This is a genomic window from Aquimarina sp. Aq78 (assembly GCF_900299525.1).
Lineage (GTDB): Bacteria > Bacteroidota > Bacteroidia > Flavobacteriales > Flavobacteriaceae > Aquimarina.
In genome coordinates, this window is record NZ_OMKA01000026.1 from 576,716 (window position 1) to 692,058 (window position 115,343).

At 33.3% G+C, this 115,343-nt stretch carries 114 protein-coding genes (1 of these 114 cut by a window edge); 48 read left to right on the plus strand and 66 right to left on the minus strand.

Annotated elements, in window-relative coordinates; all coding sequences use genetic code 11:
- Nucleotides 1-32: 32 nt before the first annotated feature.
- Nucleotides 33-779: a uroporphyrinogen-III synthase gene (locus DG435_RS18800; protein WP_024768220.1), complete on the minus strand. Its 747-nt coding sequence runs from the start codon at nucleotides 777-779 to the stop codon at nucleotides 33-35.
- Nucleotides 780-813: 34 nt separating this feature from the next.
- Entirely contained in the window at nucleotides 814-1,467 is a 654-nt protein-coding gene (locus tag DG435_RS18805; RefSeq protein ID WP_024768219.1) for a DUF4271 domain-containing protein, read from the minus strand.
- A 96-nt stretch (nucleotides 1,468-1,563) separates the two neighbouring features.
- On the opposite strand from DG435_RS18805, the gene DG435_RS18810 reads away from it, so the two are divergent.
- The 3 genes from DG435_RS18810 to DG435_RS18820 are packed head-to-tail and all read left to right on the plus strand — an operon-like array spanning nucleotide 1,564 to nucleotide 4,138.
- Nucleotides 1,564-2,295, plus strand: coding sequence for a polyprenol monophosphomannose synthase (locus tag DG435_RS18810; RefSeq protein WP_106790907.1), 732 nt, complete (start codon nucleotides 1,564-1,566; stop codon nucleotides 2,293-2,295).
- A gap of 2 nt (nucleotides 2,296-2,297) precedes the next feature.
- Complete coding sequence (locus DG435_RS18815) at nucleotides 2,298-3,638, plus strand: dihydroorotase (RefSeq protein WP_106791077.1); 1,341 nt, start codon at nucleotides 2,298-2,300, stop codon at nucleotides 3,636-3,638.
- Entirely contained in the window at nucleotides 3,635-4,138 is a 504-nt protein-coding gene (locus DG435_RS18820; RefSeq protein WP_106790906.1) for a DUF4296 domain-containing protein, read from the plus strand. Before DG435_RS18815 ends, DG435_RS18820 begins: the two co-directional genes overlap by 4 nt.
- Here DG435_RS18820 and DG435_RS18825 read toward each other — a convergent pair.
- Nucleotides 4,110-5,123, minus strand: coding sequence for an NAD-dependent epimerase/dehydratase family protein (locus DG435_RS18825; protein WP_106790905.1), 1,014 nt, complete (start codon nucleotides 5,121-5,123; stop codon nucleotides 4,110-4,112). The genes DG435_RS18820 and DG435_RS18825 overlap by 29 nt on opposite strands.
- A 121-nt stretch (nucleotides 5,124-5,244) precedes the next feature.
- Nucleotides 5,245-5,424 (minus strand): hypothetical protein, encoded by a 180-nt coding sequence (locus tag DG435_RS18830; RefSeq protein ID WP_106790904.1) that lies wholly within the window; start codon nucleotides 5,422-5,424, stop codon nucleotides 5,245-5,247.
- Between the two features lie 279 nt (nucleotides 5,425-5,703).
- Here DG435_RS18830 and tyrS point away from each other — a divergent pair, with 279 nt between their 5' ends.
- On the plus strand, nucleotides 5,704-6,999 hold the full coding sequence (gene tyrS / locus DG435_RS18835; protein WP_106790903.1) for a tyrosine--tRNA ligase: 1,296 nt from the start codon (nucleotides 5,704-5,706) through the stop codon (nucleotides 6,997-6,999).
- Nucleotides 7,000-7,115: 116 nt separating this feature from the next.
- On the opposite strand, the gene DG435_RS18840 is transcribed toward tyrS, so the two are convergent.
- Entirely contained in the window at nucleotides 7,116-7,967 is an 852-nt protein-coding gene (locus tag DG435_RS18840; protein WP_106790902.1) for a M12 family metallopeptidase, read from the minus strand.
- Nucleotides 7,968-8,533: 566 nt separating this feature from the next.
- Nucleotides 8,534-8,836 (minus strand): ribosome hibernation-promoting factor, HPF/YfiA family, encoded by a 303-nt coding sequence (gene hpf / locus DG435_RS18845; protein WP_024768211.1) that lies wholly within the window; start codon nucleotides 8,834-8,836, stop codon nucleotides 8,534-8,536.
- Between the two features lie 202 nt (nucleotides 8,837-9,038).
- Here hpf and DG435_RS18850 point away from each other — a divergent pair, with 202 nt between their 5' ends.
- The 4 genes from DG435_RS18850 to DG435_RS18865 are packed head-to-tail and all read left to right on the plus strand — an operon-like array spanning nucleotide 9,039 to nucleotide 12,894.
- Entirely contained in the window at nucleotides 9,039-10,121 is a 1,083-nt protein-coding gene (locus DG435_RS18850) for an efflux RND transporter periplasmic adaptor subunit (RefSeq protein ID WP_106790901.1), read from the plus strand.
- Entirely contained in the window at nucleotides 10,121-11,383 is a 1,263-nt protein-coding gene (locus DG435_RS18855; RefSeq protein ID WP_106790900.1) for an FtsX-like permease family protein, read from the plus strand. Before DG435_RS18850 ends, DG435_RS18855 begins: the two co-directional genes overlap by 1 nt.
- 7 nt (nucleotides 11,384-11,390) lie before the next feature.
- Nucleotides 11,391-12,065 carry an ABC transporter ATP-binding protein gene (locus DG435_RS18860; RefSeq protein WP_106790899.1) on the plus strand — a complete coding sequence of 225 codons (675 nt, stop codon included), beginning with the start codon at nucleotides 11,391-11,393 and terminating at the stop codon, nucleotides 12,063-12,065.
- Nucleotides 12,066-12,096: 31 nt separating this feature from the next.
- Nucleotides 12,097-12,894 carry a DUF6544 family protein gene (locus DG435_RS18865; protein ID WP_106790898.1) on the plus strand — a complete coding sequence of 266 codons (798 nt, stop codon included), beginning with the start codon at nucleotides 12,097-12,099 and terminating at the stop codon, nucleotides 12,892-12,894.
- 34 nt (nucleotides 12,895-12,928) lie between these two features.
- Here the strand turns inward: DG435_RS18865 and DG435_RS18870 are convergent, their stop codons facing one another.
- The 4 genes from DG435_RS18870 to DG435_RS18885 are packed head-to-tail and all read right to left on the minus strand — an operon-like array spanning nucleotide 12,929 to nucleotide 15,971.
- Nucleotides 12,929-13,417, minus strand: coding sequence for a hypothetical protein (locus tag DG435_RS18870; RefSeq protein ID WP_106790897.1), 489 nt, complete (start codon nucleotides 13,415-13,417; stop codon nucleotides 12,929-12,931).
- Nucleotides 13,407-14,408, minus strand: coding sequence for an MlaD family protein (locus DG435_RS18875; RefSeq protein ID WP_106790896.1), 1,002 nt, complete (start codon nucleotides 14,406-14,408; stop codon nucleotides 13,407-13,409). Before DG435_RS18875 ends, DG435_RS18870 begins: the two co-directional genes overlap by 11 nt.
- Before the next feature lie 28 nt (nucleotides 14,409-14,436).
- Nucleotides 14,437-15,189 carry an ABC transporter ATP-binding protein gene (locus DG435_RS18880; RefSeq protein WP_106790895.1) on the minus strand — a complete coding sequence of 251 codons (753 nt, stop codon included), beginning with the start codon at nucleotides 15,187-15,189 and terminating at the stop codon, nucleotides 14,437-14,439.
- Nucleotides 15,189-15,971: an ABC transporter permease gene (locus tag DG435_RS18885; RefSeq protein ID WP_024768203.1), complete on the minus strand. Its 783-nt coding sequence runs from the start codon at nucleotides 15,969-15,971 to the stop codon at nucleotides 15,189-15,191. The genes DG435_RS18880 and DG435_RS18885 overlap by 1 nt, the downstream gene beginning before the upstream one ends.
- 232 nt (nucleotides 15,972-16,203) lie before the next feature.
- Between DG435_RS18885 and DG435_RS18890 the strand changes: the two genes are divergently transcribed.
- The 3 genes from DG435_RS18890 to DG435_RS18900 all read left to right on the plus strand — a co-directional run bounded on the left by DG435_RS18890 (nucleotide 16,204) and on the right by DG435_RS18900 (nucleotide 19,550).
- Entirely contained in the window at nucleotides 16,204-17,106 is a 903-nt protein-coding gene (locus tag DG435_RS18890; protein ID WP_108840649.1) for a metallophosphoesterase family protein, read from the plus strand.
- A 13-nt stretch (nucleotides 17,107-17,119) separates the two neighbouring features.
- Nucleotides 17,120-18,298 carry an AraC family transcriptional regulator gene (locus DG435_RS18895; protein WP_106790893.1) on the plus strand — a complete coding sequence of 393 codons (1,179 nt, stop codon included), beginning with the start codon at nucleotides 17,120-17,122 and terminating at the stop codon, nucleotides 18,296-18,298.
- 124 nt (nucleotides 18,299-18,422) lie between these two features.
- Nucleotides 18,423-19,550: an acyltransferase family protein gene (locus DG435_RS18900; RefSeq protein ID WP_199852628.1), complete on the plus strand. Its 1,128-nt coding sequence runs from the start codon at nucleotides 18,423-18,425 to the stop codon at nucleotides 19,548-19,550.
- A gap of 48 nt (nucleotides 19,551-19,598) precedes the next feature.
- On the opposite strand, the gene DG435_RS18905 is transcribed toward DG435_RS18900, so the two are convergent.
- From DG435_RS18905 to trmB, 5 genes are all read right to left on the minus strand, one after another.
- The gene (locus DG435_RS18905) at nucleotides 19,599-19,838 is read right to left on the minus strand and encodes a NifU family protein (RefSeq protein ID WP_024768195.1); all 240 of its coding nucleotides are present in this window, start codon (nucleotides 19,836-19,838) and stop codon (nucleotides 19,599-19,601) included.
- 3 nt (nucleotides 19,839-19,841) lie between these two features.
- Nucleotides 19,842-20,981 carry an Mrp/NBP35 family ATP-binding protein gene (locus DG435_RS18910; protein WP_106791075.1) on the minus strand — a complete coding sequence of 380 codons (1,140 nt, stop codon included), beginning with the start codon at nucleotides 20,979-20,981 and terminating at the stop codon, nucleotides 19,842-19,844.
- Between the two features lie 174 nt (nucleotides 20,982-21,155).
- Entirely contained in the window at nucleotides 21,156-21,518 is a 363-nt protein-coding gene (locus tag DG435_RS18915) for an MGMT family protein (protein ID WP_106790892.1), read from the minus strand.
- Entirely contained in the window at nucleotides 21,509-22,138 is a 630-nt protein-coding gene (locus DG435_RS18920) for a LysE family translocator (protein ID WP_106790891.1), read from the minus strand. The genes DG435_RS18915 and DG435_RS18920 overlap by 10 nt, the downstream gene beginning before the upstream one ends.
- 14 nt (nucleotides 22,139-22,152) lie before the next feature.
- Nucleotides 22,153-22,827: a tRNA (guanosine(46)-N7)-methyltransferase TrmB gene (trmB, locus tag DG435_RS18925; protein ID WP_106790890.1), complete on the minus strand. Its 675-nt coding sequence runs from the start codon at nucleotides 22,825-22,827 to the stop codon at nucleotides 22,153-22,155.
- 327 nt (nucleotides 22,828-23,154) lie between these two features.
- Between trmB and DG435_RS18930 the strand changes: the two genes are divergently transcribed.
- Nucleotides 23,155-24,210: a glycosyltransferase gene (locus tag DG435_RS18930; RefSeq protein ID WP_106790889.1), complete on the plus strand. Its 1,056-nt coding sequence runs from the start codon at nucleotides 23,155-23,157 to the stop codon at nucleotides 24,208-24,210.
- Here DG435_RS18930 and DG435_RS18935 read toward each other — a convergent pair.
- The 5 genes from DG435_RS18935 to chrA all read right to left on the minus strand — a co-directional run bounded on the left by DG435_RS18935 (nucleotide 24,148) and on the right by chrA (nucleotide 31,203).
- Nucleotides 24,148-25,227, minus strand: coding sequence for a cell wall metabolism sensor histidine kinase WalK (locus DG435_RS18935; RefSeq protein WP_106790888.1), 1,080 nt, complete (start codon nucleotides 25,225-25,227; stop codon nucleotides 24,148-24,150). The two genes, DG435_RS18930 and DG435_RS18935, sit on opposite strands and share 63 nt — an antisense overlap.
- Nucleotides 25,227-25,910 carry a response regulator transcription factor gene (locus DG435_RS18940; RefSeq protein ID WP_024768187.1) on the minus strand — a complete coding sequence of 228 codons (684 nt, stop codon included), beginning with the start codon at nucleotides 25,908-25,910 and terminating at the stop codon, nucleotides 25,227-25,229. The genes DG435_RS18935 and DG435_RS18940 overlap by 1 nt, the downstream gene beginning before the upstream one ends.
- Nucleotides 25,911-26,125: 215 nt before the next feature.
- The gene (locus DG435_RS18945; protein WP_108840650.1) at nucleotides 26,126-28,513 is read right to left on the minus strand and encodes an inorganic phosphate transporter; all 2,388 of its coding nucleotides are present in this window, start codon (nucleotides 28,511-28,513) and stop codon (nucleotides 26,126-26,128) included.
- A gap of 77 nt (nucleotides 28,514-28,590) precedes the next feature.
- Complete coding sequence (locus tag DG435_RS18950) at nucleotides 28,591-29,790, minus strand: porin (protein WP_106793363.1); 1,200 nt, start codon at nucleotides 29,788-29,790, stop codon at nucleotides 28,591-28,593.
- Nucleotides 29,791-30,072: 282 nt separating this feature from the next.
- On the minus strand, nucleotides 30,073-31,203 hold the full coding sequence (chrA, locus tag DG435_RS18955) for a chromate efflux transporter (RefSeq protein ID WP_106793364.1): 1,131 nt from the start codon (nucleotides 31,201-31,203) through the stop codon (nucleotides 30,073-30,075).
- A 343-nt stretch (nucleotides 31,204-31,546) separates the two neighbouring features.
- Between chrA and DG435_RS18960 the strand changes: the two genes are divergently transcribed.
- The 5 genes from DG435_RS18960 (at nucleotide 31,547) to DG435_RS18980 (ending at nucleotide 41,815) form a co-directional block, all read left to right on the plus strand.
- The gene (locus DG435_RS18960; RefSeq protein ID WP_024768184.1) at nucleotides 31,547-31,906 is read left to right on the plus strand and encodes a toxin-antitoxin system YwqK family antitoxin; all 360 of its coding nucleotides are present in this window, start codon (nucleotides 31,547-31,549) and stop codon (nucleotides 31,904-31,906) included.
- Nucleotides 31,907-32,289: 383 nt separating this feature from the next.
- Nucleotides 32,290-35,100 (plus strand): TonB-dependent receptor, encoded by a 2,811-nt coding sequence (locus DG435_RS18965; protein ID WP_108840651.1) that lies wholly within the window; start codon nucleotides 32,290-32,292, stop codon nucleotides 35,098-35,100.
- A gap of 41 nt (nucleotides 35,101-35,141) precedes the next feature.
- Nucleotides 35,142-36,470, plus strand: coding sequence for a hypothetical protein (locus DG435_RS18970; RefSeq protein ID WP_106793367.1), 1,329 nt, complete (start codon nucleotides 35,142-35,144; stop codon nucleotides 36,468-36,470).
- 515 nt (nucleotides 36,471-36,985) lie between these two features.
- Entirely contained in the window at nucleotides 36,986-39,805 is a 2,820-nt protein-coding gene (locus tag DG435_RS18975; protein ID WP_106793368.1) for a TonB-dependent receptor, read from the plus strand.
- A 39-nt stretch (nucleotides 39,806-39,844) separates the two neighbouring features.
- The gene (locus DG435_RS18980; RefSeq protein ID WP_106793369.1) at nucleotides 39,845-41,815 is read left to right on the plus strand and encodes a hypothetical protein; all 1,971 of its coding nucleotides are present in this window, start codon (nucleotides 39,845-39,847) and stop codon (nucleotides 41,813-41,815) included.
- Between the two features lie 81 nt (nucleotides 41,816-41,896).
- Here the strand turns inward: DG435_RS18980 and DG435_RS18985 are convergent, their stop codons facing one another.
- On the minus strand, nucleotides 41,897-43,303 hold the full coding sequence (locus tag DG435_RS18985) for an MATE family efflux transporter (protein ID WP_106793370.1): 1,407 nt from the start codon (nucleotides 43,301-43,303) through the stop codon (nucleotides 41,897-41,899).
- 369 nt (nucleotides 43,304-43,672) lie between these two features.
- Between DG435_RS18985 and DG435_RS18990 the strand changes: the two genes are divergently transcribed.
- The 5 genes from DG435_RS18990 to DG435_RS19010 all read left to right on the plus strand — a co-directional run bounded on the left by DG435_RS18990 (nucleotide 43,673) and on the right by DG435_RS19010 (nucleotide 47,202).
- Nucleotides 43,673-44,020, plus strand: a complete 348-nt coding sequence (locus tag DG435_RS18990) for a T9SS type A sorting domain-containing protein (RefSeq protein ID WP_159025640.1) — start codon at nucleotides 43,673-43,675, stop codon at nucleotides 44,018-44,020.
- A gap of 118 nt (nucleotides 44,021-44,138) precedes the next feature.
- Nucleotides 44,139-45,119 carry an acyl transferase gene (locus DG435_RS18995; RefSeq protein WP_106793372.1) on the plus strand — a complete coding sequence of 327 codons (981 nt, stop codon included), beginning with the start codon at nucleotides 44,139-44,141 and terminating at the stop codon, nucleotides 45,117-45,119.
- Between the two features lie 2 nt (nucleotides 45,120-45,121).
- Nucleotides 45,122-46,141: a hypothetical protein gene (locus tag DG435_RS19000; RefSeq protein WP_106793373.1), complete on the plus strand. Its 1,020-nt coding sequence runs from the start codon at nucleotides 45,122-45,124 to the stop codon at nucleotides 46,139-46,141.
- Nucleotides 46,142-46,146: 5 nt separating this feature from the next.
- Nucleotides 46,147-46,665, plus strand: coding sequence for a DUF350 domain-containing protein (locus DG435_RS19005; RefSeq protein WP_106793374.1), 519 nt, complete (start codon nucleotides 46,147-46,149; stop codon nucleotides 46,663-46,665).
- 87 nt (nucleotides 46,666-46,752) lie between these two features.
- Entirely contained in the window at nucleotides 46,753-47,202 is a 450-nt protein-coding gene (locus tag DG435_RS19010) for a YHS domain-containing (seleno)protein (protein WP_074407062.1), read from the plus strand.
- A gap of 192 nt (nucleotides 47,203-47,394) precedes the next feature.
- Here the strand turns inward: DG435_RS19010 and DG435_RS19015 are convergent, their stop codons facing one another.
- Together DG435_RS19015 and DG435_RS19020 are read right to left on the minus strand one after the other, a co-directional pair.
- The gene (locus tag DG435_RS19015) at nucleotides 47,395-48,060 is read right to left on the minus strand and encodes a peroxiredoxin (RefSeq protein ID WP_106793375.1); all 666 of its coding nucleotides are present in this window, start codon (nucleotides 48,058-48,060) and stop codon (nucleotides 47,395-47,397) included.
- Between the two features lie 212 nt (nucleotides 48,061-48,272).
- Nucleotides 48,273-48,545, minus strand: coding sequence for an acylphosphatase (locus DG435_RS19020; protein WP_106793376.1), 273 nt, complete (start codon nucleotides 48,543-48,545; stop codon nucleotides 48,273-48,275).
- A 125-nt stretch (nucleotides 48,546-48,670) separates the two neighbouring features.
- Between DG435_RS19020 and DG435_RS19025 the strand changes: the two genes are divergently transcribed.
- Entirely contained in the window at nucleotides 48,671-49,510 is an 840-nt protein-coding gene (locus tag DG435_RS19025; protein ID WP_106793377.1) for a universal stress protein, read from the plus strand.
- A 63-nt stretch (nucleotides 49,511-49,573) separates the two neighbouring features.
- On the opposite strand, the gene deoD is transcribed toward DG435_RS19025, so the two are convergent.
- The 7 genes from deoD to DG435_RS19060 all read right to left on the minus strand — a co-directional run bounded on the left by deoD (nucleotide 49,574) and on the right by DG435_RS19060 (nucleotide 54,052).
- Nucleotides 49,574-50,272 (minus strand): purine-nucleoside phosphorylase, encoded by a 699-nt coding sequence (deoD, locus tag DG435_RS19030; protein WP_106793378.1) that lies wholly within the window; start codon nucleotides 50,270-50,272, stop codon nucleotides 49,574-49,576.
- Nucleotides 50,273-50,278: 6 nt separating this feature from the next.
- On the minus strand, nucleotides 50,279-50,923 hold the full coding sequence (deoC, locus tag DG435_RS19035) for a deoxyribose-phosphate aldolase (RefSeq protein ID WP_106793379.1): 645 nt from the start codon (nucleotides 50,921-50,923) through the stop codon (nucleotides 50,279-50,281).
- Between the two features lie 2 nt (nucleotides 50,924-50,925).
- Nucleotides 50,926-51,225 (minus strand): thioredoxin, encoded by a 300-nt coding sequence (trxA, locus tag DG435_RS19040; protein WP_106793380.1) that lies wholly within the window; start codon nucleotides 51,223-51,225, stop codon nucleotides 50,926-50,928.
- A 97-nt stretch (nucleotides 51,226-51,322) separates the two neighbouring features.
- Nucleotides 51,323-52,207 carry an RsiV family protein gene (locus DG435_RS19045; protein ID WP_106793381.1) on the minus strand — a complete coding sequence of 295 codons (885 nt, stop codon included), beginning with the start codon at nucleotides 52,205-52,207 and terminating at the stop codon, nucleotides 51,323-51,325.
- Between the two features lie 226 nt (nucleotides 52,208-52,433).
- Nucleotides 52,434-52,727: a chaperone modulator CbpM gene (locus DG435_RS19050; protein WP_106793382.1), complete on the minus strand. Its 294-nt coding sequence runs from the start codon at nucleotides 52,725-52,727 to the stop codon at nucleotides 52,434-52,436.
- A 10-nt stretch (nucleotides 52,728-52,737) separates the two neighbouring features.
- Nucleotides 52,738-53,625, minus strand: a complete 888-nt coding sequence (locus DG435_RS19055; RefSeq protein WP_106793383.1) for a DnaJ C-terminal domain-containing protein — start codon at nucleotides 53,623-53,625, stop codon at nucleotides 52,738-52,740.
- Nucleotides 53,626-53,644: 19 nt separating this feature from the next.
- Nucleotides 53,645-54,052: a hypothetical protein gene (locus tag DG435_RS19060; protein ID WP_106793384.1), complete on the minus strand. Its 408-nt coding sequence runs from the start codon at nucleotides 54,050-54,052 to the stop codon at nucleotides 53,645-53,647.
- 107 nt (nucleotides 54,053-54,159) lie between these two features.
- Between DG435_RS19060 and DG435_RS19065 the strand changes: the two genes are divergently transcribed.
- The 4 genes from DG435_RS19065 (at nucleotide 54,160) to hemN (ending at nucleotide 58,840) form a co-directional block, all read left to right on the plus strand.
- On the plus strand, nucleotides 54,160-55,395 hold the full coding sequence (locus tag DG435_RS19065; protein WP_106793385.1) for a PAS domain-containing sensor histidine kinase: 1,236 nt from the start codon (nucleotides 54,160-54,162) through the stop codon (nucleotides 55,393-55,395).
- Nucleotides 55,392-56,450 carry a response regulator gene (locus DG435_RS19070; protein ID WP_106793386.1) on the plus strand — a complete coding sequence of 353 codons (1,059 nt, stop codon included), beginning with the start codon at nucleotides 55,392-55,394 and terminating at the stop codon, nucleotides 56,448-56,450. The genes DG435_RS19065 and DG435_RS19070 overlap by 4 nt, the downstream gene beginning before the upstream one ends.
- An 84-nt stretch (nucleotides 56,451-56,534) precedes the next feature.
- A complete protein-coding gene (locus DG435_RS19075) occupies nucleotides 56,535-57,371 on the plus strand; it encodes a universal stress protein (RefSeq protein WP_106793387.1) in 837 nt (278 codons plus the stop codon).
- Between the two features lie 104 nt (nucleotides 57,372-57,475).
- Complete coding sequence (gene hemN / locus DG435_RS19080; protein WP_106793431.1) at nucleotides 57,476-58,840, plus strand: oxygen-independent coproporphyrinogen III oxidase; 1,365 nt, start codon at nucleotides 57,476-57,478, stop codon at nucleotides 58,838-58,840.
- Nucleotides 58,841-58,861: 21 nt separating this feature from the next.
- Here the strand turns inward: hemN and DG435_RS19085 are convergent, their stop codons facing one another.
- The 11 genes from DG435_RS19085 to ccoS all read right to left on the minus strand — a co-directional run bounded on the left by DG435_RS19085 (nucleotide 58,862) and on the right by ccoS (nucleotide 68,824).
- The gene (locus DG435_RS19085) at nucleotides 58,862-59,746 is read right to left on the minus strand and encodes a sterol desaturase family protein (protein ID WP_106793388.1); all 885 of its coding nucleotides are present in this window, start codon (nucleotides 59,744-59,746) and stop codon (nucleotides 58,862-58,864) included.
- A 5-nt stretch (nucleotides 59,747-59,751) separates the two neighbouring features.
- Nucleotides 59,752-60,720, minus strand: a complete 969-nt coding sequence (locus tag DG435_RS19090) for a sulfurtransferase (protein ID WP_106793389.1) — start codon at nucleotides 60,718-60,720, stop codon at nucleotides 59,752-59,754.
- Nucleotides 60,704-61,180 (minus strand): monoheme cytochrome C, encoded by a 477-nt coding sequence (locus DG435_RS19095; protein WP_106793390.1) that lies wholly within the window; start codon nucleotides 61,178-61,180, stop codon nucleotides 60,704-60,706. Before DG435_RS19095 ends, DG435_RS19090 begins: the two co-directional genes overlap by 17 nt.
- The gene (locus tag DG435_RS19100; protein ID WP_106793391.1) at nucleotides 61,181-62,401 is read right to left on the minus strand and encodes a sulfite oxidase; all 1,221 of its coding nucleotides are present in this window, start codon (nucleotides 62,399-62,401) and stop codon (nucleotides 61,181-61,183) included. It lies immediately after the preceding gene.
- A gap of 181 nt (nucleotides 62,402-62,582) precedes the next feature.
- Nucleotides 62,583-63,284, minus strand: coding sequence for a sulfite exporter TauE/SafE family protein (locus tag DG435_RS19105; RefSeq protein WP_106793392.1), 702 nt, complete (start codon nucleotides 63,282-63,284; stop codon nucleotides 62,583-62,585).
- Nucleotides 63,285-63,731: a FixH family protein gene (locus tag DG435_RS19110; RefSeq protein WP_106793393.1), complete on the minus strand. Its 447-nt coding sequence runs from the start codon at nucleotides 63,729-63,731 to the stop codon at nucleotides 63,285-63,287.
- A 119-nt stretch (nucleotides 63,732-63,850) separates the two neighbouring features.
- Entirely contained in the window at nucleotides 63,851-65,272 is a 1,422-nt protein-coding gene (ccoG, locus tag DG435_RS19115; RefSeq protein WP_106793394.1) for a cytochrome c oxidase accessory protein CcoG, read from the minus strand.
- A gap of 76 nt (nucleotides 65,273-65,348) precedes the next feature.
- Nucleotides 65,349-66,239, minus strand: coding sequence for a cbb3-type cytochrome c oxidase N-terminal domain-containing protein (locus DG435_RS19120; protein ID WP_106793395.1), 891 nt, complete (start codon nucleotides 66,237-66,239; stop codon nucleotides 65,349-65,351).
- Nucleotides 66,236-66,421 carry a CcoQ/FixQ family Cbb3-type cytochrome c oxidase assembly chaperone gene (locus tag DG435_RS19125; RefSeq protein ID WP_024768152.1) on the minus strand — a complete coding sequence of 62 codons (186 nt, stop codon included), beginning with the start codon at nucleotides 66,419-66,421 and terminating at the stop codon, nucleotides 66,236-66,238. The genes DG435_RS19120 and DG435_RS19125 overlap by 4 nt, the downstream gene beginning before the upstream one ends.
- Nucleotides 66,422-66,426: 5 nt before the next feature.
- Nucleotides 66,427-68,628: a cytochrome-c oxidase, cbb3-type subunit I gene (gene ccoN / locus DG435_RS19130; RefSeq protein WP_106793396.1), complete on the minus strand. Its 2,202-nt coding sequence runs from the start codon at nucleotides 68,626-68,628 to the stop codon at nucleotides 66,427-66,429.
- A gap of 1 nt (nucleotide 68,629) precedes the next feature.
- Nucleotides 68,630-68,824, minus strand: a complete 195-nt coding sequence (gene ccoS / locus DG435_RS19135) for a cbb3-type cytochrome oxidase assembly protein CcoS (RefSeq protein ID WP_024768150.1) — start codon at nucleotides 68,822-68,824, stop codon at nucleotides 68,630-68,632.
- An 845-nt stretch (nucleotides 68,825-69,669) separates the two neighbouring features.
- Between ccoS and DG435_RS26030 the strand changes: the two genes are divergently transcribed.
- Nucleotides 69,670-69,804, plus strand: coding sequence for a hypothetical protein (locus DG435_RS26030; RefSeq protein WP_255409737.1), 135 nt, complete (start codon nucleotides 69,670-69,672; stop codon nucleotides 69,802-69,804).
- Between the two features lie 54 nt (nucleotides 69,805-69,858).
- Here the strand turns inward: DG435_RS26030 and dsrP are convergent, their stop codons facing one another.
- The 9 genes from dsrP to DG435_RS19180 all read right to left on the minus strand — a co-directional run bounded on the left by dsrP (nucleotide 69,859) and on the right by DG435_RS19180 (nucleotide 81,101).
- Nucleotides 69,859-71,079, minus strand: a complete 1,221-nt coding sequence (gene dsrP / locus DG435_RS19140; RefSeq protein WP_074407665.1) for a sulfate reduction electron transfer complex DsrMKJOP subunit DsrP — start codon at nucleotides 71,077-71,079, stop codon at nucleotides 69,859-69,861.
- Between the two features lie 139 nt (nucleotides 71,080-71,218).
- Nucleotides 71,219-72,340, minus strand: a complete 1,122-nt coding sequence (locus DG435_RS19145) for a 4Fe-4S dicluster domain-containing protein (protein ID WP_106793397.1) — start codon at nucleotides 72,338-72,340, stop codon at nucleotides 71,219-71,221.
- A 44-nt stretch (nucleotides 72,341-72,384) separates the two neighbouring features.
- Nucleotides 72,385-73,011 carry a cytochrome c3 family protein gene (locus DG435_RS19150; protein WP_024768147.1) on the minus strand — a complete coding sequence of 209 codons (627 nt, stop codon included), beginning with the start codon at nucleotides 73,009-73,011 and terminating at the stop codon, nucleotides 72,385-72,387.
- Nucleotides 73,004-73,702: a nitrate reductase cytochrome c-type subunit gene (locus DG435_RS19155; RefSeq protein ID WP_106793398.1), complete on the minus strand. Its 699-nt coding sequence runs from the start codon at nucleotides 73,700-73,702 to the stop codon at nucleotides 73,004-73,006. The genes DG435_RS19150 and DG435_RS19155 overlap by 8 nt, the downstream gene beginning before the upstream one ends.
- Before the next feature lie 3 nt (nucleotides 73,703-73,705).
- Nucleotides 73,706-76,030 (minus strand): molybdopterin-dependent oxidoreductase, encoded by a 2,325-nt coding sequence (locus DG435_RS19160; RefSeq protein WP_106793399.1) that lies wholly within the window; start codon nucleotides 76,028-76,030, stop codon nucleotides 73,706-73,708.
- 4 nt (nucleotides 76,031-76,034) lie between these two features.
- Entirely contained in the window at nucleotides 76,035-76,274 is a 240-nt protein-coding gene (locus DG435_RS19165; protein ID WP_024768144.1) for a hypothetical protein, read from the minus strand.
- 7 nt (nucleotides 76,275-76,281) lie between these two features.
- Nucleotides 76,282-77,544, minus strand: coding sequence for an alginate export family protein (locus tag DG435_RS19170; protein WP_106793400.1), 1,263 nt, complete (start codon nucleotides 77,542-77,544; stop codon nucleotides 76,282-76,284).
- 552 nt (nucleotides 77,545-78,096) lie between these two features.
- Nucleotides 78,097-78,705, minus strand: coding sequence for a pyridoxamine 5'-phosphate oxidase (gene pdxH / locus DG435_RS19175; protein WP_106793401.1), 609 nt, complete (start codon nucleotides 78,703-78,705; stop codon nucleotides 78,097-78,099).
- On the minus strand, nucleotides 78,705-81,101 hold the full coding sequence (locus DG435_RS19180; RefSeq protein ID WP_106793402.1) for a heavy metal translocating P-type ATPase metal-binding domain-containing protein: 2,397 nt from the start codon (nucleotides 81,099-81,101) through the stop codon (nucleotides 78,705-78,707). The genes pdxH and DG435_RS19180 overlap by 1 nt, the downstream gene beginning before the upstream one ends.
- Nucleotides 81,102-81,241: 140 nt before the next feature.
- Between DG435_RS19180 and DG435_RS19185 the strand changes: the two genes are divergently transcribed.
- The 13 genes from DG435_RS19185 to DG435_RS19245 all read left to right on the plus strand — a co-directional run bounded on the left by DG435_RS19185 (nucleotide 81,242) and on the right by DG435_RS19245 (nucleotide 91,868).
- Nucleotides 81,242-82,090, plus strand: a complete 849-nt coding sequence (locus tag DG435_RS19185) for a universal stress protein (RefSeq protein WP_106793403.1) — start codon at nucleotides 81,242-81,244, stop codon at nucleotides 82,088-82,090.
- Between the two features lie 12 nt (nucleotides 82,091-82,102).
- Nucleotides 82,103-82,954 carry a universal stress protein gene (locus DG435_RS19190; protein ID WP_106793404.1) on the plus strand — a complete coding sequence of 284 codons (852 nt, stop codon included), beginning with the start codon at nucleotides 82,103-82,105 and terminating at the stop codon, nucleotides 82,952-82,954.
- A 40-nt stretch (nucleotides 82,955-82,994) separates the two neighbouring features.
- Complete coding sequence (locus tag DG435_RS19195) at nucleotides 82,995-83,849, plus strand: universal stress protein (RefSeq protein ID WP_106793405.1); 855 nt, start codon at nucleotides 82,995-82,997, stop codon at nucleotides 83,847-83,849.
- An 85-nt stretch (nucleotides 83,850-83,934) separates the two neighbouring features.
- A complete protein-coding gene (locus tag DG435_RS19200; protein ID WP_106793406.1) occupies nucleotides 83,935-84,777 on the plus strand; it encodes a universal stress protein in 843 nt (280 codons plus the stop codon).
- Nucleotides 84,778-84,849: 72 nt separating this feature from the next.
- Nucleotides 84,850-85,701 (plus strand): universal stress protein, encoded by an 852-nt coding sequence (locus DG435_RS19205; RefSeq protein WP_106793407.1) that lies wholly within the window; start codon nucleotides 84,850-84,852, stop codon nucleotides 85,699-85,701.
- Between the two features lie 97 nt (nucleotides 85,702-85,798).
- Entirely contained in the window at nucleotides 85,799-86,221 is a 423-nt protein-coding gene (locus tag DG435_RS19210) for a hypothetical protein (protein ID WP_106793408.1), read from the plus strand.
- Nucleotides 86,222-86,256: 35 nt separating this feature from the next.
- The gene (locus tag DG435_RS19215) at nucleotides 86,257-87,093 is read left to right on the plus strand and encodes a restriction endonuclease (RefSeq protein ID WP_106793409.1); all 837 of its coding nucleotides are present in this window, start codon (nucleotides 86,257-86,259) and stop codon (nucleotides 87,091-87,093) included.
- Nucleotides 87,094-87,104: 11 nt separating this feature from the next.
- Nucleotides 87,105-88,475, plus strand: coding sequence for an MBL fold metallo-hydrolase RNA specificity domain-containing protein (locus DG435_RS19220; protein ID WP_106793410.1), 1,371 nt, complete (start codon nucleotides 87,105-87,107; stop codon nucleotides 88,473-88,475).
- A 131-nt stretch (nucleotides 88,476-88,606) separates the two neighbouring features.
- Nucleotides 88,607-89,023, plus strand: coding sequence for a hypothetical protein (locus DG435_RS19225; RefSeq protein WP_106793411.1), 417 nt, complete (start codon nucleotides 88,607-88,609; stop codon nucleotides 89,021-89,023).
- Between the two features lie 168 nt (nucleotides 89,024-89,191).
- On the plus strand, nucleotides 89,192-89,635 hold the full coding sequence (locus tag DG435_RS19230; protein WP_106793412.1) for a hypothetical protein: 444 nt from the start codon (nucleotides 89,192-89,194) through the stop codon (nucleotides 89,633-89,635).
- A gap of 41 nt (nucleotides 89,636-89,676) precedes the next feature.
- Nucleotides 89,677-90,198, plus strand: coding sequence for a hypothetical protein (locus DG435_RS19235; RefSeq protein ID WP_106793413.1), 522 nt, complete (start codon nucleotides 89,677-89,679; stop codon nucleotides 90,196-90,198).
- 19 nt (nucleotides 90,199-90,217) lie between these two features.
- Entirely contained in the window at nucleotides 90,218-90,883 is a 666-nt protein-coding gene (locus DG435_RS19240) for a hypothetical protein (RefSeq protein ID WP_106793414.1), read from the plus strand.
- Nucleotides 90,864-91,868 (plus strand): 2-hydroxyacid dehydrogenase, encoded by a 1,005-nt coding sequence (locus DG435_RS19245; protein ID WP_106793415.1) that lies wholly within the window; start codon nucleotides 90,864-90,866, stop codon nucleotides 91,866-91,868. Before DG435_RS19240 ends, DG435_RS19245 begins: the two co-directional genes overlap by 20 nt.
- Here the strand turns inward: DG435_RS19245 and DG435_RS19250 are convergent.
- The 7 genes from DG435_RS19250 to DG435_RS19280 all read right to left on the minus strand — a co-directional run bounded on the left by DG435_RS19250 (nucleotide 91,857) and on the right by DG435_RS19280 (nucleotide 98,181).
- Nucleotides 91,857-92,270, minus strand: coding sequence for a DUF6691 family protein (locus tag DG435_RS19250; protein WP_106793416.1), 414 nt, complete (start codon nucleotides 92,268-92,270; stop codon nucleotides 91,857-91,859). The two genes, DG435_RS19245 and DG435_RS19250, sit on opposite strands and share 12 nt — an antisense overlap.
- A 4-nt stretch (nucleotides 92,271-92,274) precedes the next feature.
- Nucleotides 92,275-92,832: a YeeE/YedE family protein gene (locus tag DG435_RS19255; RefSeq protein ID WP_106793417.1), complete on the minus strand. Its 558-nt coding sequence runs from the start codon at nucleotides 92,830-92,832 to the stop codon at nucleotides 92,275-92,277.
- A gap of 76 nt (nucleotides 92,833-92,908) precedes the next feature.
- A complete protein-coding gene (locus DG435_RS19260; protein WP_106793418.1) occupies nucleotides 92,909-94,321 on the minus strand; it encodes a rhodanese-like domain-containing protein in 1,413 nt (470 codons plus the stop codon).
- A gap of 152 nt (nucleotides 94,322-94,473) precedes the next feature.
- Nucleotides 94,474-95,106 carry a Crp/Fnr family transcriptional regulator gene (locus DG435_RS19265; RefSeq protein ID WP_106793419.1) on the minus strand — a complete coding sequence of 211 codons (633 nt, stop codon included), beginning with the start codon at nucleotides 95,104-95,106 and terminating at the stop codon, nucleotides 94,474-94,476.
- Nucleotides 95,103-95,882, minus strand: a complete 780-nt coding sequence (locus tag DG435_RS19270) for a patatin-like phospholipase family protein (RefSeq protein WP_106793420.1) — start codon at nucleotides 95,880-95,882, stop codon at nucleotides 95,103-95,105. The genes DG435_RS19265 and DG435_RS19270 overlap by 4 nt, the downstream gene beginning before the upstream one ends.
- Nucleotides 95,883-95,896: 14 nt before the next feature.
- The gene (cls, locus tag DG435_RS19275) at nucleotides 95,897-97,318 is read right to left on the minus strand and encodes a cardiolipin synthase (protein WP_106793421.1); all 1,422 of its coding nucleotides are present in this window, start codon (nucleotides 97,316-97,318) and stop codon (nucleotides 95,897-95,899) included.
- Nucleotides 97,319-97,341: 23 nt separating this feature from the next.
- The gene (locus tag DG435_RS19280) at nucleotides 97,342-98,181 is read right to left on the minus strand and encodes a universal stress protein (protein WP_106793422.1); all 840 of its coding nucleotides are present in this window, start codon (nucleotides 98,179-98,181) and stop codon (nucleotides 97,342-97,344) included.
- Between the two features lie 160 nt (nucleotides 98,182-98,341).
- Between DG435_RS19280 and DG435_RS19285 the strand changes: the two genes are divergently transcribed.
- Nucleotides 98,342-99,325: a hypothetical protein gene (locus tag DG435_RS19285; RefSeq protein ID WP_106793423.1), complete on the plus strand. Its 984-nt coding sequence runs from the start codon at nucleotides 98,342-98,344 to the stop codon at nucleotides 99,323-99,325.
- A complete protein-coding gene (locus DG435_RS19290) occupies nucleotides 99,322-100,281 on the plus strand; it encodes a hypothetical protein (RefSeq protein WP_106793424.1) in 960 nt (319 codons plus the stop codon). The genes DG435_RS19285 and DG435_RS19290 overlap by 4 nt, the downstream gene beginning before the upstream one ends.
- A gap of 16 nt (nucleotides 100,282-100,297) precedes the next feature.
- Here the strand turns inward: DG435_RS19290 and moaA are convergent, their stop codons facing one another.
- The 9 genes from moaA to DG435_RS19340 all read right to left on the minus strand — a co-directional run bounded on the left by moaA (nucleotide 100,298) and on the right by DG435_RS19340 (nucleotide 107,695).
- Entirely contained in the window at nucleotides 100,298-101,299 is a 1,002-nt protein-coding gene (moaA, locus tag DG435_RS19295; protein ID WP_106793425.1) for a GTP 3',8-cyclase MoaA, read from the minus strand.
- Nucleotides 101,292-102,203, minus strand: a complete 912-nt coding sequence (moaCB, locus tag DG435_RS19300; RefSeq protein WP_106793426.1) for a bifunctional molybdenum cofactor biosynthesis protein MoaC/MoaB — start codon at nucleotides 102,201-102,203, stop codon at nucleotides 101,292-101,294. The genes moaA and moaCB overlap by 8 nt, the downstream gene beginning before the upstream one ends.
- Before the next feature lie 32 nt (nucleotides 102,204-102,235).
- On the minus strand, nucleotides 102,236-102,679 hold the full coding sequence (locus DG435_RS19305) for a molybdenum cofactor biosynthesis protein MoaE (protein ID WP_106793427.1): 444 nt from the start codon (nucleotides 102,677-102,679) through the stop codon (nucleotides 102,236-102,238).
- Between the two features lie 2 nt (nucleotides 102,680-102,681).
- On the minus strand, nucleotides 102,682-103,785 hold the full coding sequence (gene moeB, locus DG435_RS19310; RefSeq protein WP_106793428.1) for a HesA/MoeB/ThiF family protein: 1,104 nt from the start codon (nucleotides 103,783-103,785) through the stop codon (nucleotides 102,682-102,684).
- 23 nt (nucleotides 103,786-103,808) lie between these two features.
- Nucleotides 103,809-104,045, minus strand: coding sequence for a MoaD/ThiS family protein (locus DG435_RS19315; RefSeq protein WP_106793429.1), 237 nt, complete (start codon nucleotides 104,043-104,045; stop codon nucleotides 103,809-103,811).
- On the minus strand, nucleotides 104,029-104,613 hold the full coding sequence (locus DG435_RS19320; RefSeq protein ID WP_106793430.1) for a molybdenum cofactor guanylyltransferase: 585 nt from the start codon (nucleotides 104,611-104,613) through the stop codon (nucleotides 104,029-104,031). The genes DG435_RS19315 and DG435_RS19320 overlap by 17 nt, the downstream gene beginning before the upstream one ends.
- 16 nt (nucleotides 104,614-104,629) lie before the next feature.
- Nucleotides 104,630-104,965 (minus strand): winged helix-turn-helix domain-containing protein, encoded by a 336-nt coding sequence (locus DG435_RS19325; protein ID WP_024768112.1) that lies wholly within the window; start codon nucleotides 104,963-104,965, stop codon nucleotides 104,630-104,632.
- 583 nt (nucleotides 104,966-105,548) lie between these two features.
- On the minus strand, nucleotides 105,549-106,745 hold the full coding sequence (gene glp, locus DG435_RS19335) for a gephyrin-like molybdotransferase Glp (RefSeq protein ID WP_234420911.1): 1,197 nt from the start codon (nucleotides 106,743-106,745) through the stop codon (nucleotides 105,549-105,551).
- A 401-nt stretch (nucleotides 106,746-107,146) separates the two neighbouring features.
- Nucleotides 107,147-107,695 carry a hypothetical protein gene (locus DG435_RS19340; protein WP_152538420.1) on the minus strand — a complete coding sequence of 183 codons (549 nt, stop codon included), beginning with the start codon at nucleotides 107,693-107,695 and terminating at the stop codon, nucleotides 107,147-107,149.
- Between the two features lie 334 nt (nucleotides 107,696-108,029).
- Between DG435_RS19340 and DG435_RS19345 the strand changes: the two genes are divergently transcribed.
- From DG435_RS19345 to DG435_RS19365, 5 genes are all read left to right on the plus strand, one after another.
- Nucleotides 108,030-108,191: a hypothetical protein gene (locus DG435_RS19345; protein ID WP_159025742.1), complete on the plus strand. Its 162-nt coding sequence runs from the start codon at nucleotides 108,030-108,032 to the stop codon at nucleotides 108,189-108,191.
- Nucleotides 108,192-108,278: 87 nt separating this feature from the next.
- Nucleotides 108,279-110,234 carry a hypothetical protein gene (locus DG435_RS19350; protein WP_106794480.1) on the plus strand — a complete coding sequence of 652 codons (1,956 nt, stop codon included), beginning with the start codon at nucleotides 108,279-108,281 and terminating at the stop codon, nucleotides 110,232-110,234.
- A 16-nt stretch (nucleotides 110,235-110,250) separates the two neighbouring features.
- Entirely contained in the window at nucleotides 110,251-110,919 is a 669-nt protein-coding gene (locus tag DG435_RS19355) for a response regulator (protein WP_024768107.1), read from the plus strand.
- Between the two features lie 1,727 nt (nucleotides 110,920-112,646).
- The gene (locus DG435_RS19360; RefSeq protein ID WP_106794479.1) at nucleotides 112,647-114,731 is read left to right on the plus strand and encodes a TonB-dependent siderophore receptor; all 2,085 of its coding nucleotides are present in this window, start codon (nucleotides 112,647-112,649) and stop codon (nucleotides 114,729-114,731) included.
- 19 nt (nucleotides 114,732-114,750) lie between these two features.
- A protein-coding gene (locus DG435_RS19365) for an HmuY family protein (protein WP_106794485.1) crosses the window boundary here: on the plus strand, nucleotides 114,751-115,343 show its 5' portion. It continues 25 nt past the right edge of the window; the window shows 593 of its 618 coding nt (coding positions 1-593); its start codon is at nucleotides 114,751-114,753; its stop codon lies off the right edge, out of view.

Below are 115,343 nucleotides of genomic sequence, written 5' to 3' on the forward strand. Positions count from 1 at the left end.
TTTTTTTATGCATTGAGAATAAATAAAACTATCTATTTCTTATTTACTTCTTTAATGTATTTTTGAAGTGCCATTGTCATTGATGGCGTTTCTGGAGTCGGCGCCTGAATGTTAACAATCAGATTGTGCTCCTCGGCTGCTTTAACGGTTGAGTTTCCAAACACAGCAATTCTGGTGTCATTTTGTTTGAAATCAGGAAAATTCTCAAATAAAGACTGTATTCCAGATGGACTGAAAAACACCAAAATATCATAAAATACATCCCTTAAACCAGAAAGATCACTTACCACAGTTCTGTAAAAAACAGCTTGCTTCCATTCTACTTTTAGAGTGTCTAATGTTTCAGGAATTAGTGGCTTTAACTTATCTGAAGAAGGTAATAAGAACTTCTCGTTTTTATACTTCTTGATCAAAGGAGATAACTCCTGAAAAGTACGTTTTCCTACATATATCTTTCTTTTTCGATATACAACATACTTCTGCAGATAATATGCTACGGCTTCACTTTGACAAAAATACTTGAGTGTATCAGGTACTTTATAACGCATCTCATCTGCTATTCTAAAGAAATGATCAACAGAGTTACGGCTGGTAAGGATAATAGCAGTATATAGTGATAAATCTACTTTTTGTAACCTTACTTCTTTTGAGTCAACTCCCTCTACATGAATGAAGGGGATAAAGTCAATTTTTACTTTTTCCTTTTCTTCTAAATCAAAATAAGGTGAATTTTCCACTTTGGGCTCCGGCTGTGAAACCAAAATTGTCTTCACTTTCATATATTTTCTTTCTTTTTTGTAAAGATCCTACTAATTAACTAATAAGCTTATACAGTATAAAATAGGGTGCGATTTCAAGTGCGCAAAGATACAAAATAAAATAAAACAAGTGGTTCAAAATAATATTTTCGTTTTTCTTATAAAAAGAAACAAGCATGATTGTATTAAGAATAATTAGTAAAATCAGCAATATTATAAATGCAATTATAGAAGGTTGCAACGCATAAATAAATACAATATTAATAGGTAATAGTATGACTCCCATAAAATTACGATACGATACTTTGTAAAATAAATATTCATCAATTATAGAATCAATAGAAAAAATAGTTGCAACTATTTTTTCTATAAGTAATTTACAAATAACGATGACGGTATATATGATTGCGATCTTAAAATATAATGTGATTTGATTGGGTACAACTTGCCATTCGAATACACCAAAACATAAATATAGAAACAGAGATACCGAAACGATCTGAAATAATAGTAAAATTGCATTAAATAAAGAAGAAAGCTTATTGAGCTTTTGATATGATATAATATATTTACTATTACTAAAAAGCATCATGAAATCGGTAAAGCGAAGCATATTCACCCCTTTGGCCGCAGCTAGTAGCATCAGGCATACTGTGATTATGATAGTAAGCCAATTTGTTGATGTTATTTCTCGTAAAATAAATTCCATATTCTGTTCTGGGATCAAAATTACGATCAATTAACTCATAAAAACAAGAAAATAACTAGTAATTATTTAGTTATATTTGCCTGAAAAATAGCCTAGATGGTGGATGCCTTAGTTATAATCCCTACCTATAATGAAATTGAAAATGTGGAGCGTATCATTAAGAATGTGCTTTCGCTTCAGCGTGATTTCCATATTCTTATTGTAGATGATAATTCTCAAGATGGAACTGCAGATAAGATAAAGGAGTTACAGCTAGAATACTCAGAGTCTCTTTTTTTAATAGAACGAGCAGGGAAATTAGGTTTAGGGACAGCATATATTACTGGTTTCGAATGGGCATTAGAACGATCTTACGAGTACATTTTTGAAATGGATGCAGATTTTTCTCATAACCCTAACGATCTTATACGATTGTATAATGCTTGTGCCAAAGGATCTTCTCAAGTTGCTATTGGATCTAGATATGTGACTGGAGTAAATGTAGTGAACTGGCCAATGAGTAGAGTTTTATTGTCCTGGGGAGCTTCAAAATATGTTCGATTTATTACAGGAATGGATATTCATGACACAACTGCAGGATTTATCTGTTATAAAAGAGAGGTATTAGAAAAAATAAACCTTAAAAAAATTCGATTTGTGGGATATGCCTTTCAGATAGAGATGAAGTTTAAGGCTCATTTATTAAAATTTAAAATAAAAGAAATCCCTGTAATCTTTACAGATAGAACTAGGGGGACATCAAAAATGAGCAAAGGAATTATTTCTGAAGCTGTTTTTGGAGTTATAAAAATGAAATTTAACAGCTTATTTAATCGCTACGAAATATGATTATGGATAATGTGCTTATTAAAAATGCTAACATCGTTAATGAAGGGCAGATTTTTAATGGAGATGTATATATAGAAAACGGTATTTTTAAAGAAATTGCACCACAGATAAGTGCAAAATCGCCAGATGTGCACATTTTTGATGCAGAAGGCAAATACTTATTGCCTGGGGTCATTGATGATCAGGTGCATTTTAGAGAACCTGGATTAACACATAAAGCAACTATAGAAACTGAGTCCAGAGCAGCCATAGCAGGCGGGATTACTTCTTTTATAGAAATGCCTAATACTGTACCGCAAACAACAACAATAGAAAAACTTGAAGAAAAATTTGAAATCGCTGCAAAAACAAGCTATGCGAATTACTCTTTTATGTTTGGTGGTACAAATGATAATCTGGAAGAAATCCTTAAAGTAGATCCGAAAAAAGTAGCAGCACTTAAACTGTTTCTTGGCTCATCTACAGGGAATATGTTGGTAGATAACCCAGAAGTGTTAGAAAAAATATTCTCTTCTACAGATTTGTTAATCGCAGTGCATTGTGAAGATGAAGAAACGATTAAGCATAATACTGCAAAATATAAGGCAGAGTACGGTGATGATATTCCTGTAAAATTTCATCCTATTATCCGAAGTGAAGAAGCTTGTTATTTGTCTTCATCACAAGCGATAGCACTAGCTAAAAAGACAGGAGCACGATTACATGTTTTTCATCTTTCGACTGCAAAGGAATTAAAGCTGTTTACAAATAAAATTCCGCTTAAGGAAAAGAAAATAACAGCCGAAGTATGTATTCACCACTTGTGGTTTTCTGATACAGATTATGAAGAAAAAGGAACATTGATTAAATGGAATCCTGCTGTAAAAACAGCAAAAGACAGGGATGCTCTATTTAATGCATTACTAAAGGACAAAATAGACGTAATTGCTACAGATCATGCTCCGCATACTAAAGAAGAAAAAGATAATGTGTATACCAAAGCACCTTCTGGAGGACCATTGGTACAGCATGCACTTCCTGCTATGTTAGAATTTTATCACCAGGATAAAATAAGCTTAGAAAAAATCGTTGAGAAGATGTGCCATAATCCGGCAATATTATTTCAGATCGAGAAAAGAGGATTTATAAAAGAAGGATATTATGCAGATGCCGTTTTAGTCGATATAAATGCACCCTGGACGGTAAACAAGGATAATATTGCATATAAATGCGGATGGTCACCTTTTGAAGGAACTACCTTTAGATCGAGAGTTACGCATACTTTTATTAATGGAAGTTTGGTATATAAGAACTTTAAATTCTATGATGTGCGACACGCGCAACGACTAACTTTTGACAGATGATTAGAAATATAATATATACTATAGCTTTTCTGGCCTTTATTTCTTGTCAGAGTATAAATAAACCTCCTAAGCCAGAATCGTTTATAGAAGAAGACCGTATGGTTGAAATTTTAACTGATATTGCTTTTGTAAGGTCTGCAAAAAGCTCTAACAGAAAAACTTTTGAGGAAGAAAATATTAATCCTGAAGCTTTTATTCTGAAGAAACATGGTATAGACAGCATTATTTTTGTGGAAAATAATACCTGGTATTCTGGTCAGATAGAAAAGTATGAAGCAATTTTTGTTCGCGTAAAGGCCAATCTGGATAAAGAGATAGCAAAATACGAGAAGTTGAAAAAGGAAGAGGATTCTATTAAAAAAATTGAAGATTCTATTGCAAAAAATAAAGATACACTTAAGCTTATAGATCTACCTGTTGTTACAGAAGATATAATTGAGGAAAAGATAGAAGAAGCTAAGAGGAAAAGGACTAATGCTCCTCCTTCAAAAAAGCAGTAGCAGTTTCTTTGATACTTTTTTCAATTGGAGTAAAACTATAAATAAGCTCTTTTTTTATTTTATCATTCTCATAGTATTTTGTAGAAAAAGCGCTTCGTATAGATGATTTAAATATCGATCTTTTGGTCCTAAACAAAATATGGCTAACACGTTGTATATAATAGGCAATTTTCATCAAGAAAGGAGAAATTTTCTTTTTAGGTAATGGTTTGTGTAGTGCCTTGGCAATCATACTAAAAGCACTTTTGTAACTCAAATTCTCTCCGACCAGAATGTAGCGTTGGTTGCTATAGGTACCTGTTGTGAGTTTATACATAATATCGACAACATCCTGTATGGCTACATAGCCGGTAGTTCCTGTAGTATAATATTTCATTCCGCCGTAAATCCTTTTAAAGAGATACCCACTACCATTATCAAAAAAACCAGGACCGATAATGATACCAGGGTTTACAATTACTGCGGTAAGCCCTTCATGTACTCCTCTCCAAACTTCCATCTCTGCTCCATATTTGGTAATTGAATATACAGAATTAGGAGTTTCAGGATTCCATTCTGCTTTTTCATCAATATGAGCGCTGGATAAATTTTCTCCAAGTGTTGCAATCGAACTTACATAGCAGAGTTTGGTCACCTTTTTGATTAAACAAAGGTTTACAATATTTGCTGTACCATGGATATTGGCTTTTCTTAATTTTTTATAGTGAGATGGATTAAAACTAATTTTGGCAGCGCAATGATATACATGGGTAATCCCTTCAAAAGCTTCAGTTAGAACAGGGATGTTATTGATATCTGTATTCACCCACTCTATAGTATCGAACAAGTGTTTTTCCTCACTTGTGAAATAAGAGGAGAATACTTTTTTAGCCTGTTCTTTTTTAGCCTCTGTTCTGTATAAGGCACGTACTTGTTGTTTTTCCTGTACGAGTCTAACCAGTAGATGTGTTCCTACTAAACCTGTTGCTCCTGTAACTAATATCATAGTATATATTCTACGACACTAAAGTAAACAATTAATGCACATTTTTTTTGCTAAAAAATAAAAAGACCTCAATATTTTAAAATGTATTAAGGTCTTTTGAATTTTTCTTTAAACGTAAAGGTTACTCACAAATATTACTACATCTACATGATTTTATAGGCTCGTCACCAGAGGTTGGAGCTTCATTATCAGTTTGTCCATTGTGTGGTTGTCCTCCATAAATAGTATTTAGGCCATCTAATTTTGCAATTTCTAATTTTTTAAGATTCAGTTTTTTAGAATTTTTTGCTTGTTTTTTCATAATATAAATTGGTTTTAATTAATAGAAATGAAAATTATTACTATTTGAAGACTGCATACCCCCTGTTTTCAGTGAAAATCAAGAAACGTGTATTTAGACTACTCGATAATTTTTTTAAGAGAAAAGAGGAATGGATATTTTAGTGCTATGGCTATTAGTGTAACAGGTGTTTTACAATTGGTGAAGATGATAAATCAATACCATCCAATTTCTATCATATTCATAGCTGGATATTATCCATATTTTTATCTTTGTCGCTCTTAATTGAATTATAGTACAATGACTACAAATTTTATAGAAGAATTACGTTGGAGAGGAATGTTGCATGATGCCATGCCCGGGACCGAAGAATACTTAATGGAGCAAATGAGATCTGCCTATGTGGGGTTTGATCCTACAGCAGATTCATTGCATATTGGTAACCTGGTTCCTATCATGTTACTGGCACATTACCAGAGAGCGGGGCATAAGCCTTTTGCATTGGTAGGTGGCGCCACAGGTATGATTGGGGATCCTTCGGGAAAATCGGCAGAGCGTAATCTACTGGATGAAAAAACACTTCGTCATAATCAGGAGGCTATAAAATCACAATTAAGCAGATTTTTGGATTTTGAAAGCGATACTCCTAATGCAGCTATATTAGTCAATAACTATGACTGGATGAAAGATTTTTCGTTCCTGGAGTTTATTAGAGACGTGGGTAAGCATATTACCGTAAACTATATGATGGCCAAAGATTCTGTTAAGAATCGAATTTCATCAGAATCATCAGAAGGGATGTCATTTACAGAATTTACATACCAACTGGTACAGGGATATGACTTTTTGCATTTGTATAGAGCACATGCATGTACTTTACAAATGGGAGGAAGCGATCAGTGGGGTAATATTACTACAGGAACCGAACTGATAAGAAGAATAGCTGGAGGAAAAGGATATGCATTAACATGCCCGTTGATTACTAAGTCTGATGGATCGAAATTTGGTAAATCTGAAGGAGGAAATGTATGGCTTGATGCTAAGCGAACATCACCTTATAAATTTTACCAATATTGGTTAAATACCAGTGATGAAGATGCCGAAAAATACATTAAGATTTTTACGTTTTTGACTGAAGAAGAAATAAAAACTCTGATAGCTGCTCATAAAGAAGCTCCACATCAACGAATTTTACAGAAGAAACTGGCAGATGAGGTTACTGTTATTGTACATTCTCAGGAAGATCTTGATAATGCGATTAAAGCATCTGCAATTCTTTTCGGAAAATCTACATCTGAAGATCTAAAAGGTTTGGATGAAGCTACTTTTTTAGATGTTTTTGATGGTGTGCCACAAGCCGAGATTGCAAAGGATATGATCGCTAATGGTGTTGATATGATTGGTGCCCTGGCAGAACATACAGGGTTTCTTAAATCAAATGGAGAAGCTAGAAGAGCACTGAAAGAAAATTCTATTTCGGTAAACAAAGAAAAGGTTAACGATACGTATTCAATATCAAATAATGATTTGATTAATGGTCAATTCGTTTTATTACAACGTGGTAAGAAAAACTATTTTGTGATCAGAGTGGTATAAAACACGTAGAACCTAATTTTTAGAGTACTTAAATCAAATTTATTTGAAAATAGGAATATAAAAAGGAGAGAAATATTTGGGATTTCTCTCCTTTTCTAATTAACGACTATTTCTTTTTATTTATAGTATCGTTTTATAACACTTAGGTCTCTGCTGCTTAATGCACGACGTTGTACATTAAAAGTACTTCCGTTTTTTCTTACGATTGTAGGCTTTCCGTTTTTACTAAAAAAGTAAGAACCATACATCATAATAGATCCAATATCAAATGTTGAGGTTCTAACCGAAGAAGAAGATCTTTTATTAAAATTAGAAGCTTTACCACTTTTGATGTTGTTAAAATTAACAGTAACATAGTTATCTCGTTTAGGATGTTGTTGCTCATGATACATACCGATCGCGTGCCCGATTTCATGAATAGTGTTTCCGGTAGAACAACCAGAAGCTAAAGTGATATTTTGTCTACCTCCTGTTCTACCTACAGAAGAAGAGCATCCTGAGCCTGATCTAAAACGAATATAAGCTCTTTGATTTGTTCTTTTTATAAATCGTATTTTGGTTTTACTTTCCCAATGATTAATTGCACTAGTTACACGACCTTTGTTTGATAAATTACTGTCAACAGTATAAGGAATATAATAGTAGTTTCCTGATTTAGGCCAATGCCTATTTCTTCGGATCACTCCTTTTTCTAGAGTATTGGTTTCTTCTACCTGTTCGTGAGATAATATCATATCTCCAAGGATAAGATTACCATCTACTTCTTTAAATTCTGTTTTGACATCAAAAAAATCTTTTGATATAGTTTTTTCAGCCCCATTTAGAGGGTAAACTTCTGCAGAAGCTTCTGATTTAGAAGATTCCTGATTAATTTCTGTAGTTACAGGCTCATCTTCTGTTTGACAATTGGTAAACATTAATACAGATAATGCATAAGCCGAGAGGCTTAATAATTTACTCGTTTTCATAATGTAAATTTTAAGTTAAATTTGTGTTTGTATATTGGGAATTAACGATCAATGAATACTTGATATTGTATTTGAGTTGATTTGAAAATTTACTTTTTGCTCTGTAAATCAAGGATTTAACGTAATGAAACTATGGTTGCCTTGTAGTGAAGAATTGAATTGTATTTAAAAACAGGCACTTACCTAATTTTGGTATAATCAATAAAAAATTTATTTTTTTTCGATAAATTTTAAAGATAAGTATGTATAAAACAAAAACAGGTAAGTGTACACTTACCTGTTTTCTTCAAAGAAATTAATTTTATTAATTGATGTATTAATCTTTAATGCTCAATTTATTGCTAAATATAAGTTTTGGACTATCTACCTAGAAATAAAGCTAACTTCTTTGTTATGGCTTTGTTACATTTCTACAACAAAACCCATTTCTTTTTAACTAAAAATTAAAAGAAATCATTTGTTAACCATTAGCTAAAGTAATTCTCTTAGGATTCATGAAACATGACAAATATCAGTTTTTGAGCTTTAGAATGTTAAATTTTTGATTCATTTCAGAAATGTAGCGCCTAGATGTATGGTTTCATTTCTTGTTTCCGTTTTTTGAGCTGTCTTTCTAAATCACTAAGTGTTTCTTTAAAAGCAAATTCAAAATTTTTCTCATTAGATGTAGCATATAGTTTTGGTCCTGGTAAACTTAACTCTACATCACAGATTTTACCTTTTCCCTTTGGATCGTTTTCTTTTTTGAAAAATACATCCGATTTAATTATCCAATCATATTTTTTGAATAATTTATTTAGTTTTTCATGTACATAACCTTCCATAGTTTCACTAGTTGGCATTTGTACAAATTGAATATTGATTTGCATTTGTTTATATTTTATGGTTTTTAATTGTTAGATCAATACTGCTCTGTATTGGTATAAAATTCACATATTTTCTGAGCTTCATTAGAGCATGTATTTTGGTCTAATCTCTATGCTAAAATAAAGACTATCATCTTTTTTAAATATGACAAATATCATTCCGAAAATCAGTCTTTTCAACGAAATTCGATAAAAATATGTAGATATGTCTAAGCATGTATTATGGATGTTTTTTACTACTGTTCTTATATCCTGTGGAGATAAAGAAGAAAAAATACTTCCTGCAGTAAGAGACATTACAGAATTGGTATATTCATCGGTTACTATCCAGCCAGACAGCTTGTATCAAGTATATGCTTCGGTACATGGTATTTTGGATAAAAACCTTGTAGAAGAAGGAGATAGTGTCAAAAAAGAAACCCCGTTGCTTCAGATCATAAACAGTAACCCTAAGTTAAATGCAGAAAACGCTAAATTATCGTTTGAACTTGCCCAAAAAAACTATAATGGCAATGCAGCAATTCTTAATAGTATAGAAGAAGAGATTAAATCAGCAACTCTTAAAATGACTAATGATTCTATAAATTATTGTCGTCAGAAAAATCTATGGAGTCAACAGATAGGTTCTAAAATAGAGCACGATACTAAAAAACTCACCTACGAACTTTCTGCAAATTCTTTGAACTTGTTGAAAAATAAGTATGATAGAACTCGAGAAGAACTCAAGACTCGATTACAACAGGCAAAAAACAATTATAAAACCTCGGTAATAACCACCAAAGATTTTACTATTAATAGCAAGATTAATGGCAAGGTATATGGTTTATATAAGCATCCCGGAGAGATTGTAAATACTATAGAACCGATTGCAGCAGTGGGTAGTGCTACTGTTTTTGTTGTCGAAATGCTAGTTGATGAAGTGGATATTGTAAAAATTAAAAAACACCAAAAAGCTATAATAACCCTAGACGCATATAATGGAGAGGTATTTACTGCAAAAGTGAGTAAAATATACCCTAAAAAGGATGAGCGTAATCAAACTTTTATGGTTGAAGCTCTTTTTGACAAAAGCCCAGAGGTATTATATCCGGGATTGTCTGGAGAGGCAAATGTTATCATAGCTCAAAGAAAAGAAGTGCTAACGATACCAAAAGAATACCTGATTGATGATACTAAAGTAAAAACTGAAAAAGGAACAGTAGAAATTGCTATTGGGCTTCAGAGTATGGATACTGTAGAAATCTTATCAGGAATTACCAAAAACACCTGGATCTATAAACCCGAATAATGACCAATTGGAAAGTCATATTAAACATTGCCAGAACACATCTGGTTACCAAAATCAAACAAACTGCGACAGCAGCTTTGGGTGTAACTTTTGGTATTGGCGCATATATTACTTTGGTTTGTTTTATGACCGGGCTGAATAAGATGCTAGATGATTTGATTCTTAATCAGACACCACACATTCATATTTTTAATGAGATTGAACCTTCAAAAAAACAACCTGTAGACTTATATGGTGAACTTCAAAATACATTTAATGTAGTGCATTCGATTAAGCCAAAACAAAGTCAGAAAAGAATTCATAATGCGCTTCCTATCATTAACTATCTTAACAAAGACCCTCAGGTTAGAGAGGCAATACCACAGATTAAATCACAAATATTTTATATCGCGGGATCTATTGAATTAGGAGGTAATCTAACCGGTGTTGATATTATGAAAGAAGTGGAATTTTTTAATTTCAAAGATTATATTGTTAAAGGAACCCCCCAGGCCTTGCAGCATAATGATAATGGTATTCTGCTAGGTGCGGGTGTTGCAAAAAAAATGTCTCTTGATATTGGTGATAGAGTACAGGTCAGTACTATAAAAGGAGATGTTTTTCCGTTAAAAATTGTAGGAATATACCAAAGCGGGATTGCTGATATTGATAACATTCAAAGTTTTGCTACTATTAAAACTGTACAGCGTATTCTGGGAGAAGCAGAAAATTATATTACAGATATCAATGTAAAACTTCACAATATTGAACAAGCCATCGCATTAGCAGAAAAAGTAGAGCAACAGTTTAAACTCAAAGCAATTGATATTAATACTGCTAATGCACAATTTGAAACAGGGACTACGATTAGAAACCTAATTACCTATGCCGTCTCTATAACACTATTGATTGTAGCAGGTTTTGGTATTTACAATATTCTAAATATGCTCATTTATGAAAAAATGAATGATATCGCTATTCTAAAGGCAACTGGTTTTTCGGGAAAAGATGTGCAATTGATTTTTATGAGCCAAGCTATGATCATAGGTGTTGTTGGTGGAGTTTTAGGACTGTTAATTGGATTTGGTCTATCTCATCTTATTGATCAATTACCTTTTGAGACAGAGGCATTGCCAACAATTACTACTTACCCTATCAATCACAATCCCTGGTTTTATAGCATTGGTATCACATTCGCTATGATTTCAACTTTTTTGGCAGGTTACTTACCCTCTCAGAAAGCAAAAAAAATAGACCCTGTGCGTATCATCAGGGGACAATAACAATGCTATGAAAACAGTTCTTGAAGCCAAAGACATCAACAAGTATTTTAGAAAACCAGTACTTTTTCATGTGTTAAAAGATATTTCTTTTAAGGTAAGCCAGGGAGAATTTGTCTCTATTATGGGGAAATCGGGGTGTGGTAAATCTACTTTGTTGTATATCTTATCAACTATGGATACAGATTATGAAGGAGGATTATACCTGAATAACGAACTCATAACGGGACAAGAAAGAGAAAAACTCTCTTATATACGAAACAAACATATAGGTTTTGTATTTCAGTTTCATTACCTGTTATCCGAATTTTCGGTATTAGAAAATGTAATGCTTCCTGCTAAAAAACTAGCCGAAAAATCTATAGAAGAAATTGAGCATGATGCGATGAACAAGCTTCGTATCCTTAAAATTGATCACCTTGCCAAAAAAAGAGCTTCACGTATCTCTGGAGGAGAAAAACAACGAGTTGCCATTGCGAGGGCTCTAATAAATGATCCTGCTATCATTATGGGAGATGAACCTACAGGAAATCTGGATAGTCATAATTCTGAAAATGTGTTCAATGTTTTTAAGCAATTAAGTGATGAAGAAGGGTTGTCACTTCTGGTTGTTACCCATGATATAGATTTTGCAAATAAAACCGATCGAATTATAGAAATGGGAGATGGCAGAATTATAGGTTAATTATAATTTTTAATAAAAAATAATTCTAAAAATGATATTGGTTATAATTGGAAGTATACTAATACTATTAGTTGTGATATCCATAGTTGGGATAGTGTCGTTTAATACCTCTGTAGAACAAGAAAGGGCACTATTATTCAATACAAGTAGAGAAATAGATGTAAAAATCACTGAGAAAGACTTGGATGACCTTCCTGATCTGATGAAAAATTACCTTAGTAAAGTCAACATTGTGGGGAAACCAAAATACTGCAATGCTATTTTTACGCAAAAAGGAGAGATCAGAGCGAGTCCAGAAAAAAAGTGGTTACCATTTTCTGCTACGCAATACATGTCTTCGAACAACTTTGGATTTATATGGAAAGCAAAAGCATTACCAATGCTAATCAGAGATAAATATACTAGTGGTAAAGGTGAAGTGAAAGTGAGTGTACTGGGATTAAAAAATATAGTTCTGTTTACAGGTCAAAAAGTAGATCAAAGTTCATTAGGACGGTATTTGGGAGAACTCATCTGGTTTCCGATAGGTTTTCTAAACCCTGATATCTCGTGGGAAGCTATAGATTATAGAACGATAAAGGCTACTGTTGTAACCGAGAATCATACTCTTGAAGGCCTTTTTACATTTAACCAAAATGGGATGATAGATCATTTTCAAACCAAAAGATATCGAGATACAGAACTCGAAGATTTTATTGGAGAGGTAGGAGAATATAGAGATTATAATGGATTGTTGATTCCGAGTACGATGACTGCAATCTGGGATCTTAAAAAAGGGAAGCAGAAGTATTTTAAAGCTAATATTCTTGATTACAAATTAATGAGCTAGTAACACATATCGAAACGAACTATCCAGGATTGGATCAATACCCTACTTTATTCGTTAGAGAGGGGACTTCCCATTTAATAATCTCTTTTAGAAATTCATCTACTTTCTCAATAATAAATTTTTGGGTTATCGATTCTGGAGTATACACCCCTAATTCTATCATGTTATTTTCTTGAGGTTTATTTTCGATCTCGGGGAATAACATAAAAACATAAATGTCACCATTGTAGGATTGTGAAAAAATCAAGGCTCCTCCAGGTAAAAATTGATATGCAGGTATTAGGTTTGTACAATCTATTAGTTCTTGAGGAAAGGAATCAAAAGTAATATTTATAGCTTCGTTATTATGAATCCAGCTCAATTCCTGAACTTTCCAACCAATATCATATTGTTGTACAATTCCCTGTAAGGTTTTAAGAAGAATATCTTTGGTTTTGTTTTTCCAAAGCATTCTTTTATCTACAACCGTTTTTATAGAATTTCTATACTTATTAACTCGTTCTTCAAGATGTTCAATTTTCATGGCTATTATTCTTAAAAGATTCTTCCTTTTTCTTTTCTTTTTCTTGCTTTTTAAAGTACCCTCTAAACAAAAAATTATGCTTTAGAGCTTCCATATTCTCGTTAAAACGATATGCTCCTTCTTTGATGCTATTCATTGTAGAATCAATATTTTTAACCAGATTTGGATCTGTTGTTAGGTAGTGTAACGCTCCTTTTCCTTCTTTTACCTCTTCTAGAACTACCGTAAGATTTTTGGTCACTTGATTAATATCAATACTTGACTGCTCTAGATTATTAACAATAGTTTTCATTTTCTGACCAGATAGGCTATCCTGTAACAAAACACCAGCCACACCTTTACCTTGATTGATAGAAAAGATGATATTTCTAAGTTCTGTAATAGTTTGTGATGCACCTGTGCTGGCATTTTTTAATTGAAAAATAGTTTGTTTCAGGTCTTTTGCCATTATAGAATCATTGATCAATAACCCTATAGTTCCATTACCTTCAATGATCTCTGTAGTTATTTTTAATAAGTCTGCTGTAAGTAAGGAGGCATTTTTGTTGGTGACATTAAGAGTAGTGAGCATATCATCGGTTCTTACTTTGCTGTAAGATTGGATGGTATCTCCCGATATTACTGGTAATTTTTTACTTTCCTTGGGAATAATATTTACAATCATATTGCCTACCAGGCCGTCTGATCCTATAGTTGCTACGGCATCTTTTTTAATATGTTTTCCTATATTTTCCCGAATAAGCATTTCGACTATAATTTGAGTATCGTCTATCATTTTAATCTTGCTTACTGTTCCTACATTGATACCAGAATACCGAACATTATTTCCTAATTCTAGGCCGTTGACATTCGTAAATTGAGTCATGATTCTGATATTGCTACCAAAGAGATTTTTTCGATTTCCGATAGAGTATAGTGCAGCGATAAGTAATACTGTACCGATCACGACAAAGACACCAAGTTTCAACTTTTGGGATGCTGTTTTTTTCATAACGTTTCACTTTAGTTTTATCTATCTTCTAATGCTTAAAAAAAGCTTTTACCTGGGGGTCATTTGATTGAGATAATTCCTGATATGTTCCCTCTGCATAATTAATTCCGTCTACGAGTAAAATAATTCTGTTAGAAATCACTCTTGCGCAATCCACATCATGTGTAATGATTAATGATGAGGTTCCATATTTTTTTTGAATACTGCGCATTAACTCGATAATTTCTTTAGAGGTTATTGGATCTAATCCGGTCGTAGGTTCATCATAAAGAATAATTTTAGGCTTTAGGATCAAGGCTCTTGCCAGTGCTACTCGGCGTTGCATCCCTCCTGAAAGTTCTGATGGCATTAGGTCAATTGCATGTGCTAAACCTACATTTTCGAGTGCTTCTATAACTAAAGCTTCAGTACGCCTTGTCATATTCAATTTATCTTTATGTCTGCGCAAAGGAAATTCCAGATTCTCGCGAACAGTCATAGAATCATATAGAGCACTACCCTGAAACAAAAAACCAATCTCGGTTCGAAGTAAATCCAGTTCTATCTGTCCCAAAATAGTAATGTCCTGCCCTTTTATTTGTATACTACCACTATCTGCTTGCATTAACCCCACCAGACATTTGATCATTACTGATTTACCAGAACCCGATTTGCCCATCACAACCAGATTTTCTCCTTCAAATAATTGTAGATTAAATCCGTTGAGCACGTGATTATTGCCAAAGTTTTTTCTTAAATCTTTGATCTCCAGAACAGAGGTTATGTTTTTTTTAAGTTTCATTAAATTTCAAAAAATATATCTGCCAGAAATACTGCTACGAAGTCAATGACAAATAATAACATTGAAGTATATACTACTGCAGAGTTTGATGCCTCGCCAACACCTGCAGTTCCTTTTTTACAGTAATATCCTTTGTAACATCCTACTAATCCTATCGCATATCCAAAAAAGAATGATTTTACTGTAGCAGGGATAATATCACTATACTTTATGGCATCAAATACCTGATTAAAATATAATTGATAGGAGACAGCTCCTTTTAGATTTTCGATAATGGCTGAACCAAATAGAGCAATTGCATCTCCAAAGATGATCAATATAGGAAGCATTAAGGTTGTTGCTGTAATACGAGTAACAACAAGATACTTAAAAGGGTTGGTTCCTGATACTTCCATAGCGTCGATTTGCTCTGTTACTCGCATAGAACCTAGTTCTGCACCAATTCCAGAACCAATGCGTCCTGCACAAATAAGAGCAGTAATTACGGGTCCGATTTCTCTCACAATAGAAATCCCGACCATAGAAGGCATCCAGGACTCTGCACCAAACTCCATTAAAGTAGGTCGAGACTGAAGCGTAAAAACCAGCCCTAAAATAAACCCGGTTACTCCAACTAAAAGTAAAGAACGATTACCCATATTATAGCACTGTCGTAATAGTTCCTGAAACTCAAAAGGCCGGGTAAATACTTCTTTAAAAAAACGTCCTGAGAAATATGACAAATCGCCTATCTCTGTAAAAAAAGCTTTGGTCCTTTCTACTATGCGAAGTGATTGTGTCATAAATAATCTGCTTCAAGGTTACTCAAAGATAGGAGTAGCATTTGCCAATAAAAATGACATAAATCAGGTATCCTGGGTATAAATGCTTGAAGATGTACGTAAAGAGTTTTAAGTATTTGCGACAATTAGAACAAGAATCAAGTACAAACTTGTGTTAAAGTGTTATGTATTTTTTAGGTGGTCGAACACAAATAAGATATATAGTATTGTATATTTACTAAAAACGTAATGTATGTCTTCTCAATCCCGTTTGGATCGTGCTTATAAAAATGCCAAAGTAATTCCGTTTGATGATACTTCTAAGTTCATCTTTTTTAGTGATTGTCACCGGGGAGATAATAGTTTTGCAGATGAGTTTGCTAATAATCGTAATATTTATTTCCATGCTTTAAAACACTATTATACCGAAGGATTTACCTATTGTGAATTAGGTGATGGAGATGAACTTTGGGAGAATTTAAGTTTCGAAACCATATTTAGAGCACATAAAGATATATACGAGTTATTACAATTATTTCACGCAGACTATATATTGAATTTGATTTGGGGTAATCATGATATGGTATATCGAGATCCCAAATACGTAAAAAAACATCTTAGTTCTTATTTTGATCAAAAAACAGATACAGATAAAGAAGTTCCTTTGTTTCCTGGTATAAAATATAATGAAGCTATTGTGTTGAAACATAAGAATACAGGGCAGGAAGTTTTCCTGATTCATGGTCATCAGGCAGATTTTATGAATTATATAGGCTGGAGAATAAATAGGTTTCTTGTACGGGTTTTATGGAAACCTCTTCAGGTAGTGGGGATAGCAGATCCAACCAGTCCTGCAAAAAACTACAAAGAAACTATACGAATAGAACGCAGAATCAAAAAATGGATAGCCAATAATGAGAACTTGTTAACTATTATAGGTCATACTCATAGACCTCGATTTCCAGAAGCTGGAGAACTAGCTTTGTTTAATGACGGAAGTTGTGTACATCCCAGATCTATTACAGGAATAGAAATTGAAAATGGTAGTATCACTTTGATGAAGTGGCAAATTTCGACTACCGAAGACGGGACATTAAAAATCATTAGAGTCCCTCTAGAAGGACCTCAAAAGCTTACTGAGTTTATTACAGAATAGATGATCTTATTTGATGGAAAGTATTCAATGCATAATTGATAAAATCCCGATACGTCATAATCCAGTATCATATTTTATGTTTTTAGGTGTGTTTTTAGGAATACTACTAAGTTTGGTAATTCTTTTTAGAACCTCAAAAAATACTGCTTTTAGAATATATGGGTGGTCTTTATTGCTGCAATCTATTATCGCAATTGATGTTTTTTTATGTTATACTGGGCTGTTAAAATATGTGCCACATGTAAACGACAGTACAGAGCCTTTAGTATTGCTTTTGGGGCCATCGATATATTTGTTTATTTATGCATTGCTCGAAAGAAACTCAATTACTTTTAAGAGGTATTGGATTCATGTTTTGCCATCTGTAGTATATTTTTTGTCTCAGATAACATATTATATACAACCCGTTTCTGTAAAGATTAATGCATATTTAGGAGCATATTTTTCAGAAATACAAAGAATCCCAGTTCCAGATGATACCAATTATTCTTACCTATGGATAAAGGATGAATTTAGATGGCTCGTCTTATCCAGTTTTATCATTTATATTATACTATCTATACGACTTATAGTAAGGCATTTTTATGCTAGTAAAACTAAAAATGCAAATAGTATAAAAGTTAATAAATATGATTTTTCTAGAAATACGATTATTGGATTTCTGGCAACATTTATCCTTGTGTTTTTAGTATTTCTAAATTTTGAAGATGATGCAGGTGATCATTATATTTTTATCTTTCTTACAGCTCTTATTCTAATCACAACTTTTGTTCTACTCTCAGAATCACGATTCTTTGAAAATTCATGGATAGCTGACAAGTATGAAACTTCAAAAATTAAAAATGATCAAAATTCTATAAAAGAAATAAAAGCTTTTATAGAAGACGAAACATACTATTTATTGCCTTCGGCTTCATTAAAAGATTTGGCAAAAACCTTAGGATCTAATTCTAATTATATTTCTCAAATCATAAATGCAAATACCGGTTTGAATTTTAATGATTTCATAAATCAATATCGAATTGAAGAATCAAAAAAAAGATTACTGGATAAAAATTATAGTCATCTCACTATTGAGGCTATAGGTAATTCTGTTGGTTTTAAATCAAAAGCTACATTTTATAACGCTTTTAAAAAACATGTAGAAATGTCCCCAAAAGCATTTATGAAATTTCAAAAACCTGTTTCTTAGGATCAAACACCGGTCAAAAAATGTCTAAAATTATAATTCTAGACGTAATACTATTTTTTTGGTAGCTGATTATAGGCAAAATACTTCACTTTTGACGAAACAAATTTTTAATAGTATACGTATTATGGAGAAACAAATTCGTCGATATGATCTCGACTGGTTACGGGTTATTGTATTTGGATTATTGATTTTTTATCATGTAGGAATGTTTTTTGTGCCTTGGGGATTTCATATTAAAAACAACATAATTTATGATTGGCTTCGTTGGCCTATGCTCTTTTTAAATCAATGGCGTTTGCCTATTTTATTTGTGATATCAGGTATGGGTACCTACTATGCACTTTCTTCCAGAAATTTATGGCAATTTAATCTGGAACGTATTAAAAGATTGGCAATTCCATTACTCTTTGGGATGTTATTTATTGTCCCTCCACAGGTATATTTTGAACGTATGTCAAACCATCAATTCTCTGGTTCGCTAATAGAATATTTTACTACCATAGCATATGCCGGGATATATCCGGAAGGTAATTTTAGTTGGCATCATCTCTGGTTCTTGCCCTATCTTTTGATATTTTCTATAGTGCTTTCACCAGTATTTATCTGGATTAAAAAAAATCCAACAAAACTAGTTATCTGGGTCAAAGGAAAAGTGCAAAAAAAGTATGGGTTATATCTTTTTATTATACCATTATATTTAACTGAGGCATTTTTAGAACCTTTTTTTCCTGTCACTCATGCATTAATCGATGATTGGTTCAATTTTATAAATTGTCTCATTTTATTTTTCTTTGGATTTGTTCTCATCGCATCTGGAAAAGAATTCTGGAATAGTATAGATCGAATAAAATCTAAAGCACTAACCATAGGGGTTATTACATTTAGTACACAAATATGGATATGGTTGCAATTAGAAGATAGCACATTTGTACATTTCTCTGAAGCGTTAGTTAAAGTAATTAGTTTGTGGTCCTGGATTTTGGTACTATTTGGGTATGGAGCAAAATTCTTAAATAAGAAGAGTAAAAAATTAGCATATTGTAACCGAGCAGTGTATCCCTTTTATATTTTACATCAAACGATTATGATTGCAATAGGGTATTATGTAATGAATCTGGATTGGGGATTTTTATCTAAGTTCTCAGTATTAATTTTTGGTACATTTTTAGGCAGTTGGATGATCTATCATTTAATCATTTTAAGAATACCTGTTTTACACCCATTTTTTGGACTAAAAAAACCCTATGCTTAAGGGATTTACTCCTTAAGCATAGGGTTTTTGTATTATTAAGTAATATACTTATTCTATATTAAGTACAGCTTCAATCTGAGGAGCATATTTTTTAATGGTCATTTCTACTCCAGATTTAAGGGTCATTTGATTTACACTACACCCTACACATGCACCTTCTAACTGAACTTTAACGATCTTTCCATCTTCAATAGAAATTAAAGAAATGTTTCCTCCATCACTTTCCAAAAAAGGTCTTATTTCATCTAAGGCCTTTTCTACATTAATTTTTAATTCTTCAGAAGTCATTTTCTATTTTTTTACAGCAGAACAGCCTGCCATTGTTGTTATTTTAATTGCTTCGGTAGGAGGCAGATTATCGTTTCTGTTCACTACTTCCTGAACCACATTCTTTGTCAATTCCTCAAAAGCTTTTTCTGTTGGTGTTGCTGTTTGTAATGCAGCAGGTCTACCAGCATCTCCAGCTTCACGTATACTTTGCACTAATGGAATCTCTCCCAAAAATGGAACATCAAGATCCTCTGCAAGGTATTTAGCTCCTTCTTTACCAAAGATATAATATTTATTGTTAGGAAGCTCCTCTGGTGTAAAATATGCCATATTTTCTATAATCCCCAAGACAGGTACATTAATACTGTCTTGCTGAAACATAGCTACCCCTTTTCTGGCATCTGCTAATGCTACATTTTGTGGGGTACTAACCACCACAGCTCCGGTTATTGGTAGAGATTGCATAATAGAAAGGTGTATATCTCCTGTACCTGGTGGTAAATCGATTAACATGAAATCAAGCTCACCCCATGCCGCATCAAAAATCATTTGATTTAGTGCTTTTGCCGCCATTGGTCCTCTCCAGACCACTGCCTGATTTGGTTGTGTAAAAAACCCAATAGATAAGATCTTAACGCCATAATTTTCTATAGGTTTCATTTTAGATTTTCCATCCTCTTTTACAGAAAGAGGTCGTTCTCGTTCTACATCAAACATTATAGGAACAGAAGGGCCATAAATGTCTGCATCCAATACCCCAACTTTAAATCCCATTTTAGCCAAAGTTACTGCAATATTAGAGGTTACAGTAGATTTACCTACACCTCCTTTACCAGAAGCTACCGCAATAATATTAGTAATTCCTGGGATAGATTTTCCTTTAATCTCGTTGTTTTGAGGTTGAGCTGCGGGAGCTTCAACTTTAAGATTAACTTTTACTTTTGCTTTTTCATATACTTTCTCATGAATAACTTTCATTACATCTACTTCGGCACGTTTACGAATATGTAATGCCGGAGTGGTCAAGACTAAATCTACAATGACCTCATCACCAAAAGTAATTACATTTTTTACAGCACCACTTTCTACCATATTCTTGCCTTCTCCAGCAACGGTGATAGTTTCTAATGCTTTTAAAATATCCGATTTCTCTAACTTCATGAGTATTATTTCTTTTTCTAAACTAATTTTATCAATTAGGATTGATCCTAAACGCAAAGATAGGTTGAAAAGTTAAGATTATAAAGCCTATAAATTGAAATGATTTATAGCTGCATCGCTATTGATTATATCTTAATTTTTGAAAAATTTATAAATACTAGGATATAGGAAGAATTATAACTCTTTCATAGGATCCCAGAACAATTTTTCGAAATTGATGATTTGATTATCGATCACTTCAACACCTTCATTTTCTAGCAACTGCTGCATTAGATTTGTGCCTTGAAAGTGGTGTTTTCCGCTAAGAATTCCTTTTCTATTTACAACACGGTGGGCAGGGATATCTTCACGATCTCCACAGGCATTCATAGCCCAGCCTACCATTCGAGCACTACGTGCGGCACCCAAACATTTTGCGATAGCTCCATAAGAAGTAACTCTGCCATATGGAATAAGTTTGGCGACTTCATATACTCTTTCAAAAAAATTTGTGCCAGACTCTGATCCGGTATCTATATCATTTTTCTTTACTCCCATGTGTATATAATTCTTGCTAAGGTTATAACTACTAGAATCAACATTAATATCCCCATAAAGTAATTAGAGTATTTGGCAATAGATGCAGTTTTCTTTTCGATTTTAAGGAAAGAAAACACATAAAAATAGAGCGTTACAAAGGTTCCTGCTCCTGCTGCTATGATAAAAGCAGTAATTCGCAAGGTGTCATATTCTATTTTTCCGCTAACACTCATTCCTGCAGCAATAGCACAGAAATAGGGTATGGGTAATACATTAATTGCAGACATCATAACACCTTTAAAAAAGCTTCTGGTGTCATTATTTCTATAGACCTTTATTTTTGTACTTTTTTGCTTTGCTTTTGCAAAAAAATAGATGGCCATGAAAAAAAAGATCACTGCTCCTGTACGAAGTAATATATTTCTAACATATGGATTGAAGAAAATATACTTGGCTAGAAGAATTGCTATCAGTGCCTGAAATATCACAACTATTGATGCACCAACTGCAACTAAGATTCCGTTATTTTTACCTCTTTCAAGGCAGGTTCTGGCAACGGTCATATTTACCAATCCAGGTGGAATCACTCCAACCAGTGATGCAAAAAATGTGACTAAAAATAACTTGGTAGTTTCCAAAATTACTGAGGTAATTACGTGATCCTAAACTGGATGTAAGTTATAGGTTTATTTTGTTCTAAATATTGTTTTTCATAAAAAGTTTGAATAGAAGTTACAACCTCTGGAGACCCTTCATTATGATAAACATTATGGTTAGAATAGAGTACTTCATGTCCTTCACCATGCAATAATCCTAATGTGTATCCATGCATAAATTCACTATCTGTTTTAAGATGTACAATACCATCTGGTTTTAGGACTTTTTTATAACGTTGTAAAAAATCATGATTGGTTAATCGATGTTTTGTACGTTTATATTTGATTTGCGGATCAGGGAAGGTAATCCATATTTCATCAATTTCTTCTTCTTCAAAAATATGATCGATTAATTCTATTTGAGTTCTTATAAATCCCACATTACGAATCTCATCTTCGATTGCAGTTTTTGCTCCTCGCCAAAAACGAGCTCCTTTGATATCGATACCAATAAAATTCTTATCGGGATATTGTTCTGCTAATCCTACAGTATATTCTCCTTTACCACAACCTAATTCGAGAACAATTGGTTTTTGGTTTTTGAAGAATTTATCATTCCATTTTCCTTTATATCCCAAAGTATTATTAAGCACATCCTCTCGAGTAGGTTCTACTACATTATGAAAGGTTTTGTTTTCGTTAAATCGTTTTAATTTATTCTTGCTTCCCACTTGATCCTCTTAATTTCTTTATTTACTTGTCTTTTAAATTCGATTTGTGTTACACTAACTCTTCTCGATACTATCCTTTTTTTATGATTGACGTGGTTTTTTACGTCGAATACCAGGAGTATATCTCATTTTGCTATGAGATATACTTGTTTTTCCTACCCTTCAGCTTCAATTAAATAATCAATACACTCTTGTTTTTGAATATGAAATTTCACTAAAGATAATTTTTTGGTAAAATTAAGGAAATATATGCATAAGAAAATAGGATTACTTTTATTATTAAGAATCAAATTGATAGTTACTATAACAACTTAAATACTAGAACGTTTGAAGAAAAAAGTACTTGTTGCTCCTCTTAATTGGGGGCTAGGTCATGCAACCCGATGTATTCCTATTATTAATGCATTATTAGCAGAAGGTCTGGAGCCTGTTATTGCTTCTGATGGAGTTGCCTTATCGTTATTAAAAAAGGAGTTTCCTTTGTTACTTACCAAAGAACTCCCTTCCTATAATATCGAGTATTCTAAAAAAGGAAGTAACTTCAAATTAAAGATGTTGTTAAATAGTCCTAAAATTGCTCATGCAATTAATGCTGAAAAAAAAGCAATAAAAAGAATCATTGAAGAGGAAAAATTTTGTGGCATTATCTCTGATAATAGAATGGGAGTACGACATAAGAGTATTCCTTCGGTATTTATTACGCATCAACTTACTGTATTAAGCGGAAAAACTACTTCTATAAGTACTAAGTTACATAACAAGTATATTAAAAAATTTGATGTGTGTTGGGTTCCTGATATGGCAGACGATCCTAATCTTAGTGGTGAATTAGGCCATCCCAGAAAAAACAATATTCCTGTGACTTATCTTGGGCCATTAAGTAGATTTGAATATCATGTTGTACCTAAAAAATATGATATTATGGTATTGCTTTCTGGACCAGAGCCACAACGTACATTACTAGAGCAAAAACTATTTCACGAATTCGAACAAAGTGATAAGAGGATTGTATTTGTACGTGGACGTATTGAGGAAACCCAGCAGACGTTTGTGAAAAATAATATCACTATTCATAATTATCTAACGGGAAAAGATCTGGAAGATACTATTAATAGTAGTAATTTGATTATTTCGAGATCTGGATATACAACAGTAATGGATCTTGCAAAACTGAAGAAAAAAGCTTTTTTTATCCCAACTCCCGGGCAGTTTGAACAAGAATATTTGGCTGAGCGTTTAACTATTAATAAATTAGTTCCTAGTTGTAATCAGAACGAATTTACATTAACAAAACTAAGAGATTTAAATGCGTATAGGGGGTTAAGTAGTTTTAGTACTGATATTGACTATAGGGAACTTTTTCACTTTTTCCAAAGTAAATGAAAATTCACTTCCAACTCGATAATCACTTTCTACATAAATACGCTCATGATGTGCCTCGATAATATGCTTTACAATAGCTAGTCCAAGACCAGATCCACCTTCTTTACGCGATCCACTTTTGTCTACACGATAAAAACGCTCGAATAATCTAGGAATATGGGCTTGCGCAATCCCTTCACCATTATCAGTGATTCTAATAATGGTTTTATTACGGATCAAATCTTCGATGCTTACTTCTGTAGTACCGTCTTCTTTTCCGTATTTTATTGAATTTACAATCAAATTAGAGAGTACTTGTTGTATACGTTCTTTATCCGCATGCACAAGTATAGGTTCTTCATAGTTCATGTCAAAAGTAAGGGCGATGTTCTTTTTTGACGCTTTCATCTCATATAAATCAAATACGCTTTGTACTAATTCTACAATATCAAAGTTGGTATAGTTGAGATTGAGATCACCAGTTTCTAACTTGGTAATCATGTCCAGATCATTTACAATGTAGATTAAACGTTCGACTCCTTTATTAGCTCGATTTAAGTATTTGTCAAGAATCTCGGGATCATTCATTGCGCCATCAAGAAGGGTAAGAACATATCCCTGAACAGTAAACAAAGGTGTTTTTAATTCATGAGAAACGTTACCCATAAATTCTTTACGATATGCTTCTCTGATTTTTAAAGTTTCGATCTCTGTTTTTCTTTGTTGAGCAAACTTCTCAACTTCTTTGATAAGAGTTCTCATGTCTGTTGTAACAGGACCATCTCCAATAGAGTCTACCTCTAACATCTCTATATCATCATAGATTTTACGTACCCTACGATAAATAAATTTCTCTACTCTGTACTGTATGATTATAAAGCAAATCATATAACAGATTGCTATAAAACCTATTATAAAAAATGGGTTAAACAGGGATTGAGTATATAAAAAAACGCTCAATGCGAGCGTTATTAATATGGTTATATATAAAGACGATAGGTATGCGAACCTGTACGACTTTTTAAAATTTTCTGCCATTAAACTACAAACTTATATCCTACTCCTTTAATAGTTTTGAAGCTGTTATCCCCGATTTTCTCTCTTAGTTTTCTAATATGAACATCAATAGTACGGCCTCCTACAATAACTTCATTGCCCCAAACCTTATCAAGGATATCTTCTCGCTTAAAAACCTTACCGGGCTTAGAGGCCAATAAAGATAATAATTCGAACTCTTTTCTAGGTAATACAATCTCCTTTTTATCTTTGACAATTTTATATTCGTCTCTATTGATAACCAGGTTTCCTATCTTAACAACATTATCTGAGGATTCCTCTTCTTTAAGTCTTCTTAACAGGGCTTTTACTTTACTTACCAAAACTTTAGGGCGAATAGGTTTTGTGATATAATCATCTGCACCTGCATCAAAACCAGCAACTTGAGAATAATCTTCACCACGTGCTGTAAGAAAAGTAATGATTGTATTTTGTAAATCTGGTAGCTTTCGTATATGCTCACAAGCTTCTATACCATCCATTTCTGGCATCATTACATCAAGAATGATTAAGTGCGGCTTTTTCTTTTTTGCTGCTTTTACAGCTTCAACTCCATTTTCAGCAGTTAATACAGTATATCCTTCTGCAGTAAGATTGTACCCGACAATTTCTAAAATATCAGGTTCATCATCAACTAATAGTATCGTAATATCTTTTTTATTCATTATTGTATAGCATTACATAACATTGGATAAATATACTACTTAATACGAAGTATACATATTTATATAGACTTGGTAACGATAAACTAACATTAAAGGGATGAGTAGATAACATTTACTTAACGTAGTTATTTTTTTGAATTCTTTTTGTGAAAAGAAAAAAGGCTAAATAAATTAATATTTAGCCTTTTTTATAATTTACTTGAAGATGAGATTTACTATTTATGTTCTCTATAGGTCTCTAACAAGTTCATTGTTGCGGTAATAAGATCTTTGGTTTCTAATAGTAATCCAAAATACAGCGTTGTATTTTTTGGGCTACTTTCTTCAGTTCTTGTTCTAGCAACTTGTTTATCAATTTTTTGATTTACTTTATTGAAGAGCTCTTGTTTTTCATTAATAATATTATCTATATGATCAAAATCTCTATCGCTAAATGCTTTTTTGATTTGTTTAAACAACTCATTTAATTGCTCTTCGATCTCTTTTAAGTCTTTGATCTGATTGAATCGAAGTTTTTTATGATTGTTATTTACATGTTTATGACTTGCCTTGGTAATATATTCCAAAGATTGAGACATATCTTGCAGATATCCTAAAATATTAATATAGAAGTTACTGGCACCTACACTAGACTCGTCGAGATTCTTGATAAAGTAAAAAATGTTATCTCTTAGCTCTTCTACTTCTTCATCTAGTTTAGCAATTCCTTTTTTACTTTTCTTTAAGGCTATCAAATCATATTTTACAAGGCTTTCGATTGTACTTGTGTAAATCTTATTTCCTCTATTTACAAAGGATTTGATGTTATCTGCGCTTTCTTCGATCACTCCTTGAACAGAGCTACTTTCAGAATTTTTAAGACTGTCTTCAGCTTTCTCTGCTTTGACTCTTTTTCTATAATTAATAGTATTTCTCGCTAAAAGCAATACTGCTACAAGTAATAGTACTGCAATCATTATAGGACCACCAAGATTAATCAAAAATGCTACTGCTGCTGCTGCAATAAAGGCACTTATAGCTGTAAAGAACCATCCGCCAATCACGTTAAGTACTCCAGCTACACGATACACAGCACTTTCTGTTCCCCATGCTCTATCTGCTAATGAGGTACCCATTGCTACCATAAAAGTAACATAGGTTGTAGAAAGTGGTAATCCCATAGAAGTTGCAATAGAAATCAAAACTCCAGCTACCATAAGATTTACTGCTGCTCTTACCATATCAAATGCAGGCATTTGGTAAGTTTTGTTCTTTGGTAGGTCTATTACAGGTTTAGTGAATCTTTTTTCTATAAATTCCATAGCAGGTCTTGGTGTAATAGCAGCAAGTCCTTGAGATATCAAAACAGTACTTCTAACAACACCTCTTGATAAAAAATTTGGTTTAAAACGTTCTTTAGCTTCCCCTTCTCTGGAAAGATTAATTTCGGTATCAGCAACATAACGTGCTTTTTTAGAAAACCATAATGTAAGAACCATAATTCCTCCTGCCAAGAATAATAATAACACTGGCGTTTCACTTTTTTTAGCTAAAACATCCATAGAAAACTCTGCTGCAGGAACACCAGAAACTACCCAAGCCTCATAAGATTGCCAGCCTGCAATTGGAACACCAATGAAGTTTACCAGGTCATTACCAGAAAAAGCCAACGCTAATCCAAATGTACCTACAATGATAATAAGCTTATAAATATTTACTTTAAAGAAATTAATAAGAATATATGACAATATTGACCACAGTACAAAACCAGCAGCTACGATCTGAAATACATAGGTTTCTAAAAAACCTCTCAATGTCATTTTAATTGTCCCTGCATCTCCATCAATTTTAAATAGATTTTTTTGAGCTTTAGCCAATTCTTTTACATTTTCGTATGCACTACCAAAATAATTATTAGCCCAGTCTAATAGTCCTTCTGGCCCACCATTATAAACAACATCAATTATGGCTTTAGCATAATTCGTACCTTTAATTCCTTTCATGAAAATGAAATATAGTAATGCAGTTAATGCAATCCCTCCAAATAAAGCACCAACCCATTTGGCTTTCTTTTCAAAATTATAGGATAGTAGTAAACGGGTTATAAATTGTACAATAGCACCCACAGAGAATGCTATCACTACCGAGAGCAGAATACCACTAATAATTTTTGTTGCTGTCTTAGTATTAATATAATTCCCTAAATCAGAGAAAGTTAATCCTTGATCTGCTCCAATTTTAATCAGAGCAATAGATACTGCTGCTCCTAAAAGATTAAATACAATAGATACCGTTGTCGAAGTAGGCATCCCCAGCGTATTAAAAAAATCGAGTAGGAGTATGTCTGTAATCATAACTGCCATAAAGATGATCATGATCTCATCAAAATAGAATTCGCCAGGGTTAAATATACCCTTACGAGCTACTTCCATTAATCCACTAGAAAAAACAGCTCCTGCTGCAATACCAATACTAGCAACAATCATAATTGTTCTAAAAGACACTGCTTTAGAACCAATAGCAGAATTCAGGAAGTTAACAGCATCATTACTAACTCCCACAATAAGATCGGCAATCGCTAATATCGCTAGCGCGACTACCATTAATAAATAAATATTATCCATACTTTTTGTTTAAGGTGCAAATATTATAATCAATTCTCAGCTTAATGTTACCAAACTGTTATGTATTAGCTTGTGATTTAGAAATGTATATCAAATTGTAATCTATACATTAATCCACTACTATCCCCATCTTCAGTGGTATAACTTATATCAGATTGAACTTTTAAGTTATGCCCTGCAATATATTTTGATACCCCTAAGGTATATTGTTCTTCAAGACTTTTACCAACAATTGCATCATAATTAAGATTGGTATAACGTCCAGCTACTTCCCAATTGCTTTTAAATAAATATCCAGCTTGAAAATTTAATGCATTACCAACCTGAACGATATCTCCTGTTGGTGTCCCATCTTCTTCTACAGCAATCGCTTCATCAGCATCTCTATCGGCAAACTCTCCCATAAAAGAGAAACCTTTATACTTAAACACAGCATCTACAAATATGGTAGAGATATTAGTCTCATAAAAACCAGTATTGGTTTGCATATAAGAACCCTGATTACTTCTGTTTTTTACAGCATCTGCATTAAAATCATAAGTTGCTGCCAGCATTAATTTAGGAGTTTGTTCTCTTTTAAGATCCCCTCCTTTATAATCTCCTTTACCTTTAAATTTACCAAAAGGTAACAATTCTAGTCTTCCTGTATACTGATGGCCGCCTAAATTCCCACTGGTAATATTTCTTCCTTCTCCCTGAGAAACTGCAAAAACTTCTCTAACTATAAATTTATCAGATAATTTAAAGTGATGTCTTAATTGTACTCCCAAATCACGATCTATGTTAAATCGGCTATTTAATCTGGAACGATCTACTAATTGTAAGTTTGCTGAGGAAATAACACGTTCTACATTACCGGGTAGTTTTGTTTGCCCAGCCCAAAGGGTAAAGTTTTTGTAGAAATTCCATTTTATAACGGCATCAAGAATATAACGAGGAGCATTACTAGTGAATTCTGAAGCTCCAGAAATATCTCTATTAGATAATCCCAACTCTATTTTATATTGAAGTTTTGGGCTATAAGCAAAACCATTAAATTTTAAACGGGCTCTTCTTACTAAAAAATTAGTCTCGGGTTTACTATAATTATTATCGTTAATATCCCAACCGGTAGTAGAAAGTAATTGAAATCTGGTTGCAAATTTCATGCTCCACGAGCTGTCTTTGGCAACAACATTTAAGATTCCTTTTCCAAATTTAGTCTCAGTAGTTTCCTGAGCATTTACAAAACAAAGCGTAAATAGAACTAACGCTGTTAGTGTATTCTTTAATTTCATAATCGATACTAGTTTTTGTCGCTTGCAAAGAACTTGTATCAGTGTTAAGTTAATGTTAACTTAATGTTTTATAATGATTATATTAAAATGTTTTTTTTAAGTATTTATGCAAAAACGAAAAAGGCTAACCGTTTTCGGTTAGCCCTGTATTTCAAAAATCTAAGTCGACAAAAACTAATATGATTTTTTGAAACTACAAATGTCGTCTTACGACTCGCCAAAAATATTTTATTTGGCGAGTTTTTATGTTACCAAAACTTTAAGCTATCGTTAAAAGTGGCACTATACAAGACTTAACATGTAGCCGAGAAGTGATCCGCCGAGTACAATCCACATAGGATTTACTTTCTTAAACCCAAAAATCATAATAACACCCACCAAAGCAATACTTATTGCTTTCCAGTCGATTAAAGTATCCAAAGACATTACAAATAGTACTGATAACATGATAGCCACAGCCGCAATATTTACAGTATCGAGAAAATAACTAAGCAGTATTGATTTCCTCATTTTGGGAACTAATGGATTAAGAAGTAATACAAAAAGAAAAGAAGGGAGAAAGATTCCTAGTGTAGCAGCTATGGCTCCCCAAAATCCTGCTAATTGATACCCAATAAAGGTTGCAGTAGATAAAACAGGCCCTGGTGTAAATTGGCCTACTGCAATAGCATCTATCAATTCTGGTCTGGTCAACCATCCTTTTGTTACGAGTTCTGCATCCAGATATGCAAACAGAACATAACCACTACCATATAATATGGCACCAACTTTAAAAAATGTCCAAAGAACTTTTATAGAAGAAAGTTTAATAAAAGTAAGTGTAGAAATTTTAAATATGAAAAACGGAGCAAAAGATTTGGAGGAGGTATTTAACTTCGATTTAGAATAAAAATATAATATTCCAAAAAGACCTGCACTTAACAATGCAATAACCTCATTTACCCCCAATAAACTAAAAATTAGCACCAAAACTCCGATAGTACCTAATTCCCAGTTTTTTAATGCTTTCTTTCCTAATTTTAGAATTGCCGATAAAATAATGGCTAATACAGCTGGCTTAATTCCTGAAATAAAAGGAGTTACTTCTGGTAACTGCCCATAAGAAGTATAGAACCAAGCCAAAACTCCTGTAATAACTACGGCAGGAAAAACAAAACAGGCTCCGGCGACAAATAAACCGGCAATTCCGGCACGCTCATGACCGCAATGCATCGTCATTTCGGTAGAATTAGGGCCAGGAATCAGGTTTGTGGCTCCGATAAGATCCAGAAAATGTTGCTTATCCATCCATTTTCTTTTATCAACTACTTCGTTCTCCATCATAGCAATATGCGCTGCAGGACCACCAAAAGCAAAACAACCTAATTTAAAGAAAACAATAGCGACCTCAATAAGCTTTTTCTTTTTATTCATTTATAGTATGATTCTAGAATTATACACAGAACTAAGCTGGTCAAAAATATAAAATAAGCCACTAAATTAGACTAAAATATGTTACCAATCATAGTTGTTGATTCTACGCTGTTATCTAGATTAGTACGAGTCTTAACTTTACAAAAACAAAGCTGAATAGATGACTGAATTAGAAATCTTAAATATTGCGAATGGTAAATTTAACATTGATTAAATAGTTAATAATCAATATATTATAGGATTAATGTTAATTTAATGTTACGTAAATGTTGTTTAAATGTAAAATAAGTACTACTTTTATAATATAAGTCGACATCCCAAATAATCTAAAATATTTAAAATCATGAAAAAGATAATAGTAGCAATGGCCATTTTGTTTTCTGCAACCGCAATGGCTCAGGATGTAAAGCCGACTTTTGAAAAGCAAGGAGATCAAATTAAAGGTACATTTTATTTTGAAGATGGAACGGTAAGACAACAGGGTTTCTATAATAAAGAAGGTAAACTTCATGGAGAATGGAAATCTTATGATGCTACAGGAAAGAAAATTGCCATGGGGCAATATAATAATGGAGTAAAAACAGGGAAATGGTTTTTTTGGAATGCAGATAAATTATCTGAAGTAAATTATAATAAAAATCAAATCGCTGATGTAACAACTTGGTCGGGTAAAGACAATGTAGTTGTGAATTATAAAAATTAGATTTTACCACAAAAAAATAAACAGAAAAGACTTCCTTAATCGGAGGTCTTTTTTGTTTTTAAAACTTTCAAAAAAGAATAGTATTATTTCTTTGATTTGATTTTTCTATCTCAGAAAGGTTATAATTTTTTTTACATTACGTATTCGTTATATGTTTTCTTAACAATAAAATGAATCTTTTTCAGGAAGAGTTTTATTAGTGTTAATTTCTTGTTTACAGTGGTTTGTATGCGAGTCTAACATTGAATTAATATTGAGAAAACATTCAATAAACAATGCGAGATAACAATTTTCTAACATTAATATGACACATAATTAATTTTTGAATAACACAGATTTAACACTGCCTGTCGTTCTTTGCCGGGAATTTCAGAACAAGTTAAATGAGAAAAATTGTTACACTTTTTGCGTTATTTTTTGTAGGAATACTCTTCGCGCAAGAAACCGGTTCGATTACCGGAACATTGTTAGACAAGGAATCTAATAATCAACCTTTACCTTTTGCTAATGTATTAATTAAAGGAACAACCAAGGGAACGACTACAGATTTTGATGGTTTATATACTATTGAAAACCTGGAGCCAGGAACATATGTACTAGAGTTTAGTTTTGTAGGGTATGAAACTTTAGACATTAAAGATGTAATCGTAAAATCAAATGAAACCACTACAGTCAATACTTCTATAGCAGCAAGTGCAGCTGCATTAGATGAAGTTGTAATTAAAACTACGACCAAAAAAGAATCTGAAGCAGCTATTTTATTAGAACAAAAAAATGCGGTGACTATTCAACAAAAGATAGGAGCGCAAGAACTTTCTAAAAAAGGAGTCAGTGATGTTGCAACAGGTTTAACTAAAGCAACAGGTATTTCTAGGCAGAGCGATAAATTATATGTTCGTGGATTAGGAGATCGTTATAACAATGCCTATTTAAATGGATTACCTATCCCATCATTAAATCCAAAGTTAAAACTTATTGATCTGGGTATATTTCCAACCGATATAGTTGAGAATTTAGGGATTTATAAAACGTATTCTCCAGATATCTATGGTGATTTTGCAGGAGCAAGTGTAAATATCGATACCAAAGATCGTCCTGGAAAAGGTTTTTTAGAAGTTGGTTTTAGTTCGGGAGTAAATTCTAATGCTGTTAGTAATGATTTTTTCTTACTTAATGGAGGACAATACGATGAATGGGGATTAGATGATGGATCAAGAAGAGTTCCTGTTTTCTTAGACATCCCGAACTACAATTACAATAGTACAGAAATAGATTACTATCCTTTTAGTACTTCTTTTAATCCTGTTAAAAAATTTAATGCTCCAGATGGAGGTATGAGTATTACAGGGGGTAAAACCTTCACAATTGCAGAAGATCAGAAATTAGATGTATTGGTGACTGGATCGTTTAGTCAAAATCATAGAACTGCTTTGGGAGGTAACCAAGCTGCTTTTAACTCTCAGGGAGAAAGTATTACTGGATTAGGAAATTTTAAAAATGTAGATCGATATGAATATTTTACTAACACTACGTTATTAGGAAGTTTAGGATATCGATGGAATAGTAATAATAAAATTCTTGCGACTACTTTATTTGTTAATGATACCGAGGATGAACTCAGAGAATTTACAGATGGTGTTAGTAGTGAAGATACAGATGTAGGTATTCGTTTAAGAAGAGGGACCTATGAGCAAAATAACCTGTTTACACAGCAACTTACTGGAGAACATAGGTTTAACGAAAGTAAGTATCAACTAAATTGGGGAGTTGCGTATAATAAAGCAAAGGGACTAATACCCGACAGACGTCAATTGGTGTTTACAGAGTTACAAAATGGAAACCTTGTTTTAGGAAATCGTACAAGTCCGGATTTGGCAAACAATCAACGTTTTTATCAAGAATTAAATGAAAATGATTATTCTGGTAAGATTGATTTTGATATTAATTTTGGAAAGGATGAAGATGATAATTTTAAAAATGCACTTACTGTTGGATTAGCAGCAAGATCAAAAGATAGAGATTTTGAATCTAATCAGTTGAACTACAACCTTAACAGTCTTGTAAATCAAAATGTAGATTTTAATAATCCAGATGCAGTACTAAACGAAACTAATTTCCTTAGTGGAGAATACATTGTTTTAGAAAATCTTAATCCAACAAGAATTTACGAAGCAGATTTATTAACCATTGCTGGGTATGCAAATTTACAATATGCATTCACAGAGAAATTAACCTTCAATGGAGGTGTTCGTGCAGAATTGTTTGAGCAAAATATATTTTATAGAGAACAACAGGATTTAGAAACGTCTCCTTTTAAAACACAAAAGATTGATGAAACGTTTATCCTGCCTAGTATAAGTTTAAAATATGAATTAAACTCAACATCAAACCTTCGTTTTGCAGCTAGTAAAACAGTTACACTGCCAAAATTTACAGAAATAGCACCTTTCTTAGACGAAGATGTTACTGAAGCCACTCTGGGAAATACTATTCTTAGTAATTCTGATAACTATAATGTTGATATCAAATGGGAACATTTTCCCGAGCAGACTGGCGAATTGGTAGCAGCCACATTATTTGGTAAATATATCGAAAACCCAATCGAAAAAGTATATGTAGCATCAGCTTCAAATGTAAACACATTTATCAATTCTGATAATGCTGTAATCTTTGGAGCAGAATTAGAATATAGAAAGAATCTGGGTAATCTTTTTAAAGTAGAAGAAACAATCTGGAACAGCCTAAACTTTGGCGTTAATACTACAATAATGTATACACAGGTAGAAATTGACCCAACAATTACAACGTTTAATGGGTCTAATATTGCTCCAACTAATGTAGAAAGACAATTACAAGGTGCTTCTCCTTTTCTGGTAAATGCAGATGTAGTGTATGCCAAAGAATTTGGTAATCACAAAATTACTTCAGCTTTGGATTTTAACATTTTTGGAGATCGAGTGTATTCTGCTGGAGGAAATGGAGTAGGAGATATTTTTGAAAAAGGATTCGGAGTGCTAAACTTTAATTTTAAAGATGAGATAGGAAAGCATGTTGAAATAAGCCTTAAGGCTAAAAATTTATTAAACCCATCTATAGAACGATACCAAGATCAAGAAGATTTAGGTCAGGAGTTTACTACCTACAAATTTGATAATGGAATCAACTTTAGCCTTGGAGTTACTTTTAAACTTTAATTATAAACGGAAAACACAACTAAAATTAATCATTATATAAAATGAAAACTAAAAAATTATTTACGGGAATATTAATAGGAACAGCAGTTTTATTTAGTGCTTGTACTATACAAGAAGATAATATTGGAGATATCACAATCAACCAGGGAGGTTCTGGAGGAGATACTTCTGGAACCGAAATATTAGAAGGTCAGATTACAGAAAATGCTACGTTAAAATCAAGTGAAGTATACGAGTTAAGAGGAGGTGTATCAGTGGTAGACGGAGTTACATTAACTATTGAAGCTGGAACAAAAATTATCGCAGGTGATGTAGGAGGAGTATTCTCATATTTAGCTATCGAGCAAGGAGCAAAAATTATTGCAGAAGGTACTGCAGCACAACCTATCGTATTTACCTCTAATAAATCTACTCCTAATCCTGGAGATTGGGGAGGATTATTATTGGCTGGTAAAGCTCCTATCAATAGAGGTACTACGGCAACTACAGAAGTTGCAAACCTTACCTACGGGGGGACTGATCCGGCAGATAACTCGGGAATATTGCGTTATGTGCGTTTAGAATATACAGGAGGAAAAATTAATGATGATGCAGAATATAACGGACTTTCATTATATGGTGTTGGTAATGGAACTACTTTAGAATATATCCAGGCTTTTAATGGAAATGATGATGGAGTAGAATTTTTTGGCGGAACCGTAAATTTAAAATATGCTGTTGTAACTGGTGCGGGAGATGATTCTTTTGATTGGACAGATGGATGGATAGGAAATGGGCAATTCTGGATCGCACAGCAAACTTCTGCTGCAGGAGATAAAGGAATCGAAGCAGATAATTTGTCTTCTACTCCTGATGCAGCTCCATTCTCTAACCCTACTTTATCTAATATTACGCTAATCGGTGCAGAAGATGGTGATGGCGAAAATAAAGGAATTGAATTTAGAGCAGGAACCAAAGTAACAATGTACAATGCTATAATCAAAGCATTCCCAGGAAAAGGAATTGAAGTTGATGATGATCAAACATTGATCAATCTTAATAATAATGAAGTAATTGTTAAAAATTCTATCATCGATAATGCAAAATCATTTGATTTGGATCATGGTGGTGCAACTGTGGATTTTGCAGATTTTGCAACTTTTAATAATTTTACGATAGATGGTTCTGGTGCTCCATTTAATAGTGCAGGTACTGCTATACCAACTGGTTTTGAAATTACTGGTGTAAGAGGAACCTATGCGTATACTGCTGCGGTGGATGGTGTAGATAATTTTGACCCTTCTACATTAGGAGCATTCTTTGACGCTGCTAACTATGTCGGAGCGTTACAAGAGAGTGATACCTGGACATCAGATTGGACTCGTTTATAGTATAATATCCCATATTAAGTATTTGAATTATAGAAGCTTGGCTAATTGCCAGGCTTCTTTTTTTAGTGTATTTCAGAATAAACAATTTACAAATAGGTAATAATCAAGTTGAAAGGTTAAAAACGTAAAGAAAACTAATCTTAGAATCTCATATTTCGCTATGGTGTTTTATCTTAGTGTTAAGGCAGATTCTATAAATTTACTCGGTTTAACACCTTCATAACAATTCTCTAATAATTTATAAAAAATAGATTTTGTGTCGCCGTTAATATTTGAGACTCAAAATATGATATAGATTAGTATGCCTTATTTGATTCGAGTATACCTTATGATTCAGTAGTTTATTGGCAATTTAATAGTATAAATCCTAGGCGCAAATTCCCTCAAGAATCCTACAGGTTTCACCTTTTTTTTCATTTTTCCTACGTCACATTCCCTTAAACTAACCATAATAGTGGGGTAAAATCAATTACTGTAAAACCGTATTTATTTGTATTAGATTTTGAAAACATATAATGAGAAAAACATTTACAGTACTAGCGCTATTTTTTGTAGGAGCTATTTTTGCACAAGAAACCGGGACTATTGCCGGAAAATTATTAGATAAAGAATCAAACAATCAACCTCTTCCTTTTGCTAATGTAATTGTAGGAGGTACTGCCAAAGGAGCGTCTACGGATTTTGATGGATTATATGAGATTACGGGAGTTCCTGTAGGGACATATACATTACTGTTTAGTTTTACAGGATATCAAACGGTAGAAATACCTAATGTAGTAATAGAAGCAGATAAAGTAGCGGTGGTAGATGCTACTATGGGAGCTACAGCAGCAGCACTAGAAGAAGTTGTGATAAAAGTAGTTACCAATCGTGAACGCGAAGAAGCCTTGCTTTTAGAACAGAAACAAGCAGTACAGATTAAAGAAAGTATTGGAGCAGAACAGTTATCAAAACAAGGAGTATCTGATGCAGCAGCGGCTACAGCAAAGATATCTGGAGTAAATAAAGTAGAAGGATCTGGAGATATATTTATTAGAGGTCTTGGAGACCGTTACCTTTCTACAACAATGAATGGATTACCTGTTCCTTCTGAAGATGTTGAAAGAAAAAATATTGATTTAGGTTTATTCTCGGCAAATATTATTCAAAATATTGGAGTAAGTAAAACATATTCTTCATTGTTTTATGGTGATCAAGCTTCAGGAAATGTTGATATAGTATCTAAAGAATATTCTGGAAATGGGGAATTAACTATTGGTATAAGTGGAGGTGTTAATACTAATGTTGTTGATGGCGATACATGGAGTAATTTTAGAAGTACGCAAAGTACTAACAATACAACCTTAGGGTTTTATTCAAGTAATTTAAATACAGAAACAGCGCTGACACAAGAAAGTTGGAACCCGGAGACTTCAAATACCCCAGCTAATTTTGGTGTTTCTGTTACTGCAGGAGAAAAAGTAGAATTATTTGGGAATAATTTATCTGTGTTTTTCACAGGATCATATTCAAAATCCAATCAGCAAAGAATAGGAGAATTTAAAGAATACAGAGCAAACTTTGTTAACGACACTATTCCGGATGCTGAGCGTTTTACAAGTACTACTAATACAACAGGTCTTCTAAATCTAGCATATCGAATAGGTAGTAACACTAAACTGAAATTCAATTCTCTATTCATTAATAAAGGAGAAGATCAACTTAATGAATTTGGTCGAGGAGGCAATGCTGGTATTTTTGAAGAAACACCAGTTGCTGATAATGCATCTCAATTTGTAAGAGATCAACTGTTTAGGCAAACCACTCTTTTTATCAATCAATTATTTGGTGATCATAGTATTACGGAAAAGGATGAAATAGATTGGGGTATTGGTTATAATGTAGTAAATGCAGATGAGCCTAACCGTATTAGAAATGAACTTAATATTTATGGAGAAAATGATATTAGGTTTGGTAATACAGGAGGGTTTCAACAACGAAAATCATCTCAAGAAATTAAAGATAAAGAAATAAATGGATTCCTTAAATATAATAGAACAATAACCAATAGTGAGTTCTATTCTGCAAAATTTGATATTGGAGTTAATTATAGAAAAAAAGAGAGAGATTTTGAATCCAGATTTAATGGCTTAGCTATTTCTAGAAGTAATATAGGATTATCAATTAGCTCTTTGGATAACTTAGACGAAGGTTTAAATTTTCAAAATGTAGATAATGACACTTTTATTCCAAGAGATCAGAATGATACATATGAAGCTTTATTAGAAGAACAAGCGGCTTTCCTTAATTTTGATATTCGGATTAAAAAATTAGTTGCTAATCTTGGTATTCGATATGAAGAGGATCAATTAGATGTACCTTTCTTTGATGTAGCTAATTTCTCTGGTAGCGATAATTTCATTTTTAACGAGTATACTAATCTATTACCTAGTATGAGTCTTAAGTATGAAGTTAATGAGAAACACAATATTCGCTTAGCAGCCAGTCAAACTTTTACATTACCAGAATTTAAAGAAATAGCACCTTTCGAATATGTTTCCCCTACAGGTAGGGTAACTCGAGGGAATCCTAATCTAAAGCCTTCGACTAATTATAATTATGATTTGAAATGGGAATTTTTCCCAACATCTAAGGAGTTAATATCACTAACAGGTTTCTACAAAAAAATAGAAGACCCAATTAACTTGGCACAAACCAGAGGAGCTGCAGGAGTGTTTTCTTACTTCAATACAGCAAAAAAAGCAGATATATATGGTATTGAGCTTGAAGGACGAGTTAATCTTATTGAAATTGAAGATAAAGCAAACCTGAACTTAAATGTTAATGTTACTCGAATGTGGCATTCACAAGATCTTAAAGCAGAAGATAGAGATGCCGGTCAGTTTGAAGAGTTTAGATATAAAAATAAAACTGAATCTGGATTACAAGGAGCATCAGATTGGATCGTAAATGGATCTCTAAGTTATTCTAATCAAAAAGAAAAGGAATTCATCGCTACCCTAACAGGTAACTATGCTTCAGATAGAATATTTGCATTAGGTTCTCCAGATGATGTGGCGAATAAAGAAACTTTATACAACGAAGAAATTATTGAAAATGGATTTGTAACAATGGACCTTATCCTTAGTAAACAAATCAATGACAAACTCAAAGTCAAATTAACAGCGAGAAACCTGTTAAATCCAAAAATTAAACAAACCCAATTAATAGCTCAAGAGGATCAAGCCGGAATCAGATTTGATTCTAATAATAACCCAGTTAACGAGGTAGAAGAAACAATACTTTCTTATAAAAAAGGAAGTACAATAAGTCTAAGCCTTAATTATACATTTTAGAATACTCAAAAATTAAACCCGAACAAAAATTAAAACAAAATGAAAAAGTTAGTCTTAAAAATCAGCACGATTACTCTTGCTTTAAGTGCATTTGTGTTTTCGTCTTGTAGTAGTGATGATGATACTCCTACTCCTCCTTCAGTAGAAACTACAGCAGATAAGCTTAAAAAAGGAGAAATGAATGGAGAATTAGAAGAAAATTTTATATTAGATGCAAGTACAACTTATGAACTAACAGGTAGCTTTATAGTTAAAGAAGGTACTAAATTAACAATTCCTGCGGGGACTAATATCCTTGTTAAAGCTAGTGGTACAGAATCATTTATCGCAGTATTAAAAGGAGCGCAAATAGATATTCAGGGTACCGCTGCTAATCCGGTAGTTATGTCTTCTGAAAAAGGTAATCCTGGCGATTGGGGTGGCCTTACTATATGTGGTAAAGCTACTACTACAGCAGGTGTAGATGCAGTTGCAGAAGTAGGTGGATTTATTTATGGAGGTACAAATGATACAGATAACTCTGGATCTGTTAAGTATTTAGTGATTCGAGGAACTGGTGCCCAAATTAATCCAGATGCTCAATATAATGGAGTCTCTTTTTATGCTGTTGGATCAGGAACTGTTGTAGAAAATATTGCTGTAATTAATGGAGCAGATGATGGAGTTGAATTTTTTGGAGGTACAGTATCTGCTAAAAACCTTTATCTAGAAAATAACAATGATGATGCTATTGATTGGACAGAAGGTTGGAATGGTACTATTGATGATGCTTATGTTGCTCATACAAATGATGGTTTCTCTACTGTAGTTGAAGCTGATGGAGAAAACAAAAATCCTAAGATCAATAACCTTACCGCAGTAAATACTTTTCAAGCAGTTGGAGGTAGTGGTACTGCATTACAATTTAAAAAACAATCAGGAGCTACTATCACAGGTCTTTCGCTTGCAGGATACAAAACTTCTGTAGATATGAAAGATGGTGGAGCTTTAACTAATGTGAGTTTAAATGGTGCTACTGCAGATCCTGCAAATGCTTATAACCTTGCTGCTACTGTAGATATTACAGGATGGACTTGGATTGGAGCACAATTAAGCCTTTCAGGTAAATTAGGAGGGACTTTAACTAGTGATTTAACTTTAGATGCATCTGTAGCTTATGAGTTAGAATCATTTTTATTAGTTCAGGATGGAGTTACACTAACAATTCCTGCAGGTACAAAAATTACTGCTAGAGCCGGAGGAGTAAGTGTATATATCGCAGTGCTAAAAGGAGGTAAAATAGACATTCAAGGTACTGCTGCTAATCCAGTAGTAATGTCTTCTAAAGATGGTAACCCTGGTGATTGGGGTGGTCTTACTATATGTGGTAAAGCTACTACAACAGCTGGTGTAGATGCAGTTGCAGAAGTAGGTGGGTTTATTTATGGAGGTACAAATGATGCAGATAACTCTGGATCCGTAAAATACTTAGTAATTAAGGGAACAGGTGCTCAGATCAATCCCGACTCTCAGTATAATGGTGTTTCTTTTTACGCTGTTGGATCAGGAACAGTTGTAGAAAATATAGCTGTTATTGATGGAGCAGATGATGGAGTTGAATTCTTTGGAGGAACAGTATCTGCTAAAAACCTTTATCTAGAAAACAATGCTGATGATGCTGTAGATTGGACAGAAGGATGGAACGGTACAGTAACAGATACATATGTTTCTCATACTATTGCTGGATTCTCTACTGCATTAGAAGCTGATGGAGCTAATGAAAATCCTAAATTAATAAACTTTACTGCTATCTCTACGCAAAATGGTACTGCACTACAGTTTAAAAAACAATCTGGAGCAACTATCACTAATATTTTCTTGAGTGGATACGCAACCAATGTTGATATGAAAGATGGTGGATCTTTATCTAATGTACAAATTGATGGAGCAGACGCTACTACTACAAATCCTTATAACACAGGTACTCAAGTAGACATTTCTGCGTGGACTTGGAGAACAGCTGGTCTATAAGAAATTTAGAATTAGCCATATTATAGAAACACCCTCAAAAACATGAGGGTGTTTTTTTATTGTTATCATTAAGGAAGAATACTATACTTTTACTTCTTTCCATTTTCCTTTTTTAAACCAGATAATTCCAATCACTGCGATTAAAACTTCGGCAAAGGTAATTGCAAGAAATACTCCCATTGCGCCCCAATCCAGAACTAAGGCGGCGAGGTATGCAAATGGTAGCTGAAATACCCAGAAACAAAAGAAATTAATGACAGTAGGAGTCTTGGTGTCACCTGCCCCGTTAAAAGATTGTATGACTACCATTCCATATGCATAGAATACATATCCTGCAGCAATTACACGTAAACTTAAGGCTCCATATTCTATGATTAATGCTTCATCACTAAAGATTCTTATAATTGCTTCTGCAAATAAGAGGTAAAATATAGATACAATAGCCATGAAATATGCATTGTATTTTCCTGTTTTCCAAACAGATTGCTCGGCACGCTCTGGCTTTGCAGCACCCAGGTTTTGACCTACTAATGTAGCCGCAGCATTACTCATTCCCCAGGAAGGCATTAGAGTAAACATTAATACTCTAATAGCTATAGTATAGCCTGCCAGTACTTCACTACCAAATTCAGCCATAATTCGCATCAAAAATACCCAGCTAGATGTTCCGATAATAAATTGTCCAATCCCTCCTATAGATACTTTGACAAGATTAAGCATAATTTCGGCTCTAAAAACAATATCTTTAAAAGCAACTTTGATCTTACTCCAGCCATAAAAAAGAATTAATAGCTGAAATATTACAGCACTACCTCTACCTATAGTTGTAGCAATTGCTGCTCCCTGAACACCAAAAGCAGGCACAGGGCCAAACCCGAAAATAAAAATTGGATCCAGAATGATGTTTAATATATTAGAAAAGATTAATACTCGCATTGCTACAGAAGCATCACCTGCACCTCTAAATACTGCATTGATTAAAAACAGCAACATTATGGTCACGTTTCCGCCTAATAATACTTGGGTGTAGCCATATCCATCTGCAATAAGATCGGGTTCGGCTCCCATGAGTCCAAGTATTTCTTTCGGAAAAACGATACCTATAGCACTAATTATTATAGCAATTACGATTCCTAAAAGTATAGATTGTATTGCTGTCTGTGAGGCACCACTAATATCTTTTTCACCCACTCTACGGGCAACAATTGCAGTAACTCCCATACTAAGCCCAATAGCAATAGCATATACCAGAGTAAGTACAGATTCTGTTAATCCTACTGTGGCTATAGCATTGGCTCCAAGGCTAGAAACATAGTAAGCATCTACAAGAAAAAATATAGATTCCATCATCATTTCGAGAACCATAGGCACAGAAAGCATGAAAACTGCTCTGCGAATACTTCCTGAAGTGAATTCTTGTTCTTTGCCAGTAAGTGCAATCTTGAAATATGAAAATATACGGGTAAGTGTAAGTTTTTTTTGAGTCATGATAATAAAGAATTATGAATTAAAAATATAAATAAGAAGTACTGAAGAAGGAATTCTTAGCTTCTAAATCGAGGGGTCTCTATGTGCACAATTATGTACATAATTCTTTTATAACTTCATGATGAAACAAATATCAGGCATTATTTTTGATTTACAAAATTTAAATAGTAACTCATCTTGATTTTTTTCTATTAGTAAGAGTTCTAAATTTATAGGCTAGGAATAAAAATTAAGACACATAGTAAGTGAAAACCGTAACTTGTGTACTGAACTACCATGTAATCTGTGGTTTATAAGCAAGTATGATAATAATTTGTAATATTTTTAATTATAATGTTGTATATTTATTGCCCCAAAATAAATTTTTGTATGAAAAAAATCTACTTGCTGCTTACATGTATTAGTCTTATTTGCTTTTCCTTTGCTCCAGGAATTCAAGCACAGTCTGATACGGCCGAAACACAAGATTCGAAGAGCATAAAAATCGAAGGATTGCGTTTGTACCCTAATCCAGCACCTGCTGGAAGTATGTTATCTATTACCTCTACTAAAGATCTTACCAAAACAGTTTCAATTTTCACAGTTTTAGGAGAAAAAGTGCTTTTTAAAGTTTTGATTGGCAGAGAGTTAGATATTAGTCATTTAAACCCTGGTGTATATGTAATTAAGGTTACCGAAGGAGAATTAAAAGCTACTAAGAAACTCATCATTAAATAATTTTTTAAACTATAATCGTTTTTTACTAATTATACTTTAAATTATCTTATAAAAAACACTGCTAAACAAGGGAGTCTTTTTTATACCTTTGTTCTACAAAATTTGTTGAACAAACCTTATGCATGCTGATACTATTTTTTCTATTCAGAACGACACAGATTTTGAGAAATCAGCATTACGTATCTTTAACTATCAATATAATAACAATATAACGTATCAGAGATTTTGTAACCTTTTAGGAATTGCGAAAACTTCTGTAAAATGCGTTAATGATATTCCATATTTGCCCATCCAATTTTTTAAACAAGAGAAAATTGTAAGTACAACAGCTTCGATACATAAAATTTTTACAAGTAGCGGTACAACAGGTAATGTAACCAGTAAACATTATGTTAGTGACCTTACAGTATATGAAAGAAGTTTTAGAAAAGGATTTCAACATTTCTATGGAGATATCACCGATTATACAGTATTGGCATTACTACCTTCTTATTTAGAAAGGGACGGGTCTTCTCTAGTGTATATGGCAGAAAAACTAATTAACGATAGTAATCATCCCAAAAGTGGATTTTATCTACATGATACTAAGAAGCTGGTAGATACCCTTCAACAACTTATTGCAGAAGACAAAAAAATTCTCCTTCTAGGTGTTTCATTTGCTTTATTGGATCTTGTCGAAAATTATAATGTACAGCTAAACGATACATCTATAATTATGGAAACCGGTGGGATGAAGGGGAGAAGAAAAGAAATGATTCGGGAAGAATTACATAAAGTTCTTAAAAATGGTTTTGGGGTTTCTCAAATTCATAGTGAATATGGGATGACCGAGTTATTATCACAAGCGTATTCTAAAAATGATGGACTTTTTTACTGCCCACCCTGGATGAAAGTTTCTATCAGAAACCCTGAAGATGCTTTAACTCAATTAGAGGTGAATAAAACAGGAGGGATAAATATTATGGATCTGGCTAATGTAAATTCATGCTCTTTTATCGCTACTCAAGACTTAGGTAAAATTTATACTAACGGGAGTTTTGAAATTATTGGTAGATTTGACCATAGTGATATCAGAGGCTGTAATTTAATGGCGCTATAAATATGGCAATTAAAAAGAAATTAGGTTGTTTTTCGTTTCCGGCGATTATATTAATCTCTTTGGTTGGTAGTAGTGTTGTACAAGGTTTTTTTCCTATTTCTTTATTCTGGGCCTTTGCATTACTACTATTACTGCTTTCGTGGTTATTAGGAAAATTAGATAGTCATCAAAAAAGCTTTCAATGGCGATATATGCTATATAGTATGTTTGTTTTGGCATCTGTATTAGGATTACGACACGTATTAGACGCTATTCCTGTATCTATAGAAAACCAAAAACCTGATGTTTCAGAATATATTTACCGTGAGAAAACCCTTGAAGAAGGAGATTCTATAGTCTTATTACGTCAGGACAGACAATGGACTGATAATTATGGTAATACTTTTAAAGGTAAGTTTTCGATTCGGGAAAAGGATTACTTTTCTTCTAAAAAGGAATATCTTAATACCATGCAAAAACATAAACAACGCTCTTGGGGTAAGTTGTATCAATATCTTGCAACTTCTGATACGCCTAGACTGGACTTAATTCTCGAAGAACTTACTACTATTAAAAACACAAATAAACTAAATCAATTTGAGTTTGCAGAAATGGTAGTGACTTTTATACAGGATATTCCTTACTCTTTTGTTTTTGAAAATGACTGTGAGTCTCCAGAAAAATATGAAGAATCTATTCGGGTGATATTAGAAGAATGTTCTGATTGCTGTATAGGTAATATTCCTTTCGGAATTCAAAACCCCGTAGGTTTTATGGGAAATTTAAAAGGAGATTGCGATACCAGAACTGTAATTATTTATGCTATTCTTAGCCATTTTGGGTACGATGTGGCTATTCTTAATAGCGATTATTATAAGCACTCTGTTCTTGGGTTGCATATTCCGGCAAAAGGAATATATAAAATGCAGAATGGAAAACGATATTATATATGGGAGACCACAAATAAACATTTTACAATTGGCACATTACCCAAAAATTTTGATAACATAAATCATTGGCATATTGTACTAACTAACACCTAAAACTCATGCAAACGAAACTATTAACCCTTGCTTTTATAGAAATAGTACTCGCTATTGTCGTTTCTGTACTAATACTGTTTATTTCTTTTAAAATTTTGCAAAGCGTATTTTTTAAGAATATCTCTTTTAGAGAAGATAATATGGCTTTTTCTGTTTTTGCAGCGGGAATTATTTTATCGATTGGTATGATCCTGGGAGAAATTATCCCATCTATAACCAATATGATACGACTGTCGATGTCTGGAGAAAATGAAATTACATTTGGAGAGATTATTCAATATTCTGGATTGTATCTATGTATTGGATTTATATTTGCCTTGCTTATTAATACTTCGGTTTTTTTACTTTTTTCTGCTCTTACCAAAGGTGTAAATGAATTTAAAGATATTCAACAAAATAATGTGGCTTCTGCTGTGGTAGTTACTGCTACATTGTTATCGATTACCTTAATAGCAAAAGATAGCATTAGTCTATTGATTAGTGCCCTAATACCGTATCCAGAAACTACTAATTTTCTACTATAATAGCTTAAACATCCTATAATTATGTTAAAAGTGTAATGATTAGGTTTTTTTACGACTTAATGGATAAGAGCGTAATAAAACTAATACATGAAACAATATATAGCTATACTATTCTTTGCCTTTGTAGCAACAGTAAGTGCTCAGCAAGTAGATTATAATACTAATAAAGATTTTGTAGCAGAAGGATATGATGTTACAGAATACTTTAGCAATAAGGCAGTTAAGGGAGATAGTAAGTTTATAGCAACTCATGATAAAGTAAACTACAAATTTGCAAGTCAGGAAAATTTGGAGAAATTTAAAAACAATCCCGATAAATATGTTCCACAGTATGGTGGGTATTGTGCCTATGCTGTAGCAGTGAATAGTGAAAAAGTGGATATTAATCCTAAAACCTTTGAAGTAAGAGATGGTAAGTTATACTTATTTTATAATTCGTGGGGGATTAATACACTGGATAAATGGATAAATGAAGATGCTCCAAAGTTGCAAAAGAAAGCTGATACGAATTGGCAAAAAATAAAAATAAAAAAGTAATGCAGTTTTATTGAGCTGCATATAATGCTAAGTTTTTTCAATAATTGATTGGTTAGTTGACAAAGCCTGCTAGAAATGGGTTCTAGTAGGCTTTGTTGTTTTCTAAATAGTTATGACCTCTGTTTATTAGTAATCAAAAACCTCCCAAGCATATAAAATGTAGGAGGTTTGGTTATGTTCTTAGCTACGTATTTAGTTGAGATTTAATTCTTTTCTGGCAAGGTAAAAATCTACTTTTTCACAAGATGTATCCTGTATTCTCTCTTCCATTTGCTTCAACGTCTTAGGAGGAGGAACGATTACTTTGTCTCCTTTTTTCCAATTTAACGGTAAAGCTACTTTGTATTCATCAGACACTTGTAAACCGTGTAACACTCTAAGGATTTCATCCATATTACGTCCAACATTGAGAGGATAGTACATGATAAGTCTTATTTTTTGATATGGATCAATAAAAAATACAGCTCGTACAGCTGCGGTTTTACTTTCATTAGGTTGTAACATACCGTATAGTTTAGCAACTTTCATGTCCAGATCTGCTATGATCGGAAAATCAAGATATACCCCAGTCTTTTCTTTTACATTATTTACCCAGGCCAGATGAGAATGAATACTATCTATACTTAACCCAATAAGTTTAGTGTTTAAATCTTCAAATTCTTGTTTTCTTTTTGCAAAACCACTTAGTTCTGTTGTACAAACAGGTGTAAAATCTGCGGGATGCGAAAATAAAACCACCCATTTTCCGTCTGCGTATTCAGATAACTTTAAAGCACCGTGTGTGGTTATCGCATCAAAATCTGGTGCATCGTCACCTATTCTGGGCATACTGTTCATTTCTATTTCTGTTGATTCCATAATTCTAATATTTTTAATTTAAGTAAGAGAAAGACTTATGATATGATCCTTGAAAAAGGAAGACTATTAAACATATGCATAAGCGCATTTTTTATTACTAACTTATTTAAGTTTATAGCTTAAAAATACCATCTGTTGAAAGGGTTAAAAATGAGAAATGTCATACTTAACAAGATCTTAAATTAATTTATGATTTAATTAATAAAGATCATCTAACGCAAAATATCGAAGCTTTTAAAAAACTGTAAATCAGATTCTTCAAAAGAAACAGTATCTACTTTTGCAAATTCAGGACCTATAGCACACCATTCTAATAATTGACTAAGTTGATTTTTATCTCCTTCGGCTTCTATGTAGACGTTTCCATTAGGTAGGTTTTTTACATGTCCTTTAATTTTGAGCGTTTTGGCTTTTTCTTGGGTGTTTTTTCGATACCAAACTCCCTGGACTTTTCTTTTGATTGTGATGTTATAATGTTTTTGCATTGTCTGTAGTAGTATTTAAAGGTATTACAAATAAATTGTTTTTTAGCGTAGTGTAATGATATGATAATTATCATATTAATTGGTGATAACATCTTTTAATTTTGATAGTATAAAAACAGATAATCATGAAAAAAATTCTTGTACCCATAGACTTTTCAGAATATTCAGAATATGCATTGCAGGTTGCAGCACTATTGGCTAAACAACAAAATGCCGAAATCATAGTATTGCATATGCTGGGATTGTCTGAAGCTGTATTGATTAAAAATGAAACTCAGGAGGCAAATGAAGCCATGTATTATATGAAGCTTGCCGAAAAAAGGTTTAGTACCTTTTTAGACAAAGAATATCTTAAAGGTATCGAAGTTACAGAGACTGTTCAAAACTATAAGATTTTTAGCGAAATTAATGAAGTCGCTCATGAAAAGGAAGCAGATCTTATCATTATGGGATCCCATGGTATTAGCGGTTTACGAGAAGAAGTGTTTATAGGATCAAACACAGAAAAAGTAGTACGCACATCAGATATCCCGGTGTTAGTCATAAAGAACCCTGTAGATAACTTTGTTTTAAAAGAAGTTGTATTTGCCTGTGATTTTAAGATAGAAAATATTAAAGCATATCATAATGCAATGACACTATTTAACTCCCTAGGCGTTAATATACATTTACTATATGTTAATTTACCGGGAGAACAATTTAGAAGTTCGGACCAAATAGAAGAAAGAGTAAAAGAATTCCTTTTTAAAGCAGATTCTGGTAATCTGGATATGTATAATAAGGTAGCTTACTTTAACGATTATAGTGTAGAAAGCGGAGTCTTTAATTATAGTAAAAAGATCAATGCAGATATTATTGCGATTCCTACTCATGGTCGTCGTGGTTTGGCACATTTCTTTAATGGTAGTATAGGTGAGGATATTGCAAATCATGCAAACAAGCCTGTGATCACGTTTAAAATATAAATCAAAAAAGACCTCGCAGATTTTAAAAATCTGCGAGGTTTATATTATAATCGTAAGGTGTTTTTATAAGGTTCCTAAGGCAATATCAATCATTTTGTTAAAGGTCGTTTCTCTTTCTTTTGAAGATGTTTTTTCTCCCGTGACTAATGAATCAGATATCGTTAAAATAGCCAAAGCTTTAACCTTATGTTTTGCTGCAATAGTATACAATCCGGCAGTTTCCATCTCAACACAAAGTACGCCAAATTCTGCCCAACGCTGATATGAATTAGGGTTGTCTTCGTAGAACTCATCAGAAGATAATACATTTCCGGCTTTAATAAGAATGTTATTATCTTTTGCATGCTGTATTGCTTTCATAAATAATTCAAAATCCGCAGTAGGAGAATAGTCCGAATTTATAAATCGTGCAGTATTGATATTCGAAGTAGAAGAGGCAGCCATGGCAATAACAATATCTTTGAGCTTAATATCTTTTTGATATGAACCTGCAGAACCCACTCGAATTAAATTTTTGACTCCATAGTCACTAATAAGTTCATGACTGTAAATTAAAGCAGAGGGAATTCCCATTCCGGTGCCCTGTACAGAGACAGGTTTTCCTTTATAGGTTCCGGTATAGCCAAGCATTCCTCTAATTTCATTGTAACAGATAGGATTGTCAAGAAAAGTTTGCGCAATCCATTTGGCACGCATAGGGTCTCCTGGTAATAAAACGGTTTCTGCTATTTCTCCTGGTTGTGCTGCGATGTGTAGACTCATCTTATTTTATTTTGAAGTTACTATAGTGACCCCAGATGAGGTACCTATTCTGGATACACCTAAATCAATGTACTGCTTTGCTTTTTCCAAGTCTCTGATTCCTCCAGAGGCTTTTATTTGGATATTATCCTGTACTTCATTTTTCATGAGTTTTACATCCTCCAAAGTAGCACCTCCGGCACCAAAACCTGTAGATGTTTTTATGAAATCTGCTCCTGCATTTAAGGATAATTGACAAGCAATTTTCTTTTCGGCATCGGTGAGATAGCAATTTTCAAAAATCACTTTCAGGACACGTTCTCCAATTACTTTTTTTATTACTCTAATTTCTTCTTCTACAATAGTATAGTACCCGGATTTTAAGAGCCCGATATTAAGTACCATATCAATTTCATTTGCACCTTCATCAATACATTGTTGAGCTTCATATACCTTTACTTTGGTAATTGTAGCACCCAAAGGAAAACCTATTACAGCTGCTATATTAACATCTGAATGCATTAATTCACTTTCTGCCAGACCAACATAATAACTATTTACACAAACTGCATAAAAATGATGTTCTTTTGCTTCTGCACAGAGTTTTTTAATATCATCAACTGTAGCATTTGCTTTTAATAATGTGTGATCTATATATGTATTGAGTGTCATGATTATTGGTGTGAATTTATTACTCCAAGCAGATCGTTTTTTTGCAATACTCCAGATTGTCTCCAGAGTTGTTTACCTTCTTTAAATAATATCATTGTGGGTACCCCGCGAACCTGATATTTTGATGCTAAAGGTTGATTTTTATCTACATCAATCTTAACAATCTTGATCGTATCTCCCAGTTCATCTTTAACCTCCTTAAGAATAGGTGCAAGCATTTTACAGGGACCACACCAATCTGCAAAAAAATCTACCAATACTGGTGTTTTTGATTCAATGATATTGTTAAAACTACTTTTCATCTGTTTTTTTTTTTAAATCATTATGGCTATTCATACTGCCAGATCTCTTAATTGCTAAGTTATAATAATGAACCGAGAAAGTTTTTAATTAAAGAAATTAACTTACTATCGGGCGGTCATTATATTTTTTGATAAGATGCAATATAACTTTTATTGGAATTTCTATAGAATACGTTCCCGTATACGAAGGACAAATTACACAATCATCAAAATAAAATTCTACAGTATCATCATTTACCACAAAATTATTTTTATAAGCTTTAAAATCCCCTTTTGAAAGCTCCCAACAGTCATAATACAATTCTCCAGAACTAATACCTTCCTTTATAATTGTATTTATAGTAGTAAACACTTCTTCTTCTGTGCCAGTTTCAAAGAAATCATCAAAATAAATGAAATCATGTTTTTTAAGATCAAAGTTTATACAATCAAAGAGGTATGTAGAATATAGCATTCCAGAATAATAATTCTCTTTGTAAAGGACAACACTAATACGATCACTTTTTACACTATAGATTTTATAATCAATAATTCTTTTATCTCTAAACCTATTGATTTTTAAGGTATCACAAAGTAACTCTTTATCCTCAAGAATTTGATTTTCGGTTTTTTCAATATTCAGATAGTTTTCTGTAATAAAATTATTAAAGACCGAATATAAAGGATCAATTTTCTCGTTTAAGTATGGGTATTGATAATCCAAAACATAAAGATCTTCTTCTTTTAAGAAGCTTTTAGAAACTACTAATTCCTGTAATTGAGTTTTATCATCTTTGGCGGTGATTAATCGTTCTCTTTTTATGGCTTTTGTTTTTTCCTGATCTAACTCCAGGCTTTCTTCAGAGAAAACTAATATGGTATCTTCTGCCTTTTGTTCTGTATGTTGTTCGGTTTCTTGTTGCTCTGATGATTTTTGTGGGGACACCTCTTTTTTACATGCAATAAGGCTTAAAAAAATGAGGCAAGCGATAAGAGTTTTCATAGGTTTATTTTTAATTCATATAAAAATAGGGTAGCAAATCATCAAAAAATATGATAATGATCAGCTTGTTTAACAAACGAAAAGACGGATTTCGTTAGAAACCCGCCTCTTACTATGTAGTGTGTAATTAAAAAAATCTGTTTTCTATTTGTTTTTGCAAATATGTAATCAAACCAATCATAAGAAAGCTTGACGAATACAGATAATCTTTGAACCGTTACCGGTGTTAATTTTCATATAGTCCTAATCTATTTTTAAGTATGTTCATTTCATCTTGGATTTGATGAACTCGTTCTAGCAGACGCATGATGACTTCGACTCCTTCGAGGTTAATTTCTAATTCTTTATTGAATAGTATAATTTGTTCGATTCTGGGTAATTCATCAGAGTTTAAAAATACAGTTTGACGAATAGTAATAATTTCAATTAATCCAAACTCATGTAATGAGTTTATGAAGGAGAATTCTATCTCGTGGCGTGAACAGAATTCTATTGCTGGTATAAGATGTCCTTTAGTCATTATAATACATTTAAAGCTTGGATAATGTTCTAAATAATTCTTTTTGTTGTTCCGACAGGTTATTTGGGATTTTGATAGTATATGTGATAAAAAGATCTCCAAATTGCCCTTCTTTTTTATATACGGGAAATCCTTTTCCTTTTAGTTTGGCCTTGGTATCATTCTGAGTTTCGGGTTTTACATTTAGTTTTACTTTTCCGTCAAGGGTTTCGATTGTAATTTCACCACCCAAAACTGCAGTATACAAATCAATATCTACTTGTAGATAGAGATCACTTTTGATCCGTTTAAACAAGGTTTTGTTTTCAATACGAAAAGTAATGTACAAATCTCCATTAGGACCATCTCCGATTCCTGGGCCTCCATGATTTTTGATCTTTATAGTTTGCCCGTTTTCAACCCCTGCAGGAATTGTAATTCGAATTTTTTTTTTGTTAACAGTTAGTGTTCTCTTATGTGTTTTATAGACATCCATTAGATCAAGATGTAATTCTGCATTATAGTCTTCTCCTCTATATCGAGTTCTACCTTGTGCAGAACTTCTCCTTGAACCTCCAAACATTGACTCAAAAAAATCTGAAAAATCACTTTCTGAATATTTTTTATAGTATTGCTGTTGTCCAGATCGATTGTATTGTTGCTGAGATTGCTTGGCTTTTTCAAACTCTTCAGCATGTTTCCAATCTTTACCGTATTGATCGTATTTTTTTCGGTTTTCGGAATTACTCAATACTTCATTGGCTTCATTAACTTCTTTAAATTTTCTCTCTGCTTCTTTATCATTTGGATTTAGGTCTGGATGATATTTTCGAGCTAGTTTTCTATACGCCTTTTTAATATCTCCTTCTGAAGCATTTTTTGAAACACCTAATATTTTATAGTAGTCAATAAACTCCATATGCTAACTTGAAAATTAGTTACTGTTTTTCAAAAATTAATTTTAATCGACCAAGCATCATTAATTCAGATTTGTTTTTACCAGAAAATGCACCTGCAATAGCATTAGCTGTAGTCCAAATCAATTGTTTTAGTCTGTCTGTAAAACGAGATTGATGTTCTTTAAAAAATGTTTCGAATTGAGTAAAGCAATCTTCTGCACTCAACTCTTCATGATCAAGCCAGTCAAAAACAATCTCGATTTGAAAAGAAGCATCAACACCAAACTCATCTTCAATGTTATCTACTTTTAACCATTCTGTCTTTACAATTTTTCGTAAGGAATCATATTCTGATTTGCGAACTACTTTATCCGATGCAGCAATTGCATAAAATAGCTTGCCTAGGTTTTGATAAAATATAATCCCTATATTTTGAGCAGTATTCATATCATAAAAAATTATCGGTTAATGAATATAAATTTAATAAGATCTGGTCATGTTTTTTATGACATAAATCAGTTCTGGTAACAAATCAAAATGATTACTTTTGAAGCATGAAAGTTTTCGAAAAGGATAATAATATTTTCAAATTACTTTCTGAGGCCATTTCAGAAGGGATCATTGTAGTGAATGAGAAGCAAACAATAGTAGCAACTAATGGATCTGCAAATACTATTTTTGGTTATGACAAAGATGAGTTAGTGGGAAAACACCTTAATACTTTGATACCAAAAAAATACCATCACGGTCACAAAAAGCATTTTGAAGGATTTGTAGATCACAGCGAAAAACGACATATGGGGGCAGGACGAGATCTTTTTGGAATACGAAAAGACGGTTCTGTATTTCCAGTAGAAGCAGGATTAAATCCATTTGCAATTTATGGTAATAATTATGTAATGGCCCTTGTTATCGATATTACACTTCGGAAACAACAAGAACAGCAAATACAAGATTTAAATGCTAAGCTAGAGCAAAAAATAGAAGAACGTACCGAAGAACTACATCATACCATAGAAGAATTAAAAGAAGAAGTAAAACTTCGTATGGAAGCCGAAGCTCAAACCAAAGAATCTTTAAAAAAAGAACGAGATTTAAGTGAGTTAAAAACAAAATTTCTTTCGCTTGTTTCACATGAATTTAAAACACCATTAAGTGGTATTCTTACTTCTGCCACACTTGCAGGAAAATACACCAAAACAGAACAACAGGAAAAGAGAGAAAAGCATCTCGATACCATAAAAAATAAAGTAAAGTACTTGGACAATATCCTTAATGATTTTTTATCTATCGAACGATTAGAAACAGGTAAAGTAACCTATAAATACAGTCAGTTTCCGTTAAGTAAAGTTGTCAATGAAGTGGTCTATGATGCTAATATGTTACTTAAAGATGGGCAAAGAATAAATTACCCTAAGGATATTGATGACTATGTTATAGAGTTTGATGAAAAGATTTTAGAGCTTGCTCTCACTAATTTAATTAATAACGCGATCAAGTATTCTGGAGAACATACCACTATAGATTTACAGGTATGTTTTGAAGATGATATCCTTACATTTAAGATTATCGACCAGGGTATTGGTATTCCTAAAAAAGAACAAGATTTTATTTTTAAACGATATTTTAGGGCAGAAAATGCTTTGTTGGATCAAGGAACCGGTATTGGGTTAAATATTGTGAAAAGTCATTTGGAAAACCTGGGAGGGAGTATTACTTTTACGAGTAAGGAAAATAAAGGTTCTACATTTACTGTTACCGTACCTACAACCAATATTCGCGAATCATGAAAACTATTCTTTTAATCGAAGATGACACAGCACTTAGAGAAAACACTGCAGAACTGTTAGAACTTTCAGATTATAAAGTAATCACCTCTCCAAATGGAAAAGTTGGTATTGTTAAGGCCAAGGAAGAAAAACCAGATATCATTGTTTGTGATATTATGATGCCCGAAGTTGATGGATATGGAGTACTAGAAGCATTGTCCTACGATACCACGACCAACCATATTCCTTTTATATTTTTATCTGCAAAAACAGAACATAAAGAGATTAGAAAAGGAATGGATTTGGGAGCAGATGACTATCTAACTAAACCTTTTGAAGAGGAGGAACTATTGAGTGCAATCGAAAGCCGTCTTGCAAAAGCAGCATTACTCTCTAAAGTTGTTAATGATCAACAGTTCTCTACACTTGCTGTTTCTGAGGATAATGGACTTAGGAATTTACATGAGCTTAAGAATTTTTTTGATGATCATGGTGAGATTTCTGAATTTAAAAAAGGAGAAGTAATCTATGAAGAAGGAGAGCATTCTAATAACATATATCTCATCCTAAAAGGAGTTGTTAAAAGCCATAAAATGGATGAGAATGGTAAAGAACTGATCACTACTTTATACAAAACCGATGATTTCCTGGGGTTCACTTCGTTTATAGATAATACACCATATTTAGAATCAGCAACAGCAGTTGAAGACTCTGAGTTAGCAGGAATATCAAAAAACAATTTAAAAGAGATTCTAGAAAAAAGCAAGAATATTTCTCTCGAATTAATGGAGCTACTTACTGATAATCTTTCTGAAATTAAAGAGCAACTACTACAAATGGCCTATAGTTCGGTACGCAAAAAAACGGCACAAACGATACTTCAATTTGCCGACGTACTGAACAAAAAATCTCAGGATAGCATAAAAATATCCAGGAATGATTTGGCAAGTGTCGCTGGGATTGCAACAGAAAGTTTGATACGTACATTATCCAGTTTTAAAAAAGATGGGTTGATTGAAATCGAAGGGCGTAACATAAAAATTTTGGATTTATCTGGTCTTCAGCTAGTAGAATAAAAATACAAAAGCACTCAAACTGATTTTTGTCATATTTTTCATGAGTACATCCTAATACATTTGCTGTATTAGAAAGTATTAAAAATGAAAAACATCCTGATCCCGACAGATTTTTCTGAAAATTCGTGGAATGCCATTACATATGCATTGTCATTTTTTAAAAGGGTGAAATGTAACTTTTATTTGTTACATGTCTCTCCCTTTGAAGAAATGATAGGAGGAGATTCATTTTATGGTTCAAAAGAAACAGTGTTAGAAAAAAACACACAAAGCGATAAAGAGCAAATGCAATTATTGCTTAAAAGAATAGAAAAACTACCTTTAAATACGAAACATAGCTTTTTCACAATTAATGAATATATCTTTTTTGTAGACGCGATTAGAAAACAGGTCAAGGAAAAGAATATTGATTTTATTGTTATGGGAACCAAAGGAGCTTCTGGGATTAAGGAAAAAACTATAGGCAGTAATACCGGAGATGTAATTACAAAAGTAAAATGCCCGGTTTTGGTTATCCCCGAAAAAGCCAAGTATACCAAGCCTAAAGAAATTGCATTTCCCACAGATTATAATATGTTATACAAAAGTAGGGTGTTAAATACGATCATGGATACTCTTACTTTAAATGAAGCCGCTTTACGGATTTTGCATGTTGCCAAAAAAGAACAAGAATTAACCGATCGACAAAGAAAAAATAAAAACTTTCTAGACGATTCTATTGATGAAATAGAGCATAGTTTTCATTTCCTGTCTAATCCCAATATCGAAGAAGCGATACAATGTTTTGTTGAAAGCAGAGACATTGATATGATTACTATGATTGCCAAAAACCTTAATTTCTTCCAACGTATTTTGTTTCACCCTACAGTCGAAAAAATAAGTTATCATATTAATATCCCTTTTTTAGTGTTACATGAATAATTTGTAAATGAGGAGAGAAGAAATATCGGGTTTTTATAATATAATTAATTAGGTGTAAGCTAACCACATTGATGACAGCTAAGAATAGTTCAAAAAACAAAAAAATGGGCGCAAATTTAATTCATAAATATAATATTCCTGGACCTCGATACACAAGTTATCCAACTGTCCCTTATTGGGATATCAATACTTTTTCATTAAAAAAATGGACAACATCCATACAACAATCATTTACAGAAAGTAATAATACAGAAGGAATAAGCCTATATATTCACCTGCCATTTTGTGAAAGTATGTGCACTTTTTGTGGATGCAATAAACGTATTACAAAACGACATGATGTAGAAGAACCTTATATAAATACGATTTTAAAAGAATGGCAATTGTACCTTAAAATTTTTGAGACTAAGCCCAAAATAAAAGAGTTACACCTGGGAGGAGGTACACCCACATTTTTTTCGCCCGAAAATTTACAGTATCTAATTAATGGTATTTTCTCGGGAGTAGAACAAGCAAAAGATTGTGAATTAAGTTTTGAAGGGCATCCCAATAATACTACCAGAGAACATTTGCAGGCGTTGTATGATGTTGGTTTCAGAAGAGTAAGTTTTGGTGTGCAGGATTATAACGAAACGGTACAAAGAGCAATCCATAGGATTCAACCTTTTGAGAATGTAAAATATGTGACAGAGACCGCCAGAGAAATTGGTTTTACTTCTGTGGGGCATGACATTATTTTTGGACTGCCTTTTCAAACACAAGAAGCAGTAATCGATACTATCCTAAAGACAAAAGAACTATTGCCTGATCGACTGGCATTCTACAGTTATGCACACGTACCATGGCAGAAAGGTAATGGACAACGTGGTTTTAACGAATCTGATCTCCCAACAGGAGAACAAAAGCGAAAACAATATGAAATAGGAAAAAAGTTACTATCAGAAGTAGGTTATGTAGAAATCGGAATGGATCATTTTGCCTTAAAAAATGATTCACTATACCAATCTATGGAAAATCAAAGTCTGCATCGTAATTTTATGGGATATACTGCCTCCAAAACACATGCAATGATTGGTTTGGGAGTATCTGCAATTAGTGATAGTTGGTATGGTTTTGCTCAAAATGTAAAAGGAGTAGAAGAGTACCAGCATTTGGTGAAAGAAGGTATTATTCCTGTTTATCGAGGGCATATTTTAACAATAGAAGATCAGATTATACGCAAACATATCCTTAATTTGATGTGTCATTTTAGTACCAAATGGGAGGATGATCATATGTATTTTAAAGAACTACCCGAGGTGTTACAGAACTTAAAAGAATTAGAAGCAGATCAATTACTGATGATTAATGATTCTCATATTCATGTTACAGAAAAAGGTCGACCTTTTGTTCGTAATATCTGTATGGCTTTTGACCTTAGATTACAACGCAAAATACCAGAGACAATGTTGTTTTCGATGACAGTTTGATACTCTTAAGAATTTGAAAAGCTATTCTTTTTTCTGTTTTGATGTTTTGAAGCCATAGATGATTTGACCAATAAAATTTTCAGGGACTTTTTCATCACCAGGAAACCCTAAAGCTATTGTGCCACTATCTTCGGGGATATAATTGGTCTTAAAGATATAATCCCAAAGACTTAAACTAATTCCAAAATTCACACCATAAGAGCCTTTAGGTAATTCATAAGAATGATGATATAAATGCATGACTGGGTTATTGAGGATGTATTTAAGCGGTCCCCAGGTAATCTTTATATTAGAATGATTAAAATGGCCAATTGTAATTGCCAAAAAATGTACAATGTAGGCCTGTTCTGGTTCAAAACCACCTAAAATCATTACACCAATAGTTTTAAGTGGTTTATAGAAAATGTTTTCCATCCAGTGATATCTTAGGTGTGCAGCAAACCCCATTTCTTTAACAGAATGGTGTATTTTATGAAATCTCCATAAGAATGAATACTTATGAAGTAAAATATGAGTAAGCCATTGCACAAAATCGAGTACAATAAAAAATAGTAGAAGTTGTACCCATGTAGAAAGATTAGAAACATCAATTATGGTTAAAGTTTTTGCAGAAATCCCAATATCTTTAAAAATCACTTCAAGTAGTTTATAAAAACCGCTTATAGCAATGGCAAAAAGAAAAAAATTAAAAAACATATAGAAACCATCTAGCCAAAAATCTTTTCTAAAAACAGATTGATTTTTTCTCCAGGGAAAAATAATTTCTAACCCCCAGACGAATAATGATATAGCAATAAGTCCCCAAAAATAATTGGTATACCATGGAACTTCAAATAGCATTGATTTCCATGTCCATTGTATATTACCTATAAAGGAATCTGTAAATGCATTTATGTATTTTTCCATAACTATTATTTTATTGTTGTTGTCTCATCTTGTTCAAAAGGCAGATCATTAAAATAACTCCATTCTACCCAGGAACCATCATAATTTTTGACATTTTTGTATCCTAGTAATTCTGTGAGCACAAAAGTGGTATGTGCAGAGCGTACTCCACTATGACAATATGTGATGATAGTATCTGTTTTTGATGCTCTCATTCTGCCATAAATAGTATTTAGATCATCATAAGATTTAAATTTGTATGTTCCCTTATGGTCTATGGTTTCTACCCAATCGATAAGTATACTTTTTGGAATTCTCCCTCCTTTAATAGCTCCTTTTTTTTGCTTTTTACCGCTAAATTCATCAATATTTCTGGTATCTAGAATGACGACTTGTTTATCAGAGTTTATAGCTTTAATGATTTCTTCTTTTTTAATATATAGTTCAAAAGTATTATCATTGGGAAGCATAAAAGTTGAAGGAGTAATCGATACAGTATGATTATTAATCGAGCCTCCAGCTTTTCCCCAGGAGATTAATCCTCCGTTTAGTATTTTTACAGATTCAAAATTATAATTTTTAAGTACCCACCATAAGCGAGCAGCATCACAAGATCCTCTATCATCATATACTATTAAGGTATCGTTATTTTTAATACCTAATCTGCTAAATAATTGCTCAATTCTTTCTTTTTTAGCCATCATCCCGCTATAGGGGTATGAAAAGTCCTCTATGTCCGTACGCCAGATATTTATCGCCCCATTAATGTGATTTTTAGCATAGTCTTCTGCTGTTCTAAAATCTATTATTTTTATATGTTGTTGTTTAGAAAGAGATACTAATTCTTCAGCTTCTATTAGATGTTTAGAACTATAATAAGTTTTTGTGTCTATTTTGGTTTCTGTAGAAATTACATCCTTTACTTTATTTTTAGATTTTGTACAGGAAAAAAATAGTATCCCCAAAATTATCATGCTGCTAATCCTGTAAATCATACCACTCAATATTTGTTAATATTTCACGCCTTCCTTTCTTCTTGGGAGGATAATTAGTAACGAGGTAGTTTACAATGATTTTTTCATTGGTTCCTAAATCCCATAAGTTTTGAGTTTCCTGCATCCATCGTATCGTTTCTATCCATCGTTCTGTAGTCATCCTGTTTTGTATAATGAGTTTAGATGAATGACAATTAGTGCAATTATTTATTACTTCCATTAATCCTTTGGCTTCAACCAGGCCAGTTTTTAAATGTACTCCATTTTCAATTTTGTCTTCATCTTCTTCTATGGTTCTAACATAAGTTGAATTAAACTCTTCTTTTTTAAATGCAGACAATGTAGGGTCAACAAGAAGATAAACCCCACTAATTGTAATCATTCCAACCATAATGAATAGTATTACCAAAAGTCGATAAATAGCTTTAACATAGTGTCTGAATTGATTTTGCTGTTCCATTTATGTGACTTTTATTGCAATACGGTGACAGGCATTATTTAAGTATCCCTTAGGATTCCAACCGGGGAGAATCATAGGTTGGCTAACACCTTGTGTATCTGTGGCACGTGCCCAAACTTCATAGTATCCTTTTTTTGGAAAATTAATAGTCGCATAAAAATGCTGCCAGGCAAGACGATTTACAGGTTTTTCTATTGAACATTTTTTCCAGGTTGACCCAAAATCAATTGAATATTCCATTTTGCAGACTTCTAATTCACCAGCCCAGGCATGCCCTCTAATATTTAATTTTTTCCCTTCTTTAATCATTGCTCCTGATTTGGGATATGTAATTAAGGATTTTACAGGCATCGATTCTATGATGCACATATCTTCATTATTTACTTTTTTACCAGGTGCTACCGGTTCACAAGGGACTCGATATGCAGTGCCTTTCATTTTGGTGCCATCATGTATTTTATTACGAATACTTATTCTGTTGATCCATTTACCAGAAACAGAAGCAGGCCATCCTCCGGCGATCAAACGTAAAGGATATCCATGAACTATTGGAATATCTTCTCCATTCATTTTAAAGGCTAATAGTGTTTCATCCTGAAGAGCTTTTGCTACTGGAGCTCCTCGGGATATAGGTTCTTTATTGGGATCTTGACTTAGGTGAGTATCGGCAGCATGATATCCAATATAAATTGCATTATCCTTTATGCCAATATCTTCAAGAAGATCTCGTAGTCTAATACCAGTCCATTTTGCACAAGATACGGCTCCAACAGTCCATTGATTACCTTTTGCGGGAGGATCAAATTCATTACGGCCGTTACCACCACATTCTAAGGTTAGTTGGTAGGTATGTTGTTTAAATTTTGATTTTAGTTCAGTAAGTGTATAGGTTTTCTTTTGGACTACAGATTCTCCATCAATAGTTAACGTCCAGTTTGTAGCATTTATATTTTTGGGAATTAGACCATTATTTCGAATAAACATATATTTGTTAGGAGTCACTTTATCATCCAATAAATGAGCTTTAGCCTCAATATTCCAAGGTTTGTCATTTAAAATGACCATTCCTTTATCTTTTTTGAATATTTTGTAAGGATCTAAACCTTGCAATGCCAGTGGCTCGTATCCTTCGGGCATTATAGCTCCAAAAACAATATCATATCCTATGATTGCTACCATAGAGCTTAATATTGCTTTTTTAACAAATTTTCGTCTTTTCATTAGGCAAACACTTATTGTTTTACCTCATAAATTTAACGTTTTTCCTTCTTTGTTTTGGTAACAAAAGTTACAATATATGCTTTGGTAAATAGAGGAAAGTATTTTGTTATAACGAATTTTGGCTATGAACACAGCTCTTAAAAGGTATTATAGCTAAAATAAATCCTATCGAAATTAGTAATTAATGACACTCAAAATTTGCAGAAACTATTTCGGTTACAGGTTTGGGAGAAAGATATGGGATCCCTAACCCAAGACCTCGTATAATAAATAATAATCCAATTATGACTACAAATACAGGAATCATTTTTTGAATGTGTTGCCGGGCTTTTCTGTTTAAAAAGTTCCCAGCATATACAGCCATTGTCATTAAGGGTATGGTTCCTAATCCAAAAAAAGTCATATACAAACTACCTTTGAGGATATGACCAGAGGCAATGGCTCCAAAAACAGCCATATAAACCAAACCACAGGGCAAAAAACCATTTAAGAAACCAATGGAGAGAAAAGTATCTGGTGTTTTCTTTTTCAAGGCAGCGCCCAGAGCATTTTTGACCTTGGAGATAATTTTATAAATCGGTTTTGAGAAATTGTATTTAGAAAAAATTTGATACGGGATCAATATAATTATGATCATCAAAACGCCAACTCCAATAGATAATTTTTGCTGTAATCCAAAAAGATTTAAACTCTTCCCTATGATTCCGAAGAATAATCCAATGATGCTATAGGATAATAATCGCCCAAAATGATATAGAAATACCTGAAAGAATTTTTGAATGGTATTAGATTTGTTTACAGGTAACATAAAGGCAATAGGGCCACACATTCCCACACAGTGAAAACTACCCAATAAACCTAATATGAACGCAGATATAAGCATTTAATATGTAAATGATTTTTTAAATAAATATGAAGTATTTCCATATTTCCAATCAATAGTGATATTCCAACGCCCTTCTAGTAGATTCTTATCTTCAATTATTAATTCTGAAGTAGAGAGTGAAATAGGAATTTCGAAATCCAACTTTTTATTCGATGGTCTGTAGAAGGATATAGTGCCAGAAATATCATTATAGTTTTTATCTTCTGGAAAAGAGATGGCTAGACCTTCTGCTGTTTTTTTTACTATAACATCTTTTAGTAATGTTTTTGAGTTTTTTTCAGCATTGATTTCATTCTGAAAAGCGAGTTCTTGTTTGTAATAATCTTCTGTTACCAAATCGTGTTCATAGTCTGAATTAATATTCATTTTTACAACAAAATATAGGATAAAAGAGATAAACCCTATAAATACTAATACGATGGCAGTTCCCCAGTTTATTTTCATAATATCTTTCTTTAATTCTGTTATGGGTTTGACCTATACCAGAATGACAAAAAGGAACAAAATACTTGTCATTCAGGTATAGGTTGAAATCCACTATAATTCATAGTTTTATATTTTTATTACCTATAACTTCTAGGTCCTAAAAATGCAGTAGTTGTTGTTTCAATTAATTTGTCATTACTATATACTCCGATTTTTAATCGGTCACTATCCCCATTTAGAGCAGCGCCATTGATTTCAATAAACAAAGTACCTTCAGCAATTCCCTGTTTAGGGACATTAAAATTCTTATGAGTGACTAGTTCTATTTTCCCTTTGTGGGACATTAATTCAAAACGAACATCTTCAATTTCTGCCGTGGTTTTATTAACCAGTTTATAGGTATATACGTTACTAATGATATTATCATTTTTTCTCTCGTATAATTGCCCTGGTAATCGTAGGATATTTGCTTCTACGTCGTTTCTTAGAAATGACATTCCTAGTAAAACACCAGTTAGAATTACCAGAACAGCGCTATATCCTTTTAATCTTGGAGTAAATTTAAATTTTGCTTTTTTAGCAATGTTATCTTCACTGGCATATCGTATTAATCCTTTAGGAAGGTTTACACTTTCCATCATATGATCGCAGGCATCAATACAAGCCGTACAATTTACACATTCTAGCTGTGTACCGTTACGAATATCAATTCCTGTCGGACAAACATGTACACATTGAAAACAATCAATACAGTCTCCTTTTCCGGTAGAAGGGCGGTCTTCATTTTTCTTAAACTTGGCTCTTCCTTCTTCTTTCTCTCCACGCTTATAATCATAAGCAACTACAATTGATTTAGAGTCGAGTAATACACCTTGTAATCTCCCATAGGGGCATGCAATAATACAAACTTGTTCTCTAAACCATGCGAATACAAAATAGAAGACAGCCGTAAATATAAGTAAAGAGATTAAGGTGCTTACATGTTGAAAAGGTCCATCGATAATATACCGTAACAATACATCACTTTCGATCAAATAGGCTAAAAATATATTAGCAATTAGGAACGAGATGATAAAAAATATAATCCATTTAAGGATACGTTTTCGAATCTTTTCTGCATTCCAGGGTTGTTTATTCAGGCGTATTTGTTTTCCGCGATCGCCTTCGATCCAGTATTCTATTCTTCGAAAAACCATTTCCATGAAGATCGTTTGCGGGCATATCCATCCACAAAATATCCTACCAAAAGCAACGGTGAATAGAGTTATAAATATAACACCAATGAGCATTGATATCACAAACAAATGAAAATCTTGAGGCCAAAATGGTGCTCCAAAAATGTTAAAACGGCGTTCTAGGACATTAAATAGTAAGAACTGGTTACCGTTAATTTTGATGAAAGGAGCAGAAATCAGAAATATCAATAATCCATAACTCACCCATTTACGATAATCGTAATACTTACCATTAGGTTTTTTGGGATACACCCATGCACGTTTACCCTCTTCGTTTATGGTGCCGATAGAATCTCTAAATCTTTCGTTTTCGGGTGTTTCCAATGGTTTTGATTTTATTCGTTCAGTACTAGAGTTGTTAAATCCGAAACAGATTCAGGAATTTCTTCCTTCTACTTTTTTATTTCTGTGTATCGGGATCAGTCCAAATTTCTCCTTGTGCTTCTTTTGGTTCGGCTGGAGTTGTACCTCCTAATGTGATAATGTAACTTGCCACTTGTGCCATTTCAACAGGTTTTAGAGTTTGTTTCCAGGCAACCATTCCTTTTCCATCTCGACCTCCTTCAGAAATTGTTCTAAACACATTTTTGATACCTCCTCCCAGAATCCAATGTTCATCGGTAAGATTTGGTCCAATACCACCACCACCATCTGCCTTATGACAGGCAACACAATTGGTTGTATAAACGGCTTTACCTGCATTGATGTCAGAAGCATCTGTTAGTAATGTAACTGTGTTTACATCAACCAAACCTTTGGCCGTTTTTTTGTATTTTTCGATTGCAATTTTAGCTTCGGCTACTTCAGTTTCATATTCTTCTGCTTGGGTATATTCATTAAATACATGAAAGCGAACTAAATAGACTATACCAAATATAATTGTAGCATAAAACATATACACCCACCATGGTGGTAAATTATTATCGAGCTCTTTAATCCCATCATAGTTGTGATCCAAAATGATTTCTTCTTCACTTTCTACAGGTTTACTGTCTAGGAGTTTTAAATAGATATCTTTAAACCATCTAAATTGCTTTTCTTTTTTAGCTTTTTCTGCCAGAAGATAACGCTCTTGTGCATCGGGTTTTAAGGAACGAAACAGGATACTTCTTAATGCTTCTAAACTAATTTCTATTGCTATGATAAATAACAGAACCATTCCTAATACCAACCAGGTAAGAGGTTGTGTTATAAATGCAGATTGTTCTCCTGATTCTACAGTTACTTCTATTAATAGATATGCTATGAATAGAAAAGCTATAATTCTTATATAGGATGCAGTACTTCTCATAACACGTTTTCGTTTTCAGTTTCTAATGGAATTTGACTAACTTCTTTTATATGTTCTTTTTTTGCGGTGAAAACCCACCAGAATAATGCGGCAAAGAAGATGAAAAAGATAAGTAGCGAAATCATAGGGTAGATTTCAATGCCCTCAATACTTTCCATATGGCCTTTTATAAATTTTAGCATGACGTTTATTCTTTATTTTGAACTACAGTTTCTTCGTTTTTAACTTTTATATCGGTTCCTAACCGTTGTATGTAGGCAATTAAGGCTACAACTTCTCTATCTCGCATTTCGATGAAATCCAATCCGTTTTCCTGTGCATATTTTTTATCAGCTTCGTAGGTTTTTACAAAATCAGGATCGGTATACAAGTTTTTCTCTATAGTAGTTGCTTGCTCATCCATCCATTGCTGTGCTCTGGTAATTTCTTCGGGAGTATAAGGAACACCAAGAGTTACCATAGCATTCATTTTGGTTTCTGTATTAGATCGATCAAGCTTGTTTTTGATCAGCCACTTATAACTTGGCATAATAGATCCCGATGAGGTTGTTTGTGGATCATAAAAGTGATTTAAGTGCCAGTTATCAGAATATTTCCCTCCAATTCGCATTAAATCTGGCCCCGTACGCTTACTTCCCCATAGGAAAGGATGATCATAGACATATTCACCTGCTTTAGAATATTCTCCATATCGCTCTACTTCACTACGGAAAGGTCTGATCATTTGTGAATGACAAGACACACAACTTTCTCTAATATAAATGTCTCTTCCTTCTAACTCAAGAGGAGTATATGGTTTTACGCTGGTAATCGTTGGTATATTAGATTTTACCATTAACGTAGGAACTATTTGTACGACCCCACCAATTAAGATTGCTATGGTCGCAAAGATGGTTAGTTTTACAGGTCTTCTCTCTAACCAGGTATGATATCCTTCTTTAACGGTTCTATGTTTGGTCACTTTGGTAAGTGGAGCAGCTTCTGCAAGTTCATCTGTAACGGTACTACCATTTCTTATAGTTTTAATTACGTTATATATCATGATAAACATTCCGAAGATGAATAAACTACCACCGATAGCACGCATCCAGTACATTGGAATGATTTCATTTACAGTTTCTAAGAAATTACCGTAAGTAAGTGTTCCATCTGGATTAAATTGTTTCCACATAGAAGCTTGTACAAATCCGGCAACATACATAGGTAATGCATACATAATGATTCCCAGAGTACCAATCCAGAAGTGAGCATTAGCCAATCCTGTTGACCACAATTTAGTTTTGAACAGTCTCGGAATTAACCAATAGGCCATCCCGAAGGTTAAAAATCCATTCCAGGCTAATGCACCAACATGAACGTGTGCAATAATCCAATCACTAAAATGCGCAATGGCGTTTACATTCTTCAAGGATAACATAGGTCCTTCAAAAGTGGCCATACCATAACCAGTAATGGCAACTACCATAAATTTTAATACAGGATCGGTACGTACCTTATCCCAGGCACCTCTCAATGTAAGTAACCCATTAATCATACCTCCCCAGGATGGAGCAATTAGCATAACAGAGAATGCTACACCAAGATTCTGTGCCCAATCCGGTAAAGATGAATATAAAAGGTGATGAGGTCCTGCCCATATATAGATAAATATTAAAGACCAAAAGTGAACAATAGATAATCGATATGAATAGACTGGTCTATTTGCAGCTTTTGGAATAAAATAGTACATCAAGCCTAAGAAAGGAGTAGTAAGAAAGAATGCAACCGCATTATGACCATACCACCATTGTACTAAAGCATCCTGAACACCTGCATATACCGAATAACTTTTTAAGGCACTTACGGGTAATGCAAGACTATTAAAAATATGGAGAACAGCTACTGTAACAAAAGTTGCCAGATAAAACCATATAGCAACATACATATGGCGTTGTCTTCTTTTTAAAATGGTTCCAATAAGATTCCACCCAAAGGCTACCCAAACAATAGCAATTGCAATATCAAAAGGCCATTCTAACTCGGCATATTCTTTTGAAGAAGTATATCCTAACGGAAGTGTAATAGCCGCACCAACAATGATCAATTGCCATGCCCAAAAGTTAATGTTACTAAGTGTATCATTAAACATACGGGTTTTTAACAAACGTTGGGTAGAGTAATATACTCCTGCAAATATGGCGTTACCAACAAATGCAAAAATAACAGCATTGGTATGCAAAGGTCTTAATCTCCCAAAGCTTAACCATGAGATTCCATCTGTTAGATTAGGGAATAAAAATAGAAACGCCAGTAGCAAGCCTACAGACATCCCAACAACACCCCAGAGCAGAGTGGCATATAAGAATTTTTTTACGATTTTATTATCGTAATAGAATTGTTCCATTTCCATATTAAGATTGTTTAGTTTTAGTGGATTCCGAAGATTTTTCTTTGCTTTCTTTTATAAGTTCATCATCAAAAAGCATCCTAACAGAAGGAGTATAGACATCATCATATTGACCATTTCTGACCGATATAATGAAGCTAATAAAAAAGACGATGGCAACGATAATACTAATCGTTAAGAGTATATAGATTACACCCATGCTTACTTTTGATTATGAGTCAAAAGTATGCGTGAACATTTTCTAAAAAAATGACATTTATCAGGTTTTATTAATTAAGCCCATTCTTAGCAAGAATATCTAATTTATTGACCTTTTATAGGCGTATAATGTTAATAATTGTTAAAATAGTACCTTTTTATACATAGTACTGTAACAAAAATGATTTATCGACGTCTAGTAGGTATACATCAATTATAAAAACAGAAATTATGAGAACTTTAGACAACAATCAAATCACTAAAAAATTAACTACGACCAAAGGTTATGTTTGGAATTCAAAAAGACGTTACAGATAATTTTAGGTACAACAATTAAAACAACAACAATTTATAAACCAATCAAAAAAAACAGAAATCATGAGAACTATAGACAGTAACAGAATCACTAGAAAGTTAAATGCTCCTATTGGATATACCTGGAATTCAAAAAGACGTTACAGATAATTTTAAGTACATCAATCAAATCAATCAAATCAATCAAATCAATCAAATACAACAATTTATAAATCAATCAAAAAACAGAAATTATGAGAACTATAGACAGTAATAGAATCACTAGAAAATTAAATGCTCCTATTGGATATACCTGGAATTCAAAAAGACGTTACAGATAATTTTAGGTACATCAATCAAATCAATCAAATCAATCAAATACAACAATTTATAAATCAATCAAAAAACAGAAATTATGAGAACTATAGACAGTAACAGAATCACTAGAAAATTAAATGCTCCTATTGGATATACCTGGAATTCAAAAAGGCGATACAGATAATTCATATTTATCAACCTATCCCAATACCTTGGGATCAAAAACTAATCATCATGAGAACTTTACGAAATATTAGAAAACAACTAAAAACAGCAACACAAAAACAAAATATGTTTTTGGATTGTGTACCAAAGCTTTATAATTATGAAGACACTTTGTTTACGGGAGTTAAGCGCTACGCACATTAAGCTAAGAATTATTAGATACTAAAAGGCCGAATTTTAATTAAAATTCGGCCTTATTTATTTTTTTCTAAACTGTAATTTTCCTGTTTCTATCTTGATGGCAGTTTTTGCCAGTATAGTAAAAACAAAGGCTCCTAAAGCCCAAATACCAAGAGTTACTCCAATTTCTATTCCCGTGGGAGTGTATTCTGAAATTTTTCCATAAGGTCCAGGAATAAAGCCAGGAACGATCAGACCAAATCCTTTTTCTATCCAAATTGCAATAAAGAGAATAAAACAACAGAAATATAACACCTTTAAATTGTTACGTAGTTTACCAAAAGTTAGTAATACAGTTGCTAAAACATTTAAAGGAATTGCTGTCCATATCCACGGTAACAACGCTGTTTTACCTTGTAGACCAAAGAATAAGTAATATGCGCTTTCACTATGGTGTGTAGGAGCATAAAATTCTTTAAACAACTCAGATACTAACATGATCAGGTTGATTTGAGCTGCTACAGTAACGATCATACCAATTTTTTTGATCGTTTTATCTTCTATTTTAAATTCTGTAAATGTTCTGATTATTGCCAGAACAAGAATAATCAAGGCGGGTCCGGCGGCAAATGCCGATGCCAAAAATCGAGGACCTAATAATGCGTTGTTCCAAAAAGGACGAGCTTGTAAGCCTTGATATAGAAATGCAGTTACCAAATGAATAGCTACTGCCCAAAATACAGACAAAATTGCTCCTGGAACATAGATTTTTGGATTAGGCACTTTTCCCTGATAACGTGTGAACAAAATGTAAAACGGGATCGAGATATTTAAAAATAAATATCCATTAAGCACAATAACATCCCAGGTTAACATTGAAGCTGGAAAATTAAAGACTCCGATTCCTGGTATCATATGCCACAATACAGATGGCCCACCCATATCTGCTACAACAAAAGCTAAACACATAATCAATGCTGCTACGGCTAATCCCTCACCAATAAGTACGGCTTGTTTAAAATCAATATCTTTTAATACGTAAGTCGGCATAACGAGCATTACTGCAGCTGCAGCAACACCAACAAGAAATGTAAAATTAGAAATATACAGTCCCCAGCTTACCCTATCGGTCATTCCTGTGACACTTAGACCGTGTTCTATTTGTAAAGAATAACAGTACATACCAATTAGCATGACAAAAGTCAAAAATGCCATCCAGATGTGATATTTTTTTGAGCCTTGAGTCGTAGTATCTAGGCTATCTTTAACTAAACTTCCAAAAACTTTAAGTCGTTTCATGTGTTGTTTTTTTGGCGTGCCCATTGGGTCGGGCTTTTCACTATATCTTTTCTTACCTACTTCTCGTTCTTCGACAAGCTCAGAGTGACATCTCGAAGTGACAGAAAAGGATGCCGTTTCAATCCCTCACGCAATTTTATTAATCCATAAAATACCAGAACTTAGGTTCTGTCCCAAGATCTTCTTTTAGTCTAAACACTTTTTTATTATTGAGTACCCATCGTATTGTACTTTCGGGATCTAATAAATTCCCGAAAATCCGCGCCCCTGTTGGGCAAGCCTCTACACAAGCAGGGTTTTTACCAGCCCGTGAACGCTGCACACAGAAAGTACATTTTTCCATTACTCCTTTTTTACGCATACGATTCCCTAAGTAATGTTGATTTTTGTTAATCTCATTTTCGGGAACTTCGGGAGTACTCCAGTTAAATCGTCGTCCGTCATAAGGACAGGCAGCCATACAATATCTACAGCCAACGCACCAGTCATAATCTACGACTACTAATCCATCTTCTTCACGCCATGTAGCTTGCACAGGGCAAACTTCTACACATGGAGGATTGTCACAATGAAAACATTGTGTTCCCATATAAAAATGACCTTCTGCCGGGACTTCATGGTAATAATTGTCATCGGCTTCATCAAACTTAAGACCTTTACCATCTTTCATTTCATGAATTCGAATATATTCCATCTGCGAATTTCGATCCTGATTATTTTCTTCAACACAAGCACTTACACAATCCATGTAGCCTTGACATTTAGAGATATTAAAAGCATATCCAAACAGCACATCTTTCTCAGCATTTTTAGAAGACATATCAATATTTTCCCCTTTTCGCAATTGATAGGAACGAACTAATCGGTCAACTGTAGCCTTTTTTTCATCATCGGTCATTAATTTGTAGTTACCCTTAAATTGTTCTTCCCAATCGATTTGTGCTTTTTCTTTGGTTTCTTCTCCGGTAGTCAGATTACAAGACGTACTTACTGCTCCGGCTCCGATGACTAAACTAGCGGTTAGTTTCCTAAAAGCAGTTCGGCGATCCATTTGTACATCAAAAACTTGGTCGAAACCATCTTTTTTACGTTCATCGCCGATAGCAGCATCTACTGCAGCATCAAATTCCTTATCACTAATTTGATCTTTAGTATGAGAGCCGCATCCACCAGATGTTTTTCCACAACCACAAGAACCTGTACTTTGTTTCTTTTTGCTATTTAGGTTTAGAGAAAACCATTTTTTAGTATTGTCGCTCATTGTTAAATTGTTAAGAGGTATTACTTGAAAGTGTGATAGCTAAACTATTCTCGTTCTTTTACTTTTTGAGTATTATACCCGGCAGGCCACCTGGTTTCAAAACCTGGATTGTGCGGGTTGTGGCAATTTACACAAGTCATTGATGCTCTGGGAGGAGCCCATCCTCCTAGTTTTTTGCCATGTGCACCACCTTTCCAATCTTTAAACTGTTTGCTGTGGCATTGGCTACATAATTTATAACTTCTGTTAAAATCAATGCTTGTGCCTGTTAAACTTGTTAAGTTGTCCATATCATTACCATTATGACAAGTAATGCAGTTCATAGTATTTAGATCTGCATGAGCCAGCTTAATATCCCAATGTGCTTTTTTTGAAGGATCTTTACTTTTTAATTCTTCTAGTGGTTTGGTATGACATTCGGTACAGGCGTATGATTTGATTTCACTTTTACGTTCAGGAATCAAAAATGTATGTGCTCCTTCTGTAATTTTGATTGTTTTAATACCTTCTAAATATTGTTCTGAGGAAATAGAGGTACCGTGATAATTTTTACTCTTGGCCTCTATTTTATCCGTAATATTATGGTATTCACCTTCTCCGTGTTTACATGAAAATAATATGACGGCAAGGAAAGTATACATCAGAATATGTATGTTATTATATCTATTCATTTTCAGTAATATTAACTCTGGTGAAAACTTCAATATCAGTTACTGCTTTATCTCTAGGAACATGACATTGCCTACAATTTATACGTTCTGGATGGGATACTCTTATCTCTTTTGGAGCTGCAGGTCCAGCATGGCAAGACAAGCAATTTTCTCTCATCTGTATTTGATGTGGGATCATTGGTGGACTCCCGGGTAAAGCATTATTTATTCCAACTTTTGGAGCGTAGGCCTTTGCAAAACCATTTTCAGTAAAGAGAGTTTCAGTCTTTTGTATTACGTGGCATTGCCTGCAATTAACCATTTCTGGATGCGGTGTAACTGGTGCATATGCGTCGAACTTTTGTACAAAACCTCCGTTTTCATGACATTGCAAACAGGTATTTGCTCCTAAACTCATTTCTTCCTTTACAGGGTGCGGGATACTGGGTGGTGCTCCAGGATATGCTCTATTATCATAATAAGTGTCTAATGATCTTTGATGTTCTTCATCAACGGGCATATTTGCATATTCTAATGCCAATCCAGAACGCTTGAACACACCGCTCTCTGACGGGATGAATGTATCTGTTGAATTTCCTTCAATAGGGATATAGCTTTCTTCCAAACCTTCTTGATAACTATAATTCCAGATAGTGATAAAGGCTATGAACAATAATAAAAAAAGTGATATGATTCCGAGTCTCTTTTTCATAACCTATGCTTTTTCAACTTTAACAGCACATTTTTTATAATCAGGTTCTTTAGAAATTGGGCAGAAAGCATCTAAAGTAACGTCATTAATTAACATGTTTTCATCGAAGAAGGGGACAAAGACCTGACCTTTGGTAGGTAATCCTCTTTTGTTTATCGATGCGGGTAATATACATGAACCTCTACGTGATGTTACTTTTATATTTTCGCCATCTCTAATTCCTAATGCTTTTGCATCTTCTGGGTGAAATTCTACATAGGCACTTGGCATCGCTTTATGTAATACAGGGATTCTACGTGTCATAGAACCTGTATGCCAATGCTCGATAACTCTTCCGGTATTTAACCAAAAAGGGTATTCTTTATCGGGAGATTCTGCTGCCGGTTCATAAGGGCGTTGCCATATGACTGCTTTTCCGTCTGGTTTTCCATAAAAATGAAAATCTTCACCGTTAGAACAAGCCGGATCATATTTTGCATTAAAGCGCCATTGTGTAGATTTTCCGTTTACATAGGGCCATATTGCTCCGGATTCTTTCTTAAGAACTTCTAAAGGTGCCATTCCATGTTTTGCTCCTTCATGAAACTGTCTATATTCATTATAAATTTCTTCAACGTGGTTTTCTTCACTATACGGAAATAAATCACCATACCCCAAACGTTTAGCAACTTCAATTGTCATCCATGCATCTGGAGTTGTTTCTCCGGGACCATCTACCATTTTATCCCAATGTTGTGTTCTTCGTTCAGAGTTTCCATACAATCCACTTTTTTCTATATGCCATGATGCTGGTAAAATTACGTCTGCTACATCAGATGTTGGCGTAGGAAAAACATCAGAAACTACAACAAAACAAGATTCTTTTTCCATACCTGGGCGATATCTACCTGTTTTTGGCAATGAAACCAATGGATTAGTTACTTGCGTCCAAATAAATTTAATATCCCCACGATCAACAGCTCTAAACATTTCTGTAGCATGATATGTTGGTTTAGAAGGAATATTCTCATAAGGCACTTTCCATATTTTTGCTGCCAAGCGTCTATGTTTTTCATTCATTACAACTCCTTTAGGCAACTTATGAGTAAAAGTACCTACTTCTCTTGCAGTACCACAGGCAGATGGCTGCCCTGTTAATGAAAATGGTCCATTCCCTGGTTGTGAAATTTTTCCGGTAAGTAAATGAATGTTATAAACTAAGTTATTCATCCAGGTCCCTCTTGTATGTTGGTTCATCCCCATACACCAATAAGAAACCACCTTTTTATTTGGATCTCCGTATATAGAGGCTAAATATTTAATATCTTTTGCAGATACTTTTGAATACTTAGCTACCTTTTCTGGAGTATAATCGTTTAAGAATTTTTTATAAGCTTCAAAATCTATTTTTTGTGGTTTGTCTTTAAATTTGTAATTATCTTCCAGACCATATCCCATATTGGTTAACCCTTTGCTAAAGTTGCAATGTTTTTCTACAAAAGATCTGTTTACCCATCCATTATTAATAATTTCATAACAAATTGCATTGGCAACAGCTAAGTCGGTTTGAGGCTCAAATAATATAGATCTATCAGATGCAGTACTAGAACGTGTTGTACGTGTAGCAAAATCAATAATCTTAGCGCCTCTTCTGTTTTTTTGTTCGAGCATTCTGGAGAATAATACCGGGTGCATCTCTGCCATATTATTACCCCATGTAATAAAATAGTCGGCATGGTCGATATCTTCATAACAGCCCATAGGTTCATCAGCACCAAAGGAGGTTAAAAAACCTGTTACTGCACTTGCCATACATAAACGGGCATTACAATCTAAGTTATTTGTACCGATTGCACCTTTCATTAATTTTGAAGCAACATATCCTTCCGGAATTGTGGATTGACCAGAAGTGTACATCGCTACACTATCTTTGCCATGCTTTTGAATAGTCTCCTTCATTTTGTTGGCAACAATGTCCAAAGCTTCATTGATTGGTGTCTTAACGTACTGACCGTTTTTCTTCACCAACGCATGAGTTAGTCTATCTTTTGATTGAATACACATGATTTGGTGATATCCCTTTACGCAAAGTAGTCCTTTATTAACACTACTCTTAGGATCTCCTTTTACGGCTACAGCTTTTCCGTTTTCGGTTCCTATAAGTACTCCGCATCCTACACCACAAAATCTACATGGAGCCTTTTTCCAATCGATATCACCGCTTGGCAATCCTTTTTCCTGTTCGTCTGCAAATAAGATTCCCGGAAACATAGTTGCTGCAGCAGTCATCGCAGACAACATAGCCATCTTTTTTATGAATTTTCTTCTGTTAGTGAGAGAGGTATACATAATACTAATTGTTTTGTGGTGTATTAAATCCAGAAACCATAGCTAATAGTTTTAGGCTTTCTATAGTGTCTAGTTTTTCTTTTAGAATAGCTTCTTCATTTTCATTTTCAGTTTCTGTAATTAAGATGAGTACATCCTTATTATTGGCTGGCATGACTTCACAGTGCTCTAGTGAAGATAGTGCATTGATAAGTTCATTTTTTTCTCCTTTTTTCGGATGGGCTAAATAACTCTTAATTGGCATAGTTTTATTATTTGTTGGTTGTAAATAGAGTTGGTTTAATTGTCACCATGACCCATCCCCAGTTATTGGTATTGCCATCAAAATTGTTTTTCAGTATCTCCATTCCGTCTGAAGCAAAGAGATGAGAATATCCAGCTTTGATGTTTACATTCTTTTGTAAATTATATGAAAACACGAGATCTATTTCTGTACCTAGTTGTTTAGATTCATCTGTAGGCAAATCTGCTGCTGCCATAAAATTATGTGCAGCTACATTTAATGTAGATTTTTGATTGAATTTCACATTAGCTTTTAGATACAAGTCGATTAGCCCTACATTTCCGATATGATTTCCAACATAGAAATAATCCATTAATCCATTAAACTTGTGATTAGTACCATAAAAAGGAGTAAAGGCTTCATTATCTCCATTAGCAGGTGCTCCATTATCGTTACCACTTTGTAGTTCTCCACCAAGTAATACTTTCCATTGTTCGGATAATTTATAGTCTGCCTCTAGACCTAATAAATATGCACTTAGGTCATTATCACCCAGATCATTTCCAAATTGATAGTAAAGATTAGATACAAGGCCAAATTTTCCTTTTTTGTATTTTAAATGAGTTCCTACAGTTTGACTATATCTACTTTCATTATTATTAGAATTATCTGGATCTGTAAACTGTAATCCATTATTAAGAAAAAGGAAGCTTCCCGAAAAACTCTCCCAATCTTTATGTAACCATAGGTATTGAATACTTTTATATGTATTGGGTGTTGTAAGTGTATGTTCTGTTAGAGATTCTTCTCCCCGGTTAAATGCAAAACCTAGATCGAATTTGAAGCTATCTTTATTATATTTTATAAGTGCAGCATCATGACTTCTGGCTTGCTGAGCCCAACCTACGTTTCCAAAAATACGCTGATCGTCATATGCAATTTCCTGGCGTCCTAGTTTTAAAGAGATATTGGGATGAAAAAGAATTTCTCCCCAAGCTTGATGAAGACTAAAACCATTTTTGTCTGCTGTATTGAGTTGGGGTACATCTCCCCACACTCTTACATCTTGCATACTTAAATAGAAGTTTAGTTTTTCCATTTTATATCCAGCATTTAATCGTGTACGCTGAGATACAAATGTTGCGGGATCTGCATCATCTGGGAACAGCGTTTTAAATCCATGTCTGTACTCGAATCGAGGTCGTACTTCGGCATCGATTTTTAATTGAGCATTAATATTTGTGATGAATAATGTGAAAAAAATGAGGGTACTAAGTTTAACGAGTTTCATAGTAAGATTTGATTATAAATTAACTCCGGTAAATATGGATTTATTAATTATTGCGTGCAATGATATCAATCAGGTTTAATGTTTTTAATGTAAAAATTGACTAAATAAAAGGCACAAAATCAATCATCATTCTCATTTTTTAATAATACTCTGAGTAAGCTATTTATTTTTCTCAGATTATAGAATAAACAAATAGTTAGATGTCTTTTTTCACCTTATAATATACGGATAAAACTATTCTCTAATGAGATCTTAAAGCATGATAATTATCATAAAGCCAATATATTAATTGAATCTAAATAAGAATAGGATTTTAAGAATGAACTCTTCTCTTTTTTGGAGATACGTCTAACTTGCGGTTAACTAATCTTATAGGTAAAGAAATGTTAACTATGGATGGTTTTATGTAAAAAATATCTTATTAGAAAAAATCAGTTTTAGTAATGGATATTTACTAAAATAATTATCATGTAGTCAAAATTTTTGGAAACTATAGTGAAACACTCAGAAGTTTATATTTCTAATATAATTATGATGAATGAATATTACTATCTATTGATGAGTGTATCCTGTATCCTTAAGCCAGTTATAATCTGGTAGAAGTTTATAGGTTATGGTGCGAGTATACTCTTCTATCTGATTGTGTTCAATAAATTCAAATTTATTGGGCCTAATCATGTATCCTCCCCAATGCTCTGGTCTTGGAATAATTTGATTTTTGAATTTGGTTTCGTAGTGTTTTAATTGATTTTCGAGCACTTTTCGTGAAGAAACTACTTTACTTTGATCAGAAGCCCAGGCTCCTAGCTTACTGCCTTCTGGTCGTGATTCGAAATACCCTTCAGATAAGTTTTTGGCAATTTTTTCTGCTGTTCCTGTAATTAAGACTTTCTTTTTTGCTGCTGTCCAATTAAAAGCAATAGAAACCTTGTTGTTTTGTGCTATGGCCTTTCCTTTCTCACTATTATAATTTGTAAAAAAGATAAAACCCTCCCAGGTGAAGCGTTTTAATAATACAATTCTACTTTTGGGAAAACCATCTACCCCGATGGTGGAGAGTAACATTGCATTAGCTTCATCCTCGGGATGAGCTTTATCTACCTCATGAAACCATTGTTGAAAATGTTGGGTTGGGTTATGGTCATCAGAAGCATTCATCATTATTTTGATTTTAATTTTCTTCCAGACCAGTTTGTAAGCACAGTAACATATGCAACAATTGAGATAGAACTTAATGGCATTAGTATTGCTGCTATCACAGGAGAAAGTTGACCGGTAACAGCAAAATACAGACCTATAATATTGTATAAAAACGATAGGGCAAAACTTGATTTAATAATTGTAATTGCCTTTTTAGATATGTTAAGGTAAGAGGATATAGTATCAAATTTTGAAGCATCAAGAATTGCATCACACGCTGGAGAAAACACATTTACATTTTCTGAAACAGCAATACCTACATCACTTTGGGCTAAAGCTCCTGCATCGTTTAATCCATCACCAACCATGATGACGTTTTGATCCTGCTTCTGCAGGGATTTAATATAATTTAATTTATCATCTGGTTTTTGATCGAAGAACAAAGACGTGTTTTCTGGGAGTGATTGTTTTAAATATTCTTTTTCTCCTTCATTATCACCTGATAAAATAGCGAGTTTATAATCCTTATATAATTGATTAAATACCTTTTTTACTCCTTTTCTATATTGATTGTGAAAAATATAACGACCTTTATATTGTTCATTTGTACTAATATGAACTGCAGTATTTATGGTTTCAGGATTGATGTTATTTCCTACAAAATTTGCTGATCCTATCTTGATAGTATCTTCCTCTAATTTGCCTTCAATTCCTTTTCCTATATGTTCATGATATTCGTCTAAGGTTAGAATATCGTGTTCTGCTAATATATCATAGAGTGTTCTGCTAAGTGGATGATTTGATGCCCGTAAGGTGTTTTTAAGCAGAGATTCTTCCTCTGGCGTTAGTATCATTCCTTCATAAGTAACTTCGCTTGTAATTGTAGTGGTTATGGTACCAGTTTTATCAAAAATCATGGTATCTGCTCTGGCTAATCGTTCTATAACATCTGCATTTTTGAGATAGAATTTGGTTTTTCCGAAGATGCGAAGGATGTTACCCAAGGCAAAAGGTCTAGCTAAAGCTAACGCACAAGGACAGGCGATAATGAGTACTGCGGTGAATACTTGTGCTGCTTTTGAAGGATCAACAAATAGCCAAAAGGAAGTAGCGAGTACAGCGATACATAAGATTGTAATGGTAAAATATTTACTTATCGTATCGGTAAGATTAGTAAATGAAGCAGTTTTATCTTTATTAAACACATCATTACTCCATAATTGCGTAAGATAGCTCTGTTCTACAGATTTTAAAACTTCAATTTCTATAGCTCCATAAAGTTGTCTGCCTCCGGCAAAAAGAGTATCACCTGATTGTTTAGTGACTGATTCGCTTTCACCAGTTACAAAGCTATAGTCAATTTGGGCATCGCCTTCAATAAGAATAGCATCTACCGGGATTAACTCTCCGTTTCTGATCAATAGTCGATCTCCTTTTTTAATATCATAGACTTGTATATTCTCTTCTTTTCTTTCTTTTTTGTGTTTTGCAACACCGATTTTTGTTACTGCAATGGGGAAATAAGATTTATAATCTCTTTCGAAGGATAAAAAAGAATAGGTTTTTTGCTGGAAGAATTTTCCTAGCAACAGAAAAAATACCAGTCCGGTAAGACTATCAAAAAAACCGGTTCCCCAATCAAAAATAATCTCTGTAGTACTGCGTAGAAAAAGAACCAGAATCCCTAAAGCAATCGGAATATCTATATTTAATATTTTGGATCGTAATCCCTTATAGGCAGAAATAAAGTAATCCTGAGCAGCATAAAAAACTACGGGTAATGAAAAAGCAAACATCAACCAACGGAAAAGGTGTTTGTATTGTTCTAACCAGTATTCTGATACTTCAAAATATTCTGGAAACGATAAGAACATCACATTTCCAAAAGCAAAACCTGCAATACCAAGTTTATAAATCAAGCTTCGATTTATTTTTGTCTTCCCTGTGGTGTAATCATCCAGACTGATATAGGGTTCATAGCCTATAGAATTAAGTAAAATGACCAATGCTTTAAGTGAAATACGATCACTATTAAAAGTAATACGAACCGTTTTTTTAGGGAAATTAACTTGAGATGCTGTAATTGCTGGTTGAAGCTTATGTAGATTTTCTAATATCCAAATACAGGAACTACAATGCATATGTGGAATGTACATTGTGATGATCTGAGTGTTACCATCATTAAATTCTATTAATTTTTCAGCAATAGAAGCAGTATCGAGATAATCGTATTTTCCTTGAATCTCTTCAGGAATGGCACCAGGAGCAGATTGTAAATCATAATAACAGGATAAATCATGAGTCGAAAAAATTTCAAATACAGTTTTGCACCCATTACAGCAGAATGTTTTTTGATCAAATTTGATTACCGTTTTACTGCAATCATCTCCACAGTGAAAACAAGTATGCTCTGACATAGAATTTATTTGCTACAAATATGAAAAAGTAAGCCTTTATATAATATGATAAATGTCATGATTCTTCAACTGATAAAAATCATAGTTTCGGTAGTTGTAATTGTCTAATTTTGAGTGTAACATATCAAAAAAAGCAAACGATGAGAAAAATATTAATTCCCACAGATTTTTCAGAAAATGCCATGAATGCTTTACGATATGCTGTTGAATTTTTTAAGTACGAACGCTGCGATTTTTTTGTTCTACATGCTTATGCCGATGAGGTATACAATCATAATACTTTGGTTTCTCGTAAAATTTTTAATGAGCTAAAAGAAAAAATACATAAAAACTCTGATTTGGCCCTAGATAAGGTGCTTTCAGAAATAAAAAGTATTTCACCTAATCCTCAACATGAGTTTAGATTACTATCCATGTTTGGAAGTTTAATTGATGAGGCTAATGACCTGGTTGATAAAGAAAATATAGATATTCTAATTATGGGTACAAGAGGAGAAACTGATGATCGAAAACTTACTTTTGGAAGTAATACCTTACAAGTGCTTAAGTATGTAAAATGCCCTTTATTGGCAATCCCGAGTGATTGTAGTTACAATCCACCAAAAAATATTTTATTTCCTACAAATTATCAATTGCCATTTAAACGAAGAGAACTAAAATTGTTTAGTACATTAACTAAAAGCTTTAGATCTGTTATTAATTTTTTATATATCTCTAACTTTGACAAGCTTTCTATCAGACAAGAAGATAATAAGTATTTCCTAAAAGAATCATTATCTCATGCAGAATTGATATTTCATCAAGAGGCAGCAGAAGACCTTACCCGTGCTATAAACCAGTTTATAAAGAGTAATGAAATAGATTTTTTGGTCATGGTGAACTCTAGACGTTCTTATTTAGAAAACCTTTTAGATCAATCTACAATTGACAAAATAGGATTACGTATTAAGATCCCTTTTTTAGCGATGCAAAATTTACAACGATATTAAAATCATATAGAGATGAAACGAATTTTATTACCCACCGATTTCTCTGATAACGCATTTAATGCGATCAAATATGCATTAAATTTATTTAGAGATGAAGATGCTACTTTTTATTTGCTCAACACATTTACACCTGTATCGTATCACACTGGATATCTTATAGAGAACCCTGCTCCATACGGCATGGAAGATATTGCAATGATAAATTCTAAACGTGATATAGAACAAACAGAAGAAAAAATAAAAGAAGAGTTTGAGAATCCAAAACACAATTTTGTAAGATTATCAACTTTTAATACTCTTATAGGTGAGATTAAGGAAGTTGTTGAAAAGTACAATATTGATCTTATAGTAATGGGTACCAAAGGAGCTACAGGTGCCAAAGAAGTCTTTATTGGCACACATACTATGTATACCATAAAAAAAGTGCATTGCCCTGTTATTGCTGTTCCTTCTGGTTTTGAATTTGAAAAACCTAAAGATGTTTTATTTCCAACAGATTATAATCTGAGTATGGATAATAAATATTTACCTTTGATAAAAGAAATTTGTGATAAATATATTTGCAGACTCAATATCTTAAATGCTTATTATGGAGTTGCTTTGGGAGACGAACAGCAAAAGATTAAGGAAGATCTGGACGGGTATTTTAAAGATAATGCTCATGTTTTTCATATCGCCGAAGGAATGGATGTACTAGAAGCTGTAGAAGATTTCCAGAAAAAGTACAAAATTGATTTATTGATCATGATTCACAATAGACACTCCTTCTTTGAAAACCTTTTATTCAAACCGGTAATTAACCAAGTAGCTTATCATACCAATGTCCCTTTTTTGGTAATTCCTTCTAAAGAAAGGATAGAGTAATATTAATCATAGACCTGACCAGTCTGATAAATATAGACAAATGAAACAAATTCTAATCCCTACAGATTTTTCTGATAATGCATGGAATACCATATTGTATGCTATAGAATTATATAGAAATGTTCCCTGTGAGTTTTATTTGTTAAACACCTATGATCTTGAACCAGTACAACTTATAAGTATTGTAAGCTCTCAACGTGTTGGTCACCTTTATGAAGCGGTTAAGATAGAATCTGAGCAAGGATTACTAATGACAATGGAGGATATCAATAACTCTAAACCAGGTTTGAATCATACCTTTAAAACCATAAGTAAAAAAGGATCTTTGGTTCAAAACATAAACACGCTTTCAGAAAACAACTCTTTTGATATGATCATTATTGGTACCAAAGGAGCCACTGGGAGTAAAAATCTTTTTTTAGGAAGTACTACACAAAAAGTAGTTAAGAATGTATCCCATTGTCCAATCCTTATCATTCCTGATGATTCATATTTTAAAGAAATTTCGGCAATAGCTTTTGCAACAGATTTTGAGCGAATGTATCATAAGGCTGAGGTAACTCCAATACTAGAATTTGCCAAAAATCAGAATGCGACTGTTAGGATGATTCATATATATGATAAACCCAACTTAGATCCTTTACAACATTATAATTCTAGCTCATTAGAGCACTTTTTTAAACGTGTAAAATATGATTTTCATGTTATGCCTGATTTTTCAACTGTAGAGCATGCTATTCAGGAATTCATTGAAGAACTAGAAATCGATATTCTGGTAATGATTAATTATGAACACAGTTTTGTCGAAAGAATAATAAAAGAACCAATTATCAAAAAAATGACATTTAATACTGTAATCCCTTTTTTAGTGATCCCAGCTGATACTGCTATTTGAGAGATTATACAGACATGAGATTTGTCATAGTATTCCTAGTATTATAAAGCTAGTTTTATAATGTAATTCGTAAAACTGAAAAGCGATGAAAAGAATACTTGTTCCCACGGATTTTTCTAATAATGCCTATGGTGCTCTTTTTTATGTCACCCGTTTATTTCAAGATCAGGAGTGTAAATTCTATATTTTGAATACTTTTGATGTAGACACTTCTGTTTTAACCAGCAGAATTAATACTGCCAAAGGAGATTTGTTATATCAAGAATTAAGTAATGAGTCGCAGGAAAAGCTCACCGAAACACTTCATTCTATAGTTAGAGATACAGAAGATTTTAAGCATACGTTTGAGACTATTTCGGTTTCCAAAAAACTCACAGATACTATTAACAAAACAATAAAGAGTAAAAATATTGATCTTGTAGTTATGGGAACTAAGGGAGCCAGTGGTGTTAAAGAAGTTCTTATAGGAAGTAATACCGTTAAAGCCATTAAAAATATTAAGGATTGTGCGATACTGGCAGTACCAGATGAATTTGATTTTAAAAAACCTGCAGAAATTGCTTTTGCAACAGATTTTAAATGCCTTTATAGCATAGAGTCTTTAAAACCTCTTCTGGAGATTGTTACTCTATTTTCTTCAAATATTAGAGTAATGCATATCCATGAAGAAGAGAAATTAGACGAAATACAAGAACATAACCTTAAGAGTCTTAAAGAAAATTTCAAAGACTATAATTATTGTATTCATTGGATTCCTCGGTTTACTCAAAAAGCCAAACTTATAAATGAATTCATTGGGGATATGAATATTGATATGTTATGTATGTCACAATACAAACATAGTCTTATAGAAAGCATTACACACGAACCTGTTATTAAAAAAATAGGATTTCATACAGCTATTCCTTTCTTGGTCATTCCTGAGTAAAGCTGATAATTATCATAGTTTTTGTAAGGCCGGATCTATAAATTTATAAGACTAATCCTAAAGACCTAAGTGATGAAAAAAAAGATTTTATTGCCCACGGATTTTTCAAAAAACGCGTGGAATGCTATACTATATGCTATAGAATTATATAAAAATGAAACATGTGATTTTTACGTACTTAATGTGTTTAATGCAACAGGTTATGCATTAGAAAGTATGATGATTCCCGAACCAGGAGAACGATTTTATGAAGAGGCTAAAGAGAAATCAGAAAAAGGCTTAAGTAAAATCGAGGAAAGGTTGAGTTTTAGAGATGACAATCCTAATCATAAATTTTTTATGATATCCGAATTCAATACTGTATTGAGTGCTATCAAAGATACTGTAGAGAAAAAAGATATAGAGATGATCGTTATGGGAACCAAAGGGACGACTAATGCTGGAGATCTGATTTATGGTAGTAATACAGTTTTGGTGATGGAAAAAGTAAGAAATTGCCCTGTTATGGCCATCCCCGAAGATGCTAACTATAAGGAGCCAAAAGAAATTGTATTTCCAACCGATTATAAAACTCATGTTAAGCGTAGAGAATTGCAATATCTTATTGAAATAGCAAGGATCACTAATGCAGGAATTAAAATTCTTCATATTACTAATGATGATGATCTAGATGAAGAACAAGAAAACAATAAAAAGCTGCTTATAGAATACCTTGATGGTTTACAATACACTTTTCATACACTGCATAATATAGATGTAAAAGGAGGACTTAGCAGTTTTGTTGAAAGTAGAGGAAGTGATATGATTACTTTTATTAATAGAAAACATAGTTTTTTTGGAAGCATATTTTCAAAACCAATGGTAAAAAGTTTAGGGCATCATTCTAAAGTCCCTGTATTAGCACTGCATGATTTAACAAATTAGGTAAGTATGGGTATCCGGTTTGTTGTTTTAATAATCTTTATAACTACTTACTGGGTACTCTTTTGTAATTGTAGAACATAAAAATAGATGTAAAAGTATGAAACATATAGGAATCTGGATAGATAAAGAAAAGGCTCATGTCATTTTGGTAAAAGAGGATAATGAGGATATGACAACTATAGTATCAGGAATAGAGAATTTTCGTATACATGGTGGTTCTGGTACACGATTTAAAGGCGGACCACAGGATGTGGTTCAGGATAGTAAATATCTCGAGCGTGAAAAACACCAGTTTAAGACTTATTTTAAGAACGTAGCTTCTCATATAAAAGATGCAGATAAGATCGTAATTTACGGGCCTGCAGAAACAGGAGAAAAATTCAGTAAAGAATTAGAGATAAACTATAAAGAAATAAGTAAAAAGGTAAAGGATGTCATCAAAGCAGATAGTATGACCGATAATCAAACCAAAGCTTTGGTAAGATCATATTTCAAAAAAGATCAACAGCGTATTCATTAAGGTGTTTAGTTGTATTTCATATTTAAATAATTTTAATGCAAAACCAGAATTTTGATGTTATAAAATCTTCTGGAGAAAAAGTTAAATTTTCACTCCAGAAACTTCGTAATTCCTTAAAACGAAGTGGCGCAGATGATAGAGCAATAGAACATATTCTGGGAATTGTTAGAGACGAATTATATCAGGGTATTTCTACCAGAGAAATTTATAATCGCGCTTTCGCATTACTTAAAAAGAAGAAATCTGTTTTTGCTTCAAAATATAAGCTGAAAAAAGCGATTTATGAGCTGGGCCCAACAGGTTTCCCTTTTGAACGTTTTGTTGCATCTATATTACAATATTCTGGATATCAGGTAGAAGTGGGGCAGATCATTAAGGGTATGTGTGTCTCTCATGAGGTTGATGTAGTGGCCAGAAAAAATAGCGATTACCTTGTTGTAGAATGCAAGTTTCATAGCGAAGAAGGGCGTAACTGTAATGTAAAAGTCCCTTTATATATACATTCCCGATTTAGAGATATTGAAGCTCATAATGAACATAGTGGGAAGATGATTCCTAATGAAGGTTGGGTAGTGACCAACACACGTTTTACAAAAGACGCAATTCAATATGGCAAGTGTACAGGGTTGTATTTATTAAGTTGGGATTACCCTATAGAGAATAGCCTTAAAGACAGGATTGATCGTTTAGGGCTATATCCGATAACAGTGTCTACACTTTTAACAAATCGTGAAAAGCAATTTTTATTAAGCCGAAATATTGTTTTAGCAAAACAATTGATAGAACAGATTTTTTTTCTAGATCATTTAGGTATTTCTGAAAAACGAAAACAAAATATTATGAATGAAATCAAAATGCTATGTACAGCATAAAATAAAATCTTATGCCATCAATTAAAATTCACTTTTTGGGAGCTGCAGGAACTGTTACTGGCTCTAAATTTTATCTAGAAACTCCTCAGAAAAACATATTGATTGACTGCGGGATGTTTCAAGGAGTAAAAGAATTACGAGAATTAAACTGGCAAGATTTACCTATCGATGCTTCTGCGATTGATATTGTACTGCTTACTCATGGGCACTTGGATCATACAGGTTATTTACCAAGATTAATTAAGCAAGGGTTTGCAGGAGATATTGTGGCTACAGCACCTACATTGGCAATTACAGAAATCATTTTAAGAGATAGTGCAAAGATACACGAAGAAGAAGCCGAAAAAGCTAACAAAGAAGGATATTCTAAACATCACCCTGCGTTACCTTTTTATACCAAGAATGATGTAGAGAAAACAATTAGATATTTTAAAAGAGAGGAGAAAGATACCTGGATCTCGTTATCCAAGGATATACAATTTAGATTCAGATATAATGGACATATTATTGGGTCTACTTTTATCGAGTTAAATCTTTATGGAAAGATATTGGTGTTTTCTGGAGACTTGGGAAGAACAGATGATGTATTACTTTATGCTCCAGAAAAACCAGATTGGGCAGATTTTCTTTTTATAGAAAGTACCTATGGTAATAAGTTACATCCTCGTGAAGATGTTAAAGAAAAACTCATCACTTTGATTAATGATACATTGTATAACAGAGGGATTTTGATCATTCCTTCATTTGCAGTAGAAAGATTACAAGCTTTGATGTATATACTTTGGAAACTATATCAAAAAAACCGCATCCCAAACCTTCCTGTTTATGTAGATAGCCCCATGGAGAATAATGTGCTTTCTGTTTTTGAAAGCTTTCCCGACTGGCATAAATTGCCAATGAATGAATATCATGCGATCTGCAACCATATTAATATTGTGATGTCTTACAAAGAGACCTGGGAAGTCATCGATAATCCCCGTCCCAAAATTGTTATTGCAGGTAGCGGAATGGTAACAGGAGGTAGAGTGCTTACATATTTACAACAACATATAGACATTGATAATACCTCTGTAGTACTAGTAGGTTTTCAGGCAGAAGGAACCCGTGGCAGGCAGTTGCAAGAAGGAGCTCATGAGGTTAAACTATTTGGTAAATATTACCCGGTAAAAGCAAAGATTCATAATATAGAGAGCCTATCGGCTCATGCAGATCAGAAAGAATTATTAAACTGGATGAGTGAGATTAAAAATATACCCGAAAAAGTTTTTCTGGTTCATGGTGAAGCTACTGCTGCAGACACATTGCGGGTAAAAATACAAGATACGTATCATTGGAAAGTTCATATCCCTAAGCTATATGATACCATAGAAATTATGATCTGATTTTTTATTCCCCAAAAAACAAAAATAGAATCCAGAAACATTTTGTTAAAAGCCACAAAACCTGATAATTATCACTTTTTAATTTATAGAGGTTAAGTACCTTTTTGGTAAGCTTTAAAAACCTAGAAAAAATGATGGCAGCAACAGATAATACTTCAGATAAAGAGCTAAAAGAGATTCATTTTGATATTCTAAAATGGAAATCAAGTCTTCGGTTTATAGAAGGTGAAATGCTTTTTATCAATCAATTATTAAATTCTTATGTTTTTGAACCTACTACCCCAAACCTTTTTGAACGATTACAGGAGTTTAAAGAGCAAATTGAAATAATAGAAAAAGAAATACAAAATATAAATCAAGGCATAAGAACACACGAAAGTGAATTGGGTGGTATGCTAGAATGTGATACTATTTCTTGTGACAATTTTTACTATAAAAATCATACTTTGGTAAGGCGTACTTTTGATGACTTCTATAAAAATTTCAGCAGATTGAAATCTGAAGTTTTTCTTTACGCAGGGGGAGTTTTAAAAAAGAACAAGAAGTAAAGTTAAACCCAGGTTAAAACCTGATAAACTGATAATTGTCATTTTAACAAGCCTGTTGTCAACTTAACTTTAGCATAATAATACGTCTAATAAACCTTAACGATATGTCATTAACCTAGGTTTACTACGTTCCTTAATCAAGGACAATAAAAGTCTAAAATAATAATCATGAAAGCAAAACAACCAAGGGTAAAATATGTAGAATGGCACAGCCCAGAAGAGTTACATGAGATTTCTTTAAACTGGGTATCAGAACTTAAGTTTATCAAAGATGAACAACACTTTTTAGATGAACTTATTGAAAACCATACATTACAACTAATTTCAAAAAAAACTTTTGAAAAGAGTAAAAACATACTACAAGAACTATCTCTTAGCAGAAAGGGTATCGAACCATTATTAAAAAAAATAATTAACCACCATAATGAACTAACTATATTGTTAGATGGAGTTGACCAGCCTATCAAAGAAAAACAATACAAAGAGGATCATTGGGAGTTAACAATTGAGGTAAGTACATATCTCAACAAGTATAAAGAAATAAAAAGAAAAGTTTTTGATTTGATAAAGGCTATAATAAAAGAAGGCAAACAAAAACGTCTGTTGCGCTAATCCGGTATAATAAACTTCAAAAAACAATCAATTATAAGTAGATGAAACGTATACTAAAAATCATAATACTTTCTATTTTAATACTGTTTGCTGGATTTTGGGTGTGGTATGAATATACCTATTCTATGGATACTGTAATTCCTTTTGAAGTTAATGATTCTAAACTGGAAATTAAGGTTTTGATAGCTTCACAAGGAAGCAGATTTAAGGATTCCTTGGTCCAGAGTATCCTTAGGCATTATCAAAATGATTCGGTTTATTTTAAGGTAATAGATGTGTATACCATGTTTACTGTAAATATTGATAAGTGGGATGCTTTGGTTATTATCAACTCATGGGAATATGGGAGTCCACCCAGAAATGTAAAAAAGTTTATTAAAAATCACCCGGATCAATTAGATAAACTCATTATTCTTTCTACAGTAGGGAGTAGTAATATAGCTCTAGAAGATATTGATGTAATATCTGGAGAATCTGTTATCGAAAAAACATCAGAATATACCAATATAGTAGTAGAACGATTGGATAAAATTATAAAACCACAGACCTTAAATAAATTTTAATAACCTAAACCTAGAAAATATGAACAAGTTATATATATGTCTTTTATTAATTAGTGGGTTGTTGTACGGTTGCACGTCTAGTGAATTAGTCGAAAACTGGAAAAATCCTGATATTGATACGTTTGAAGCTCAAAAAGTTCTGGTTGTTGGAATCACTCCGGATGAAAATGCACGAAAAGTATTCGAAAAGAAATTGGCGAAAGAACTAAAAAAAAGCGGAGTTAATGCTGTAAGAAGTTTAGACTATTTCGAGAGTTCTTTTACAACTTCTCCAAAAACCGAAAAAGAAATGATGTCTCTTGAGTCTAAGCTTATAGAAAATGGCTTTGATGCAATCTTACTTTCCAAAGTATTAGGAGTCGAAGATAAGGTAACAGTTGTAAAAGCATATAGAAACCTAGATAAAACATTTGACAGTTTTAGAGATGACTATTATGAAAATCAGGATATATATTATGATGAAGATTATTATGAGGAATATCAAATTTTTCATGCAGAATCCTCACTGTATTGTATTTGCCCTGATAAAGAGAGAGAATTAATATGGAAAGGATCTATAGATATCACAGAACCCGAAAATATTAAAAAAGCTGTAAGTGATTATGTTAAAGTATTGGTTTGGGCGCTAAAGGGACAACAATTATTAATTATTGAAGAACTTACTAATGAAGATATTGATATATAGTGCCAAGGACTTTGAAATTCCCTTTCTGGAAAAAGCAAATAATGACAAACATCAAATTAAATATGTACCAGAACGACTCACTCCAAAAACTGTTGAGTTGGCGTTAGGTTTTGATGCAATATCTATTTTTTCTGCAGATAATGGATCTTCTATGGTTTTAGAAAGATTGAAAGATTTTGGAGTCAAATATATAGCACTTCGTTCTACAGGTTATGACAATGTAAATATTAATACAGCCAAAAAATTAGGAATCAAAATAGCTAATGCAGCAGGATATTCTCCGCAAACCATAGCAGAACATGCTATTGCATTATTGTTAGCTCTTAGCCGCAAACTCATACCTTCTAATCATCAGGTCAATACATATAATTTTTCGTTGAGTAACCTTGTAGGTTTTGATATCAATAAAAAAACTATTGGTATTATTGGAACCGGTAGAATAGGAAAAATAATTACCAGAATAATGCACGGGTTTAATTGTGAGATCATAGCCCATGATATTTATGAAGATAAAAAATTGGAAGAAGAGTATCAAGTATCATATATGGATCTTGAAAATTTATGCAGGCAATCTGATATTATCTTTTTATGTACACCACTCAATACACAGACCCATCATCTTATAGATACCGATCGAATTCAGCAGATGAAAAAGGAAGCGATACTTATCAATGTTGCACGAGGTGGGTTAGTGCATACAAAAGATCTATTGCAAGCTTTAATCTCAAAAAGAATAGCTGGTTATGGTACAGATGTTTATGAAAATGAAAGTGGAATCTTTTTTTACGATCATTCTGAAAATAAGCATGAAGATAAAACACTACAACAACTTATTGATTTACCCAATGTAATTCTTACTCCTCATCAGGCTTTTGCAACCAAAGAAGCTCTTACAACTATTGCAGGAACAACCTTTTATAACATCAATTGCTGGCAACAAAATGAGCCAGGTAAAAACGAATTGACCTCAGAGTTAGTGGGGTAATTTGTTTTTAACTATTCCGTATAGTAAAGTACCCAGTATAGAAGAGATAAGCACAATTAAAATTGGCAAATAACCAGCTCCCAAAAGAACAAACATAGGTCCTGGGCATGCCCCTGCAAGAGCCCACCCTAATCCGAATAGGATGCCTCCAAATATATACCTTTTGAAACTCTTATCTTTAGGAGCAAAAGTTATGGGATCGCCATAAAACGACTTTATTTTAAATCTTTTTATAGTTTGAGTAATGATAATGCCTAGTCCTACCGCAGACCCAATGATTCCGTACATATGAAAGGAACCAAACTGAAACATTTCATAGATTCTAAACCACGATGCCGCTTCTGATTTGAATAAGACAATTCCGAAAAAAATACCAATACCTAAATATATAATTGAACGCATATGTTTAAAAAATTAAAGGAAAAATAAAGTGTACCATGGTTAGTCCGCCAATAAAAAATCCAATTACAGCAATAAGAGAAGGGATTTGCAGATTACTTAACCCAGAGATGGCATGCCCAGAAGTACACCCGCCAGCATATCTAGCCCCGAAACCTACAAATAGTCCACCGATAATGAGTAAAAAGAGTATTTTAGGATCTGTTAAAGCTTCATTAGAAAATAACATATCGGGCATGTATTCCATTCCGGCACTATTAAAGCCTTTGGATTGAAGCTCTGAGACTACTTTTGGGTTAATGGATACAGAATTATCTATTGATAAAAAAGTATTGGCAATAAATCCTCCTATAATTACACCAAGTACCACAACCAGGTTCCATCGCTGAGCTTTCCAGTCGAATCTAAAAAAATCCGTTGTTTTCCCTGCTCCACAAATAGTACATATCGTTCTTAAATTAGATGACATACCAAATCTTTTTCCAACCATTAGTAATAAAAAGAGTACTAATGCAATTAGAGGGCCGGATACATACCACGGCCAGGGATTATAAATCCAATTCATTTATATTAATTTTTTAGGCAAAGTAAATAAATAGAAAATGAGTTGTCTGCAACCTAGGTTACAGAATTTTTACATTTTACTTTAAGGTAGAAGGGCATACATAATCTGTAGTTTTAATACCTACTTCTTTAATGTCTTTAAAACCTCCGGCTATATCTATAAGGTTATGAATTCCACGACTTTTTAATATTGATGCTGCAATTACAGAACGATATCCTCCTGCACAATGTACATAAAAGGTTTTATCGGTAGGAAATTCTACCAGATAATCATTAATAAAATCCAATGGTGTATTATGTGCATCATCAATATGTTCTGCTGTAAACTCACTTTCTTTACGTACATCAAAAACAGGAATATCCTCATTTGCCATAGTATTTTTAAATTCTAATGCAGAGATTGAAGTTAAGGTATCATAGTCTTTACTTGCTTTTTTCCAGGCTTCGAAACCACCTTCGAGATATCCCAGGGTATTATCAAATCCTACTCTTGATAGTCGAGTAATTGTTTCTTCTACCCTTCCTTCTGGTGTTACTAATAAAATAGGTTGTTGTACATCTGCTATTAAGGCTCCAACCCATGGCGCAAATCCACCATCGATACCAATAAATATTGATCGGGGAATATGCCCTTTAACATATTCATTCTGATGTCTTACATCTAGAACTATAGCACCGGTTTCATTAGCGAGAGCTTCAAAATCATCTGGAGAAAACGGTCTTGTTCCTTTTTGAATTACCTCATCTATATCGGTATAACCTTCTTTATTCATTTTCACATTAAGTGGAAAATATGAAGGAGGAGGTAGTAATCCATCGGTCACTTCTTTTACGAACTCTTCTTTAGTCATATCTGCTCTAAGCGCATAATTCATTTTCTTTTGGTTCCCCAAAGTGTCTACTGTTTCTTTCATCATGTTTTTACCACAGGCAGAACCAGCACCGTGTGCAGGATATACAATAACATCATCTGCCAGAGGCATAATTTTGGTACGTAAGCTGTCATAAAGCGTTGCTGCCAACTCTTCCTGAGTCATATGTGCAGCTTTTTGAGCAAGATCCGGGCGACCAACATCACCAAGAAATAAGGTGTCTCCACTAAAAATAGCATGATCTTTACCAGTTGCATCTTTAAGAAGATAAGTAGTACTCTCCATAGTATGCCCAGGAGTATGTAGCGCAATTATCGTAATTTCTCCTAGTTGAAACTCTTGCTTATCTTTGGCAATTGTTGCTTCAAAAGAAGGGTTGGCACTAGGCCCGAATATAATATCAGCACCAGTTTCTTTAGCCAGCGTTACATGACCACTTACAAAATCTGCATGAAAATGAGTTTCAAAAATATACTTGATTTTTGCACTATCTTCATCTGCTTTTTCTATATACGGTTTTATTTCTCTTAGAGGATCTATAATTGCTACTTCACCGTTACTTTCAATATAATAAGCTCCCTGAGCAAGGCACCCTGTGTATATTTGTTCTATCGTCATGTATTCTATTTTTAAACTTTTCTTGATTTTAGGAAGAGAAGCTATGCATTTATTATTTATTATTCAAAAATAAGGCAATTATTATTGCAATACAGTAACAATTGTTACAAAGCTTATTTGTAGGTTAATTCTCTACTAAGAATATCAATAGTTTACATTTCTAATACTTCGATATTGTTTCTATTAAGTTTAACAACACCCTTTTTTTCAAGTTTTTTAAGCAGCCTGGAAATTACTACTCTAGAGGTATGAAGATCATATGCAATTTGTTGATGTGTAGTATTGATAGTTTTGGTATGACTGATTTTGGTTTTATCCTTAAGATGTTTTAATAACCGATCATCCATATTTAGAAAAGCAATACTGTCTATGGTTTCAATGGTTTCTATTAATCGTTTATGATAGCTACTAAAAACAAAATTTCTCCAGGATTTGTATTTTGTGGTCCATGCTTCCATTTTTTCGATAGGAATCATTACTAATTTGGTATCTGTCTCGGCAATGGCTTTAATTTCACTTTTATGATGTCCCAGACAGCAAGATAATGTCATAGCACAAGTATCTCCTTGTTCTAAAAAATACAATAATAATTCGTCTCCATCATGATCCTCTCTAAGCACTTTTATGGCACCACTAATGATCAAAGGCATATATTTAATATAGCTTCCGGGTTTGATAAGCTCAAAACCTTCGGGGATTTCTTTAAAAGTACCTACCTGATTAATTTCTTCAAGCAATTCGTCTTCAAAAAGATGACCATATTTATATTTTATTTCTTTAATCATTCTTCTTGATTTTTTAGGAATAATCCTAATTGTAGTTTTGCTTCCTGATATCCAAGATCATATATTTTATCCAAACTACTACTGCTAAAAATACCATGATTAACTAATTTCTTTGGTTGAACTATTATATCACAGAGATTAAATTTAATTTCAGCATTTGGCATAGCCCTAAGATAATAGGCTCGTTGCATAACGTTGTATGAGTGTTTAAAATCAGAAATCTTTGGTTTCCTAATCGGGGACACATCTACACCAATAATCAGGTCACAATGTTTTTTGATCGGTGATACCGGGAAGTTATCCAAAATTCCACCATCAGCATAGAGTTCATTATCAATTGTAACAGGAGTAAAAACACCTGGAAATGCGGCAGATGCCAATAAAGGTTTTATCAATTCTCCTGTGTTAAATACTTTTGTTGTTCCCTCAATAAGATTAGTGGCTGTAATAAATAATTTTTTATGTAGAGATTCAAAGGAGTTTTCGGGAAAATAGGTAAGTAGGTCATTATAGAATTTTTCAGAATCTAAAAAACCGGCTTTTTTTCGAGAGAACCGATTTAATTTGAATAAAGGTGTTTTGGTAAAGAAATTTTTCATTTCCTCTGGAGAATAACCACCAGCATAAAGTGATCCTACAATAGCCCCTGCACTTGTACCTGAAACAAAATCGACAGTCATTCCGGCTTCTTCCAAGGCATGTATAACTCCTATGTGTGCAACACCTTTAAACCCTCCGCCAGAGAGTACTACCCCTATGTTTTTAAATGCTTTCATTTTCCTTAATAAATTTACAAAACCGGACTAAAGATTTTGGCAAAACCTTCTTTTAATTTTTCACTCCAGGGACGTTGTATAAAAGTGCTAAAATCCAATTGCTTACTGTTTTTACTATCTTTTAAAAAATCATCTCTTAATTCTACAGCAAAATTATCGTCGTAGATTACTGCATTCACCTCATAGTTTTGTTCAAAACTTCTAACATCCAGATTAGTTGTTCCTACAGATGATATGGTGTTGTCTGCTACAATGGTTTTACTATGTAAAAATCCTTCTGAGAATAGATATATTTTTACTCCTGCCTGAAGTAGATCTTCAAAATAAGAACGAATACACCATTTGACTATAACGTTATCCGATTTTTCTGAAAGTAATACTCTTACATCAATTCCGCTCATTGATGCTACTTTTAATGCATCCAGAATAGATTCTCCAGGGATAATATAGGGGTTTGTAATATAGATATAGTCTTTGGCTTCATTAATTATAGAGAAATACATCTGTTGAGTTGCCGAAAAATCAGAATCCGGACCACTATGTACGATTTGGACTGTAGAACCTTCTATCTTTTTATACGTATGAAAATATGAAGTCTCCAGGACTTCATCATTAGCACTTATCATATACCAATCCATTGCAAAAATAGCCTGGAGACTATGAACAACGGGTCCATTGAGTTGTAAATGCATATCATACCAAATCCCTAGATTAGCATCGCCTTTTACGTATTTATCAGATACATTGATGCCTCCTGTAAATGCAATTTTACCATCTATGACTATAATCTTACGATGGTTTCTATAGTTTATCGATGATAAAAATTTACCAAATTTGATAGGTAAGAATTTATGGATTTCGACTCCAATAGATTGCAGTTTTTTGATATACTTTTTGCTCAAAGACATACTACCAATGCCATCATACAACACACGTACTTTTACTCCGTTTTTTACTTTTTTATGAAAAAGCTCAAAAAGATCAGATGTTAATTTACCTTCTTCAAAAATGTAATATTCTAAATGGATAAAATGCTTTGCACTCTCCAAAGCATCAAATATAGCCTGAAAAGTAGCTTCGCCATTTTTAAGTAATTTCACCTCATTTCCTGTGCAGGGAGCAAAGTAGGAGTTTTTGGTAATCAAAGAAATAATTTTATGATGTTCTGTGTATTCTTCTTCTGTTATTGGAGAATATTGATCTAATGCTTTTGTAATATATGAGGTTACTTTTGGGGTATGTTTTAATCGAAATAATTTATTTTTTCTGCGATTTCTACCAAGCATTAAGTACAAAAAGATTCCACCAACAGGAATAGTAAAAATAGTAAGAAGCCAGGCCAATGTTTTTGTAGGGCGCATCCCGTTTAAAAGCAATCGTATGACAATAAAAACTCCTAGTAGGATATAAAGCGTTGTAGCAATATATAATAACATGTATTGTATGAGTTTTATAAGATTTATTGACTATGCATAATCAAAAGAGGTACTCTTGTTCCATAACTTATTTTAGAAGTCTCAGATCCCTTAAAAAACCGATCTAAAAATGTTTCTCTTTTGATAAACATAGCTGTCATATCGACATCCATGATTTGCACAAAACTATTTATAGCCAAAGCAGTAGGTACATTGATAATAGAATGAAAGGTATGATTTATTTCTTTAAAAAACTCTTTCATGTGTTTTTTGTCATCAAAATCGGCTACAGTAATAGTATCATCTTCTTTAATTTTAAGAACCCGTAAAGATGATTTATGTTTTATTATAGTATCCATCAAAGGTTCAATACCTTCTGTGTTAAAATGATCCCAGTAATCTATAGCATATAAAATAGTTTTTGGGACTTTATACTTACATCCTTGTGGGATTGCTATTATAGGGCAATCTATTTTACGAATGACATTAAGTGTATTACTTCCAAACACAACTTCTGATGCTCCTGTAGCACCATTTGTTCCCATAATGATTATATCTATGTTCTTAGATTTAACTGTTTGTCGAATAGCATCTGTAAAGACATCATAATCGGTAATGGTATTAAATGTATAGTTTTCGTCTGGATATTGGTCGGTTAGCTCTTCAACCATTTGCTTAAGTTTTTTTTTAACATCGCTAATCACTGATTGGTGGATTGTTGTATTAGCGGGAGCAGCCATAAGATCATCTGTAGTATAATGAGATGCCTTTTGTACATTAAAGATGTGAAAAGTGCAGAGTTCATTTTTAAAAAACTCTAGAGCATAATATATTGCATTTCTGGCGTTGTCTGAAAAGTCGGTGGGAAGAAGGATATTTTTCATGGGTAAAAGATTTATAGTTCTAAAAATAGATCAGAAAGCATAAAATAACTATGATATCCGTCATGATATCTATAAGGAAGCATTTCTAAATATTGAAATAAAATTAGTGTTGAAACTTCGAAAAGTGTAACAAATATTTGAATTTAGGGTCTTATTTTTTATGAAGAGATTCCTAATAGGCATACTATTATATTTTATTAATATTATTGTAATTTTTGCATATGATAATAAGCCCGAGTTTCTCTCTGAAGATGATAACATCATTTTTTCTAAAGCTGAAATTTTAAATGAATATACAGCAAGGATTCCTTTTAAGCTTGTTGATCATTTAATAGTGGTCGAAGCAGAAATACAAAACAGAAAAGGGAATTTTATTATCGATACGGGATCTGAAGCATTGATCCTTAATAAAGTGCATTTTTCTGATCTAGAGCAGTATTTTAGTAAAAGAAAACAAACTTCTGGCGTGATTGCAGTTATAGATGATACATTCGAACAGAATGTTAAAGAATTTATACTACAAAACTTTAGTTTAAAGAACAGGGTTTCTGATATAGTTGATTTGGCTCATATTGAGAAAACCAAAAAAATAAATTTATTAGGCATAATTGGATATAGTATTTTAAAAGATTATGAAGTGTTTATTGATATGTACCTTAATCAAATTACGTTAACCAAGGTAGATAGGTTTGGATCTAGATTTGATCAACATGTATATGCAGAGAAAATTATAGATAGTATAGGTTTTAGATTAAAAAAACATACGATTGTGCTAGATGGATTTATTGATGAAATCAAGGTTCGGTTTGGATTAGATAGTGCTTCAGAGTTTAACCAGATAAATAAAAAGATAGGAAGAAAAGCACTTAAATACTTTTATCCTAAAAAGAGACTACTATTAACCGGTGCAGGTAACCATAGCATAGAGGTTATGGCAGGAAAATTGTTTCGCATAAAACTGAGTGAAACCATTTATTTTGGCCCTATGAATACAATTTTAACTAATTTAAATAAGATGAACGAAGCTTTCGGAACTGATCTCGATGGAGTTTTGGGATACGAATTTTTTCGACAAAAGAGAACTATTATTAATTATCAAAAAGAAAAACTGTACTTTGTGAAGTACCCGATTATAAGAAATTGAAAAAAAGTACACTATATATTATTTTTTTAATTCTTGCTATTGCAGGAGAGTGCTCCTATGCCCAAACTGAACCTTTTAAAGGATATAGAATAGAAGGGGATATGTTGGTTTTTGTTTTTGATAAAAGAGATTATCAGGAGGCTACGATTGCCAGTAAGAGGATTGATGTAGAGGATCTGGATATTAGAAATGTTGTTGTTTCAGGTGAATTTAACAATTGGGCGAAGGATAAATGGAGCATGATTAAGATAAACGAGAATATATATGAGCTTAGAAAGAAACTAAGTGATTTTACTGATGAGTTTACATGGGAGTTTAAGTTTGTTATCAATAATGAATATTGGGCAGAACCTTTTCAAAGAGATAAAAATGCTGTAAGAGCCTTCGAAAATGGTCATGCATTGCAATCGTATAATCTAAAGATGTATATGGCTTATCCAGATAAAAACGGAAATGTAACGTTTAGACTTAATGGTTATGATGATGCACGAAAGGTGGTGTTAAGTGGCAGTTTTAATAAGTGGAATAAGGAGATGTTCATTATGACCAAAGCTAAAGACGGTTGGACCTTAACATTAAAAATTAGACCAGGAGAGTATCAATATAAGTTCATTGTAGATGGAAATTGGATAGAAGATTCTACTAACCCCAGAAAGGTACTCAATGAGTTTAATGGTTTCAATTCTTTAATTGATGTAAAAGGACAAATAAACTTTATACTAGATGGCTTTTTAGAGGCAAAAAAGGTTATTCTGGCTGGGTCATTTAATAATTGGTCAGAAAGTGAATGCCAAATGACACAAACCAAAACTGGGTGGATAAATACGTTGATGCTCTCTGGAGGAAAGCATCATTATAAGTTTATTGTAGATGGTGAATGGACATTAGATCCTGGTAATCCTGTGAAAGAGTACGATGGTAAGGGAAATATAAACTCTGTTTGTATGGTGAAGTAGAAAGGAGCCTCTTTGGTTATCCGCCAATTGTAATCATACTTCTGTTATTATGCCCGTCTATTCGTTTAAACTTATCCAGTGTATCCATCCCGCTACGTACTTTAAATTTGGTTTGCACTGCCTTTTGTATGATAGGAATTATTGATTCTCCTGCTCTTAGTGTGGTCAAAAGATCTGATTCTTTTGAAGAGAATAAACAGTTTTTTATCTGCCCGTTTGCAGTTAGACGTATTCTGTTGCAACCATCACAAAATGGATTGGTCACAGAGCTTATGATAGCAAAAGTGCCTTTATATCCTTTTATTTGATAACTTTTTGTAGTGTCATTAGGGGCGTCTTGGAGTTTAATAACCTCATTCTCTTTAAAATTAGAATGTACTTTAGAAAGAATCTCTTGTAAGGAAACCAGTCTCTCCATATTCCATTGATTTCCATCAAAAGGCATAAACTCGATAAACCGAACATGTACAGGTAAGTTTTTACTCAAATTAATAAAATCAATGACCTCATCATCATTAAAATCTTTCATCAAAACACAATTCACTTTTACCTGAAAACCTTCTTTGACTAATAAAATGATATTCTGATATACTTTTTCGAAGTATGATCTACGGGTAATTTCTCTATTTTTTTTGGTATCCAGAGAATCCAGACTAACATTAAGGGTTTTGATACCACATTTTTTAAAGTGATCTATAAATTTATCCACAATCACACCATTGGTAGTTAATGTTAATTGAACAGGAAGTGAGGAGAGTTTTTCCATAATAAGAGCAGCATCTTTGCGTATCAAAGGTTCTCCTCCCGTTAACCGAATTTTGGTAACTCCCATGCTTACAAATTCTTTGGCGATGGTATAAATTTCCTCATAGGTCATAAGGTGATCTTTGGGAGATAATTGAATACCATCTGCTGGCATACAGTAAGTACATCGAAGATTACATCGCTCTGTGAGTGAAATACGCAGGTAATTGTGTTTTCTGCCAAAGGTATCGGTAAGTATATTTGACTTAGTCATGTCTCGCTCCTTTTAAAATTCTAAACACATGTAATACTTCAGGAAAAATTGCATCCATAGATTCTTTTGCTCCATTAGTAGATCCTGGTAATGCTAATACCAGGGTATTTTTAATTGTTCCTGCTACACTTCTGGATAACATAGAGTAGGGCATACGATCTTGTCCATATTTACGTACAGCCTCTTCGATACCAGGAATGGTTCGATCTAAAAGTGGTTTTAATGCATCTGGGGTAACATCTCGTTTAGAGAGACCTGTACCTCCGGTATAAATAATGAGATCCGCTCCTTGTTGTTGATACTGTTTTGCATTTTCCTGTATGATTTCGGTTTCATCGGGGATGATTACATAATCTAAAATATCAACTTCGCATTTTTGTAATTTTGCGATGATGGCTTTACCAGCTTTATCTTCTTTCTTTCCTTCAGAAATAGTATCAGAACAAACAATAACAGCAGCCTTAAGATCTCTTCTAAATTTATCCTTATAATCAGATTTCCCTCCTTTTTTATTCAGTAATTTAATATGATGAATCTCGACACCTTTATCGATAGGTTTCAGCATATCATACATATTTAGAGCAACAACACTTGCTCCATGCATTGCTTCTACCTCTACACCAGTTTTATAAATTGTTTTTATAGTAACCAAAACTGTGATTTCTAACCCTTCAATGGTATACTCAATTCCGGTATATTCTATAGGTAATGGGTGGCAATCAGGTAGTAAATCCGGAGTTTTTTTCACACCAAGTAATCCTGCAGCTTTGCTCATTGCAAATACGTCCCCTTTAGGAACGGTACCTTGTTCTATAGCCTCTATAGTTTCGGGTTTACTAACCTTTACAATTGCCTGAGCTGTTGCAATTCTCAGCGTAGATGTTTTATGAGTGATGTCTACCATATTTTTTTAAATAATAAATTTCAAAAACAGGACTAGCTATTCTGTTTCCATTGATGTGTTTGATCTTCAAAAATCTCTTTTCCAAAAACGGGAACGTCTGCTTTAATAGCTTCAACCACATATTCTAGGGCTTTAAACACTACTTTTCTTCTTGGGGAAGACACAAATACAAAAAGACAAATCTCCCCGGCATTTACTGTTCCTAAACTATGATAAATATGCATACAGGTAAGGTCAAATTTTTCAAAAGTGGCTTCTCGTATTTCATGAAACTTTTGATTTGCCATTTCTTCATAAGCAGTATAGTCAATAGCACTTACCATCTTACCATCAATTTGATCTGCGCGAACTTGCCCCAAAAAAATGTTATGAGCTCCTATACTGGTTTTAGTTTGATGTTTTGCAATAGATGTTCCTATAAATTCTGACGAAATAGCACCTTGTACAAATACATTTTTTGGTTTCTTTTTTTCCATTGTTATTTTTTTAAATCTATTAGATCTGGTATAATTTCATGTAAAGCAATAGCTCCTCCTTTTATATGAGATATGTTTTCGAATCCGTTCTGAAGTAAAATCTCTAAAGCTTTTTTACTTCGAATACCAGATTGGCAAAAGACTATCGTTTCTTTTTCTTTGGGAATAGTATCTAATTCTTGTTTGAGAATACCTAATGGTATACAAATAGGGTGTAAACTTTCAATTTTTGGTTGTTCATGAGTTTCGCGAATATCTATAAATTGGGCATTTTTTACTAAAAAAGCTTCCTTGGCCGTAATTTCTGAAATTTGCTTCACACCACAAAAAAGGTCGTAGTCTGTAGTTTCGAAACGATTTGCAGAATCGAGTACTTTGGATACCTCAGATGTCACTCGATTAATAGTAAAAAATGAGAATTGTGTGGTTAGACAATTATACATTAATAATTTTCCGTTAAGCACATCACCCAGGTTTAAAATGATTTTAAGAACCTCGTTGGCTTGCATACTACCAATAATACCTGGTAATACTCCCAGAACACCTATCTCTGCACAAGAAGGAACGCTTCCTGCTTTTGGAGGCTCAGGGAACAAGCATCGATAAGAGGGACCGTTTTGATAATTAAATACAGATACTTGTCCTTCAAACTTAAAAATAGCACCATATACCAGAGGTTTACCGGTGATAATACAGGCATCATTAACTAGATATCGCGTAGAGAAATTGTCGGTCCCATCAACGATAATATCATACTCAGAAAAAAGAGATATGGCATTTTTGGGAGTTAATTTTTCTGTATATGTATTAATAGTTAGCGTAGGGTTAAGGTCTGTAAGACGTTGTTTTGCCGCTACAGCCTTATTTGTTCCTAAAGAATCAGTCCCATATAAAATCTGACGGTGTAAATTGGAGATATCTACGGTATCAAAATCAACAATACCAATTGTACCTACCCCTGCTGCAGTAAGATATTGTAATACAGGGCAACCCAATCCACCAGCTCCTATAACCAATACTTTAGCTGCATCTAGTTTTTCCTGGCCAGCGGAGCCGATCTCAGGAAGAATAACTTGTCTATGGTATCTGGGATTAAAAGAATTCATTATCTATGTTTTGAATAATTAAATTATCCACCAGCGAATGGCGGCAACAAAGCTACTTCTACTTCTGAATTAATAATATGACTTTGGTCAACTAATTGTTGGTCAATAGCTACTTTAAAATCAGCATTGTCTAATTTTGGATATTGATTTTTTAGCTTTTTTATTAATTGAGAAACCGAACAAACCTCAGTTTGCAAGTGTTCTTCATTAATGGTTGTGGCCTCGGCCAGCATACCAAAATATTTAATGGTCAATTGCATTTGTAATTGTTTTTAAATCCTCAACGGTATTCATATTGGTTACCAAAACACGCTCTTTGTCAAGTACTGTAATGGTTTTTGTTTTTACTGCTGAAACGAGTTTACGCAAACGTCGCTCTCCATTAGCAAGTAACTCCTGACACTGATCTGCACATCGTTTTTTATATAATGCGATTAGTGGAATACTTTTTCCTTCGACTTCAAATTGAACGATATCGTAATCTTCTTTTTTATAGTACAGTAGTTTTTTTAAAAACTCAGTTGTAATTAAAGGAACATCACAGCTTATGACCAAATTATGTTCTGTTTTACTGTGCATTAATCCAGAATGCAACCCAGCTAACGGTCCAGATTCAACAATGATATCTTCGACTCTATCCATCCCAAAAACGTCATAATCAGAATTACTACTAACGATAATTATTGCATTAACCAACGGTTGTAATGCATCAATACCATGTTGAATAAAAGGTTTGTCGTCGAGTAAGATCAATCCTTTTTCTCTTCCCATTCTAGAGCTCTTTCCTCCAGCAAGAATAATTCCTGTTATATTTCTTGGATCATTCATATAAACGTTAAAATGGTTATAGCGAGATTTGTTTTAGCTCTTTATCGAGAAATTCCCAGCATTTTTGATTGATATTATCAAATGTCTCGATGATTTTCTCACCATACGGGGTAAGATTGGCACCACCACCACCTTTGCCACCGGTAGAAGTAATCACCAGAGGTTCTTTGGTAGATTTGTTCATACTGTCTAATAAATTCCAGGCCTTTTTATATGACATCTCTAAAGCACTGGCTGCTTTACTCAATGAGCCTGTTTGAGCGATTGCTTTTAATAATTTTACTCTTCCTTCACCCAGAAAAACACCATGCTCAGATTCTATCCAAATTCTACTTTTTATTACATAATCCATAAATACAACCGTTAGGTTTTCAAAGATACAACGATTTTTTTTAGAGATGTTTTTCTTTTAGAAGATTTTAATACATAATCTGAACGAGGTTGTCTGAAAAGGAGAATTTCAATGTCAAACAGAGCCCTTTGGTAAACTTAGGATAGACTATATCGAAGTTTTTATACTGTTGATAATCGATTAGTCTTCGACAGGCTATCATTGATTTGTTTTTTTGGGGTGTTGATTTTCAATAAGATAACTTTGTTTTGTGTTTAAGCTAAATAGTTTCGATTCTACCTTCTTTTCATTTTCTTTGCTCGCCCAAAGAAAACGAAACAAAAGAAAAGGCACTTTTTCAAGGTATTTTCCAGTTGTACTGAAAACCAGATTAGTTTTGCTAAAATCTTTCCAAGGCTTCAAGATTTTCTAACGCAAAACAAATCCTATACTGGTGAAAAAGATTTTCAAAGCTCTGCTTTGGAACGCCAATTATTCAATATGTAATTTTTATTGGCTGGCTCAGACTTACAATTCTGTCCTAGATTTACCTTTTCAGACAACCTTGTCCATTTTATAAATTTTTGTTGATGTTTCTATCATTTTATGGCAAATTAATTACCTGCACTGTATCCCCAATATTAACTTCTGTTACATCTTCAGGAAGATAAACCAAGGCATTGGCCATGGCAAAAGATCGTAACATAGAAGATGCTTGTCCATCCAGGATAGTTACTTTGTTCTCTTCAGAATATGCTTTTAAAAACTCAGCTCTTTGGCCTTTTTTTGCATATTTGAGATTAGAAATAGCAGTAGTTCGTTTTAAATTATACTCTTTATATCCAGAGATTTTGAATAATGCAGGTAATACATAGATATAAAAACAACTTAGCGAAGAAGCAGGATTACCGGGTAGCGCAAATATGGTTGTGCCTTGTTTTTTGGCAAAATATAATGGCTTTCCTGGCTTTTGCTTTACTTTATAAAAAATTTCATCGACATCGAGTGCTCTTAATACTTTACCTACAAAATCATAATCTCCAACCGATATTCCTCCAGAAACTAAAACCGCATCATAGTGAGCTATTGTATTTTCTAAAAGAGAAAGGGTGATGTCATATTCATCTTCTACCTTAAAATAAGATATATCAGTAAATCCTACTTTGGTTAACGCAGTTGACAGCATGATCGAATTGCTCTCATAGATTTGTCCATATTTAAGAGTTTGTCCCGGCGGCACTAATTCATTCCCTGTAGCGATGATTGCTATAGATGGTTTTTGATACACATGTACATGAGTGATTCCCAAAGATGCGAGATATCCTATACCGGCAGCAGTAATCGTAGTTCCTTCAGGAAGTGCGATATCTTCTTTTTTTATTTGTTCACCAAGAGGGCGAATATTAGCATTAGGCAGCACAGTCTCTTGTACTAGTACTTGGTTATCTTGTATTTCTACTTTTTCTTGCATGATAACAGCCTTTGCTCCTGATGGTACAGGGGCGCCTGTAAAAATTCTAATCGCTTTACCTTGCTCGAGATTAGGATCGGTATCATCTCCGGCTTTTACTTCACCGATCAGGTCAAATTTTCTTTCTTCGGTAGACCCCAAAGCATATCCATCCATTGCAGATTGCTGAAATGGAGGCATATTGATGGGAGACATAACATCTTTTGCCAGTACATATCCCAATGCTTTTGATATAGGTATTGTAGTGATAACATCTGTTTTTTTGATGTTATTATTGATGAGTTCAAGGGCTTTTTCTACAGCTATCATAGGTAATTTCGTTGTGTACACAAAGATACAGCGAAATTTTATTAGTAAAACTCTATTTTGAAAAGTTTCATAGGAATGTGTTTAAAATTGATAGTTTAATTTATCATATCGATGGGTGACATAGATTTTTGATATCACAAAGGATAACCAGTATTCATCATTAAAAAGACCTCACAGGAATACTGAATCAAATTCAGTATGTACCTATGAGGTCTTACACTTAGGGGGTGAGTATATCCTATTCCTTGAATAAACTCTGTTAAAAAATGCTAGTCTGGGCCTTGTCAATGATTATAAAATCATGTTTTTCCAATTACATTTTGACAGACACCCTATGACTATACTGGTTATTGTTGACTTGTTCGACTTATACTAAACTTGATTTAATATAAGTTTAACGGGTCTTTTTACGGGATTCCTCATCATAAGGATACAATAGTTGTAATCCTAAGCGTGGGATTGATCTGAGAGATAATCGTAATACTCTTATCTGTTTTTTCAATCACTTTGGTCTCAGGAATAATATCTACAACTTGATTTTCATTTTTAAGATAGTAGGCATTTTCTTTTTTCTGAAATGACTCACTTAATGTTACTTCATTCTCGGTATTTGATTTTAAATACATAGATAATGGTCTTGGCTTAAAATCGATAAGCCATGCGATTAACTCTAGGTTAGCAGGAGTGGTTGATTTTGTTTCTCCTGTTAAAAAATTGATGATGGGTTTAAACTTATCACCGTTAACGCGTTCGATAGCATATGATTTGTTTTCTCCTTCTTCAAATTGAAAAAAACGATTTAAAATACTTTCATCATACTTCTCTTTTCTACGGTTTAACAGCCATAAGCAGGCTTCTTTAATTTGTTTACGGGTTGGTTCCAGGAGATAACAGCTCATCTCTCCACCTTTTTCCCTGTTGTACTTTTCAAGAATTTCATTCTTGTACGTCATACTTGTTTTTGTTCTCATAGGCATGGGTTATTGGAATCTTTCGGATTTCAATGGAATCTTTGGAATCCTTGGAATTGTTTACGGATATAGACTTGGGGTCTTTATAAATTCGCTTCAACAATTAGTTCCAGTTTCATTTTGCTAACATAGTAAATGTATGGATTTAGATGTTACGGAAATCCGTAGCGCGATGGTAAAAGCTCAAAAGGAAAGTGGCTAAACACTACCGCACCGGATTTCAACTTTCCGAAAAAAAAGAGGGAAAATCCCCGAACTATTTGATTGCTATCCCAAATCTCTGGTGTAAAACCAGGCGGCAATCCCCATGTTAAATCTTAAAAAATTAAATATTATGAAAACTTTTTTATACCTACTTATGACCCTATTTATCACTGCAAACCTTGCATCTTGTACTGCAGATAATATTAACGATACCGAAGATATCTCTGCTGAGACAGTTGCTACTGAAGGCGATGGAGAAGTTGCAGATGAAGATACAGGAGGAGGTCAGTAATTGCAAGAAAATATTATAAGTTATTAATCCGGTGTATACAGTATAAATTTACTATATACACCGGATTTTATTTAGTATTTTAGAGGGATGAAACTTTGGCGTGTCGATTCTTTCTTTATACTATCTGTAGTACTACTGGTTTTATGTAGTACTATATCTGCTTTTGGCCAAACAAAAGTTGAGGTTTCGTTATCCTCAAAACAATTAGAAAATATAACTCAAAAATATGATTTAAGTAATATCGATTCCTTATCTATATCAACGCGATTATATCATGTTAGCTCTTTTTTGGAAGGCGCTTGGTTATCTGAACAAGATTCTTTGATCTATAAGGGATTAATGCAAAAAACATGGTTGTTGGGTAAAGCTAAATTATATGATAGTGCCATTGTATATACACACCAACTATATGATTTGGCAAGACAAAATCGAGATACAGTGTATATCAGAAATGCGTTAACTAAATTAGGCATTTATTATAAGAATAATAATCAATCAACCAAAGCTTTTCAATATTATAATGAGGCCTTCAAAATCTCTAGAATTAGTAAGGATACTATGGGAGCAGGTAGAAGTTTGCATCAAATGGCAAATATACAGGCTTCTCTTGGGGATTACTTGGGTTGTAAAACGACTGCAATTGATGGAGTAACTTATTTAGAACATACTTCAGACCTAAGAAATCTTGCAGGCCTTTATCATATTATTTCAGTAGCGAATAGACAACAAAAAAATTATAAGGAAGCTTTAAAGTATAATGAACAGGCTATAACTCTTGGTAAGGATAGCATATCAATAAATACAATTCGACTTAAGAATATTTTAATTTTTAAAAATACACAAGCTAATATTCTTGCAGATCAAGGTAAATATAAACAAGCTGTGACTATACTAAAAACACTGTCACTTGATCCAATAGTAAAGCAAAATCAAGTAGAATATGCTAGAGTGTTAGGAAATTTAGGGCACGTACAATGGCTTGATAGTAAGGATAATAAAAATTCTGAAGCTTTATTATTAGATGCCTTGGTAATAAGAAAAAAAATTAATGATATAAAAGGAATCCTTACAAGTAATATTTATTTGACTAAATATTACTTGGATAAAGACAAAACTAAAGCATTAGAGTACGCAGAAGCTGCTTACCAATATGCAAAACAGCGACATAGTTTAACATCGACGCTTAAAGTTTTAGGACTTGTTTTTGAGTTAAAAGAAAAAACCAATGAAGAGGCAAAGGAGTATGATCGAATTCATAAAAAATTACAAGAAGTAAACCAAAGTAACCGGGAGATCTATGCGGTAACCCGATATGAAAACGATAAACTCACCAACGAGAACCTGATCCTAAAAGCAGAAACGGCCAGAAAAGAACGACAACAGGTTATTTATTTGTTTAGTACGTTGTTTATTTTTTTAATAGGAGGAGTGGTGTTCTATTTATATAGACAACGACTACGCCGAGAAAAAATACGAGAGGTATATAATGCAGAAGCGCGAATCTCTAAAAAATTGCATGATGAGCTGGCCAATGATGTATACCAGGTGATGATGCAAATGCAGAATGATCAAAATGATCCCGAAGTGTTGGATAAATTAGAAGAAATATATCATACGACCCGGGATATCTCGAGGGAGCATAATAGTTTTAAAACGGGTGAGGAGTATGCTACCGAACTTAATGGTATGTTAAGTAGTTATAGTACCAATGGTACCAAAATTATCATCAAAGACATAGATGACATCAACTGGCAGGCGATAAATCCAGAAAAAAAGATCATTGTACACCGTACTTTACAAGAATTAATGGTAAATATGAAAAAACATAGTCATGCCGAACTGGTGGCGATTACATTTAAGAAAACGCCCAAAGGTATAGTAATCACGTATGCTGACACCGGTGTTGGCGTAGCTGCAGAAGAAATAATATATAGTAACGGACTCCAAAATACGGAAAACCGTATAAAAACGATCGGGGGATCATTTATCTTTGATTCAGAGAAAGGAAAAGGCTTTAAAGCGAAGATAAATTTTCCAAATTAATTATAATATAGAGCTTATGTTTAAGAAAGTTTTAGTTACAGAAGATCTTGGTAGTATTAGCCATGGTATCGCACATATTCTTCGAGAAAGAACTGGGATTGATGAAATACAACAAGCACAATATTGTGATGATGCTCTCCTAAAATTTAGAAGAGCAATTAGTGATCATGCCCCTTTTGATCTGTTGATCACAGATCTTTCGTTTAAAGAGAGTCACAGAGAACGAAAATTGGCTTCAGGGATTGAACTTGTAGAAGCCATACGAGAGATCCAACCTAATGTTAAAGTTATTATATATTCTATGGAAGATAGACCCGGTAAAATTAAATCATTTTTTGCAGAACAGAGCATAGATGGCTATGTATGCAAAGGACGCTATGGACTAAACGAATTGGTAAAATCTGTTACCGATGTGTTTAACAGTATTCGATATGTATCTCCACAGTTAGAAAGTGCAATGAGTAAGAATAATGTTTTCGAACTCCAGGATTATGATATTTTATTATTAAAGCATTTGTCTGATGGCCTTACCCAGGAAGAAATAGGGCATTATTTTAAGAAAAATCAAATTTCGCCTAATAGTACAAGCTCTATAGAAAAGCGACTTAATAAATTGAAATATAATTTTAAAGCTAAAAATGCCATTCACCTGGTGGCAATGACCAAAGATTTAGGCCTTTTGTAGAAGTTTGAAGCCAGAAGCCAGAAGTCGGATGCTAGATGTACTCTTCTTTCAATTTTTGCATTTAATATTTAGAATTTAAAGCATTCAGGAGATAGAGGTTACTTTTATATTTAGAGTTTTACATTTTTCATTCGACAGTTCGTTATTCAGTATTCGATATTCAACATTCTTTGTCACCCTAAGCCCTTCGACTGGCCTGCCCTAAGTTTATTGAAGGACTCAGGATAAACTAAAGACTGGAACTCATAAACGAAAACGTTATATCACAACTTGTCCCGAATTTGTCTCGGGGTCGAGCACCACGCTGTAGGAGGATGTATTGAGAAGTATTTATGAAAGTATAATCTGTTCTCGATAAACTCGGTAGAGGTACTATCAAAGAACTATGTCGAAATACTTAAGCACACAGGAGATATTACCAGATAAAGCAATGAGATGGGTTATGTGTAAAAAACTAAAAATCAGATATTTAAATTTTAACCATACCAGATTCACATTAGTTTAACGCTTTTATTACGGAAATCCATAAGGAATTGTCGTTTATTAGCTTTAAATTTGAAGTAACACTTAAAATAATTGAAATTGTTGGCTTAAAAAAACAGCAATTAGAAATATTGATCAATCGTAAAAGGCTATTAAATAGGTAGCTATAAGACAGAAACAACCCCGCAATTGTAAAACTTTGGCGAGCCAACAAAAGCAGGGTCTGAATAACGATTGATTTAATAAATCAACCATTATAAGGATGTTTTTAGAGTAAATAACTCAAAAAGGATATGATCTCTGAATGATTTAACCCTAAATCCTTATATATAATTTCTATTCGATAATTTGTATCCAAAAAATATAAAACGAACTATTTTACCTTTTTTAGTAGTTCTATTTTCCTAAAGCACAATATAGTAAGAAGCTTTCAAATAATTACGGTTTCCCGTAAGATATTTCTTCTTTTTTTTTAATATTTTTTATACTATTTCCGTATTAAATTCTATATCACTAGTATAAAAATCTAAAATACAGTGATTTATATTGCGCGTTTTATAGTGTTGATTGTAAGAAGTTACGGTGTAGAAGTAAGTATAAAAATAGTGTATTTAAACCTGTTTCGAAATTGGTTTCAGGACTGGTTCCTCTTATCATTCCAGCGTCCTGTTTACAGTTGTACTGAGTACCTCAAAGTGCTTAGTGTATATTTCGTTTAAAATGCCCACAGAGAAAAATACTATTTCAAAGTAGCTTCTGGATCAAGCCCAGAATGACAGGTTAACTACTATCATATGCATACCTTTTGTTACCTCATTCCTTTGACTCGGCTTATGATGAACTAAAGGGTGGGATCTGTTTTACATTAGTTTTATGAATAGAGATTTTGTTTTGATCAGCCCACACAAGCCTTTTTAGACTTGTGAGGCCTGAAGGGTGGGGTAATCATGTATTTAAATACGTGCACCAGCAACAAAAGAGGCTGTCTGAAAAGTCCTCTTTTGTTTATAGTGCGGTGCAGGTAATAGGTTACATATCGATATGGCTATTCCATATGAATCATTAATTGCTTTTTATCTATCTGGGCATTTACTATTGATAGTATTTCTAAAAAGTGTACAAAATGTTGTTTTCATGATTTGTAAGTTATTTCGGTAATTTAATGACAAAAATAGTTAAGTTTATTTAGAATAAATAAAAATAAATATATATTTGCACTCTATTAAGAAACATTCTAAATAAAAATGAAGTTTGAGAGTCTGATAACCTGTGTTTTAACAGGTTTAGTTGTTGTAAGTGGATATTCGCAAGAAAAAGCTATAGATACTACTATGGTTAATGAATTACAAGAGGTAGTCCTTACAGCTACCCGAACAAAAAGACAGCTTTCTTCCCTGCCTTTACCGGTTACTATTGTTTCTCAGGAAGTAATTAAGCAATCGGGAACCATTAGGCTTAATGAAATTCTAAATGAGCAAACAGGAATTATTACCGTTGCAGATGAAAGTGGTTTTGAAGGAGTACAAATTCAGGGAATTGCTTCAGATTATATTTTGATTCTTATAGATGGTGTTCCTTTGGTTGGTAGAAAAGCCGGAAATTTTGATGTAAACAGATTAACTGTTGGTAATATAAAACAAGTCGAGGTAGTCAAAGGGCCGTCTAGTAGTCTCTATGGTTCTGATGCTTTGGGTGGTGTAATTAATATCATTACAGAGAAGCCAAAAAGCGATGTGCTATCGGGCAATGCATCATATCGTATTGGTAGTTATACCCAGCAGGATATTAATGTAGATATTAAGCAGCGTATTAAGAAGTTTGGTTATGGGGTTTTTGCAAACCGTTTTTCTAGTGAAGGCTATGATCTTAATCCAGATACAGCCGGCCAGACCGTAAACCCATTTGAGAATTATACATTTAATGGTAGGTTGTATTATGATTTTTCTGATCGATTTTCGTTATTTCTGTCTGGTCGTTTATATACGCAATATCAGGATGCGGGATTCACAGCTAATACTACAAGTCTTGAAGGAGATAGTGAGGAACAGGAATGGAACGGTCACGTACGTCTTGATCACAAATGGAGTGATCACCTAACTACCCAATACGAGTTTTATTATACTAATTATAATGCCAAAGAACAATTGGCAGATTCTGCCTCTGGCGATATAGTGAGTGATAGTGATTTTGATCAGCATTTATTGCGCCCCGAGATACGAACTACCTACACATTTAAAGACAGAAGTAAACTTACTGCCGGGATAGGTTTTCAATACGATCAGCTAGATCGTACTTTTTTTGATAAACAAGTAGATTTTAATTCTCAATATGCGTATGCTCAATATGATACAAACCTAATTGAGCGATTAAACATCATTGCGGGGGCACGTTTTGATAATCATTCAGAATATAACAACCAGTTTAGTCCTAAGCTTGCATTACGATATAAAATAACAGACGTACTGGCTGCCAAAGCCTCTATAGGATATGGTTTTAAAGCTCCGGATTTTAGACAGCTTTATTTTGACTTTACAAACTCTGCAGTAGGATATACTGTATTGGGATATAATGTAGCTTTAGAAAAATTAAATGAACTACAGGCTCAGGGACAAATTCTTGATGTGGTTGTTCCCGAATCATCGTTACAAGACCCTTTGGAAGCAGAGAGCTCTATAGGATATAATGTAGGATTAGCCTATAAAGAAAAGCGATGGAATGCAGAACTTAATCTCTTTAGAAACGATTTTAAAAACCTCATTGATACTCGTGTTATCGCCCGTAAAACTAATGGGCAAAATGTGTTTAGCTATTTCAATTTTGATGAAATATACACTACAGGTCTAGAGCTTAATACCAATTACAGAATAACCGATAATGTAAGATTGAGTGCTGGCTATCAGTTACTCTATGCTTTTGATAAACAAAAAGAAAAACAAGTAAAAAATGGCGAAGTATTTGCCCGTGATCCCGAAACGAATCAGACAGTTGTAGTCTCAAGATCAGAATATTTTGGACTTGTGAATCGCTCACGACATAATGCAAACTTTAAGGTTTTTTATGATATCGTTTCCGCGAAAGCAAATATAAACTTGAGGCTATTATATAGAAGTAAATATGCCTTGTTTGATACAAACGGTAATGATCTTATAGATGATTATGATACCAGCTTTGTTGATGGATTTGTAACAGCAAATATTGCTGCCAGTAAAACCTTTTATGAAAACTTTACATTACAAATAGGAGCAAACAATCTTTTTGATTATACCGAAGACAACATTCCCACCTTACCGGGGATACAATTATATGCAAAACTTAACTATCAATTTTAATATTTTAAATGTCATGACAATGAAAAAATTATCAATATTATTTTTAGCACTTAGTACAGTGCTTGTTTCGTGTAGTAGCGATGATGATACCACTACTCCAATACCTGTCAAATCTGAAAAAATTTCTAACCTTGAGGCTATACAAACAGGCGGTCAGGGAACTGGAAACCCTATAGGAGGAGTGTTTACCAAGTTTGATTTTGAAACAGGAAAAATAACAACCAGTGATACAGACTGGGATGTTGCATTTAGAGGTACTAATATAGCAGTTAACGGAGGAACAGTTACTGGTGTAGCAGAAGAGCCTGCACGTAATGGTAACGCAGCAGCAGCAGTAGTTACGGGTACCTTTGCAGGTGTAACCAGTGCAAAGGATGTAACTTTTAGTCAAGATGCAGATACAGTATTTGCTATCCCTACAGGTAGTGATAATGGCTGGTATAATTATGCTGGACCTCCAACCCACTTGATCTCTCCTATCCCTGGAAAAATACTTGTTTTTAAAACTCGTAATGGTAACTATGCCAAGGTAGAAATACTAAGTTATTATCAGGATGAGGATACTTCTAAAAAATCACAATATTATACATTTAACTATGTGTATAATCCTAA

What these genes read in the sequence shown, in the direction of transcription:
- DG435_RS19070 (WP_106793386.1), top strand. Translation starts at nt 55,392, where the DNA reads ATGAAAACTATTCTTTTAATCGAAGATGACACAGCACTTAGAGAAAAC.
- moaA (WP_106793425.1), bottom strand. Translation starts at nt 101,299, where the DNA reads ATGACTAAGTCAAATATACTTACCGATACCTTTGGCAGAAAACACAAT.
- DG435_RS18840 (WP_106790902.1), bottom strand. Translation starts at nt 7,967, where the DNA reads ATGAAAACGAGTAAATTATTAAGCCTCTCGGCTTATGCATTATCTGTA.
- DG435_RS19200 (WP_106793406.1), top strand. Translation starts at nt 83,935, where the DNA reads ATGAAAAGAATACTTGTTCCCACGGATTTTTCTAATAATGCCTATGGT.
- DG435_RS18970 (WP_106793367.1), top strand. Translation starts at nt 35,142, where the DNA reads ATGAAAACTAAAAAATTATTTACGGGAATATTAATAGGAACAGCAGTT.
- DG435_RS19150 (WP_024768147.1), bottom strand. Translation starts at nt 73,011, where the DNA reads ATGAATAGATATAATAACATACATATTCTGATGTATACTTTCCTTGCC.
- DG435_RS19045 (WP_106793381.1), bottom strand. Translation starts at nt 52,207, where the DNA reads ATGAAAACTCTTATCGCTTGCCTCATTTTTTTAAGCCTTATTGCATGT.
- cls (WP_106793421.1), bottom strand. Translation starts at nt 97,318, where the DNA reads ATGTTATTATATATTGCTACAACGCTTTATATCCTACTAGGAGTTTTT.
- trxA (WP_106793380.1), bottom strand. Translation starts at nt 51,225, where the DNA reads ATGAAAAGTAGTTTTAACAATATCATTGAATCAAAAACACCAGTATTG.
- DG435_RS19305 (WP_106793427.1), bottom strand. Translation starts at nt 102,679, where the DNA reads ATGGAAAAAAAGAAACCAAAAAATGTATTTGTACAAGGTGCTATTTCG.
- hpf (WP_024768211.1), bottom strand. Translation starts at nt 8,836, where the DNA reads ATGCAAATCAATATTCAATTTGTACAAATGCCAACTAGTGAAACTATG.
- DG435_RS18860 (WP_106790899.1), top strand. Translation starts at nt 11,391, where the DNA reads ATGAAAACAGTTCTTGAAGCCAAAGACATCAACAAGTATTTTAGAAAA.
- DG435_RS18945 (WP_108840650.1), bottom strand. Translation starts at nt 28,513, where the DNA reads ATGGATAATATTTATTTATTAATGGTAGTCGCGCTAGCGATATTAGCG.
- DG435_RS19155 (WP_106793398.1), bottom strand. Translation starts at nt 73,702, where the DNA reads ATGAAAAAGAGACTCGGAATCATATCACTTTTTTTATTATTGTTCATA.
- DG435_RS18980 (WP_106793369.1), top strand. Translation starts at nt 39,845, where the DNA reads ATGAAAAAGTTAGTCTTAAAAATCAGCACGATTACTCTTGCTTTAAGT.
- DG435_RS18815 (WP_106791077.1), top strand. Translation starts at nt 2,298, where the DNA reads ATGGATAATGTGCTTATTAAAAATGCTAACATCGTTAATGAAGGGCAG.
- ccoS (WP_024768150.1), bottom strand. Translation starts at nt 68,824, where the DNA reads ATGGGTGTAATCTATATACTCTTAACGATTAGTATTATCGTTGCCATC.
- DG435_RS19195 (WP_106793405.1), top strand. Translation starts at nt 82,995, where the DNA reads ATGAAACAAATTCTAATCCCTACAGATTTTTCTGATAATGCATGGAAT.
- DG435_RS19260 (WP_106793418.1), bottom strand. Translation starts at nt 94,321, where the DNA reads ATGACGATAGAACAAATATACACAGGGTGCCTTGCTCAGGGAGCTTAT.
- DG435_RS19190 (WP_106793404.1), top strand. Translation starts at nt 82,103, where the DNA reads ATGAAACGAATTTTATTACCCACCGATTTCTCTGATAACGCATTTAAT.
- DG435_RS19095 (WP_106793390.1), bottom strand. Translation starts at nt 61,180, where the DNA reads ATGGAACAGCAAAATCAATTCAGACACTATGTTAAAGCTATTTATCGA.
- DG435_RS18895 (WP_106790893.1), top strand. Translation starts at nt 17,120, where the DNA reads ATGGAAAGTATTCAATGCATAATTGATAAAATCCCGATACGTCATAAT.
- DG435_RS18890 (WP_108840649.1), top strand. Translation starts at nt 16,204, where the DNA reads ATGTCTTCTCAATCCCGTTTGGATCGTGCTTATAAAAATGCCAAAGTA.
- DG435_RS19280 (WP_106793422.1), bottom strand. Translation starts at nt 98,181, where the DNA reads ATGAAAAATATCCTTCTTCCCACCGACTTTTCAGACAACGCCAGAAAT.
- DG435_RS19350 (WP_106794480.1), top strand. Translation starts at nt 108,279, where the DNA reads ATGAAACTTTGGCGTGTCGATTCTTTCTTTATACTATCTGTAGTACTA.
- DG435_RS18800 (WP_024768220.1), bottom strand. Translation starts at nt 779, where the DNA reads ATGAAAGTGAAGACAATTTTGGTTTCACAGCCGGAGCCCAAAGTGGAA.
- DG435_RS19110 (WP_106793393.1), bottom strand. Translation starts at nt 63,731, where the DNA reads ATGAAAATAAACTGGGGAACTGCCATCGTATTAGTATTTATAGGGTTT.
- deoC (WP_106793379.1), bottom strand. Translation starts at nt 50,923, where the DNA reads ATGACACTCAATACATATATAGATCACACATTATTAAAAGCAAATGCT.
- DG435_RS18960 (WP_024768184.1), top strand. Translation starts at nt 31,547, where the DNA reads ATGAAAAAGATAATAGTAGCAATGGCCATTTTGTTTTCTGCAACCGCA.
- DG435_RS19105 (WP_106793392.1), bottom strand. Translation starts at nt 63,284, where the DNA reads ATGCTTATATCTGCGTTCATATTAGGTTTATTGGGTAGTTTTCACTGT.
- DG435_RS18935 (WP_106790888.1), bottom strand. Translation starts at nt 25,227, where the DNA reads ATGGCAGAAAATTTTAAAAAGTCGTACAGGTTCGCATACCTATCGTCT.
- DG435_RS19010 (WP_074407062.1), top strand. Translation starts at nt 46,753, where the DNA reads ATGAAACAATATATAGCTATACTATTCTTTGCCTTTGTAGCAACAGTA.
- moaCB (WP_106793426.1), bottom strand. Translation starts at nt 102,203, where the DNA reads ATGGTAGACATCACTCATAAAACATCTACGCTGAGAATTGCAACAGCT.
- hemN (WP_106793431.1), top strand. Translation starts at nt 57,476, where the DNA reads ATGGGCGCAAATTTAATTCATAAATATAATATTCCTGGACCTCGATAC.
- DG435_RS19205 (WP_106793407.1), top strand. Translation starts at nt 84,850, where the DNA reads ATGAAAAAAAAGATTTTATTGCCCACGGATTTTTCAAAAAACGCGTGG.
- DG435_RS18855 (WP_106790900.1), top strand. Translation starts at nt 10,121, where the DNA reads ATGACCAATTGGAAAGTCATATTAAACATTGCCAGAACACATCTGGTT.
- dsrP (WP_074407665.1), bottom strand. Translation starts at nt 71,079, where the DNA reads ATGAAACGACTTAAAGTTTTTGGAAGTTTAGTTAAAGATAGCCTAGAT.
- DG435_RS19210 (WP_106793408.1), top strand. Translation starts at nt 85,799, where the DNA reads ATGAAACATATAGGAATCTGGATAGATAAAGAAAAGGCTCATGTCATT.
- DG435_RS19050 (WP_106793382.1), bottom strand. Translation starts at nt 52,727, where the DNA reads ATGACTAAAGGACATCTTATACCAGCAATAGAATTCTGTTCACGCCAC.
- DG435_RS19085 (WP_106793388.1), bottom strand. Translation starts at nt 59,746, where the DNA reads ATGGAAAAATACATAAATGCATTTACAGATTCCTTTATAGGTAATATA.
- pdxH (WP_106793401.1), bottom strand. Translation starts at nt 78,705, where the DNA reads ATGATGAATGCTTCTGATGACCATAACCCAACCCAACATTTTCAACAA.
- DG435_RS18830 (WP_106790904.1), bottom strand. Translation starts at nt 5,424, where the DNA reads ATGAAAAAACAAGCAAAAAATTCTAAAAAACTGAATCTTAAAAAATTA.
- DG435_RS18865 (WP_106790898.1), top strand. Translation starts at nt 12,097, where the DNA reads ATGATATTGGTTATAATTGGAAGTATACTAATACTATTAGTTGTGATA.
- DG435_RS18985 (WP_106793370.1), bottom strand. Translation starts at nt 43,303, where the DNA reads ATGACTCAAAAAAAACTTACACTTACCCGTATATTTTCATATTTCAAG.
- DG435_RS19075 (WP_106793387.1), top strand. Translation starts at nt 56,535, where the DNA reads ATGAAAAACATCCTGATCCCGACAGATTTTTCTGAAAATTCGTGGAAT.
- DG435_RS19255 (WP_106793417.1), bottom strand. Translation starts at nt 92,832, where the DNA reads ATGAATTGGATTTATAATCCCTGGCCGTGGTATGTATCCGGCCCTCTA.
- DG435_RS19055 (WP_106793383.1), bottom strand. Translation starts at nt 53,625, where the DNA reads ATGGAGTTTATTGACTACTATAAAATATTAGGTGTTTCAAAAAATGCT.
- DG435_RS18900 (WP_199852628.1), top strand. Translation starts at nt 18,423, where the DNA reads ATGGAGAAACAAATTCGTCGATATGATCTCGACTGGTTACGGGTTATT.
- DG435_RS18820 (WP_106790906.1), top strand. Translation starts at nt 3,635, where the DNA reads ATGATTAGAAATATAATATATACTATAGCTTTTCTGGCCTTTATTTCT.
- DG435_RS19240 (WP_106793414.1), top strand. Translation starts at nt 90,218, where the DNA reads ATGAACAAGTTATATATATGTCTTTTATTAATTAGTGGGTTGTTGTAC.
- DG435_RS18915 (WP_106790892.1), bottom strand. Translation starts at nt 21,518, where the DNA reads ATGGGAGTAAAGAAAAATGATATAGATACCGGATCAGAGTCTGGCACA.
- tyrS (WP_106790903.1), top strand. Translation starts at nt 5,704, where the DNA reads ATGACTACAAATTTTATAGAAGAATTACGTTGGAGAGGAATGTTGCAT.
- DG435_RS18995 (WP_106793372.1), top strand. Translation starts at nt 44,139, where the DNA reads ATGCATGCTGATACTATTTTTTCTATTCAGAACGACACAGATTTTGAG.
- DG435_RS19065 (WP_106793385.1), top strand. Translation starts at nt 54,160, where the DNA reads ATGAAAGTTTTCGAAAAGGATAATAATATTTTCAAATTACTTTCTGAG.
- DG435_RS18810 (WP_106790907.1), top strand. Translation starts at nt 1,564, where the DNA reads ATGGTGGATGCCTTAGTTATAATCCCTACCTATAATGAAATTGAAAAT.
- moeB (WP_106793428.1), bottom strand. Translation starts at nt 103,785, where the DNA reads ATGAATTCTTTTAATCCCAGATACCATAGACAAGTTATTCTTCCTGAG.
- DG435_RS18975 (WP_106793368.1), top strand. Translation starts at nt 36,986, where the DNA reads ATGAGAAAAACATTTACAGTACTAGCGCTATTTTTTGTAGGAGCTATT.
- DG435_RS18940 (WP_024768187.1), bottom strand. Translation starts at nt 25,910, where the DNA reads ATGAATAAAAAAGATATTACGATACTATTAGTTGATGATGAACCTGAT.
- DG435_RS19230 (WP_106793412.1), top strand. Translation starts at nt 89,192, where the DNA reads ATGAAAGCAAAACAACCAAGGGTAAAATATGTAGAATGGCACAGCCCA.
- DG435_RS19120 (WP_106793395.1), bottom strand. Translation starts at nt 66,239, where the DNA reads ATGAGAAGTACTGCATCCTATATAAGAATTATAGCTTTTCTATTCATA.
- DG435_RS19060 (WP_106793384.1), bottom strand. Translation starts at nt 54,052, where the DNA reads ATGAATACTGCTCAAAATATAGGGATTATATTTTATCAAAACCTAGGC.
- DG435_RS19125 (WP_024768152.1), bottom strand. Translation starts at nt 66,421, where the DNA reads ATGCTAAAATTTATAAAAGGCCATATGGAAAGTATTGAGGGCATTGAA.
- DG435_RS19245 (WP_106793415.1), top strand. Translation starts at nt 90,864, where the DNA reads ATGAAGATATTGATATATAGTGCCAAGGACTTTGAAATTCCCTTTCTG.
- DG435_RS19000 (WP_106793373.1), top strand. Translation starts at nt 45,122, where the DNA reads ATGGCAATTAAAAAGAAATTAGGTTGTTTTTCGTTTCCGGCGATTATA.
- DG435_RS19025 (WP_106793377.1), top strand. Translation starts at nt 48,671, where the DNA reads ATGAAAAAAATTCTTGTACCCATAGACTTTTCAGAATATTCAGAATAT.
- DG435_RS19250 (WP_106793416.1), bottom strand. Translation starts at nt 92,270, where the DNA reads ATGCGTTCAATTATATATTTAGGTATTGGTATTTTTTTCGGAATTGTC.
- DG435_RS18805 (WP_024768219.1), bottom strand. Translation starts at nt 1,467, where the DNA reads ATGGAATTTATTTTACGAGAAATAACATCAACAAATTGGCTTACTATC.
- DG435_RS18850 (WP_106790901.1), top strand. Translation starts at nt 9,039, where the DNA reads ATGTCTAAGCATGTATTATGGATGTTTTTTACTACTGTTCTTATATCC.
- DG435_RS19265 (WP_106793419.1), bottom strand. Translation starts at nt 95,106, where the DNA reads ATGATTAAAGAAATAAAATATAAATATGGTCATCTTTTTGAAGACGAA.
- DG435_RS19090 (WP_106793389.1), bottom strand. Translation starts at nt 60,720, where the DNA reads ATGATTTACAGGATTAGCAGCATGATAATTTTGGGGATACTATTTTTT.
- DG435_RS19315 (WP_106793429.1), bottom strand. Translation starts at nt 104,045, where the DNA reads ATGCAATTGACCATTAAATATTTTGGTATGCTGGCCGAGGCCACAACC.
- DG435_RS19005 (WP_106793374.1), top strand. Translation starts at nt 46,147, where the DNA reads ATGCAAACGAAACTATTAACCCTTGCTTTTATAGAAATAGTACTCGCT.
- DG435_RS19340 (WP_152538420.1), bottom strand. Translation starts at nt 107,695, where the DNA reads ATGAGAACAAAAACAAGTATGACGTACAAGAATGAAATTCTTGAAAAG.
- DG435_RS18825 (WP_106790905.1), bottom strand. Translation starts at nt 5,123, where the DNA reads ATGATATTAGTTACAGGAGCAACAGGTTTAGTAGGAACACATCTACTG.
- ccoN (WP_106793396.1), bottom strand. Translation starts at nt 68,628, where the DNA reads ATGGAAATGGAACAATTCTATTACGATAATAAAATCGTAAAAAAATTC.
- DG435_RS19320 (WP_106793430.1), bottom strand. Translation starts at nt 104,613, where the DNA reads ATGAATGATCCAAGAAATATAACAGGAATTATTCTTGCTGGAGGAAAG.
- DG435_RS19225 (WP_106793411.1), top strand. Translation starts at nt 88,607, where the DNA reads ATGATGGCAGCAACAGATAATACTTCAGATAAAGAGCTAAAAGAGATT.
- DG435_RS19100 (WP_106793391.1), bottom strand. Translation starts at nt 62,401, where the DNA reads ATGAAAAGACGAAAATTTGTTAAAAAAGCAATATTAAGCTCTATGGTA.
- DG435_RS19015 (WP_106793375.1), bottom strand. Translation starts at nt 48,060, where the DNA reads ATGGAATCAACAGAAATAGAAATGAACAGTATGCCCAGAATAGGTGAC.
- DG435_RS18870 (WP_106790897.1), bottom strand. Translation starts at nt 13,417, where the DNA reads ATGAAAATTGAACATCTTGAAGAACGAGTTAATAAGTATAGAAATTCT.
- DG435_RS19185 (WP_106793403.1), top strand. Translation starts at nt 81,242, where the DNA reads ATGAGAAAAATATTAATTCCCACAGATTTTTCAGAAAATGCCATGAAT.
- DG435_RS18905 (WP_024768195.1), bottom strand. Translation starts at nt 19,838, where the DNA reads ATGACTTCTGAAGAATTAAAAATTAATGTAGAAAAGGCCTTAGATGAA.
- DG435_RS19345 (WP_159025742.1), top strand. Translation starts at nt 108,030, where the DNA reads ATGAAAACTTTTTTATACCTACTTATGACCCTATTTATCACTGCAAAC.
- DG435_RS19285 (WP_106793423.1), top strand. Translation starts at nt 98,342, where the DNA reads ATGAAGAGATTCCTAATAGGCATACTATTATATTTTATTAATATTATT.
- DG435_RS18880 (WP_106790895.1), bottom strand. Translation starts at nt 15,189, where the DNA reads ATGAAACTTAAAAAAAACATAACCTCTGTTCTGGAGATCAAAGATTTA.
- DG435_RS19165 (WP_024768144.1), bottom strand. Translation starts at nt 76,274, where the DNA reads ATGCCAATTAAGAGTTATTTAGCCCATCCGAAAAAAGGAGAAAAAAAT.
- deoD (WP_106793378.1), bottom strand. Translation starts at nt 50,272, where the DNA reads ATGAGTCTACACATCGCAGCACAACCAGGAGAAATAGCAGAAACCGTT.
- DG435_RS19325 (WP_024768112.1), bottom strand. Translation starts at nt 104,965, where the DNA reads ATGGATTATGTAATAAAAAGTAGAATTTGGATAGAATCTGAGCATGGT.
- DG435_RS19180 (WP_106793402.1), bottom strand. Translation starts at nt 81,101, where the DNA reads ATGTCAGAGCATACTTGTTTTCACTGTGGAGATGATTGCAGTAAAACG.
- DG435_RS18950 (WP_106793363.1), bottom strand. Translation starts at nt 29,790, where the DNA reads ATGAAATTAAAGAATACACTAACAGCGTTAGTTCTATTTACGCTTTGT.
- DG435_RS19360 (WP_106794479.1), top strand. Translation starts at nt 112,647, where the DNA reads ATGAAGTTTGAGAGTCTGATAACCTGTGTTTTAACAGGTTTAGTTGTT.
- DG435_RS18885 (WP_024768203.1), bottom strand. Translation starts at nt 15,971, where the DNA reads ATGACACAATCACTTCGCATAGTAGAAAGGACCAAAGCTTTTTTTACA.
- DG435_RS19270 (WP_106793420.1), bottom strand. Translation starts at nt 95,882, where the DNA reads ATGAAAGCATTTAAAAACATAGGGGTAGTACTCTCTGGCGGAGGGTTT.
- DG435_RS19170 (WP_106793400.1), bottom strand. Translation starts at nt 77,544, where the DNA reads ATGAAACTCGTTAAACTTAGTACCCTCATTTTTTTCACATTATTCATC.
- DG435_RS18990 (WP_159025640.1), top strand. Translation starts at nt 43,673, where the DNA reads ATGAAAAAAATCTACTTGCTGCTTACATGTATTAGTCTTATTTGCTTT.
- DG435_RS26030 (WP_255409737.1), top strand. Translation starts at nt 69,670, where the DNA reads ATGAGAACTTTACGAAATATTAGAAAACAACTAAAAACAGCAACACAA.
- DG435_RS18910 (WP_106791075.1), bottom strand. Translation starts at nt 20,981, where the DNA reads ATGAAGTTAGAGAAATCGGATATTTTAAAAGCATTAGAAACTATCACC.
- DG435_RS19235 (WP_106793413.1), top strand. Translation starts at nt 89,677, where the DNA reads ATGAAACGTATACTAAAAATCATAATACTTTCTATTTTAATACTGTTT.
- DG435_RS19355 (WP_024768107.1), top strand. Translation starts at nt 110,251, where the DNA reads ATGTTTAAGAAAGTTTTAGTTACAGAAGATCTTGGTAGTATTAGCCAT.
- DG435_RS19020 (WP_106793376.1), bottom strand. Translation starts at nt 48,545, where the DNA reads ATGCAAAAACATTATAACATCACAATCAAAAGAAAAGTCCAGGGAGTT.
- DG435_RS18875 (WP_106790896.1), bottom strand. Translation starts at nt 14,408, where the DNA reads ATGAAAAAAACAGCATCCCAAAAGTTGAAACTTGGTGTCTTTGTCGTG.
- DG435_RS19215 (WP_106793409.1), top strand. Translation starts at nt 86,257, where the DNA reads ATGCAAAACCAGAATTTTGATGTTATAAAATCTTCTGGAGAAAAAGTT.
- chrA (WP_106793364.1), bottom strand. Translation starts at nt 31,203, where the DNA reads ATGAATAAAAAGAAAAAGCTTATTGAGGTCGCTATTGTTTTCTTTAAA.
- DG435_RS19220 (WP_106793410.1), top strand. Translation starts at nt 87,105, where the DNA reads ATGCCATCAATTAAAATTCACTTTTTGGGAGCTGCAGGAACTGTTACT.
- DG435_RS19145 (WP_106793397.1), bottom strand. Translation starts at nt 72,340, where the DNA reads ATGAGCGACAATACTAAAAAATGGTTTTCTCTAAACCTAAATAGCAAA.
- DG435_RS18965 (WP_108840651.1), top strand. Translation starts at nt 32,290, where the DNA reads ATGAGAAAAATTGTTACACTTTTTGCGTTATTTTTTGTAGGAATACTC.
- DG435_RS19160 (WP_106793399.1), bottom strand. Translation starts at nt 76,030, where the DNA reads ATGTATACCTCTCTCACTAACAGAAGAAAATTCATAAAAAAGATGGCT.